General features: G+C 72.1%; 82 protein-coding genes and 1 pseudogene (1 of these 83 running past the window's edge). 30 read left to right on the plus strand and 53 right to left on the minus strand.

Going from position 1 to position 90,372, the window contains the following annotated elements; translation table 11 throughout:
* The 8 genes in view from ITX44_RS09860 to ITX44_RS09895 are tightly spaced (at most 3 nt apart) and all read right to left on the minus strand, a layout consistent with a single transcriptional unit that may run on beyond the window.
* Positions 1-892: the beginning of an NADH-quinone oxidoreductase subunit 5 family protein gene (locus ITX44_RS09860; protein ID WP_205356681.1), read on the minus strand. It extends 1,277 nt beyond the left edge of the window; 892 of the gene's 2,169 nt are visible here — the first part of the coding sequence; the start codon lies at positions 890-892; its stop codon lies off the left edge, out of view.
* On the minus strand, positions 889-1,335 hold the full coding sequence (gene nuoK, locus ITX44_RS09865; protein WP_236060280.1) for an NADH-quinone oxidoreductase subunit NuoK: 447 nt from the start codon (positions 1,333-1,335) through the stop codon (positions 889-891). The genes ITX44_RS09860 and nuoK (ITX44_RS09865) overlap by 4 nt, the downstream gene beginning before the upstream one ends.
* The gene (locus ITX44_RS09870; RefSeq protein ID WP_205356682.1) at positions 1,335-1,880 is read right to left on the minus strand and encodes an NADH-quinone oxidoreductase subunit J family protein; all 546 of its coding nucleotides are present in this window, start codon (positions 1,878-1,880) and stop codon (positions 1,335-1,337) included. The genes nuoK (ITX44_RS09865) and ITX44_RS09870 overlap by 1 nt, the downstream gene beginning before the upstream one ends.
* Positions 1,877-2,524: a NuoI/complex I 23 kDa subunit family protein gene (locus ITX44_RS09875; RefSeq protein WP_205356683.1), complete on the minus strand. Its 648-nt coding sequence runs from the start codon at positions 2,522-2,524 to the stop codon at positions 1,877-1,879. The genes ITX44_RS09870 and ITX44_RS09875 overlap by 4 nt, the downstream gene beginning before the upstream one ends.
* A 3-nt stretch (positions 2,525-2,527) precedes the next feature.
* Complete coding sequence (locus ITX44_RS09880; RefSeq protein WP_205356684.1) at positions 2,528-3,490, minus strand: complex I subunit 1/NuoH family protein; 963 nt, start codon at positions 3,488-3,490, stop codon at positions 2,528-2,530.
* Complete coding sequence (locus tag ITX44_RS09885) at positions 3,487-4,455, minus strand: NADH-quinone oxidoreductase subunit C (protein ID WP_205356685.1); 969 nt, start codon at positions 4,453-4,455, stop codon at positions 3,487-3,489. The genes ITX44_RS09880 and ITX44_RS09885 overlap by 4 nt, the downstream gene beginning before the upstream one ends.
* The gene (locus ITX44_RS09890) at positions 4,452-5,102 is read right to left on the minus strand and encodes an NADH-quinone oxidoreductase subunit B (RefSeq protein ID WP_205356686.1); all 651 of its coding nucleotides are present in this window, start codon (positions 5,100-5,102) and stop codon (positions 4,452-4,454) included. The genes ITX44_RS09885 and ITX44_RS09890 overlap by 4 nt, the downstream gene beginning before the upstream one ends.
* A complete protein-coding gene (locus ITX44_RS09895) occupies positions 5,093-5,461 on the minus strand; it encodes an NADH-quinone oxidoreductase subunit A (RefSeq protein WP_205356687.1) in 369 nt (122 codons plus the stop codon). Before ITX44_RS09895 ends, ITX44_RS09890 begins: the two co-directional genes overlap by 10 nt.
* 297 nt (positions 5,462-5,758) lie before the next feature.
* On the opposite strand from ITX44_RS09895, the gene ITX44_RS09900 reads away from it, so the two are divergent.
* Both ITX44_RS09900 and ITX44_RS09905 read left to right on the plus strand, forming a co-directional pair.
* A complete protein-coding gene (locus ITX44_RS09900) occupies positions 5,759-6,907 on the plus strand; it encodes a sensor histidine kinase (protein WP_205356688.1) in 1,149 nt (382 codons plus the stop codon).
* Between the two features lie 135 nt (positions 6,908-7,042).
* The gene (locus ITX44_RS09905; RefSeq protein ID WP_205356689.1) at positions 7,043-8,356 is read left to right on the plus strand and encodes a sensor histidine kinase; all 1,314 of its coding nucleotides are present in this window, start codon (positions 7,043-7,045) and stop codon (positions 8,354-8,356) included.
* Positions 8,357-9,014: 658 nt separating this feature from the next.
* Here ITX44_RS09905 and ITX44_RS09910 read toward each other — a convergent pair.
* Positions 9,015-9,980: a quinone oxidoreductase family protein gene (locus ITX44_RS09910; RefSeq protein ID WP_205356690.1), complete on the minus strand. Its 966-nt coding sequence runs from the start codon at positions 9,978-9,980 to the stop codon at positions 9,015-9,017.
* A 230-nt stretch (positions 9,981-10,210) separates the two neighbouring features.
* Between ITX44_RS09910 and ITX44_RS09915 the strand changes: the two genes are divergently transcribed.
* The 4 genes from ITX44_RS09915 to rarD all read left to right on the plus strand — a co-directional run bounded on the left by ITX44_RS09915 (position 10,211) and on the right by rarD (position 15,465).
* On the plus strand, positions 10,211-10,870 hold the full coding sequence (locus ITX44_RS09915) for a response regulator transcription factor (protein ID WP_205356691.1): 660 nt from the start codon (positions 10,211-10,213) through the stop codon (positions 10,868-10,870).
* Between the two features lie 271 nt (positions 10,871-11,141).
* Complete coding sequence (locus ITX44_RS09920) at positions 11,142-13,145, plus strand: 2-oxoacid:acceptor oxidoreductase subunit alpha (protein ID WP_205356692.1); 2,004 nt, start codon at positions 11,142-11,144, stop codon at positions 13,143-13,145.
* Positions 13,138-14,202, plus strand: a complete 1,065-nt coding sequence (locus ITX44_RS09925) for a 2-oxoacid:ferredoxin oxidoreductase subunit beta (protein WP_205356693.1) — start codon at positions 13,138-13,140, stop codon at positions 14,200-14,202. The genes ITX44_RS09920 and ITX44_RS09925 overlap by 8 nt, the downstream gene beginning before the upstream one ends.
* A 291-nt stretch (positions 14,203-14,493) precedes the next feature.
* The gene (gene rarD / locus ITX44_RS09930; RefSeq protein ID WP_205356694.1) at positions 14,494-15,465 is read left to right on the plus strand and encodes an EamA family transporter RarD; all 972 of its coding nucleotides are present in this window, start codon (positions 14,494-14,496) and stop codon (positions 15,463-15,465) included.
* On the opposite strand, the gene ITX44_RS09935 is transcribed toward rarD, so the two are convergent.
* From ITX44_RS09935 to ITX44_RS09950, 4 genes are all read right to left on the minus strand, one after another.
* Positions 15,455-16,399, minus strand: a complete 945-nt coding sequence (locus ITX44_RS09935) for an ABC transporter permease (RefSeq protein ID WP_205356695.1) — start codon at positions 16,397-16,399, stop codon at positions 15,455-15,457. The two genes, rarD and ITX44_RS09935, sit on opposite strands and share 11 nt — an antisense overlap.
* Positions 16,386-17,357: an ABC transporter ATP-binding protein gene (locus ITX44_RS09940; RefSeq protein WP_205356696.1), complete on the minus strand. Its 972-nt coding sequence runs from the start codon at positions 17,355-17,357 to the stop codon at positions 16,386-16,388. The genes ITX44_RS09935 and ITX44_RS09940 overlap by 14 nt, the downstream gene beginning before the upstream one ends.
* A gap of 149 nt (positions 17,358-17,506) precedes the next feature.
* Complete coding sequence (locus ITX44_RS09945; RefSeq protein ID WP_205356697.1) at positions 17,507-18,745, minus strand: LolA family protein; 1,239 nt, start codon at positions 18,743-18,745, stop codon at positions 17,507-17,509.
* Positions 18,746-18,999: 254 nt separating this feature from the next.
* Complete coding sequence (locus ITX44_RS09950) at positions 19,000-20,019, minus strand: polyprenyl synthetase family protein (RefSeq protein WP_205356698.1); 1,020 nt, start codon at positions 20,017-20,019, stop codon at positions 19,000-19,002.
* Between the two features lie 418 nt (positions 20,020-20,437).
* On the opposite strand from ITX44_RS09950, the gene egtA reads away from it, so the two are divergent.
* The 4 genes and pseudogenes from egtA to egtD all read left to right on the plus strand — a co-directional run bounded on the left by egtA (position 20,438) and on the right by egtD (position 25,160).
* A complete protein-coding gene (gene egtA, locus ITX44_RS09955) occupies positions 20,438-21,799 on the plus strand; it encodes an ergothioneine biosynthesis glutamate--cysteine ligase EgtA (protein WP_205356699.1) in 1,362 nt (453 codons plus the stop codon).
* Positions 21,800-21,903: 104 nt separating this feature from the next.
* Positions 21,904-23,343, plus strand: coding sequence for an ergothioneine biosynthesis protein EgtB (egtB, locus tag ITX44_RS09960; protein WP_372440870.1), 1,440 nt, complete (start codon positions 21,904-21,906; stop codon positions 23,341-23,343).
* Positions 23,343-23,957, plus strand: a pseudogene (locus ITX44_RS40880) (class II glutamine amidotransferase domain-containing protein); the annotation flags it as partial. The gene egtB and the pseudogene ITX44_RS40880, both read left to right, overlap by 1 nt.
* A 225-nt stretch (positions 23,958-24,182) precedes the next feature.
* Entirely contained in the window at positions 24,183-25,160 is a 978-nt protein-coding gene (egtD, locus tag ITX44_RS40885) for an L-histidine N(alpha)-methyltransferase (RefSeq protein ID WP_236060362.1), read from the plus strand.
* 83 nt (positions 25,161-25,243) lie between these two features.
* Here the strand turns inward: egtD and ITX44_RS09970 are convergent, their stop codons facing one another.
* Positions 25,244-26,218, minus strand: coding sequence for a quinone oxidoreductase family protein (locus ITX44_RS09970; protein ID WP_205356702.1), 975 nt, complete (start codon positions 26,216-26,218; stop codon positions 25,244-25,246).
* A gap of 215 nt (positions 26,219-26,433) precedes the next feature.
* On the opposite strand from ITX44_RS09970, the gene ITX44_RS09975 reads away from it, so the two are divergent.
* The 6 genes from ITX44_RS09975 (at position 26,434) to ITX44_RS10000 (ending at position 33,243) form a co-directional block, all read left to right on the plus strand.
* The gene (locus ITX44_RS09975; protein ID WP_205356703.1) at positions 26,434-27,066 is read left to right on the plus strand and encodes a TetR/AcrR family transcriptional regulator; all 633 of its coding nucleotides are present in this window, start codon (positions 26,434-26,436) and stop codon (positions 27,064-27,066) included.
* A 221-nt stretch (positions 27,067-27,287) separates the two neighbouring features.
* Positions 27,288-27,983, plus strand: coding sequence for a Crp/Fnr family transcriptional regulator (locus ITX44_RS09980; RefSeq protein ID WP_205356704.1), 696 nt, complete (start codon positions 27,288-27,290; stop codon positions 27,981-27,983).
* A 347-nt stretch (positions 27,984-28,330) separates the two neighbouring features.
* Positions 28,331-29,152 (plus strand): nucleotidyl cyclase domain-containing protein, encoded by an 822-nt coding sequence (locus ITX44_RS09985; protein ID WP_205356705.1) that lies wholly within the window; start codon positions 28,331-28,333, stop codon positions 29,150-29,152.
* Positions 29,149-31,458 carry a hypothetical protein gene (locus ITX44_RS09990; RefSeq protein ID WP_205356706.1) on the plus strand — a complete coding sequence of 770 codons (2,310 nt, stop codon included), beginning with the start codon at positions 29,149-29,151 and terminating at the stop codon, positions 31,456-31,458. Before ITX44_RS09985 ends, ITX44_RS09990 begins: the two co-directional genes overlap by 4 nt.
* Entirely contained in the window at positions 31,455-32,732 is a 1,278-nt protein-coding gene (locus ITX44_RS09995) for a hypothetical protein (protein WP_205356707.1), read from the plus strand. Before ITX44_RS09990 ends, ITX44_RS09995 begins: the two co-directional genes overlap by 4 nt.
* Positions 32,716-33,243: a Pycsar system effector family protein gene (locus ITX44_RS10000; protein ID WP_236060281.1), complete on the plus strand. Its 528-nt coding sequence runs from the start codon at positions 32,716-32,718 to the stop codon at positions 33,241-33,243. The genes ITX44_RS09995 and ITX44_RS10000 overlap by 17 nt, the downstream gene beginning before the upstream one ends.
* 118 nt (positions 33,244-33,361) lie before the next feature.
* Here ITX44_RS10000 and nuoN read toward each other — a convergent pair whose 3' ends face one another.
* Genes nuoN through ITX44_RS10070 form a run of 14 tightly spaced genes read right to left on the minus strand, consistent with a single transcriptional unit; the run spans position 33,362 to position 49,446 of the window.
* Positions 33,362-35,035 (minus strand): NADH-quinone oxidoreductase subunit NuoN, encoded by a 1,674-nt coding sequence (gene nuoN / locus ITX44_RS10005; RefSeq protein ID WP_372440866.1) that lies wholly within the window; start codon positions 35,033-35,035, stop codon positions 33,362-33,364.
* Positions 35,032-36,624: an NADH-quinone oxidoreductase subunit M gene (locus ITX44_RS10010; protein ID WP_205356708.1), complete on the minus strand. Its 1,593-nt coding sequence runs from the start codon at positions 36,622-36,624 to the stop codon at positions 35,032-35,034. The genes nuoN and ITX44_RS10010 overlap by 4 nt, the downstream gene beginning before the upstream one ends.
* Positions 36,625-36,630: 6 nt before the next feature.
* On the minus strand, positions 36,631-38,535 hold the full coding sequence (gene nuoL, locus ITX44_RS10015) for an NADH-quinone oxidoreductase subunit L (RefSeq protein WP_205356709.1): 1,905 nt from the start codon (positions 38,533-38,535) through the stop codon (positions 36,631-36,633).
* A 13-nt stretch (positions 38,536-38,548) separates the two neighbouring features.
* A complete protein-coding gene (gene nuoK, locus ITX44_RS10020; protein ID WP_205356710.1) occupies positions 38,549-38,848 on the minus strand; it encodes an NADH-quinone oxidoreductase subunit NuoK in 300 nt (99 codons plus the stop codon).
* Complete coding sequence (locus tag ITX44_RS10025; protein ID WP_205356797.1) at positions 38,845-39,780, minus strand: NADH-quinone oxidoreductase subunit J; 936 nt, start codon at positions 39,778-39,780, stop codon at positions 38,845-38,847. Before ITX44_RS10025 ends, nuoK (ITX44_RS10020) begins: the two co-directional genes overlap by 4 nt.
* Positions 39,780-40,454: an NADH-quinone oxidoreductase subunit NuoI gene (nuoI, locus tag ITX44_RS10030; protein ID WP_205356711.1), complete on the minus strand. Its 675-nt coding sequence runs from the start codon at positions 40,452-40,454 to the stop codon at positions 39,780-39,782. The genes ITX44_RS10025 and nuoI overlap by 1 nt, the downstream gene beginning before the upstream one ends.
* Positions 40,447-41,844, minus strand: coding sequence for an NADH-quinone oxidoreductase subunit NuoH (nuoH, locus tag ITX44_RS10035; protein ID WP_205356712.1), 1,398 nt, complete (start codon positions 41,842-41,844; stop codon positions 40,447-40,449). The genes nuoI and nuoH overlap by 8 nt, the downstream gene beginning before the upstream one ends.
* A complete protein-coding gene (locus tag ITX44_RS10040; protein ID WP_205356713.1) occupies positions 41,841-44,324 on the minus strand; it encodes an NADH-quinone oxidoreductase subunit G in 2,484 nt (827 codons plus the stop codon). Before ITX44_RS10040 ends, nuoH begins: the two co-directional genes overlap by 4 nt.
* Positions 44,321-45,655, minus strand: coding sequence for an NADH-quinone oxidoreductase subunit NuoF (nuoF, locus tag ITX44_RS10045; RefSeq protein WP_205356714.1), 1,335 nt, complete (start codon positions 45,653-45,655; stop codon positions 44,321-44,323). Before nuoF ends, ITX44_RS10040 begins: the two co-directional genes overlap by 4 nt.
* Positions 45,652-46,410 carry an NADH-quinone oxidoreductase subunit NuoE gene (gene nuoE, locus ITX44_RS10050; protein ID WP_205356715.1) on the minus strand — a complete coding sequence of 253 codons (759 nt, stop codon included), beginning with the start codon at positions 46,408-46,410 and terminating at the stop codon, positions 45,652-45,654. The genes nuoF and nuoE overlap by 4 nt, the downstream gene beginning before the upstream one ends.
* Positions 46,407-47,744 carry an NADH-quinone oxidoreductase subunit D gene (locus ITX44_RS10055; protein WP_205356716.1) on the minus strand — a complete coding sequence of 446 codons (1,338 nt, stop codon included), beginning with the start codon at positions 47,742-47,744 and terminating at the stop codon, positions 46,407-46,409. Before ITX44_RS10055 ends, nuoE begins: the two co-directional genes overlap by 4 nt.
* Entirely contained in the window at positions 47,744-48,454 is a 711-nt protein-coding gene (locus tag ITX44_RS10060; RefSeq protein WP_236060366.1) for an NADH-quinone oxidoreductase subunit C, read from the minus strand. Before ITX44_RS10060 ends, ITX44_RS10055 begins: the two co-directional genes overlap by 1 nt.
* A 47-nt stretch (positions 48,455-48,501) precedes the next feature.
* Complete coding sequence (locus ITX44_RS10065; protein ID WP_205356718.1) at positions 48,502-49,056, minus strand: NuoB/complex I 20 kDa subunit family protein; 555 nt, start codon at positions 49,054-49,056, stop codon at positions 48,502-48,504.
* Positions 49,057-49,086: 30 nt separating this feature from the next.
* Positions 49,087-49,446 carry an NADH-quinone oxidoreductase subunit A gene (locus ITX44_RS10070; RefSeq protein WP_103887024.1) on the minus strand — a complete coding sequence of 120 codons (360 nt, stop codon included), beginning with the start codon at positions 49,444-49,446 and terminating at the stop codon, positions 49,087-49,089.
* Between the two features lie 606 nt (positions 49,447-50,052).
* Here ITX44_RS10070 and ITX44_RS10075 point away from each other — a divergent pair.
* Positions 50,053-51,156 carry a C40 family peptidase gene (locus ITX44_RS10075; protein ID WP_205356719.1) on the plus strand — a complete coding sequence of 368 codons (1,104 nt, stop codon included), beginning with the start codon at positions 50,053-50,055 and terminating at the stop codon, positions 51,154-51,156.
* Between the two features lie 319 nt (positions 51,157-51,475).
* Here ITX44_RS10075 and ITX44_RS10080 read toward each other — a convergent pair whose 3' ends face one another.
* Positions 51,476-52,450 carry a GlxA family transcriptional regulator gene (locus ITX44_RS10080; protein WP_205356720.1) on the minus strand — a complete coding sequence of 325 codons (975 nt, stop codon included), beginning with the start codon at positions 52,448-52,450 and terminating at the stop codon, positions 51,476-51,478.
* A gap of 160 nt (positions 52,451-52,610) precedes the next feature.
* Between ITX44_RS10080 and ITX44_RS10085 the strand changes: the two genes are divergently transcribed.
* Positions 52,611-53,006, plus strand: a complete 396-nt coding sequence (locus tag ITX44_RS10085) for a cupin domain-containing protein (RefSeq protein ID WP_205356798.1) — start codon at positions 52,611-52,613, stop codon at positions 53,004-53,006.
* A gap of 46 nt (positions 53,007-53,052) precedes the next feature.
* The gene (locus tag ITX44_RS10090; RefSeq protein WP_205356721.1) at positions 53,053-53,478 is read left to right on the plus strand and encodes a TIGR03668 family PPOX class F420-dependent oxidoreductase; all 426 of its coding nucleotides are present in this window, start codon (positions 53,053-53,055) and stop codon (positions 53,476-53,478) included.
* Between the two features lie 31 nt (positions 53,479-53,509).
* On the opposite strand, the gene ITX44_RS10095 is transcribed toward ITX44_RS10090, so the two are convergent.
* The 5 genes from ITX44_RS10095 to ITX44_RS10115 all read right to left on the minus strand — a co-directional run bounded on the left by ITX44_RS10095 (position 53,510) and on the right by ITX44_RS10115 (position 60,155).
* Complete coding sequence (locus tag ITX44_RS10095) at positions 53,510-54,796, minus strand: geranylgeranyl reductase family protein (protein WP_205356722.1); 1,287 nt, start codon at positions 54,794-54,796, stop codon at positions 53,510-53,512.
* Positions 54,797-54,888: 92 nt separating this feature from the next.
* Entirely contained in the window at positions 54,889-56,940 is a 2,052-nt protein-coding gene (locus ITX44_RS10100; protein WP_205356723.1) for a zinc ribbon domain-containing protein, read from the minus strand.
* A 239-nt stretch (positions 56,941-57,179) separates the two neighbouring features.
* Entirely contained in the window at positions 57,180-57,875 is a 696-nt protein-coding gene (locus ITX44_RS10105; protein ID WP_205356724.1) for a demethylmenaquinone methyltransferase, read from the minus strand.
* A 14-nt stretch (positions 57,876-57,889) separates the two neighbouring features.
* Entirely contained in the window at positions 57,890-59,080 is a 1,191-nt protein-coding gene (gene mqnC / locus ITX44_RS10110; RefSeq protein ID WP_205356725.1) for a cyclic dehypoxanthinyl futalosine synthase, read from the minus strand.
* Positions 59,081-59,219: 139 nt separating this feature from the next.
* A complete protein-coding gene (locus ITX44_RS10115) occupies positions 59,220-60,155 on the minus strand; it encodes a menaquinone biosynthetic enzyme MqnA/MqnD family protein (RefSeq protein WP_205356726.1) in 936 nt (311 codons plus the stop codon).
* 248 nt (positions 60,156-60,403) lie between these two features.
* Here ITX44_RS10115 and ITX44_RS10120 point away from each other — a divergent pair, with 248 nt between their 5' ends.
* The gene (locus tag ITX44_RS10120; RefSeq protein ID WP_205356727.1) at positions 60,404-60,607 is read left to right on the plus strand and encodes a cold-shock protein; all 204 of its coding nucleotides are present in this window, start codon (positions 60,404-60,406) and stop codon (positions 60,605-60,607) included.
* A gap of 268 nt (positions 60,608-60,875) precedes the next feature.
* Here the strand turns inward: ITX44_RS10120 and ITX44_RS10125 are convergent, their stop codons facing one another.
* From ITX44_RS10125 to ITX44_RS10150, 6 genes are all read right to left on the minus strand, one after another.
* On the minus strand, positions 60,876-61,478 hold the full coding sequence (locus ITX44_RS10125) for a TetR/AcrR family transcriptional regulator (protein ID WP_205356799.1): 603 nt from the start codon (positions 61,476-61,478) through the stop codon (positions 60,876-60,878).
* A 133-nt stretch (positions 61,479-61,611) separates the two neighbouring features.
* Entirely contained in the window at positions 61,612-61,914 is a 303-nt protein-coding gene (locus tag ITX44_RS10130; RefSeq protein WP_205356728.1) for a DUF4229 domain-containing protein, read from the minus strand.
* A 79-nt stretch (positions 61,915-61,993) separates the two neighbouring features.
* On the minus strand, positions 61,994-62,515 hold the full coding sequence (locus ITX44_RS10135) for a GNAT family N-acetyltransferase (RefSeq protein WP_205356729.1): 522 nt from the start codon (positions 62,513-62,515) through the stop codon (positions 61,994-61,996).
* Between the two features lie 149 nt (positions 62,516-62,664).
* Entirely contained in the window at positions 62,665-63,828 is a 1,164-nt protein-coding gene (mqnE, locus tag ITX44_RS10140; RefSeq protein WP_205356730.1) for an aminofutalosine synthase MqnE, read from the minus strand.
* Positions 63,829-63,870: 42 nt separating this feature from the next.
* Positions 63,871-64,326: an Lrp/AsnC family transcriptional regulator gene (locus ITX44_RS10145; protein ID WP_205356800.1), complete on the minus strand. Its 456-nt coding sequence runs from the start codon at positions 64,324-64,326 to the stop codon at positions 63,871-63,873.
* Between the two features lie 131 nt (positions 64,327-64,457).
* A complete protein-coding gene (locus tag ITX44_RS10150) occupies positions 64,458-65,213 on the minus strand; it encodes a UbiX family flavin prenyltransferase (protein WP_307795187.1) in 756 nt (251 codons plus the stop codon).
* A gap of 262 nt (positions 65,214-65,475) precedes the next feature.
* On the opposite strand from ITX44_RS10150, the gene ITX44_RS10155 reads away from it, so the two are divergent.
* The 5 genes from ITX44_RS10155 (at position 65,476) to ITX44_RS10175 (ending at position 70,358) form a co-directional block, all read left to right on the plus strand.
* Complete coding sequence (locus ITX44_RS10155; RefSeq protein WP_236060372.1) at positions 65,476-66,015, plus strand: rhomboid family intramembrane serine protease; 540 nt, start codon at positions 65,476-65,478, stop codon at positions 66,013-66,015.
* 153 nt (positions 66,016-66,168) lie between these two features.
* Entirely contained in the window at positions 66,169-67,371 is a 1,203-nt protein-coding gene (locus tag ITX44_RS10160) for a hypothetical protein (protein WP_205356733.1), read from the plus strand.
* Between the two features lie 239 nt (positions 67,372-67,610).
* Complete coding sequence (locus tag ITX44_RS10165) at positions 67,611-68,018, plus strand: YciI family protein (protein WP_205356734.1); 408 nt, start codon at positions 67,611-67,613, stop codon at positions 68,016-68,018.
* An 8-nt stretch (positions 68,019-68,026) separates the two neighbouring features.
* On the plus strand, positions 68,027-69,172 hold the full coding sequence (locus tag ITX44_RS10170; RefSeq protein WP_205356735.1) for an RNA polymerase sigma factor: 1,146 nt from the start codon (positions 68,027-68,029) through the stop codon (positions 69,170-69,172).
* 61 nt (positions 69,173-69,233) lie between these two features.
* A complete protein-coding gene (locus ITX44_RS10175) occupies positions 69,234-70,358 on the plus strand; it encodes an SMI1/KNR4 family protein (protein WP_205356736.1) in 1,125 nt (374 codons plus the stop codon).
* A 10-nt stretch (positions 70,359-70,368) separates the two neighbouring features.
* Here ITX44_RS10175 and ITX44_RS10180 read toward each other — a convergent pair whose 3' ends face one another.
* Positions 70,369-70,587 carry a DUF397 domain-containing protein gene (locus ITX44_RS10180; protein WP_205356737.1) on the minus strand — a complete coding sequence of 73 codons (219 nt, stop codon included), beginning with the start codon at positions 70,585-70,587 and terminating at the stop codon, positions 70,369-70,371.
* Positions 70,506-71,402 (minus strand): helix-turn-helix domain-containing protein, encoded by an 897-nt coding sequence (locus ITX44_RS10185; RefSeq protein WP_205356738.1) that lies wholly within the window; start codon positions 71,400-71,402, stop codon positions 70,506-70,508. Before ITX44_RS10185 ends, ITX44_RS10180 begins: the two co-directional genes overlap by 82 nt.
* Before the next feature lie 219 nt (positions 71,403-71,621).
* Between ITX44_RS10185 and ITX44_RS10190 the strand changes: the two genes are divergently transcribed.
* Complete coding sequence (locus ITX44_RS10190; RefSeq protein ID WP_236060282.1) at positions 71,622-72,080, plus strand: ATP-binding protein; 459 nt, start codon at positions 71,622-71,624, stop codon at positions 72,078-72,080.
* Between the two features lie 26 nt (positions 72,081-72,106).
* Here ITX44_RS10190 and mqnP read toward each other — a convergent pair whose 3' ends face one another.
* Together mqnP and ITX44_RS10200 are read right to left on the minus strand one after the other, a co-directional pair.
* Positions 72,107-73,030: a menaquinone biosynthesis prenyltransferase MqnP gene (gene mqnP / locus ITX44_RS10195; RefSeq protein ID WP_205356739.1), complete on the minus strand. Its 924-nt coding sequence runs from the start codon at positions 73,028-73,030 to the stop codon at positions 72,107-72,109.
* Between the two features lie 76 nt (positions 73,031-73,106).
* Positions 73,107-74,558: a menaquinone biosynthesis decarboxylase gene (locus tag ITX44_RS10200; RefSeq protein WP_205356740.1), complete on the minus strand. Its 1,452-nt coding sequence runs from the start codon at positions 74,556-74,558 to the stop codon at positions 73,107-73,109.
* A 218-nt stretch (positions 74,559-74,776) separates the two neighbouring features.
* Between ITX44_RS10200 and ITX44_RS10205 the strand changes: the two genes are divergently transcribed.
* Positions 74,777-75,118, plus strand: coding sequence for a PLD nuclease N-terminal domain-containing protein (locus ITX44_RS10205; RefSeq protein WP_236060283.1), 342 nt, complete (start codon positions 74,777-74,779; stop codon positions 75,116-75,118).
* A gap of 51 nt (positions 75,119-75,169) precedes the next feature.
* Here the strand turns inward: ITX44_RS10205 and ccsB are convergent, their stop codons facing one another.
* The 7 genes from ccsB to hemL form a co-directional block, all read right to left on the minus strand.
* Positions 75,170-76,255 (minus strand): c-type cytochrome biogenesis protein CcsB, encoded by a 1,086-nt coding sequence (gene ccsB, locus ITX44_RS10210; protein ID WP_205356742.1) that lies wholly within the window; start codon positions 76,253-76,255, stop codon positions 75,170-75,172.
* Positions 76,252-78,126: a cytochrome c biogenesis protein ResB gene (gene resB / locus ITX44_RS10215; RefSeq protein ID WP_205356743.1), complete on the minus strand. Its 1,875-nt coding sequence runs from the start codon at positions 78,124-78,126 to the stop codon at positions 76,252-76,254. The genes ccsB and resB overlap by 4 nt, the downstream gene beginning before the upstream one ends.
* 5 nt (positions 78,127-78,131) lie before the next feature.
* Entirely contained in the window at positions 78,132-78,905 is a 774-nt protein-coding gene (locus ITX44_RS10220) for a cytochrome c biogenesis CcdA family protein (protein ID WP_307795188.1), read from the minus strand.
* A 1-nt stretch (position 78,906) separates the two neighbouring features.
* Positions 78,907-79,515: a TlpA family protein disulfide reductase gene (locus tag ITX44_RS10225; RefSeq protein WP_205356744.1), complete on the minus strand. Its 609-nt coding sequence runs from the start codon at positions 79,513-79,515 to the stop codon at positions 78,907-78,909.
* Positions 79,516-79,598: 83 nt separating this feature from the next.
* Positions 79,599-80,864 carry a polysaccharide deacetylase family protein gene (locus ITX44_RS10230; protein ID WP_205356745.1) on the minus strand — a complete coding sequence of 422 codons (1,266 nt, stop codon included), beginning with the start codon at positions 80,862-80,864 and terminating at the stop codon, positions 79,599-79,601.
* 383 nt (positions 80,865-81,247) lie between these two features.
* Positions 81,248-81,961: a histidine phosphatase family protein gene (locus ITX44_RS10235; RefSeq protein WP_205356746.1), complete on the minus strand. Its 714-nt coding sequence runs from the start codon at positions 81,959-81,961 to the stop codon at positions 81,248-81,250.
* Entirely contained in the window at positions 81,958-83,265 is a 1,308-nt protein-coding gene (hemL, locus tag ITX44_RS10240) for a glutamate-1-semialdehyde 2,1-aminomutase (protein ID WP_205356747.1), read from the minus strand. Before hemL ends, ITX44_RS10235 begins: the two co-directional genes overlap by 4 nt.
* Before the next feature lie 106 nt (positions 83,266-83,371).
* Between hemL and ITX44_RS10245 the strand changes: the two genes are divergently transcribed.
* Positions 83,372-84,019 carry a hypothetical protein gene (locus ITX44_RS10245; RefSeq protein WP_236060284.1) on the plus strand — a complete coding sequence of 216 codons (648 nt, stop codon included), beginning with the start codon at positions 83,372-83,374 and terminating at the stop codon, positions 84,017-84,019.
* A gap of 321 nt (positions 84,020-84,340) precedes the next feature.
* Here ITX44_RS10245 and ITX44_RS10250 read toward each other — a convergent pair whose 3' ends face one another.
* Positions 84,341-85,642: an acyltransferase family protein gene (locus ITX44_RS10250; RefSeq protein WP_205356748.1), complete on the minus strand. Its 1,302-nt coding sequence runs from the start codon at positions 85,640-85,642 to the stop codon at positions 84,341-84,343.
* Between the two features lie 411 nt (positions 85,643-86,053).
* Here ITX44_RS10250 and ITX44_RS10255 point away from each other — a divergent pair, with 411 nt between their 5' ends.
* Positions 86,054-86,803 (plus strand): SDR family NAD(P)-dependent oxidoreductase, encoded by a 750-nt coding sequence (locus ITX44_RS10255; protein ID WP_205356749.1) that lies wholly within the window; start codon positions 86,054-86,056, stop codon positions 86,801-86,803.
* A 132-nt stretch (positions 86,804-86,935) separates the two neighbouring features.
* On the opposite strand, the gene ITX44_RS10260 is transcribed toward ITX44_RS10255, so the two are convergent.
* Positions 86,936-88,357, minus strand: a complete 1,422-nt coding sequence (locus tag ITX44_RS10260) for a cation:dicarboxylate symporter family transporter (RefSeq protein ID WP_205356750.1) — start codon at positions 88,355-88,357, stop codon at positions 86,936-86,938.
* Positions 88,358-88,524: 167 nt separating this feature from the next.
* Here ITX44_RS10260 and ITX44_RS10265 point away from each other — a divergent pair.
* A partial coding sequence (locus ITX44_RS10265) for a sensor histidine kinase (protein WP_205356751.1) occupies positions 88,525-90,372 on the plus strand: 1,848 nt, incomplete at its 3' end.

A 90,372-nucleotide genomic window follows, 5' to 3' on the forward strand; every position in this document is an offset into this window, starting at 1 on the left:
CCTGGGCGAGGGCGGCCAGGGCCGAGCCGATCATGGTGACGGCGGCCATGGCGGCCAGCACTGCGAGCGCGGCGGTGGAGGCGGTGAACACCGGCAGCAGCCTGGCCACCAGGTAGATGCCGGCGGCCACCATGGTCGCGGCGTGGATCAGCGCGGACACCGGGGTCGGGCCGGCCATGGCGTCGGGCAGCCAGGTGTGCAGCGGGAACTGCGCGGACTTGCCCGCGACTCCGGCGAGCAGCAGGAGCGCGGTCACCGTCGGGTGCTGGAGCCGGCCGTGGGCGGCCGCGTCGAGGATGCCGCTGATGCGGAAGGTGCCCGCGTCGGTGGCGAGGGCGAAGACACCGATCAGGAAGGGGACGTCGCCGAGCTTGGTGACCAGGAAGGCCTTGAGGGAGGCGGTGCGGGCGGGTTCGGTCTCCCAGTAGTGGCCGACCAGGAAGTAGGAGCAGATGCCCATGATTTCCCAGCCGACCAGCAGCACCATCAGGTCGCCGGTGTAGACGACCAGCAGCATGGCGGCGGTGAACAGGGAGACCAGGGCGGCGTAGGAGGGATAGCGCGGGTCGTCGCGCAGATAGGAGAGGGAGTAGAGCTGCACGCAGGTGGCGACCAGGCCGACGAGCAGGGCGATCAGGACGGAGAAGCCGTCCAGGTGCAGGGCGAGGTCGATGGGGATCGAGCCGGTGGTGGCCAGCCGGTGGGCGGCGTCGGTGGGCGCGCCTGTGCCCTGGCGGGCGGCGACGATCGCGGCGAGCACGAATGCCGTGGCGGTGGGCAGGACGGCCACCGGGCGGACGAAGCCGGGCGCGCGGCGGCCCAGCAGAAGTCCCGCGGCGCCGCCGAGAAAGGGAAGGAGGGGGACGAGCGCGGCAAGGGCGGTCAGGGTCACGCGGAGGCCTCTGCCTTCTCGTTGGCCTTCTCGGTGGCCTTGGTGTCGGTGGTGCCGTGGGGGGTGGCGTTCTCGTCCGCCGTGTCCTCGTCGGCCGCCGCGCCCGGGACGAGCGGGCCCCCGGAGGATCCCGGGCGGGGTTCGGCGAGGCCGGTGAGGCGGTCGATGTCGGAGCTGCCGCGGTTGCGGTAGACGAGCAGCACGATCGCCAGGCCGAGTCCGATCTCGGCGGCGGCGATGGTGATGGTGAACAGGGTGAGCGCCTGGCCGGCGTGCAGGGTGTCGCGCAGCCAGACGTCGAAGGCGACCAGGTTGAGGTTGACGGCGTTGAGCATCAGCTCGACGGACATCAGGACGAGGATGGCGTTGCGGCGGGCCAGCACACCGTAGACGCCGACGCAGAACAACAGGGAGGCGAGGACGGCGGGATAGGCGAGGTGCATCACTTCTCCTCGCGGCGGGACAGGACGATCGCGCCCACGAGGGCGGCGAGCAGCAGCACGGACAGCGCCTCGAAGGGCAGTACCCAGTGCCGGAAGAGGCTGACGCCGGTGGCCCGGGAGGACCCCTGGACCACGCCGTGCAGGTCGATCCAGGTGGTACGGAAGGCGTCCACGACCACCCAGACCAGGGTGGCCGCGGCGGCGACGGCCACGCCCAGGGCGACCGGGCGGTTGCCCGAATCGGCGTCCGGGGAGCGGCCGATGGGCGCCTTCGTCAGCATCAGGCCGAACAGGAGCAGGACCACGACCGAACCGACGTAGATGAGCACCTGCACCCAGGCGATGAACTCGGCGGTGAGCAGCAGGTATTCGACGGCCAGGCCGCCGAGGGCGACGACCAGCCACAGGGCGGCGTGCACCAATTGGCGGGTGCTGACGGTCAGGACGGCCGCGCCCAGGGTGGCGAGGCCGACCAGGACGAAGGTGATCTCGACGCCGGTCGGCGAGAGGAAGCCGGGATGGTGGCCGGCGGCCAGCGCGTTCACGACCCGCCCTCCTCCGGCCCGGCGCCCGGGCCGGGTTCGGCGTCGGGGCCGGGTTCGGCGTCGGGGCCGGTCGCGCCCGCCTGCCCGGAGCCGGAACCGGAACCCGAACCGGAATCGGCGGCAGCCGCGGCGGCCTTCTCCGCGGCCTTACGGGCGGCGGCCAGTTCCTTGGGTTCCTCGGCGGCGGGGTCGAGGGCCGGCGGGGCGGGGACGGTCCACATCCACTCGCGCAGCCGGTCGCGTTCGTGGGTGAGGTCGAGGATGTCGGTCTCGGCGTACTCGAACTCCGGGGACCAGAACAGGGCGTCGAAGGGGCAGACCTCGATGCAGATGCCGCAGTACATGCACAGGGCGAAGTCGATGGCGAACCGGTCGAGGACGTTGCGGCTGCGCTCGCGCCCGCCCGGCGCGGCGGGGGGCACGGTCTCCTTGTGGGAGTCGATGTAGATGCACCAGTCCGGGCACTCCCGGGCGCACAGCATGCAGACCGTGCAGTTCTCCTCGAACAGCGCGATGACACCGCGCGTGCGCGGCGGCAGTTCCGGCTGGGCGTCGGGGTACTGGGCGGTGACGGAACGCTTCGTCATCGTCTTGAGCGTGACGGCCAGGCCCTTGGCGAGACCGGATCCGGGGACGGGGGACATGGCTTAGGAGGTCACCACCTTGACGACGCCGGTCAGGGCGATCTGGGCGAGGGCGAGCGGAATGAGCACGGTCCAGGCGAACTTCTGCAGCTGGTCCTCGCGCAGCCGCGGGTAGCTGACTCGCAGCCAGATCACGACGAAGGCCAGCAGCGCGGTCTTGGCCAGCGTCCACAGCCAGCCGACACCGCCGGCCCACGGGCCGTGCCAGCCGCCGAGGAACAGCACAGTGGTCAGCCCGCACAGCACGACGATGCCCGCGTACTCGGCGAGCAGGAACAGGGCGAAGCGCAGGCCGGTGTATTCGGTGTAGGCGCCGAAGATGATCTCGGAGTCGGCCACCGGCATGTCGAAGGGCGGGCGTTGCAGTTCGGCCAGCCCGGCGGTGAAGAAGACGACACCGCCGACGAGCTGCCAGGGCGTCCACCACCAGTGGTAGGCGCCGACGATGCCGGGCAGCGACAGGGTGCCGGCCGCCATCGCGACCGAGGCCGCGGCCAGCAGCATCGGCAGTTCGTACGCCATGAGCTGCGCGGCGGTGCGCAGGCCGCCGAGCAGCGAGTACTTGTTGGACGACGCCCAGCCGGCCATCAGCGAGCCGAGCACGCCGACGCCCATCACGGCCAGTACGAAGAACAGGCCGGCGTCCAGGTTCTGGCCGACGAAGCCGTGCGGGCCGACCGGGATCGCGACGAGCACCAGCAGGTACGGCAGCAGGGCCACGGCAGGCGCCAGCTGGAAGACGGTGCGGTCCGCGTCGGCCGGGACCACGTCCTCCTTCTGGGCGAACTTCACGCCGTCCGCGACGAGCTGGGCCCAGCCGTGGAAGCCGCCGGCGTACATCGGGCCGAGCCGGCCCTGCATGTGCGCCATCACCTTGTGCTCGGTCTGGCCGACCAGCAGCGGGAAGACCAGGAAGACCACGAGCACGCCGAGCAGGCGGAGCAGGACGTCGATGGTGCCGTTCACGCGCCGCCGTCCCCCTCGTCCTCAGGCCGCTCGGGTTCTTGCGCAGGCCTCTGCGGTTCGTCGGTACGCCGCTCGGGTTCGTCCGTACGCCGCTCGGGTTCGTCCCGACGCCGCTCCGGTTCGCCGCCCTCGGCCGCCTTCTTCTGCCAGGGCGCGTCCGGGGTACGGGGCCGTGCGGGCCGCGCCTGGTCCCCCTGACCGGAGGTCCGGCCGGACTCATCCGGCCGGCCGGCCTGGTCGGGCTGCCCGGTCTGGCTCGCCGAGCCCTGGCTCGCGCTCCGCATCCGGCGGGCCGGGCGTTCGGCGGGCGCACCCGCACCCGCGGCGTCCCCGGCGGCACCCGCACCACCCGGCCTGGCCCCACGGGCGCCACGGGCCGGGCGGGCCGGGGCGGGCGGAAGCTGGCCCTTGAGCGGGCCCCACTCGTTGGGGTCGGGCACGCCCGGCGGCAGCATCTGGCGCCGCTTGGGCCCGCCGTCGTGCGCCTCGCCCGGCTCCTTCGCGCCAGGCCACGCCTTGACGACCCGCGCGGCCAGCACGAAGTCCTTGCGCAGCGGGTGCCCCTCGAATTCCTCGGGCAGCAGCAGCGGCGCCAGATCCGGGTGGCCGGTGAAGTCCACCCCGAACATCTCGTGCGTCTCCCGCTCGTGCCAGGCCGCACCCGGGTAGACGTCGGTCGCGGTGGGCAGCACGGCGGCCTCGTGCGGCACGGTGGTCCGTACGAGCAGCCGGCGGACCCCGCCGTCCAGCCCGACCAGGTGCGCGGCGACCCGGAAACCCGTCCCGGGCTCGTCGACCGCGCTCAGCCAGTCGAAGAAGGTGCAGCCCAGCCGGTCCCGGGCGGTGGTCAGCGCCGCCACCCACCGGTCGGCGGGGACGTCCACGGTGAGCAGGTCGTACGCCTCCTCGGCCACCGCCCCGGTCCCGAAGAGCGCCTCGGCCTCGTCCGGCAGCCAGCCCGTCACTGTGCCGCCCCCGGTGGCCTGATCAGCCCGCTGGTGACGGCCGCGGCGCCCGGCCGGGAACCGGAACCCGAACCGGAACCGGATTCGTACCGCTCCCCCAGCGACTCGCGCGCGATGGTCTCCTGGAGCTTGAGGATGCCCTGGAGCAGTGCCTCGGGCCGCGGCGGGCAGCCGGGCACGTACACGTCCACCGGGATGATCTGGTCGACGCCCTTGGTGACGGAGTACGAGTCCCAGTAGGGGCCGCCGCAGTTGGAGCAGGCGCCGAAAGAGATCACGTACTTCGGCTCGGGCATCTGCTCGTACAGCCGCTTGACGGCCGGGGCCATCTTGTCGGTGACCGTGCCGGAGACGACCATCAGGTCGGCCTGGCGCGGGCCGGGGGCGAAGGGGATCACGCCGAGGCGGATGAAGTCGTGCTTGGCCATGGAGGCGGCGATGAACTCGATCGCGCAGCAGGCCAGCCCGAAGTTGAACACCCACAGGCTGTAGCGGCGGCCCCAGTTGAGGACCACCTTCATCGGCTCGGGCGCCAGCCGGGCCAGCGGGCCGAGGCGGCGCGGCTCGGGCAGCGGCTCTCCGCCGGCCGGCGCGACCGTCGGCGGCACCAGGGGCTCGGGGCTCGTACGGGCGGGGTTCATGTCCATTCCAGCACGCCCTTCTTCCAGGCGTAGAGCAGTCCCACCGCCAGGAAGCCGAGGAAGACGAACATCTCGGCCAGCGTGGCGCCGCCGAAGCCGGGCGCGGCGAAGACGGTGGCCCACGGGAAGAGGAAGATCGCGTCCACGGCGAAGATCACGTACAGGAAGGAGTACACGTAATAGCGGATCTGGGTGTGCGCCCAGCCCTCACCCACGGGGTCGACCCCGCATTCATAGGTGAGCATCTTCTCCTGTGTCGGCACGACCGGGCGCAGCAGCCGGCCGCCGGCGAAGGCGACCGCCACGAAGAGCACGCCGACGACCGCGACCAGGCCGACGACCGAGTAGCCGTGGAAGTAGTCCACGTGCGTCCGCTCCTCGTTCCCTCGGTGAGTCTGCAGTGAGACTGCGGTGAGTCAGTGGTGGGTCTGTGATGAATCAGTGGTGAGTCAGTGGTTTCGGTGGTTGGTGCGGGGTGACCGGTGCCGACCGGTCGGCTGTCCAGTGACCCGGGTGGATCTTTAGACGATTTATACGGAGGGAGTCTAGGCCCTGGTTTCACAGGGTTCGCGGACGGGACCGGTACCCGGGGGATAACCCCACCTCTGTCCGGCACGCGCTCCCCATGGCGCCGCCGCCCCGCGCCCCGGCAGGCTGGGGCCATGACGACCGAGTCCGACCCGCTCCCCCCGCCCCGCCCCGCGCTCGACGCCGTGACGTGGCGGGAGGTTCTGTTCCTCCTGCTCAATCTTCCCGCAGACATCATCGGTTTTGTGTACGTGGTCACCGTGCTGTCGGTGGGCGCCGGGCTGACGGTGACGGTGGTGGGCCTGCCCGTGCTCGCGCTGGGCCTGCTGGGCTGCCGGGTGCTGGGGACCGTGGAGCGGGCCCGGGCCCGGGCGCTGCTGGGGGTACGGATGGAGGAGCCGCGCCGGCTGCGGCGCGGCACGATGGGCTTCTGGCCCTGGCTGTGGGCGTCGCTGAAGGATCCGGTGGCCTGGCGGCACGCGCTGTACTTCGCGCTGCGGCTGCCCTGGGGCGTGCTGACCTTCAGCGTCACCCTGACCGCGCTGTTCGTGGCGTGGCCGGTGCTGCCGTATCTCACGCGGGGGCTGACCACGGTGGACCGGGCGATGGTGCGCGGGCTGCTCCAGCCCTCGGACGAGCTGGAGCGGCGGATCGCGGAGCTGGAGTCGGGCCGCGGGGTGGTGGTGGACACCGCGGCGGCCGACCTGCGGCGGATCGAGCGCGACCTGCACGACGGAGCCCAGGCCCGGCTGGTGGCCCTGGCCATGGATCTGGGGCTGGCGCGGGAGAAGCTGCTGGACGACCCGCATGCAGCGGCGAAGATGGTCGACGAGGCGCACGGCGAGGTGAAGATCGCCCTTCAGGAACTGCGCGACCTCGCCCGCGGCATCCACCCGGCCATCCTCACCGACCGCGGCCTGGACGCCGCCCTGTCCTCGGTCGCCTCGCGCTGTACGGTGCCGGTCTCGGTGACCGTGGACCTGCCGGCCCGGCCCGCCGAGGCGATCGAGGGCATCGCCTACTTCACCGTCTCCGAACTGCTGCAGAACGTCTCCAAGCACAGCCGGGCCCGTAGCGCGGCGGTGGACGTGTGGCGGGCCGCCGACCGGCTGATGATCCAGGTACGGGACGACGGGCAGGGCGGCGCGGACGTCTCGTCCGGCTCCGGGCTCGCGGGCCTGTCCGAACGGCTGGGCTCGGTGGACGGGCTGTTCGTGGTCAGCTCCCCGGCCGGCGGGCCGACCGTGGTGACCGCGGAGCTGCCCTGGCGGCCCCGGCAGTAGCCACCCGGACCCCGCGGTGGGGGTAGCCCCACCCCGAGGACACCGATCCGCACCATGGGCGCGGGCACCGCTTCCGGCCAGGCTTGAGATATCGAGACGAGCGTGCGGCACCGCACGGAAAGGACGGTCCCCGCCATGGCGTACGGCTACGCGTCGCAGGAACGCGACCACCGGCTGCCCCCCGCGCTGCGGGCGCCGTTCGAGAGGCGCACCTGGCGCGAGGTGGGGTACGCGCTGCTGAACCTGCCGATGGGCATCGCCGGCTTCGTGTGGACGGTGACCATGTTCTCGCTGGGTGCGGGGCTGCTGGTCACCTTCGTCGGGCTGCCGGTGCTGGTGCTCGCGCTCGGCGGCTGCCGGGCGATCGGCCGGGTCGAGCGGGCCCGCGCCCGGTCCCTGCTGTGGCTGGACATCGACGAGCCGGGCCCCGACCCGCGGACCGGCCGGGGCTTCCTGGCCCGCATCGGCGCCCGGCTGAGCAGCGGCGTCAACTGGCGGCACGCGATCTACTGCCTGGTCCACTTCCCGTGGGGGATCTTCACCTTCTCCGTGTCGGTCTCGCTGGTCACCTACGGCTGGGGGCTGCTCAGCTATCCGCTGTGGCAGTGGGTGTTCCCCACCTACGCCCACCAGAAGGGTCTGCAGATCTACGGGGACGGCGACGGTCGCGGCTGGTACCTGCACACCCCGGCGGACCTGGCGCTGACCGTCGTGGTCGGCGGCCTGCTCGTCCTGGTCACGCCGTGGGTGATCCGGGGGATGGCGCACGTGGACCGGATGCTGGTGGCCGGGCTGCTCGGGCCGTCCCGGCTGGCCGGCCGGGTGAGCGAGCTGGAGTCGGACCGGGGGGTCGTGGTGGACACCGCGGCGGCGGACCTGCGGCGCATCGAGCGGGACCTGCACGACGGCGCCCAGGCCCGGTTGGTGGCCCTGGCCATGGATCTCGGGCTCGCCAAGGAGAAGCTGCTGGACGACCCCGAGGCGGGCGCGCGCATGGTGGCCGAGGCCCACGGCGAGGTGAAGATCGCCCTCCAGGAACTGCGCGACCTCGCCCGGGGCATCCGCCCCGCGATCCTCACCGACCGCGGCCTCGGCCCGGCGCTGTCCGCGGTCGCCGCGCGCTGCACGGTGCCGGTCTCCGTGACCGTGGACCTGCCCGGCCGGCCGGTCCCTGCCATCGAGGGCATCGCCTACTTCACCGTCTCCGAACTGCTCCAGAACATCTCGAAGCACTCCGGTGCCTCCCGCGCCACCGTCGACGTCTGGCAGACCGAGGACCGCCTGATGCTCCACGTCTCCGACAACGGCCGCGGCGGCGCCGACCTCTCCGCCGGCTCCGGCCTGTCCGGCCTCGCCGAACGCCTCGACTCGGTCGACGGCGTCCTGGCCCTCGACTCCCCCACCGGCGGCCCCACCCGCATCACAGCGGAACTCCCCTGGCGGGTCTAGGACGGGGCCGGCGCGGTGCCGTATCCGTCCCGCCGCGCGGGCGCCGGCCTCGAGCACACGTGCCGCGCACGCCCCGGCGGGCCACCCGCCGCGATCGGCTCATCGCCGAACGCACGCCCCACGCCGGGCGACCGGCCACACCTCGGCGGGCACCCCGCCGACACACCGCAAGGCCCACCGGCCCCACGCAGCAACCGCGCCCAGCGGGCCACCCACCGGAACACACCACCCGGCCGACCGACCCGCGCAGCGGCCACGCCCCGGCGGGCACCCCGCCGACACACCGCAAGGCCCACCAGCCCCACGCAGCAACCGCGCCCAGCGGGCCACCCACCGGAACACACCACCCGGCCCACCGGCCCCGCGCAGCGGCCACGCCCCGGCGGGCACCCCGCCGACACACCGCAAGGCCCGCCAGCCCCACGCAGCAACCGCGCCCAGCGGGCCACCCACCGGAACACACCACCCGGCCGACCGACCCGCGCAGCGGCCACGCCCCGGCGGGCACCCCGCCGACACACACCGCAAGGCCCACCGGCCCCACGCAGCAACCGCGCCCAGCGGGCCACCCACCGGAACACACCACCCGGCCGACCGGCCCGCGCAGCGGCCACGCCCGGGACGGTGCCGCACCGCTCCTCCGTAAAAAAACCTCCACCTACTCCACCCGCAGCAGCGTCTTGCCCATCCCCCGGCCGGCCTCCAGAGTTTCGTGGGCCTCGGCCGCCTCGGAGAGGGAAAGCTGCGTCGTGATGTCGAGGCGGATCGTGCCGGAGGCGAGGAGGGAGAGGGCGGCGAGGGCGTGGGCGCGGAGGAGGGCGGGGGCGCGGCGGGCGAGGTCGGCGATGTCGTAGCCGGACAGGGCGCGGTTGTGCTCGCGGACCTGGCGGATGTCGAGGCCGATGTCGGGGTGGCGGCCGGCCTCCCCGTAGACGGCGAGGCGGCCGAAGGGGCCGAGGATGCCGAGGCTGGCCAGCCGGGTGGGGCCACCGACGGGATCGAGGACGACGTCGACCTCGGGCACGGCGTCGGCGAAGGTGTCCCGCCCGTGGACCGCGTCGTAGCCGAACCGCTTGGCGTAGTGCGCCTTGGCGGGTGAGCCGACCGTGCCGTAGACGGCGGCGGCGCCGAGCGCGCGGGCGATCTGGGCGGCGGCCGAGCCCACGCCGCCGGCCGCCGCGTGGATGAGGACGGTGTCGCCCGCGGTGAGCCGGGCCGCGCCGGCCAGCACTCCGTACGCCGTGGTCAGCGTGAGCGCGGTGCCGCCGCCGTCGCGCAGCGAGATCCCGTCGAGCGGGAAGGCGAGGGCGGCGGGCGCGACCGCGTACTGGGCGTAGCCGCCGCCGGACGGGAGGTAGACGGCGACCGGGTCGCCCTCGGCGAGCCCGGTGACGCCGGGGCCGAGCGCGGCGACCTCGCCGGATGCCTCGAAGCCGGGCACGTCGATGCCGCCGGGGGCGCCGGGCGGCCCGAAGTCGCCGAGGCGGTGCCGGACCTCGCCGTGGCCGACGCCGGCGTACGCGACCTGGACCAGCACCTCCCCCGGGCCCGGCACCGGCACCGGCAGCTCGACCGGCCGCAGGACCGCGGGGCCGCCGTTGACATCGAATCCGATCGCGCGCACGCGCTCTCCTCTCCCTGGGCGCCGCCCGGATGCGGCTCCCCTTCCCTCGCCCCTCGTCGCCGGGCGCCGGACGTCCGACGGACCGCCGGGCGCAACCTTGCCTACCGGCACCGTATTCCCCATCCGCCCGCTGTTGCTGGAATGCTGGACCCCTCGGTACGGCGGACGTACCGCGACGGGGAGCCGCGCGGCGGCGGTCGTACGACAGCGGACGAGGGTGGAGGAACACGGTGCGGGTGGTCATCGCTGAGGACTCGGTACTGCTCAGGGAGGGCCTGACCCGCCTGCTGACCGACCGCGGCCATGACGTCGTGGCCGGCGTGGGCGACGCGGAGGGCCTGATCAAGGCGGTCCGCGACCTGGCCGCGGAGGGCGCGCCGCCGGACGTGTGCGTGGTGGACGTACGGATGCCGCCGACGCACACCGACGAGGGGGTGCGCGCGGCGGTGAAGCTGCGCCGGGACCACCCGGACGTAGGCGTGCTCGTGCTGTCGCAGTACGTCGAGGAGCAGTACGCGACCGAACTGCTGGCCGGCAACACCCGCGGGGTGGGCTACCTGCTCAAGGACCGGGTGGCCGAGGTACGCGAGTTCGTGGACGCGGTCGTGCGGGTCGCGCAGGGCGGCACCGCGCTGGACCCGGAGGTGGTCGCGCAGCTGCTCGGCCGCAGCCGCAAGCAGGACGTGCTGGCCGGGCTGACCCCGCGGGAGCGCGAGGTGCTGGCGCTGATGGCCGAGGGCCGGACCAACTCCGCGGTCGCCAAGCAGCTCGTGGTCAGCGACGGCGCGGTCGAGAAGCACGTGAGCAACATCTTCCTCAAGCTGGGGCTGGCGCCCAGCGAGGGCGACCACCGCAGGGTGCTCGCCGTGCTCACGTACCTCAATTCCTGAGCGTTCCGGAGCATCCCGGAGCATTGCTGAGCACTCCCCGAGAGGCCGCCGTGAGCCGCCGCGGAGTCTACTGGGACCGGGAGGGCACCCGCCCGGGGCACTGGAGCCGGGCTGGACCGGCGGCCGGGCGGGAGACGACCCCGGGACGGGCCGCGCACGACCCCTGGCGGGGCGGGCTCCCACATTCCGGGACGTCCAGGGAAGGCGGTCCTTACCGACGTACCATGACCGTTAGCCGGGCGATCCGACGCCTTCAAGGAGGACCGATTCAGTGACCAGCCAGGTCAGCACCAGCGCGGGAGATCCGCCTGCCGTCGGAGACGTCCTGGGCGAACAACGCCGGCCGGAGAAGCAGACCAGACGGCTCGACCGTGTGATCATCCGCTTCGCCGGCGACTCCGGGGACGGGATGCAGCTGACGGGTGACCGGTTCACCTCGGAGACCGCGTCCTTCGGCAACGACCTGTCGACGCTGCCGAACTTCCCGGCCGAGATCCGGGCCCCGGCAGGCACCCTGCCCGGCGTCTCGTCGTTCCAGCTCCACTTCGCCGACCACGACATCCTCACCCCCGGTGACGCGCCGGACGTGCTGGTCGCGATGAACCCGGCCGCGCTCAAGGCGAACATCGGGGACCTGCCGCGCGGCGCCGAGATCATCGTCAACACCGACGAGTTCGGCAAGCGCGCCCTGGAGCGGGTGGGGTACGCGGCCAACCCGCTCGAGGACGGCTCGCTGGAAAGCTACTCCGTGCACCCGGTGCCGCTCACCACGCTGACACTGGAGGCGCTCAAGGACAGCGGGCTGGCCCGCCGCGACGCCGAGCGCGCGAAGAACATGTTCGCGCTCGGGCTGCTGTCGTGGATGTACCACCGGCCCACCGAGTCCACCGAGTCCTTCCTGCGCAAGAAGTTCGCCAAGAAGCCGGACATCGCCGAGGCGAACGTGACCGCCTACCGGGCGGGCTGGAACTTCGGCGAGACCACCGAGGACTTCGCGGTCTCCTACGAGGTCGCGCCCGCCGCGAGCGCCTTCCCGCCGGGGACGTACCGCAACATCTCCGGCAACCTGGCGCTGGCGTACGGGCTGGTCGCCGCGAGCAAGCAGGCGGAGCTCCCGCTGTTCCTGGGCTCGTACCCGATCACCCCTGCCTCGGACGTGCTGCACGAGCTGAGCCGGCACAAGAACTTCGGCGTGCGCACCTTCCAGGCCGAGGACGAGATCGCCGCGATCGGCGCGGCGCTCGGGGCCGCGTTCGGCGGGTCGCTGGCCGTCACGACCACCTCCGGGCCGGGGGTGGCGCTGAAGTCCGAGACGATCGGCCTGGCGGTGAGCCTGGAGCTGCCGCTGCTGATCGTGGACATCCAGCGCGGCGGTCCCTCGACCGGCCTGCCGACCAAGACCGAGCAGGCCGACCTGCTCCAGGCGATGTACGGGCGCAACGGCGAGGCGCCGGTGCCGATCGTGGCGCCGGCCACCCCGGGCGACTGCTTCACCGCCGCGCTGGAGGCGGCCCGGATCGCGCTGACCTATCGCACCCCGGTGTTCCTGCTCTCCGACGGCTACCTGGCCAACGGCTCCGAGCCCTGGCGGATCCCCGAGGAGGGCGAGCTGCCGGACCTGCGGGTGGACTTCGCGACCGCGCCGAACCACACCAACGCCGACGGCACCCGGGTGTTCTGGCCCTACCAGCGCGACCCGCAGACCCTGGCGCGGCCCTGGGCGGTGCCGGGCACGCCGGGCCTGGAGCACCGGATCGGCGGCATCGAGAAGCAGGACGGCACGGGCAACATCAGCTACGACCCGGCCAACCACGACTTCATGGTCCGCACCCGGCAGGCCAAGATCGACGGCATCCAGGTGCCGAACGTGGCGGTGGACGACCCGGGCCTGGCCGACGGCACCGGGCGGGCCCGGACCCTGGTGATCGGCTGGGGCTCGACGTACGGACCGATCACCGCGGCGGTGCGCCGGATCCGGCGGGAGGGCGGCCAGGTCGCCCAGGCCCACCTGCGGCACCTCAACCCGCTGCCGGCCAACCTCGGCCAGGTGCTCGGCGAGTACGAGCGGGTGATCGTGCCGGAGATGAACCTCGGCCAGCTCGCCCACCTGCTGCGGGCCAAGTACCTGGTCGACGCCCACTCGTACACGCAGGTCACCGGGCTGCCGTTCAAGGCCGAGCAGCTCGCCGCGGCCATCGCCCAGGCCGCGGAGCCGGTCGGGACGGACGGGCGGAGCGGGAACGCGACGAAGGCGGAGGGGAACGCGGATGTCTGAGGCGCTGGCACTGGTGCCCAAGGCCGAGGCCAAGCAGAGCATGAAGGACTTCAAGTCGGACCAGGAGGTCCGCTGGTGCCCGGGCTGCGGGGACTACGCGGTCCTGGCCGCGGTCCAGTCCTTCATGCCGGAGCTCGGTCTGGCCAAGGAGAACATCGTGTTCGTCTCCGGGATCGGGTGCTCCTCCCGGTTCCCGTACTACATGAACACGTACGGCATGCACTCGATCCACGGCCGCGCGCCGGCCATCGCCACGGGGCTCGCGACCTCGCGGCGGGACCTGAGCGTGTGGGTGGTCACCGGTGACGGCGACGCGCTGTCCATCGGCGGCAACCACCTGATCCACGCGCTGCGGCGCAACGTCAATCTGAAGATCCTGCTGTTCAACAACCGGATCTACGGCCTGACCAAGGGCCAGTACAGCCCGACCTCGGAGATCGGCAAGATCACCAAGTCGACGCCGATGGGCTCGCTGGACGCGCCCTTCAACCCGCTGTCGCTGGCGCTGGGCGCCGAGGCGTCCTTCGTGGCCCGGTCGATCGACTCCGACCGCAAGCACCTGCAGAGTGTGCTGCGGGCGGCCGCCGACCACCAGGGCACGGCGCTGGTGGAGATCTACCAGAACTGCAACATCTTCAACGACGGTGCGTTCGATGTCCTCAAGGACAAGGACTCCGCGCAGGAGGCGGTGATCCGGCTGGAGCACGGGCAGCCGATCCGGTTCGGCGCGCCGGCCGAGGACGGGCTCGGGCGGATGGGGGTCGTACGGGATCCCGCGTCCGGTGATCTGCGGGTCGTCGACGTGACCGTCGAGGGGACGGATTCCGTTCTGGTCCATGATGCGGCGGCTTCCTCTCCCACCACTGCTTTTGCGCTGACGCGGCTGGCGGATCCGGACACGTTGCACCACACGCCTATCGGTGTGCTGCGGGACGTGAAGCGGGCCGTGTACGACACGGACATGGCCGAGCAGCTCGAGCAGGCGGTCGTGCAGCAGGGGAAGGGGGATCTCGGCAAGCTTCTTGCCGGTGGAGACACCTGGACTGTTGCCGGGTAGGGCTGGCCGCTCAGGAAGTACGGGACCCTCCGAGCCGGGTCGGGCTTTTACGGCTACCAGCTCGGGGGGTTCTGTGCGTTTCCGGGTGCGGATGCGTCTGCGCTGGTCGCGCCCACGCGGCGCCGGCCGCATATAGAGCGCAGCCCCACGCCCCCTGGTATTCCCGGCTGGCCGCACTTCCCATCGCGCCCCTGGGTAGTCCGGGCGCGCCCTTCTTCCGTGTCATGAGTGTTGTGGCAAACACCCATGACAGGTGGGGCCCGTAGCCGATACGTTCGGGGCGGCTCGGTGATGAGGGAGGAGAAGGGCGTGGGGGAGAAGCGGCTGGGGCTGGCGTACGGGTTCGCGGCGTACGGGTTGTGGGGGCTCTTCCCGTTGTACTGGCCGCTGTTGAAGCCGGCCGGGGCGATGGAGATCCTGGCGCACCGGATGGTGTGGTCGCTGGCGGTGGTGGCCGTGGTGCTGGTGGCGCTGCGGCGGCGGGCGTGGATCGGGGAGCTGCTGCGGCAGCCGCGGAAGATGGCACTGGTGGCCCTGGCGGCGGCGGTCGTGTCGGTGAACTGGGGCCTGTACATATGGGGCGTCAACACCGGGCATGTGGTGGAGACCTCGCTCGGCTACTTCATCAACCCGCTGGTGACGATCGCGCTGGGGGTGCTGGTGCTGCACGAGCGGCTGCGGCCCGCGCAGTGGGCGGCGGTCGGCATCGGGGGGCTCGCGGTGGTGGTGCTGGCCGTCGGGTACGGGCGGCTGCCGTGGATCGCGCTCGGCCTGGCCTTCTCCTTCGGGACGTACGGGCTGGTGAAGAAGCAGGTGGGGATGGGCGGGCTGGAGTCGCTGGCCGCCGAGACCTGTGTGCAGTTCCTGCCCGCGCTCGGCTTCCTGCTGGCGCTGAGCGCGCGGGGGAAGGCCACGTTCACCCATCACGGGGGCGGGCACGCGACCCTGCTGGTCGCCTGCGGGCTGGTCACCGCGGTGCCGCTGATCTTCTTCGGGATGTCCGCGACCCGGCTGCCGCTGTCCACGATCGGGCTGATGCAGTACCTCGCGCCGGTCTTCCAGTTCCTCATCGGGGTGCTGCACTTCCACGAGCACATGCCGGCCGAGCGGTGGGCGGGCTTCCTGCTGGTGTGGTCCGCGCTGGTCCTGCTCACCTGGGACGCCCTGCGCACGGCCCGGCGCGGCCGCGCGGCCCTGGACCGGGCCCGCACCGCTTCTCCGGCGGGTGAGGAACAGGAACCTACCGGCGCCGTCAGGCCGTGACGTCCCGCGAGGTGAACCGCGCCCAGGCGGCCGAGCCGAACACCGCCGCGTACAGGGCCTGGAGGCCCAGGTTCTTGGCGATGCCGTCCCAGCCGACCGGGTCGCGCAGGATGTCGGCGAAGCTCAGCCAGTAGTGCGGGAAGAGGTAGGGCTGGAAGGCGTGCAGCTGCGGGATGTTGTCCACGATCTGCACGGTGATCAGCAGGCCCACCGTGGCGGCCATGGCGCTGATGCCGCTGTCGGTGAGGGTGGACACGAACAGGCCGAGCGCCGCGATGCCGACCAGTGAGGCGGCCACCAGCACGGCGATCAGCAGCGCCCGCAGCAGGCCCTCGGACAGGGAGATGTCGGTGCCGGACAGCAGGGTGACCTCGCCGACCGGGAACAGGGCGAAGCCGGTGGCCAGCGCGGAGGCGGTCACCACGAGGGTGGCGGCCAGGCAGAAGGTCAGCACCGAGCCGTATTTGACGAGCAGCAGCCGGGTCCGGCCGGCCGGCGCGACCAGCAGATAGCGCAGGGTGCCGGCGCTGGCCTCGCCGGCCACCGAGTCGCCGGCCACCACGCCGATCGCCATCGGCAGGAAGAACGGCAGGGTGGCGGCGAGCGAGGCGAAGGTCAGGAACAGGCCGTTGTTGCTGACCTGCTCGATGAACGCGGGCCCGTTGCCGTTGTCGCGCCCGCCGCCGAGCGAGCCGCCGTTGCCGGTCTCGATCCGTACCGCGATCCCGACCAGCAGCGGCACCCCGGCCAGCACCGCCAGCAGCGCGAGGGTCCGCCACCGCCGGAAGACGGTGATCAGCTCCGAGCGGAACAGCCCGAGCGACCACACCGCCTTCGGTGCGCGGACGGCCGGCGCCGCGGTGTCCGCCGCCGCCTCGGTACGGTCCTGCTCCCGGTCGTCCGGCCCGGTCGCCGTCGTCTCAGCCCGCGACATCGAAGCCCTCTCCGGTCAGGGCGACGAACGCGTCCTCCAGGGTGGCGCGTTCGAGGCCGAAGGCGCGGACGCGGACGCCCGCGGCGACAAGGGCCGCATTCAGGTCGGCGAGGTCGGGCGGGTCCGCGGGGAGCTCGCCGGTGACCTTGGGGCCGACGGCCGTCAGTTCGGACACGCCGTGCGCGGCGAGCACGCGGGTGGCCTCGGCCGGGTCGGGGGTGGTGACCGCGAGGCGGCCGCGGGCGCCGGCCGACAGGTCGGCGACCGGACCCTGGGTGATCAGCCGGCCGCGGGCCATCACCGCGGCGTGCGTGCACACCTGCTCGATCTCGTCCAGCAGGTGGGAGGACAGGAAGACGGTGGTGCCGTCCGCGGCCAGTTCCCGGACCAGGGACCGGATCTCGCGCATGCCCTGCGGGTCCAGGCCGTTCGTCGGCTCGTCCAGGACCAGCAGTTCGCGCGGCTGGAGCAGGGCCGAGGCCAGGCCGAGCCGCTGCTTCATGCCCAGGGAGTACGCCTTCGCCTTCTTGGCGGCCGCCGCGGTCAGCCCCACCCGGTCCAGGGCGGCGGCCACCCGGGCCGACCGGGTGCGCGGGTCGGCGGTGGGGTCGGCTGCGTCGTACCGCAGCAGGTTGTCCCGGCCGGACAGGAAGCCGTAGAGCGCCGGGCCCTCGATGAGGGCGCCGACCCTGGGCAGGACGGTCCGGGATGAGCGCGGCATGGGGCGGCCCAGCACCCGGGCGCTGCCCGCGGTCGGCTCGATCAGTCCCATCAGCATGCGGATCGTCGTCGTCTTCCCCGAGCCGTTGGGGCCCAGGAAGCCGAACACACTGCCGCGCGGCACCCGCAGGTCGATCCCGTCCACGGCGAGCGTGCCGCGGTACTGCTTGGCGAGCCCGCGGGTCTCGATGACCGCCTCGTCCGCCGGCCGGGCAGCCCCGGTGTCCGGCTCTCCCATGACGCTCCCTGATGACGCTGGTGGGACTGGTGACGCCGACCACGACGACCACGCCTATGACGCCGTGACGCGGCTGCGGCCGGGCAGGGCCGACTCCGGCGGACCCGCCTGCGTACGGGCCGGGCGGGGCCGCCGGGTGACTGCCGAGCCTACTTGCCGGCGGTGTGCGCCGCGTCGGCGGCGCCGGTGAGCGCGGACTCGCTGACCGCGCCGACGTACAGCGTGCCGTTGTCCGTCAGCAGCGCGTTGACCAGCCGGGTGTGGAAGAGGGTGCCGGTGCCGAAGGAGCCGCTGACCTGCTTGCCGAAGCTGTTCAGCAGCGAGTCGGCGCGCCCGCTGTCGTTGCGCTGCTTGCCGGTGGGCAGGCCGTCGGCGGACTTCACGACCGCGATGGCGTCCCAGCCGGAGCCGAGGACGTCGGGCTGCGTGCCGGCGCGGTCCGGGGTGTTCTTCGGCGCCTGGTCGGTGCCCTCGGTGACCTTCACGCCCTTGCCGGGGGTGAAGTCGAAGGTGCTCGCGGCCGGCTTGGCGAAGCTCACCTTGGTGTAGCCGATGTCGAAGACCGCCTTGCCGCCGCCGCGCGGGTCGACGGTGAGCTTGAGCGGCACCCCGGTCTTCGCGTCCACCGCGATCCGGATCGCGCCGACCGTGGTGTCGGGGGCGTGCTCCGGGCGGATCAGCAGTTCGTACGCGCTGTGGCCGGCCACCCGGGCGGTGCCGTCCACGGTGAACGAGGCGGTGCCGTCGGCGGCCTTGATGACCTGCTTGGCCGCGTCCTGCGGAGTGGCGGGCAGGTCCTGCGGGTCGCTGTGCGCGGTGGCGCCGGACTGCCGCTGGGGCAGGGTCTGGTGGTACGCCTGGTTCGACGCGCTGTCGTACGCCCACACCTGCGTGCCGTTGTGGACGATGCTGTACTCGGCGGCGGGCTCGATGACCGAGACCTTCTGCCGGTCCGGGCCGTCGGCGGCCACGTGCAGGGTGTGGGTGCCGGCCAGCAGCTGGGTGAGCTGCGTCTGCGGCGCGGCCGGCGAGCCGGCGCCGGTGCCGGGCGCCTTCGCGGAGGCCCCCGCGCCTCCGCCGAACAGGCTGCTCGCGGCACCGCTGGACAGTGCCGAGGGCAGGCCCAGGTCGGTGGTGACCTTCACCGAGCCGCTCACCGTCTGGACATGGGAAGCGGCGATTTTGGTGAGGAGCTGCTCCGCGGTCAGCGAGGGCAGCGACGGGTCGCCGGCGTCCGCGAGTGCCGGGACCAGGCCGATGGTCGCCGCCGCCACTCCGGCCACCGCGACCGGCACGGCGAACCGGGCGACCTTGCGGCCGCGGCTGCGTCCCTCTCCCCCGCCGTCGTCCCACTGCGGGTCGTACTGTGCCGGTTGGATCGGTGCCATTGCGTCTCTACCTCCGTCGTCAGCGGCGGTTCGCCCGGGGACGGCACCGACCGCGGCCCGTCCCTCGCACTCGTCCACTTCCCAGGCCATTGTCACCCGGTCCGCCGTCAAGTGGTGTCACCATCTGACCAAATCGGCCGCGACGGCACATCAGCTTGGCGGTGCAACCTCGGCTACACCCGGGGGATGACGACCCCTACGGGTTCGCTCCCGCGGGATCAGGGGCTCCCTCATCGGTACGACGGGCGCGGCCGTCAGCCGGTGCGGTGCACCACCGCGTCGCACAGCCCGGCCAGGGCCCGCTTGGCCGGGATGTCGGGCAGCGGGGACAGCGCGGCGCGGGCCTCGTCGGCGTACCGCACGGTGTCGCGGCGGGCCTGTTCCAGGGCCGGGTGGGCGCGCAGGAGTTCCAGCGCCTCGGCGTGCCGGGCGTCGTCGGCGAGGTCGCCGTCCAGGAGTTGGACCAGCCGGCGCTCGTCCGGCGAGTCGGCGCCGCGGCCCTGGGCGTGCCAGCGGCGCACGTACAGCACGGGCAGGGTGGGGACGCCCTCGCGCAGGTCGGTGCCGGGGGTCTTGCCGGACTCGTGGCTGTCGCTGGCGATGTCCAGGACGTCGTCGGCGAGTTGGAAGGCGATGCCGATCCGCTCGCCGTACTGGGTCAGGACGCTGACCACCGATTCGTCGGCGCCGGACATCATGGCGCCGAACCGGCCGGAGACCGCCATGAGCGAGCTGGTCTTGCCGGCCAGCACTTCCAGGTAGTGGTCGATGGCGTCGCGGCCGTCGCGCGGGCCGACCGTCTCCATGATCTGACCGGTGACCAGGCGTTCGAAGGACTCGGCCTGCACCCGGACCGCCTCCGGGCCGAGGTCGGCGAGGATGTGGGAGGCGCGGGAGAACAGGAAGTCGCCGGTGAGGACGGCGACCGAGTTGCGCCAGCGGGCGTTGGCGCTGGGCACCCCGCGCCGGACGTCCGCCTCGTCCATCACGTCGTCGTGGTAGAGCGTGGCCAGATGGGTCAGTTCGACCACCACCGCGGAGGGCACCACGCCGGGCGCGTGCGGATCGCCGAACTGCGCGCCGAGCAGCACCAGCAGCGGCCGGAACCGCTTGCCGCCGGCCTGGAGCAGGTGCCGGGCCACGTCCGTGATGAACGGCACGTCGCTCTTGGTGGCCTCCAGCAAGCCCTCCTCGACGGCCTGGAGGCCGGCCTGGATGTCGGCGTCGAGGGTCTCGTCCCACACGCTCAGCCCGAAGGGCCCGACGACGGTCACGAGGGGATCTCCTGTCGCTGATCTGGCACTGGCGGGTCGCTGGGTCGCGCTGCTTCCGACGTGGTGGGCATCTTCTGGGCAACGGGCCTTCCGACGGCTCTTGCCTAAACGTGCCTACACGGGCAGCGTAGCCGGTCGGCTGTGGATCACCGCCGGGGCATCGCCTTACACCAGGCCGTAGCCGATCATTGACCCTATAATCCCGATTACCGGTTTTGCCGCTTATTTCCACCCCGAAGGGATGACACGCCGGTTTCGAATGTTTGACCGAGAAGTGTCGGGTGGAACGTTCACAGATGCGTAAGACCCTCCGGGTGGGGTAGTCCGTAAACTCGCTACGGCAACAGGTGACATGTCCTCGCTTGGGGGGTAAGCCCTTCCGGGGAAATCCCCCGCACCGAAGGAGAGGAGGTGGAGGATGACAGCCGACCTCGGAGACGTCGAGAATCTCGGGAAGCTCACCGAGGACGAAGCGGAGGCCCGCATCCATGGCGTCTGTTTCAAGACCGGACCACCCGCACGCACCGGTGTGGAACTGGAGTGGCTGGTCCTGGACCGCTCCGGTCCCCATGATCTGATATCCGCCGACCGGCTGGACGAGGCACTCGCCCCGGTCGAGGCCCCGGGCGCACTGCCCAGGGGCAGCAGGCTCACTCGTGAGCCGGGCGGCCAGGTGGAACTCAGCTCCCCACCCGCCGCCACCCTCGCCGCCTGCGTCGAGGCGATGACCGCCGATCTGGCGGTACTGCGGCAGACCCTCGGCGAGGCCGGGCTCGTCCTGCTCGGCCGCGGCGTCGATCCGTACCGGGAGCCGCCCCGGGTACTGGAACATCCCCGCTACCGGGCGATGGAGCTGTTCTTCGACCGCGAAGGCCCCTGGGGCCGGCTGATGATGCGGCGCACCGCGTCCCTCCAGATCAACCTGGACAGCGGCGACGACGGCCCGGGCATCACCGGCTACCGGTCCCGCTGGGCACTGGCCCACCGCATCGGCCCGGTCCTCGTGGCCGCCTTCGCCAACTCGCCGGTCGCCTCCGGCCGGGCCACCGGCTGGCTGTCCACCCGTCAGGCCACCTGGGGCCGGATGGATCCCGGCCGCACCCGCCATCCCCGCCACCACGCCGAACCGCGCACCGCGTGGACGCAGTACGCGCTGGACGCGCAGGTGCTGTGCATCCGCACCCCCGAGGAGCCCGCCACGGGCATCCTCGGCGGACCGTCCCCCGGCGGCAACGGTTCCGGGCCACCGGGCGGCCGTACGCCGGGCGCCGGCGGCCCCGTCCCGGACTGGACCGCGCCACCGGGCCTGACCTTCCGCGACTGGCTGCGCGGGGTGCCGGGACTGCGGGCGCCCACCGCCGACGACCTGGACTATCACCTGAGCACCCTGTTCCCGCCGGTGCGCCCGCGCGGCTGGCTGGAACTGCGGATGACCGATGCCCAGGACGGCGACGGCTGGATCGTCCCGACCGTACTGACGGCGACCGTGCTGGACGACCCGATCGCCGCCGACGCGGCATGGGCGGCCACCGAATCGCTGTGCCCGGACGGCGAACCCGTGCCGTCCGACGACGTGTGGCGCCGCGCCGCCCGGACCGGCCTGGCCGATCCGGACCTGGCCAAGGCCGCCCGCGCCCTCTTCGCCGCCGCCGACAGCGCAATGACGCGCAACGGCACTCCCGCCGCCCTGCGGCAGGCGGTCTCCGACTTCGCCGAGCGCTATCCGGAACGGGGCCGATGTCCCGCCGACGACCACCTGGACGCGCTCAGCCGCGCCTGACCTGTGGAAGGCATGTCGTGACAAACCCGCACAGAGCTACCGACAGCACGGCCGGAAACGGCGCCTCACCCGCATCTTCTGCACCTTCCGCAACTTCTGCCGCAATCAGCACTTCTGAAACCACCTCACCGTCGGCCGCGGCCTCCGCTCCGAGTGAGGTCCCCGGGTCCGTCTCGCCCTTCGCCGGGCCCTCCTCCCCGGCGGCCGCCGGCCTGCCGGCGGCCAGCGCGCGGGCGCTGGCCGCGCTGGAGACCGCCCGGCGGCGCACCGCGTACCTGACCGACGCGGTCACCGAGGAGGACCTGATCGCCCAGCACTCCAGGCTGATGTCGCCGCTGGTCTGGGACCTGGCGCACATCGCCAACCAGGAGGAGCTCTGGCTGGTCCGCGAGGCGGGCGGGCGGCCGGGACTGCGGCCCGATCTGGACCACCTGTACGACGCGTTCCAGCACCCGCGAGCCGACCGCCCCGCGCTCCCGCTGCTCGGCCCGGCCCAGGCACGGGAGTACGTGGCGGCGGTCCGCGAACAGACACTGGAGGTGCTGGCGGCCGCCGACACCGACCCGGCGGGGCCCGAGCCCCTGCTCGCCGGGGCGTTCGTCTTCGGCATGCTGGCCCAGCACGAGCAGCAGCACGACGAGACCATGCTCGCCACCCACCAGCTCCGCCTGGGCGCGCCCGTGCTGGACGCGCCCGCCCCGCCCCCCGCGCCGGCCGACGCGGCGACGCTGCCCCGCGAGGTGCTCGTACCCGGCGGCCCGTTCGTCATGGGCACCTCGGACGAGCCGTGGGCACTGGACAACGAGCGCCCGCAGCACAGCGTGGACGTCCCCACCTTCTGGCTGGACACCGTGCCGGTCACCAACGCCGCCTACCAGGAGTTCATCGCCGCGGGCGGCTACCGGGACCCGCAGTGGTGGACGCCGCAGGGCTGGCGGCACGTCCAGGACGCGGGGCTGGTGGCCCCGCTGTTCTGGTCGCGCGACGGGGCCGGATGGACCCGCCGCCGGTTCGGGCACGTGGAGCCGGTGCCGGCCGACGAGCCGGTGCTGCACGTGTGCTGGTACGAGGCCGACGCCTACGCCCGGTGGGCCGGCCGGCGGCTGCCGACCGAGGCGGAGTGGGAGAAGGCCGCCCGGCACGATCCGGCCACCGGCCGCTCCCGGCGCTACCCGTGGGGCGACGCCGACCCGGGCCCGGAGCACGCCAACCTCGGCCAGCGCCACCTGCGGCCGGCCCCGGCCGGCAGCTATCCGGCCGGCGCCGCCCCCAGCGGCGCCCGCCAGCTGATCGGCGACGTGTGGGAGTGGACGTCCTCGGACTTCGACCCCTACCCGGGCTTCACCGCCTTCCCCTACAAGGAGTACTCGGAGGTGTTCTTCGGCCCGGAGTACAAGGTGCTGCGCGGCGGCGCCTTCGGGGTGGACCCGGTGGCCTGCCGCGGCACCTTCCGGAACTGGGACTACCCGATCCGCCGGCAGATCTTCGCCGGCTTCCGCACCGCCCGCTCCGCCGCCCCCGGCGAGGACGGTGACGCTCGCTGATGTGCCGTCACCTCGCGTACGTCGGCCCGCCGGTGCCGCTGGCCCGGCTGCTGACCGAGCCGCCGCACAGCCTGTACGAGCAGTCCTGGCGGCCGGCCAGGCAGCGACACGGGACGGTCAACGCGGACGGCTTCGGGGTCGGCTGGTACCCGGTGGAGCTTCCGGAGGGACCGGAAGGTTCTCGGGGACACGCCGAGGGACGGGGCGAAGGGGCCGCCGGGGACGACGCCGGCTTCCCCTTCCCCGCCCGCTACCGCCGGGCCGTGCCGATCTGGGCGGACGCCAACTTCACCGAGCTGGCCCGGGCCGTGCGCAGCGGCGCGGTGCTGGCGGCGGTGCGGTCGGCGACCGAGGGGACCACGCAGGACGAGTCGGCGGCCGCCCCCTTCCGGGACGGCCGCTGGCTGTTCAGCCACAACGGGGCCGTCGCCGACTGGACCCGGCTGCCGGTCGGGGACCTCACCGCGCAGCAGATGCTGGCCATGGAGTCCCGTTCGGACTCCGCGCTGCTGTGGGCGATGCTCGCGGCCCGGCTGCGGCGCGGCGAGGCACCGTCCGCGGCGATGGCCGCGGTGATCCGGCAGGTCGCCGCGCACCGGCCCGGCGCCCGGCTGAACTTCCTGCTCACCGACGGCCGCACCATCACCGCCAGCGCGTTCGGGGACACGCTCTGGTACCGCACCGGACCCGGCCACGTGGTGGTCGCCTCCGAGCCCGACGACGCCCCCGGCCCCTGGCAGGAGGTGCCCGACCGCTCGCTGCTGGTGGCCACCGAGTACGGCGTCCGGATCATCCCGCTGCGCCCCGAGCGCGGCACGGACCGCAAGGAACCGCACCCCATGACCGAGAGCCGCTTCACCCTGGACGACCGCCTCCCGGCGGACTACCTCACCCGGGCCCTGCACGAGGACGTGCGCGCGGGCCTGCGCACACCGCCGCGTACCCTGCCGCCCAAGTGGTTCTACGACAAGCGCGGCAGCGACCTGTTCGAACAGATCACCAGACTGTCCGAGTACTACCCGACGCGGGCCGAGCAGGAGATCCTGACCCGCCGGGCGGCGGAGATCGCCGCCCTGACCCGGGCCGCGACCCTGATCGAGCTGGGCTCGGGCTCCTCCCGCAAGACCCGGCTGCTGCTGGACGCGCTCACCGCGGGCGGCACCCTGCGGCGGTACGCGCCGCTGGACGTCTCCGGCGCGGCGCTGTCCGAGGCGGGCGAGGCGATCTGCCGCGACTACCCCGGGCTGGACGTCACCGCGACCGTGGCCGACTTCGAGCACGGGCTGGCGCTCTCGGACGAGCCGGGGCCGCGGATGCTGGCCTTCCTGGGCAGCACCATCGGCAACTTCGACCCGGAGCAGCGCCGCGCCTTCTACCGCACCCTGTCGCTGGCGCTGACCAGCGACGACGTGCTGCTGCTCGGCGCGGACCTGGTCAAGGACCCGGAAGTCCTGGTCCGCGCCTACGACGACGCGGCCGGGGTCACGGCGGAGTTCAACAAGAACGTGCTGCACGTGATCAACCGCGAACTCGGCGCGAATTTCGACCCGGAGGGCTTCGACCACGTCGCCCTGTGGAACACCGAGGAGGAACGGATCGAGATGCGGCTGCGCGCCCGCCGCGCCCAGACCGTGAAGATCCCCGACGTGGACCTGTCGGTGGACTTCGCCGAGGGCGAGGACCTGCGCACCGAGATCTCCAGCAAGTTCCGCCGCGAGTCGCTCACCGCGGAACTGAAGGAAGGCGGCTTCACCGTCCGCCATTGGTGGACGGATTCGGCCGGGCGTTTCGCCCTGCTGCTGGCGGTCCCCAACTGACCGCGTCACCCTGAAGACAGCCGGGCCCCGGCGCACTGCGGGCTACGGGGCCCGGCCCCTTCACACACGTCACGGCACACACGTCACGGCAGCAGGACGACGCGGCCCCGATGGGCGCGGCTGTCCAGGATGCGGTGCGCCTCGACGGCCGAGTCCAGCGGCAGGCGGGCGTGGACGGCGGCGCGCAGGGTGCCGGCGGCGGTCAGCCGGGCGATCTCGGCCATGTTCGCGCGGGCGGTGTCCGGGTCGGACCGGCGCAGGGCGAGCAGGGAGAAGCCGACCGCCTGCCGGAGCGGGAACAGGGCGGTGACCGGGACGGCGCCCAGGTCGCCGGTGGCCGCGCCGAAGACGACGGCCCGGCCGTAGGGCGCCAGCAGGTCGATGCTCGCGCGCATCACGTCGCCACCGAGCGAGTCCAGGACGACGTCGACCCCGCCGGGTGCCGCGGCGCGGACCTGGTCGGCCCAGTCCGGGCGGCTGTTGTCGACCGCCACGTCGGCGCCGTACTCCTTGACGAAGCCGAAGCGTTCGGCGGAGCTGACCGAGGCGATCACGGTGCCCGCGCCCAGCTCGCGAGCGAGCTGGAGAGCGAGGTGACCGATGCTGCCGCTGGCCGCGTGGACCAGGACGGTCTCGCCCGCGGCGAGCCGGCCCACCCGCAGGGCGCCCAGCGCCACCGGTCCGGCCAGCGGCAGGATCGTGGCGGCGGCCGCGTCCAGGCCGTCGGGAACCGTACTGGCCCACGCGGCCTCGGCGATCACGTGGTCGGCGAGCCCGTCCTCGGCGACCAGCGCCGCGACCCGGCGTCCGGCCAGGGCCGGGTCGGCGCCCTCCCCCACCGCCTCGACGGTGCCGACCACGTCGCCGGTGAGCTTGCCGGGCAGCGGGCGGGTGAAGGGCGCGGGCGAGGTGCCGGCGCGGAACATGACGTCCACGTAGTTGGCGCCGACGGCCTCGGTACGGATCAGCACCTCGCCCGGTCCGGGGGTGGGGACGTCCGCCTCCTCCACGGTGAGGACGTCGGGACCGCCGTACTCGTAGTAGCGCACGCGTCGCATGATGGGCTGCTCCTCGGGGAGATGCGCGGATCGGCAGACTGGGAGACTGGGCTCCGGAAAAGCCGGGGCCACCGGGCCGGCCTCGGGAAAGGGCGCGGCGGGCGGCCGGAGCCGATGATCCGAAGTGGACCATGGGTCCACTTCTGTCGTCGGCCCGACCGTACTGGACCGCCGGTCCAGTTGTCCAGGCATCAAAGGGAGCGCAGGGAGCCGTCATGCCGCCAGCAGCACGCCAGGAACGCGCCGACGCGGCCCGCAACAGGCAGGCGATCCTGCGGGCCACCGAGGAACTGCTGGCCGAGCACCGGCCCGAGGAGATCTCGATGGAGCGGGTCGCGGCGGCCGCCGGGGTCGGCAAGGGCACGGTCTTCCACCGGTTCGGCAGCCGGACCGGCCTGATGCGCGAACTGATGCTGCAACGCGTGCTGGCACTGCACGAGCAGGTCACCGACGGCCCGCCGCCGCTCGGTCCCGGCGCGCCGCCCCGGGACCGGCTGCTGGCCTTCCTCGACGCCGTGGCCGCGGTACTCGGCCGCAACAAGCGGCTGATGGCCGCGCTCGGCCACGCCGAGAGCACCGAGCGGCAGGGCGGCGACCGGCACGGCTCCCAGGACGCCCACGCCGACCGCTCCCCCGGGTCGGTCTACTCCTTCTGGCACGGCCACATCGCCGGCCTGCTGGCCGAGGCGAACCCGGAACTGGACGCCGATCTGCACGCCTATCTGATCATCGCCGCCTTCCACAGCCCCGCCGTGCTCGATCTCCTGGACGCGGGCGAGGCCGACCGGCTCGCCCGCGCCCTGCGCCGGTCCGCGGCCGCGCTGCTGGACGCCCCCGGGAGCGAGTGAGAGCGGGCCGCGGGTGCCGTGCACATGCAGGCGAGTGAGCCGGGGGCGCGCGCCCGGCGTACGCCCGTCTTGATCATCTGCGCCCCGTGCACCCCTTTCCACCCGTCCAGTCGCCCCTTGCAACGCTTTGAGTACAGACGTTTCAACCCGGCGGATTCGCGTGAAGTACGCAGTGCGCCAGGGGTAATCTGGCCGCCCTTCGCAGCCGGGTGGAGAAACGGATGGGGTTATTCGGGGAACGCCAGGCCTTCCTGGACAGGCTGAGCACCGCCGACCGCACGGCGCTGCGCGCGCTGGGCGCCACGCGGTCGTACGAGGCACGCGAGCACCTGGTCGACGAGGGCGAGCGGACCAGTTTCGTGGTGGTGCTGCTGTCCGGCTGGTGCGCGGTGCGGCGGTCCACCGACCGCGGCGAACTGATCCTTGCGCTGCGCCAGCAGGGCGAGCTGATCGGCGAGATGGCCGCCCTCGACCACCGGCCGCGCAGCGCCACGGTGAGCGCGCTGGGCCCGGTCGACGCGCTGATCGTGCCCGCCCCGCGGTTCCGCGGTTTCATGGCCGCCCGGCCCTACGTCACCGGCCTGGTGATGGCCCAGCTCACCGAGCGGCTGCGCAGCGCCGACGACGAGCGCCGGGCGCTGGCCTCCACCACCGTGCTGGAACGGCTGGCCGCCTGCCTGGTGGAACTGGCCGACCGCACCGGCCGGCCGGAGGGCGACTCGGTCGCGATCCGGCTGCCGCTGTCGCAGAGCGAGATCGCAGCCGCGGTCGGCGCCACCCGCGAGGCGGTCGCCAAGGCCCTGCGGCTGCTGCGCGAGGAAGGCCTGGTCCGCACCGGCCCCGGCTCCCTGGTGGTCGCCGACATCGCCCCGCTGCGGCTGCTCGGCGGCGAGGAGGAGGCCGCCGGCGGCCCCTGACATCTTTCTGACGGCACGTCAGCCATCGTTGTGTAAACGGCTACAGCGCAGCCGCCGCACCAGGAGGACAGTCGCATACGGCGGGGCCGACCGAGGAGGGGCGGCCGGTCCCGCCCCCGGCCCGCGAGACGGGCCCCGCGCCGAACCGGCCACCGGGCAGGCGCAGCGACCGCACACCGGCGCACCCGGGGCACGCGGGCCCCGCAACCCCCGCGCGCGCACGGCTCGTACGTACCACCGGGCCGCGCACCGGCCGAGTACGGCCACGGCACCGACGCACCACGTACGGCACGGCACAGCAGAGCACGTACGACCGGCAGGACAGCGGGGAGAGGCGAGGGCACACCATGCAGGGCGAGGCCGGATACGGATTCATCATCAGCCTGGACACACAGGGGTCGGGCGCGGTGCCCGACCCCCAGCGGCCCGCGCTGCGCAACCGGATCTACGAGGTGGCCGAGGGCGCCTTCGAGCGGGCCGGGCTCGCGGAGGAGGTGCTGTTCCAGGAGGACCGCGGCGACGGCATCCTCGCGGTGGTCGAGCCGCGGCGCACCGAGCGGGTCGCCGGGGAGTGGGTGGAGCACCTGCACCAGAACCTGCGCGCCGCCAACGCCGGGGCCGCCCGGCCGCTGCGGCTGCGGGTGGGACTGGCGGTCGGGCCGGTGACGCCCGACGGGCACGGCTTCTCCGGCGCCGCGGTGGACCTGGCCTGCCGGATCGGCAACTGCGCCGAGGCCAAGCGGGTGCTGGCCGCCGCCGAGGGCGCGCCGCTGCTGATCGCGGTCACCGACGGGCTCTACCAGGACGTGATCGCGCCCGGCGGCCGGTGGATCGAGCCCGACCACTACCGGCAGTACACGACCGAGCTGCCGGAAGGCCCGTACCGGCCCTGGTTCATGGTGCCGGGACGGCAGACACCGCCGCTCCCCGGGGAGGGGGACGCGCCCGCCGTCGGGGAGGCGGACGCGCAAGCGGGGGCCGGGGAGCGGCGGGCCCCCACCGGTGCAGGCCAGACGCGTGAGGGCCGGACCGGTGAGGGTCAGACCGGTGACGGGAACAGCGGCGGGGACCACTTCCACTTCGGGCCGGTCACGCACGACGGCTCGGGATCGATCCTCCAGGGCCAATTCGGCGACATCACCTTCGACCACCGGGGCGGTGAGCGATGAGCGGCGAGGGCGGGGCACAGGGCGGCGGCGCGCCGGGCGCGGGCGCCGGGGCGGCGGCCAGAGGAGGCGCGGCGCCCGGCGGCGGGGCCGGACCCGCGCCGAACGCCGGCCAGGGCGGCGCGGGCGCCGGCGGCGCGCAGGCCCCCGGCCCCGGCGGAAAGCCCGGCCCGAAGCCGGGCGGCGGGGCCGAGGAGCCCGCGCGGCCGGCCGCGGAGGAGGGCCTGTTCGGTGCCGCCGACGCCGACTCCTCGGGGAAGGAGGGCCGGGCCGGGGCCACCGTCGCCGCCACCCGGATCGCCCGCGAGTCCCGGGCGGCCTTCTCGCTGCACGACGCGAGCACGTACATCGGCGGCTCGATCGGCTCGGTCAACTTCCAGCTCGGCGGCGCGGTGCAGACCCTGCTGGCCGGGCCGGTGCCGGACGAGGAACTGCGCCGGCTGCGCCGCCGGTTCACCAAGCCGCCCGGCTACGACGAGTTCAAGCGCCGGCTGGCCGCCGACCGGCTGCTGGTCCTGTCCGGCCAGCCCGGCACCGGCCGCATGCACACCGCGCTGTCGCTGCTCGACGACGTCAGCCACGGCAAGGTCGCCCGGCTCGACCCCGGCTCGGACCTGACCGCGCTCGGCGCCGACAGCGGCGCCGTCGAGACCGGCCACGGCTACGCCCTGGAGCCCGACGGCGGCCGGCTGCCCGAGGAACTCCACCTGGACCGGCTGTGCAAGCTGCTCGGCGAACGCGACGCCTACGCGGTGCTGCTGGCCGTACCCGACCCGGGCGACCCCGGCTCGGGCCGCGGCCGCTACCACCGGGCGCACGAGCCGGCCGACCCCGACGCCGTCCGCGACGCGCACCTGGCCGCCGAGCTCGACAAGGAGCCGCCCGAGCGCCGGCAGGAGGCGCTGCTGGTCGCCGCCCGGCCGCGGATCAGGGCCGCGCTGGGCCTGGACGGCCTGCTGCCCGCCGAGGCCGCGCTGCTGGCCCGCCTGCTGGCCCGGCACGTCACCGGCGAGCTGACCGAGGACCGGCTGGTCGCGCGGTGCCAGGGCTTCGCGGTGGACCAGGTACGGCAGTGGTTCGCCGGCGGCGCGCGGGCCGAGTCGCTGCCGGCACTGCGCGACGCCGCGTACCGGATCGCACTCGCGGTCTTCGGCGGCAGCTCCTTCAGCATCGTCGCCGAGGCCGCCGAACAGCTCGCCTGGGAACTGGCGGTGACCATCGAGCCGGAACGCGTCACCGGCCGGCCGCTGCTCAGCGACGGCCTGGAGGCCCGGCTCGCCTCGGCCCGCGCCGTCGTGGAGACCCGGCCGCAGCCGGTGGTCGCCGGGCAGGACATCCCGGTACGGACGGTACGGTTCCGCGGCGAGCGGCTGGCGCCCGCGCTGCTGGCCCACCTGTGGGAGCACCACCACAACATGCGCGCCCCGGTGCTGCGCTGGCTGGACTCGCTGTGCCAGGACCGCCGCGAGGACGTGTGGACCAGGGCCGCCGTGGTGGCCGGCGAGCTGTGCCGGCACGACTGCGCGCACACCCTCAGCGACCTGCTGATCCCGATGGCCGAGGCCGAACAGGCCCGGCGCGGGCTGTTCGTGGCCACCGCGCTGGAGAGCGTACTGACCGACGCGCAGGTCGGGACGGCCCTGCGGACCCTGGTCACCTCCTGGGGCGAGTCCGCGGACGTCAACCAGCGCTGGACGGCGGCAGCCGTGCTCAGCCGCGGCACCGCCACCGCGGGCGTCGCCGAGGCGCTGGGCCGGCTGGGCCGGATCGGCACCTGGGAGGAGGGCCGGCTGCGGGTGGTCGCCGGGGAGAGCGTGGTGCACCTGGCGGGGGCCGGCCCGGGGCGCGAGCCGCTGGCCCGGATCCGCACCTGGCTGGGCGACAACCGCCGGCACCACCAGGACCTGGGGCTGGTCACCACCGTGCTGCTGGCCGAGTTCCTGGTCGAGCAGCTGTGGAACCCGGCGCCCGAACTGGCCGGGCGGGAGAAGTGGCCGCTGCCGCTCGCCCTGGCCGCCGTCCACCCGGAGCGCGCCCCCGAGATCGCCGGGCTGATCTGGACGGCCCTGAACACCAGCCGCTCGTACGAGGCCGCGCTGGACGCGGTCGCCGAATGGCTGCGCACCTGCCGCGGCACCCCGTGGGAGGGCGAACTGCTGCGGTTCCTGCCGCTGCTGGCACTGACCGCCGACGACCGGCAGCGACTGCTGTCACTGATCAAGGAGCTGGCCGAGGATCCCGACGATCCCGTGGGCCAGGAGCAGACCCGCCGGCTGCGGCAGGCGGTCACGGAAGTGGGGATTCGATGACGCACAACAACTGGCAGGCGCAGGGGCCGGGCGGCAGAGCACCGCAGAACCAGGAGGTGGAACTGCCGCTGCACCTGCGGGGGCCGTTCCTGCGGGAGTTCGTGCCGCAGTCCTCGTACAAGCACCACGGGGCGCAGATCGCCTCGGTGGTCTTCTACAAGAACGGCGGCTACAGCATCATCACGGTGCGCGGCCGGCAGAACGTCAACAAGCCGGTGTTCGGCGGTCCGGGCTCGGTGTGCCACATCGCCCGCGGGCGGCACCAGGTGTCCTTCGAGATGGAGCTGCCGACCCTCGGCGACCAGGCGAACTTCCTGTGCGCGGTGGACGTCAACTGGGAGGTCAAGGACTTCCACCTGACCGCGGAGAAGCGGGTGGTGGACGTGGAGCAGATGCTGCGGCCGCCGCTGCTGGCCCGGCTGCGGATGATCACCCGCAGGCACCGGCTGGACGGCGCGCAGCACGCCGACGAGGCGATCCAGGCCGAACTGGCCGGCGGCCACTGGGACGACTTCGGCGCCGAGATCGGCCTGACCACCCAGGTGTTCGTCCGGATCGACCTCGGCCGGGCCGCCGCCGACCACAACCAGGCGCTGACGCAGGTCGGCTACAACGCGACCGTGCAGTCCGCGCTGGACCAGGCCGCGCAGGCCCGGGTCCAGGCCAACCTGCCCGCGGCCCGCCAGCTCATCGAGGCCGGGGAGGCGCAGCACTACGCCCACCTGCTCGCCGCCGACCCCGGCCGCGCGGCCGACATCCTCGGCGCGCTCCAGGCGCAGGCCAAGGAGCAGCGGCAGGGCGCCCTGGAGTACCTGACCCGCCTCATCGACCAGGGCGTCGTCCAGCGCCATCAGGTCGAGGGCCAGGTGCAGATGCTCATCGACTACGCGCGTTCGGTGGGCGGCACCGCCTTCCCCGGCCTCACCCAGCCGGCCACCGCGCTGCCCGTACCGCCGGTCGCCCCGGCCGCCTCCGTGCCGCCGGCTCCGCCGGTGATTCCGGCGTCCGACATCCCGCCGGCCGCTCCGGTGGCGCCCACGGTCCCGATGACGGCCGTGCCCGCCGACCTGCCGCCGATGCCGCCGGTCCCGCCGACGCCGCCCGCCGCGCAGACGGCCGAGCTGCCGCCGCTGGACCTGAGCGCGCTGGGCGAGGCGGCGGCGAAGGTGGCGGCCGTGCAGGACGCCGCACCGGGTACGGCCAATGGTTCCGGTACGGCGAACGGTTCGGGCGCGACGGTGGAGGGAGCGACCGTGGATGGGCAGGGCGGCTGATCCTCAGGCCGGCCCGGACGCGCCCGTGCCGGACGCCTCCCTTTACGTCGCGGAGCGGCTGCTGGCCGTCGTCCGCGACGATCTGGCGCGTGCGGACACGAAGGCCGCGGTGCTGCTGTCCGGGGCCCTGGCGGCCCCCGCGCTCCTCTTCGGCGGCCAGTGGCCGTGCGGGGGCGCGCTGCGGGCCTGGCCGCCCCTGCTCTGGCCCGCGGCCGCCTTCTGGGCCGCCGGCACGGCCCTGCTCGTCTGGGCGATCCTGCCGCGTACCCGCACCCTGCGCCCCGGGCCGGGCCTCACCTACTTCGGTGACGCCCGGCCCGGGCTGGACCCCGCCGACCTCCTGCGCGAAGTGGCCGCCGCCGGGCTGGACCGCGTGGGGTGGCTCATGACGCAGTTCGTGGACATCAGCGGGATCCTCACGACGAAGTTCCGCTGCATGCGGTGGGGTATGTGCTGCCTCGCCCTCGGCCTGGCGCTCGCCGCGATCGGACTCGGGTTCGGGACAAGCTGAAGGGGCGCGGACTCTGCGGCAACCAGCTCGGGAGGTTCTGCGCATTGCCGAGTGCAGATCCGTTGTGGCTGGTCGCGCAGTTCCCCGCGCCCCTTCTGTGTTAGGTGCTCCCGCTACCTCACCTCACAAAGACCCCTGCCTTGTCCGCCAGGTCCAGGAAGTACTGGGGGGCCAGGCCCAGGACGAGGGTGACGGCGACGCCTATGGCGATGGCGGTGGAGGTGAGGGGGCTGGGGACGGCGACGGAGGGGCCGTCGACCTTGGGCTCGGAGAAGAACATCAGGACGATGACGCGGACGTAGAAGAAGGCGGCGATCGCCGAGGAGATCACGCCGACGATGACCAGGGGCATGGCGCCGCCCTGGGCCGCGGCCTTGAAGACGGCGAACTTTCCGGCGAAGCCCGAGGTGAGGGGGATGCCGGCGAAGGCCAGGAGGAAGACCGCGAAGACGGCGGCCACCAGCGGGGAGCGGCGGCCGAGGCCGGCCCAGCGGGAGAGGTGGGTGGCCTCGCCGCCGGCGTCGCGGACGAGGGTGACGACCGCGAAGGCACCGAGGGTGACGAAGGAGTACGCGGCCAGGTAGAAGAGCACCGACGAGACGCCGGTCCGGCTGGTGGCCAGGACGCCGGCGAGGATGAAGCCGGCGTGGGCGACCGAGGAATAGGCCAGCAGGCGCTTGACGTCGGTCTGGGTGACCGCGATGACCGCGCCGATGACCATGGTGGCGATCGCCACGCCCCACAGCACCGGCCGCCAGTCCCAGCGCAGGCCGGGCAGCACCACGTAGAGGAGCCGGAGCAGGGCGCCGAAGGCGGCGACCTTGGTGGCGGCGGCCATGAAGCCGGTGACCGGGGTGGGCGCGCCCTGGTAGACGTCGGGGGTCCACATGTGGAACGGCACCGCGCCGACCTTGAAGAGCAGGCCGACGGTGACCATGGCCAGGCCGATCAGCAGCAGCGCGTCGTTGCCGGTGGTGTTGGCCAGGGCCGGGGTCATCGGGGCGGTGCCGTCGATGACCCGGGAGATCTGGCCGTAGGAGACCGAGCCCGCGAAGCCGTAGAGCAGGGCGATGCCGAACAGCAGGAAGGCCGAGGAGAAGGCGCCCAGCAGGAAGTACTTGACCGCGGCCTCCTGGGACATCAGGCGGTTGCGGCGGGCCAGCGCGCACAGGATGTACAGCGGCAGCGAGAAGACCTCGAGGGCCACGAAGAGCGTCAGCAGGTCGTTGGCGGCCGGGAAGATCAGCATGCCGCCGACCGCGAACAGCAGCAGCGGGAAGACCTCGGTGGAGGTGAAGCCGGCCCGGACCGCGGCCTTCTCCTGGTCGCTGCCGGGCACCGCGGAGCCCTGCGCGGCGAAGGAGTCCACGTGCCGGCCGTGCGCCATCGGGTCGAGCCGGCGCTCGGCGAAGGTGAGCACGGCCACCACCGCCACCAGCAGGATCGTGCCCTGGAGGAACAGCGTGGGGCCGTCCACCGCGACCGCGCCCATGGCGGCGATGTGCGCCTTGGTGGTGCCGTAGCCCTTCTCGGCCAGCGCGATCACGGCCGCGAAGGCGGCGGCGAGCCCGACCACGGACAGCACCACCTGCGCGGTGTAGCGGTTGCGGCGCGGCAGGAATGCCTCGGCCAGGATGCCCACGCACGCCACCCCGAACACGATCAGCACCGGCGAGAGCTGGGCGTATTCGATGTGCGGCGTGGGGAACCGGTCGGGGCCGGCCGCGGCCTGTGCCCACAGGCCGTGGACCGCGCCGTGGGCGCCCTGGACTCGAGTGACGGATGCGCTCACTTCTTCGCCTCCAGCGCGGGCGTGGGGTCGGTCTTGTGCACGTCGGAGAGCGTGTGGCGGACCGACGGGTTGACGATGTCCGTCACCGGCTTGGGGTAGACGCCGAGGAACAGCAGCAGCGCGATCAGCGGTGCCACCACCACGAGTTCCCGCACCTTGAGGTCGGACATGCCCTCGATCCCGGCCTTGACCGGGCCGGTCATGGTCCGCTGGTAGAGCACCAGGACGTACAGCGCCGCCAGTACTATCCCGAGCGTGGCGACGATGCCGAACGCCGGGTAGCGGCTGAAGGTGCCGACCAGGACCAGGAACTCGCTGACGAAGGGCGCGAGTCCGGGCAGCGACAGGGTGGCCAGACCGCCGATCAGGAAGGTGCCGGCCAGCACCGGGGCGACCTTCTGCACACCGCCGAAGTCCGCGATGAGCCGGGAGCCGCGGCGGGTGATCAGGAAGCCGGCGACCAGCATCAGCGCCGCGGTGGAGATGCCGTGGTTGACCATGTAGAGCGTGGCGCCACTCTGGCCCTGGCTGGTCATCGCGAAGATGCCCAGGATGATGAAGCCGAAGTGGGACACCGAGGCGAACGCGATCAGCCGCTTGATGTCGCGCTGGCCGACCGCGAGCAGCGCCCCGTAGATGATGCTGATCACCGACAGGACCAGGATCGTCGGGGTGGCCCACTTGGACGCCTCGGGGAAGAGCTGGAGGCAGTACCGCAGCATCGCGAAGGTGCCGACCTTGTCCACCACGGCGGTGATCAGGACCGCGACCGGCGCGGTGGACTCGCCCATGGCGTTGGGCAGCCAGGTGTGCAGCGGCCACAGCGGGGCCTTGACCGCGAAGGCGAAGAAGAAGCCGAGGAACAGCCAGCGTTCGGTGGAGGTCGCCAGGTGCAGCCGGCCGGCGGCGCGGGCGTTCAGGATCTCCTGGAGGGAGAAGGTGCCGGTGCCGAGCTGCTTGGCGGTGGCCGCGTACAGGCCGATCACCGCGGCCAGCATGATCAGGCCGCCGACCAGGTTGTAGAGCAGGAACTTCACTGCCGCGTACGAGCGCTGGCGCGCCCCCTCGTCCTCCCCGGCCGCGTGCGCGCGGTCGCCGAAGCCGCCGATGAGGAAGTACATCGGGATCAGCATGGCTTCGAAGAAGATGTAGAAGAGGAAGACGTCCGTGGCCTCGAAGGCGATCACCACCATCGCCTCGACCAGCAGGATCAGCGCGAAGAAGCCCTGGGTGGGCCGCCAGCGCCGGTTGTCGGCCGTCTCCAGCGGGTCGGGGTCGTGCCAGCCGGCCAGCATGACGAACGGGATGAGCAGGGCGGTCAGGGTGATGAGGGTGACGGCGATGCCGTCGACACCCAGGTCGTAGTGCAGCCCGAAGTTCTTCACCCAGGTGTGGGTCTCGGTGAGCTGGTAGCGCGGTCCGCTCGGGTCGAAGCGGATCATGGCGACCGCGGCGAGCACCAGCGTGGCCAGCGAGAACAGCAGCGCCGTGTACTTGGCGGTGGTCCTGCGGGCCGCGGGCACCGCCGCCGTGATGATCGCGCCCGCCGCGGGCACGACGGCGGTCGTGGTCAGGAGGGGAAAGGACATGAGCTATCAGACCGCCCTCATCAGAAGGGTCGCGGCGACGACCAGCGCGGTGCCGCCCAGCATCGAGACCGCGTAGGAGCGCACGTAGCCGTTCTGCACCCGGCGCAGCCGTCCGGACAGGCCGCCCACCGAGGCCGCGGTGCCGTTGACGACACCGTCGACCAGGGAGTGGTCGAGGTAGACCAGCGACCGGGTCAGGTGCTCGCCGCCGCGGACCAGGACCACGTGGTTGAAGTCGTCCTGGAGCAGGTCGCGGCGGGCGGCCCGGGTGAGCAGGCTGCCGCGGGGGGCGACCGCGGGCACCGGCCGGCGGCCGTACATCGCCCAGGCCAGCGCCACGCCGACCACCAGGACGACCATGGTGCCGGCGGTCACGGTGGCGGTGCTCACCGGGGAGTTGCCCTCGGAGTGCCCGGTCACCGGCTCCAGCCACTTCACGAACGCGGAGTTGATGCTGAACAGGCCGCCGGCGAAGACCGATCCGAAGGCCAGCACGATCATCGGGACGGTCATGGTGGCGGGCGACTCGTGCGGGTGCGGCTCGTGGCCTTCTGCGTCGGGCTGCCAGCGCTTCTCGCCGAAGAACGTCATGATCATCACGCGGGTCATGTAGAACGCGGTGATCGCCGCGCCCAGCAGGGCCGCGCTGCCCAGGATCCAGCCCTCGCCGCCGCCCTTGGCGAACGCGGCCTCGATGATCTTGTCCTTGGAGAAGAAGCCGGACAGGCCCGGGAACCCGATGATCGCCAGGTAGCCCAGGCCGAAGGTGACGAAGGTGATCGGCATGTACGAGCGCAAGGCGCCGTAACGGCGCATGTCCACTTCGTCGTTCATGCCGTGCATCACCGAGCCGGCGCCGAGGAACAGCCCGGCCTTGAAGAAGCCGTGGGTGACCAGGTGCATGATCGCGAACACGTAGCCGATCGGGCCGAGGCCGGCCGCCATGATCATGTAGCCGATCTGCGACATCGTGGAGCCGGCCAGGGCCTTCTTGATGTCGTCCTTGGCGCAACCGACGATCGCACCGAACAGCAGCGTGACCGCGCCGACCGTGACCACCGCGGTCTGCGCGTCGGGGGCGGCGTTGAAGATCGCGGAGGAGCGGGTGATGAGGTAGACGCCGGCGGTCACCATCGTGGCGGCGTGGATGAGGGCGGAGACCGGGGTCGGGCCCTCCATCGCGTCGCCGAGCCAGGACTGCAGCGGCACCTGGGCGGACTTGCCGCACGCGGCCAGCAGCAGCATGAAGCCGATTCCGGTGACGGTGGCGTGCTGCGTGCCGGACGCCTGGGCCACCTTGGGGAAGACGTCGGCGAACGCGAACGACCCGAAGGTGGTGAACATCAGCATGATGCCGATCGACAGGCCGATGTCGCCGACCCGGTTGACGATGAACGCCTTCTTCGCCGCGGTGGCCGCGCTGGGCTTGTGCTGCCAGAACCCGATCAGCAGGTACGAGGCCAGGCCCACGCCCTCCCAGCCCGCGTAGAGCAGGAAGTAGTTGTCGGCCAGCACCAGCAGCAGCATCGCCGCCAGGAACAGGTTGAGGTAGCCGAAGAAGCGACGGCGGCGCTCGTCGTGCGCCATGTAGCCGATCGAGTAGATGTGGATGAGCGAGCCCACCCCGGTGATCAGCAGGACGAAGGTCATCGACAACTGGTCGAGCTGGAAGCCGACCTGCGCCTGGAAGCCTTCCACCGGCACCCATGTCCACAGGTGCGAGGTCAGCGTGCGCTGGGCGGTGTCCTTGCCGAGCATGTCGGCGAAGAGCACCACCGCGAAGGCGAAGGACACCAGCGCGAGCAGGGTGCCGATCAGATGGCCGGTACGGTCCAGCCGCCGGCCGCCGGTCAGCAGGATGCCCGCGCCGAGCAACGGCGCCGCGACGAGCAGTCCGATCAGGGTTTCCACTGGCGCAGCCCCTCTACAGCTTCATCAGGTTGGCGTCGTCGACCGAGGCCGAGTGGCGGGTGCGGTAGATCGACACGATGATCGCCAGCCCCACCACGACCTCGGCGGCGGCGACGACCATCGTGAAGAAGGCGATGATCTGGCCGTCGAGATTGCCGTGCAGCCGGGAGAAGGTGACGAACGCCAGGTTGCAGGCGTTCAGCATCAGCTCGACGCACATGAAGACGACGATCGCGTTGCGCCGGATCAGCACCCCGGCCGCGCCGATGGTGAACAGCAGCGCCGACAGGTACAGGTAGTTGACCGGGTTCACTTGGCGCCCTCCTCTGCGTGGTCGGCTGCGTGCTCAGCCGGGTCCGCGGGGTCCGCGGGGTCGTCGCCGGAGCCGGCGCCGGGCAGCCCCTTGCGGCGGCCGGGCTCCCAGCGGGAGGCGCCGGCCACACCCCGGCGCTCCAGCCACTCCTCGGAGCGCTGGTCGAGTTCGGCCAGCCGGCGCAGCGCGTCCCGGGAGACGTCCCGGATCTGGCCGCGCTCGCGCAGCGTGGAGCTGACGGACGCCTCGGAGATGGTGCCGTCGGGCAGCAGGCCGGGGATGTCCACCGCGTTGTGCCGCGCGTACGTACCCGGCGCCGGCAGCGGGGTGACCTGCGTGCCCTCGCGCACCCGGGCCTCGGCCAGCTCGCGCTGGGTGCGGCGCTCCTCGGTGCGCTCCCGGTGGGTGAGCACCATGGCGCCGATGGCCGCGGTGATCAGCAGGGCGCCGGTGAGCTCGAAGGCCCACACGTACGTGGTGAACAGCAGCCGGGCCAGGCCCGGCACGTTCCCGCCCTGGGCGGAGTTGGCGGCGCCGGTCCCGGTGAAGGTGTGCAGCGAGGCGTTGGCGATGCCGGCGATCAGCAGGACGCCGAAGCCGATCCCGCAGATCGCGGCCCACCAGCGCTGCCCCTTCAGGGTCTCCTTCAGGGAGTCCGCGGCGGTGATGCCGACCAGCATGACCACGAACAGGAACAGCATCATGATGGCGCCGGTGTAGACGACGATCTGCACCACGCCCAGGAAGTACGCGCCCTGCGCCAGGTAGAAGACGGCGAGCACGATCATCGTGCCCGCCAGGGAGAGCGCGCTGTGCACGGCCTTTTTCATCAGCACCGTGCCCAGCGCGCCCAGCACGGCGACCGTGCCGAGCACCCAGAACTGGACCGCCTCCCCCGTGGAGGTCTGCGACGCGGATGCGGCGAGCGACATCATGCCTCGTCCCCCGTTCCGGCCGGAGTGGTCCCGCCGGGCGCGCTGACCTCGGCGCCGGACGCGTCGGCGGCCCGGTCAGCCGGGTGGTCGGCAGCCTGGTCGGCGGCCTGCTCCGCGGGCTGTTCGCCCTTGGAGACCGCGACCTGCCGTACGGTGCCGGGCGCCGCCTCGGTGACCGCGCCGCGGTAGTAGTCGCCCTCGTCCATGCCCGGGAAGATGGAGTGCGGGGAGTCGACCATCCCCTCCTCCAGGCCGGCCAGCAGCTGCTCCTTGGTGAAGATCAGCGACTCGCGGGTCCGGTCGGCGAGTTCGTACTCGTTGGTCATGGTCAGCGCCCGGGTCGGGCACGCCTCGATGCACAGACCGCACAGGATGCAGCGGGCGTAGTTGATCTGGTAGACGCGGCCGTACCGCTCGCCCGGGGAGTAGCGCTCCTCGTCGGTGTTGTCCGCGCCCTCGACGTAGATCGCGTCGGCCGGGCAGGCCCAGGCGCACAGTTCGCAGCCCACGCACTTCTCCAGCCCGTCCGGGTGCCGGTTGAGCTGGTGCCGCCCGTGGAACCGCGGCGCGGTGGGCTTCTTGTACTCCGGGTACTGCTCGGTCAGGCGCTTCTTGAACATGGCCGTGAAGGTCACGCCGAAGCCCGCGACCGGTCCCAGGAACTCAGGCATCGCCGTCCTCCTCGTTCTCCTTCTGCGTGACATCCGGCGCCGGTGACGCGCCCACGAGCTGGCCCTGAGCCCGGCTCGGGCGCCGCGGCACCCTTTCCATCTGCTGTCCCGGCAACGGCGGCACGGGATAACCGCCGGCCATCGGGTCGAATCGCTCCGGCGGGGCCGGAGCGCCGCCGGGCGGTGCCGCACGCTTGTCCTCGCGGTCCCGGAAGAGGTCCACGACCAGCGAGATCAGCAGCAGCGCGATCACGGCGCCGCCGATGTACAGCACGATCTTGGTGAAGTCGTAGTTCTCGTTGCGCATCGCCCGCACGGCGGCCACCAGCATCAGCCAGACCATCGAGACGGGGATGAGCACCTTCCAGCCCAGCTTCATCAGCTGGTCGTAGCGGACCCGGGGCAGGGTGCCGCGCAGCCAGATGAAGAAGAAGAGCAGCAGGTTCACCTTGATGACGAACCACAGCAGCGGCCACCAGCCGTGGTTGGCGCCGTCCCACACCGTGGAGATCGGCCAGGGGGCGCGCCAGCCGCCGAGGAAGAGGGTGGTGGCGACCGCGGAGACCGTCACCATGTTCACGTACTCGGCGAGCATGAACAGCGCGAACTTGATCGAGCTGTACTCGGTGTTGAAGCCGCCCACCAGGTCGCCCTCGGACTCGGGCATGTCGAAGGGGGCGCGGTTGGTCTCCCCGACCATGGTGGCGATGTAGATCAGGAACGACACCGGCAGCAGGATCGCGTACCACCGCTGGTGCTGTGCGGACACGATGGTCGAGGTCGACATCGAGCCGGTGTAGAGGAACACCGCGGCGAAGGACAGGCCCATCGCGATCTCGTAGGAGATCATCTGCGCCGAGGCGCGCAGGCCGCCCAGCAGCGGGTAGGTCGAGCCGGACGACCAGCCGGCCAGCACGATGCCGTAGATGCCGACCGATGCCGTGGCCAGGATGTAGAGGATGCCGATCGGCAGGTCGGTGAGCTGCATCGGGGTGCGGTGGCCGAAGATCGAGATCTCGTTGTCGGCCGGGCCGAACGGGATCACCGCGAAGGCCATGAACGCGGGGATGGCCGAGACGATCGGCGCCATCACGTAGACGACGACGTCGGCCCGCTTGACGTTCAGGTCCTCCTTGAGCATCAGCTTCACGCCGTCGGCCAGCGACTGGAGCATGCCCCAGGGGCCGTGCCGGTTGGGTCCGATGCGCAGTTGCATCCAGGCGACGACCTTGCGTTCCCAGACGATGGAGAACAGTACGGTCAGCATCGCGAAGGCGAAGCAGAACACCGCCTTGATGACGATGAGCCACCACACGTCGTGCCCGAAGTACGACAGGTGCTCGGTCGTCGCGGCCAGCGACACCGTCCCGCCGTTCACCGTGCTGGTCATTCGGCCACCTCCGAGGTCGGTGCGCCCACGGTGACGACCTGGCCGGGAAGCGCTCCGGTGTCCGAGCCGACGCCCCCGCCGACGGAGTTGAGCGGCACCCAGACCACGCGGTCCGGCATCGGGGTCACGGTCAGGGGCAGGGTCACGGTCCCGGCCGGGCCGGTGACGGCGAGCGGCTCGCCGTCGGCCACCCCGAGCTCGGCCGCGGTCGCCTCGGACACCCGGGCCACCGCCGGGTGGCGGGTGCCGGCCAGCGCGTCGTCGCCCTCCTGGAGCCGGCCCTGGTCCAGCAGCAGCCGGTGGCCGGCCAGCACCGCCTGCCCGGCCGCGGGGCGGGGCAGCGGCACCGTGGAGGCCAGCGGCGCGGCGGCGCGGGTGCCGTCCCAGCCGGAGAGCAGGTCCAGTTCGCGGCGGGCCGCGCCGACGTCGGCCAGGCCCAGCCTCGCGTCCATCGCGTCGGCCACCATGGTCAGCACGCGGGCGTCGGTGAGCTGGTGCCGGGTGGTGGCCTGGTCGGGCTTGATCGCGGTCTCGAACGTCCGGACGCGGCCTTCCCAGTTGAGGAAGGTGCCGGACTTCTCGGCGACCGCGGCGACCGGCAGCACCACGTCGGCGTGCTCGGTGACCTCGCTGGGCCGCTGCTCCAGGCTGACCACGAAGTCGGCGTTGGCCAGCGCGGCCCGCGCGCGGGCCGGGTCCGGCAGGTCGGCGATCTCGACGCCGCCGATCACCAGGGCGGTCAGTTCGCCGGTGGCCGCGGCCTCGACGATGGCCTCGGTGTCGCGGCCGGTGCGGCCCGGCAGGTCGGGCAGCCCCCAGATCCGGGCGACTTCCTCGCGGGCCCGCGGGTCGGTGACGACCCGGCCGCCGGGCAGCAGCGCGGGCAGCGCCCCGGCCTCGACGGCGCCGCGCTCACCGGCCCGGCGCGGGATCCAGGCGAGCGTCGCACCGGTGGCGGCGGCCAGCCGGAGCGCGGCGGTCAGCGCGCCCGGCACGGCGGCCAGCCGCTCGCCGACCAGGATGGCCGCGCCCGGCTGCCGCAGCGCGTCGTGCGCCTCGCGGCCCAGCTCGTCCAGCCCGATCCCGCCGGCCAGCGCGTCCAGCCACTCCGGCTCGGTGCCGGGCGCGGTCGGCAGCAGCACGCCGCCGGCCTTGTCCAGGCCGCGGGTGGCGTGGGTGGCCAGCGCGTACGTGCGCTGCTTGAACTTGCGGTGCGCCTTGCGCAGCCGCAGGAAGACCGACGGCGCCTCCTCCTCGGCCTCCAGGCCGGCCAGCAGCACCGCCGGCGCCTTCTCCAGCCCTTGGTTGGTCAGGCCTTTTTCGTCCAGGTCCACCCCGTGCCCGGCGACCGCGGCGGCCAGGAACGCGGCCTCCTCGGCGGAGTGCCGGCGGGCCCGGAAGTCCACGTCGTTGGTGCCGAGCACCACGCGGGCGAACTTGGCGTAGGCGTAGGCGTCCTCGACCGTGACCCGGCCGCCGGGGAGCACCGCCGCCCGGCCCTGCGCGGCGGCCAGCCCGGTCGCGGCGGCGGCCAGCGCCTCCGGCCAGCTCGCCGGGACCAGCTCACCCTCGGCGTTGCGGATCAGCGGCTGGGTCAGCCGCTCGGGCCGCTGCGCGTAGCGGAAGCCGAACCGGCCCTTGTCGCACAGCCACTCCTCGTTGACCTCCGGGTCGTTGGCGGCCAGGCGTCGCATCACCTTGCCGCGCCGGTGGTCGGTACGGGTGGCGCAGCCGCCCGCGCAGTGCTCGCACACCGACGGCGAGGAGACCAGGTCGAACGGGCGGGAGCGGAACCGGTACGCGGCCGAGGTGAGCGCGCCCACCGGGCAGATCTGGATGGTGTTGCCGGAGAAGTACGACTGGAACGGCTCGCCCTCGCCGATGCCGACCTGCTCCAGCGCGCCGCGCTCCAGCAGCTCGATGAACGGGTCGCCGGCGATCTGCTGGCTGAACCGGGTGCAGCGGGCGCACAGCACGCACCGCTCGCGGTCCAGCAGCACCTGGGTGGAGATCGGCACCGGCTTCTCGTACGTGCGCTTGCGGCCCTCGAAGCGGCTGTCCGGGTCGCCGACCGACATCGCCTGGTTCTGGAGCGGGCACTCGCCGCCCTTGTCGCACACCGGGCAGTCCAGCGGGTGGTTGATGAGCAGCAGCTCCATCACGCCGCGCTGGGCCTTGGCGGCCACCGGAGAGCTGATCTGGGTGGAGATCACCATGCCGTCGGTGCAGGTGATGGTGCACGAGGCGACCGGCTTGCGCTGGCCCTCGATCTCCACGATGCACTGGCGGCAGGCGCCCACCGGGTCCAGCAGCGGGTGGTCGCAGAACCGGGGCACCTCGACGCCGATCATCTCGGCGGCGCGGATGACCAGGGTCCCCTTGGGCACCGAGACGCTGATCCCGTCGATGGTGACGGTGATCAGGTCCTCGGGCGGCACCGCCGGGGCTCCTCCGGAGGGTGCGTTGGTGATGACGGTCACGCGATGACCTCCGTCCGCGAGGAGTCGGCCCAGGCGGTGGAGCGGGCCGGGTCGAAGGGGCAGCCCTGGCGCTCGATGTGCTCCTCGTACTCCGCGCGGAAGTACTTCAGGGAGGAGAAGATCGGGGCGGCGGCTCCGTCGCCCAGCGCGCAGAAGGACTTGCCGTTGATGTTGTCGGCGATGTCGTTGAGCTTGTCCAGGTCCTCGGGCCGGCCCTTGCCGGCCTCGATGTCCCGCATCAGCTGGACCAGCCAGTAGGTGCCCTCGCGGCAGGGGGTGCACTTGCCGCAGGACTCGTGGGCGTAGAACTCGGTCCACCGGGTGACCGCCCGCACCACGCAGGTGGTCTCGTCGAAGCACTGCAGTGCCTTGGTGCCGAGCATCGAGCCGGCCGCGCCCACGCCCTCGTAGTCCAGCGGCACATCGAGGTGCTCGTCGGTGAACATCGGGGTGGACGAGCCGCCGGGGGTCCAGAACTTCAGCCGGTGGCCGGGCCGCATCCCGCCGCCCATGTCGAGCAGTTGGCGCAGGGTGATGCCGAGCGGGCCCTCGTACTGGCCGGGGCGGGCGACGTGGCCGGACAGCGAGTAGAGCGTGAAGCCCGGGGACTTCTCGCTGCCCATCGTCCGGAACCACTCCTTGCCCCGGTTGACGATGGCGGGAACGGACGCGATGGATTCGACGTTGTTCACGACAGTGGGGCACGCGTACAGGCCCTCGACCGCGGGGAAGGGCGGCCGCAGCCGGGGCTGGCCGCGCCGGCCCTCCAGCGAGTCGAGCAGCGCGGTCTCCTCGCCGCAGATGTAGGCGCCGGCGCCCGCGTGCACCGTGATGTCCAGGTCGAAGCCACTGCCCTGGATGTTCCGGCCGAGGTAGCCGGCGGCGTACGCCTCGCGGACCGCCTCGTGCAGCCTGCGCAGCACGGGCACGACCTCACCACGGAGGTAGATGAAGGCATGGTTGGAGCGGATCGCCCAGCAGGCGATCACGATGCCCTCGATGAGGGAGTGCGGGTTGGCGTACAGCAGCGGGATGTCCTTGCACGTCCCGGGCTCGGACTCGTCCGCGTTGACCACCAGGTAGTGCGGCTTGCCGTCACCCTGCGGGATGAACTGCCACTTCATCCCGGTGGGGAAGCCGGCGCCGCCGCGGCCGCGCAGCCCGGAGTCCTTGACGTAGGCGATGACGTCGTCCGGCGGCATGGCCAGCGCCTTGTGCAGCGCCTGGTATCCCTCGTGCCGGCGATAGGTCTCCAGCGTCCATGACTTCGGGTCGTCCCAGAACGCCGACAGCACGGGTACGAGCAGCTTCTCCGGGGATTCCACCGTCATCCCTCGCCCTCCTCGGTGACCGGTCCGCCCTGGTGGTCGGGGTCGGACGCCTGCTGCGGGACCGTGCGGCCGGGCGTCTCGCCGCGGTGCAGCCGAAGACCCGCCAGCGAGGCCGGGCCCGCGCTGCCGCCGGCCTCGACCGCGCCCTCGCGCTCGTCGGGGAAGCCGGCCAGGATCCGCGCGGTCTCCTTGTACGTGCACAGGGGCGCGCCGCGGGTCGGGCGCACCTCCCGGCCGGCGATCAGGTCGTCGACCAGCTTCTTGGCCGACTCGGGGGTCTGGTTGTCGAAGAACTCCCAGTTGACCATCACCACCGGCGCGAAGTCGCAGGCCGCGTTGCACTCGATGTGCTCCAGCGTGACCTTGCCGTCCGCGGTGGTCTCGTCGTTGCCGACGCCGAGGTGGCCGCGCAGCTCGTCGAAGATCGCGTCGCCGCCCATCACCGCGCACAGCGTGTTGGTGCATACCCCGACCTGGTAGTCGCCGGACGGCTTGCGCCGGTACATCGTGTAGAAGGTGGCGACCGCGGTGACCTCGGCGGTGGTCAGGTCCAGCACGTCGGAGCAGAACCGGATGCCGGTCCGGGAGACGTACCCCTCCTCGGACTGCACCAGGTGCAGCAGCGGCAGCAGGGCGCTGCGCGAGTCCGGGTAGCGGGCGATCACCTCCCGGGCGTCGGTCTCCAGCCGGGCCCGTACGTCGGCCGGGAAGTCGGGCGCCGGCATCTCGGGGATGCCGAGTGACACCTCGGTCATCGGTCGACACCTCCCATCACGGGGTCGATGGACGCCACCGCGACGATCACGTCGGCGACCTGGCCGCCTTCGCACATCGCCGCCATGGTCTGCAGGTTGGTGAAGGACGGGTCGCGGAAGTGCACCCGGTACGGGCGGGTGCTGCCGTCGCTGACGACGTGCACGCCCAGTTCGCCCTTGGCGGACTCCACCGTCGAGTACGCCTGGCCGGCGGGCACCCGGAAGCCCTCGGTGACCAGCTTGAAGTGGTGGATCAGGGCCTCCATGGAGGTGCCCATGATCTTCTTGATGTGGTCCAGGGAGTTGCCCATGCCGTCCGGGCCGAGGGCGAGCTGCGCGGGCCAGGCGATCTTCTTGTCCTCGACCATCACCGGGCCGGGGGCGAGCCGGTCCAGGCACTGCTCGACGATCCGCAGGCTCTCGTACATCTCGTGCAGCCGGACCAGGAACCGGCCGTAGGAGTCGCAGGTGTCGGCCGTCGGCACCTCGAAGTCGTATGCCTCGTAGCCGCAGTACGGATCGGTCTTGCGCAGGTCGTGCGGCAGGCCGGCGGCACGCAGTATCGGGCCGGTGGCGCCCAGCGCCATGCAGCCGGCCAGGTCCAGGTAGCCGACGTCCTGCATCCGGCCCTTGAAGATCGGGTTGCCGGTGGCGAGCTTGTCGTACTCCGGCAGGTTCTTGCGGAACTTCTTCACGAACTCCCGGATCTGGTCCACGGCGCCTGGCGGGAGGTCCTGCGCCAGGCCACCGGGCCGGACGTACGCGTGGTTCATCCGCAGGCCGGTGATCAGCTCGAAGATGTCGAGGATCATCTCGCGGTCGCGGAAGCCGTAGATCATGATGGTGGTCGCGCCCAGCTCCATGCCGCCGGTGGCGATGGCCACCAGGTGGGAGGAGATCCGGTTGAGCTCCATCAGCATCACCCGGATGACGCTGGCGCGGTCCGGGATCTGGTCCTCGATGCCGAGCAGTTTCTCCACCGCGAGGCAGTACGCGGTCTCGTTGAACAGCGGCGTGAGGTAGTCCATGCGGGTCACGAACGTGGACCCCTGGGTCCAGGTCCGGAACTCCATGTTCTTCTCGATGCCGGTGTGCAGGTAGCCGATGCCGGCCCGGGCCTCGGTGACCGTCTCGCCGTCGATCTCCAGGATCAGCCGGAGCACGCCGTGCGTGGACGGGTGCTGCGGGCCCATGTTGACGATGATCCGCTCGTCGTCGGCCTTGCCGACGGTCTCCGCGAGCTCGTCCCAGTCCCCGCCGGTGACGGTGAAGACCCGGCCTTCGGTGGTCTCGCGTTCCTCGGCCTGCTGCGGTGCGTGGGGGGTACTGGTCATCAGCTGTACGACCTCCGCTGGTCGGGAGCCGGGATCTGGGCGCCCTTGTACTCGACGGGGATGCCACCGAGCGGGTAGTCCTTGCGCTGCGGGTGGCCGGGCCAGTCGTCCGGCATCATGATCCGGGTGAGCGCCGGGTGGCCGTCGAAGACGATCCCGAAGAAGTCGTAGGTCTCGCGCTCGTGCCAGTCGTTGGTCGGGTAGACCGGGACCAGCGAGGGGATACGCGGGTCGGTGTCCGGGACGCTGACCTCCACCCGGATCAGCCGGGTGTGGGTGATCGACCGCAGGTGGTAGACGGCGTGCAGCTCGCGGCCCTGGTCGCCGGGGTAGTGCACCCCGCTCACCCCGGTGCACAGCTCGAAGCGCAGCGCCGGGTCGTCGCGCAGGGTGCGGGCCACCCGGACCAGGTGCTCGCGGGCGATGTGGAAGGTCAGCTCGCCCCGGTCGACCACGGTCTTCTCGATCGCGTCGCCCGGCGGCAGGCCCTGCTCCTCCAGCGCGCCCTCGAGTTCGTCGGCGATCAGGTCGAAGACACCCTCGCCGCTCTCGCCGCCCGGTCCGCCGTACGGCCGGGTGCTCGCGCCGGGCAGCCGGACGGTACGTACCAGCCCGCCGTAACCGGAGGTGTCGCCGCCGTTGTTGGCACCGAACATGCCCTTGCGGACGCCGATCACCTCACCGGCGCCCGTCTCGCGCGGGCTCGGCAGCTGGTTGCCGTCGCCCGGGCCGTTGGGGGAACTGTCAGGGGGAGTGGTCACCGCAGCAGCCCCTTCATCTCGATGAGCGGCAGGGCGTTGCGCGCGGCTTCCTCGGCCTCCCGGGCGGCCTGCTCGCGGTGGACGCCGAGCTTGCTGTCCTGGATCTTCTCGTGCAGCTTGAGGATCGCGTCGAGCAGCATCTCCGGCCGCGGCGGGCAGCCGGGCAGGTAGATGTCGACCGGCACGATGTGGTCGACGCCCTGCACGATCGCGTAGTTGTTGAACATTCCTCCGCTGGAGGCGCACACGCCCATGGAGATGACCCACTTGGGGTTCGGCATCTGGTCGTAGACCTGCCGCAGCACCGGGGCCATCTTCTGGCTCACCCGGCCCGCGACGATCATCAGATCGGCCTGGCGCGGCGAACCGCGGAAGACCTCCATGCCGAACCGGGCCATGTCGTAGCGCCCGGCGCCGGTGGTCATCATCTCGATGGCACAGCAGGCGAGTCCGAAGGTGGCCGGGAACACCGACGCCTTGCGCACCCAGCCGGCCGCGGTCTCCACCGTCGTGAGGAGGAATCCGCTCGGCAGTTTCTCTTCGATACCCATGCGTTGGCTCCCTGGTCCCCTCGGTCCCCTCTAGTCCCACTCCAGGCCGCCGCGCCGCCATACGTACGCGTAGGCGACGAAGACGGTGAGCACGAACAGGAGCATTTCCACGAGCCCGAACATCCCGAGGCGGTCGAACGTGACGGCCCACGGGTAGAGGAAGACGATCTCGATGTCGAAGACGATGAAGAGCATCGCCGTCAGGTAGTACTTGATCGGGAAGCGGCCTCCGCCGGCCGGTTGCGGGGTGGGCTCGATGCCGCACTCGTACGCTTCCAACTTGGCCCGGTTGTACCGTTTCGGCCCGATGATCGAGGCCATGAAAACGGAGAAGATCGCGAAGCCGGCCGCAAGGCCGCCCAGCACGAGGATGGGCGCGTAGGCGTTCACCGTCCCCCGCTCCTTCCAGTCGACAGTGACTGACGTGTACGGACCGTGTCCTTGCCTGCCCACTGCGTCACAAAATCAACGAAGATCGCGTCTATGTGAGGCAGTTCACAAGCCCGAACCGCCTGCATACTATGCCTCCCGGTCTGTGATCTGCGACACGGGGTACCGACCGACATTTGTGATCTCCACCACCCGGTGACTGATCATGAAGTCGGACTGGCGGCGATCATGCGCCAGAGGCGGCGGAAACGATCACTTCCCGTCATCACCGGGGTCGTTACCGCTGGTCAGCGCCGTGTCCCCATTATCATTCGGTGTCGCATCAAAGCAAATTCGCACTGGGCGAATCGGCGTGATAGCGCCTGGTGGCCCCGCCGGGAGGGGGAGGGATCGGCGGGCGGAGGCGGTCCGTTCGTCTGTGAACGCGTGCACGAGCGCATAAGTAACCGGTCGGGCGAAAATCGCCCAATGCCGACTCAGTTCAAGATCGGGCATTGGGGATTTAAGCCGTGGTCACGTCAACTGTGTCGTATCCCACCTTTGTTGAACGGAACCATTCGCTCCTGATAGCCAATGCACATGTCCCCGAACAACTCCCGGACAGATATGTCCGATTCGCATAGCTATGCTCGCAGCGACGCCCATACCGGCCGCCGACGGCACGCGGCGTCCCGCGGTTCCAAGTGGACCCGCCGGGCCGGACTCGTCGGCGGTGTCGTCAGTGCGCTCGCGCTCAGCGGCGCAGCCGCCCCGGCTCTGGCCGAAACGCACCACACGCAGCACCGCGGCCACCGCGCCGCGACGGCCGCGGCCACCACCGCCGCGACCGACTGGTTCTCGTCGTCGCACGCCCGGCAGGACGCCTCGGCCGTGGCCCGGCAGTCGGCAGCCGCACGGGCCGCCGCCGACACGGCCTGGCGGCAGGCGCAGGAAGCGCAGCGGGCCCACCGGGCCAAGGCGGCGCAGGCCGCCCGGGCCGCCGAGGCCGCGAAGGAGGCCAAGGCAGCGGCGGCAGCCGCCAAGGAGAAGGCCGCGCGGCAGGCTCGCGCCGAGGCCGCCGCCAAGGCCGAGGCCCTGGCGAAGGAGAAGGCCGCGGCGGCCGCCAAGGCCAAGGCGGCCGCGGCAGCGGCTCAGGCCAGGGCCCAGCAGGCCGCGGCTCAGGCCCGTGCCGCCCAGGCCCGGCCCACGGTGACCGCGACGCCGGTCGCCCTGGTGACCCCGGCGCCCGCGCCGACCGCGACGGCCACTCCGGCTCCCACTCCCCCGGCCACTCCCGCTCCGGCCCCCTCCACCCCCGTGACCTCCACCCCGGTCACCCCCGCACCGACCGACACGACCCCGGCCCCGGCGCCGTCGAGCAAGACCGACCAGCTCATCGCCTTCCTCAAGGCGCAGGTGGGCAAGGCGTACGTCTACGGGGCGACCGGCCCCAGCTCCTACGACTGCTCCGGCCTGACCCAGGCCGCCTTCGCCTCGGTGGGCGTGAGCCTGCCGCGGACCTCGCAAGCGCAGTCCACCGTCGGCACCCCCGTCTCCCTGGACGCCCTCCAGCCCGGCGACCTGCTCTTCTGGGGCGGCAAGGGCAGCGCCTACCACGTGGGCGTCTTCATCGGCGACGGCCAGTACCTGGACGCGGCCAACCCCTCCACCGGGATAGGCATCCACGCGCTCAGCTACTCCATGCCGAGCGGGGCTGTCCGGGTCCTCTGACCCTCCGGGTTCTCCGGGAAGACCTGAGCTCACAACGCTTCACAACAGCACGCACAACAGAACAGGGCGGCCGCCTCCCCAGTCCGACCGGGGCACGGCCGCCCCGTGCGTTTCAGCCGAAAACCGCGCAGCCGCGCATGCCGGCAGCGCCCGCAGCATCGCACCGCGCCCGTACGTCCGGGCCGAGCCCGTACGCCAGGGCGCCCGCGCGCATCAGCCGAAATCCGCGCAGCCGCGCCCGCGGGCAGCGCCGACAGCATCGCGCCGCGCCCGCCCGTACGTCCGGGCCGAGCCCGTGCGCCGGGCGCCCCCGCGCGCGTCAGCCGAATCTGCGGCGGTACGCCGATGGGGTCAGGCCCAGGTCGCGGCGCATGAGGGCGCGGAGGTTGGCCGCGGTGCCGAGGCCGCTGCGGCGGGCGACCGATTCCATGCCGGGTTCGCCCCGTTCGATCAGGCGGCAGGCGAGGGCGAGGCGCTGGGCGGTGAGCCAGGCCAGCGGGGTCGTGCCGAGCTGGGCGCGAAAGCGCCGGTGGAGCGTGGCCGGGCTGACCGAGGCGCGCGCGGCCAGGTCCTGGACGGTCAGCGTCGCGTCCAGCCGTTCCTGTGCCCAGGCCAGCACCGGCGCCAGCGATTCGTCGGGGGTCTCGGGCATCGGCCGCTCGATGAACTGCCGCTGCCCGCCGTCCCGGTTCGCCGCGAACACCAGCCGCCGGCTGACCGAGTTGGCCGCCTCCATGCCGTGGTCGCGGCGCACGATGTGCAGCCCCAGATCCAGCGCGGCCGCGCTGCCCGCGGCGGTCAGGATGTCGCCGTCGTCCACGAAGAGCACATCCTCCTCCAGCCGGACGGACGGGAAACGCGCCCGGAACTCGTGCGCCCACTGCCAGTGCGCGGTGGCCCGCCGGCCGTCCAGGACCCCGGCCTCGGCCATCGTGAAGGCGCCGCTGCAGAAGCCCACCAGCCGGGTGCCGCGGGTGTGCGCCCGCCGCACCGTGTCCAGTACCTCGGTCCGCCGGGGCACCTCCACGTCCGGCCGGTTGGGCACGATCAGGGTGTCCGCCGCCTCGGCGGCGGCAAGGTCCGCCACACCGGTGAGGGTGAAGAAACCGTCCCGCATCAGCGTCTCGGGCTCCGGCGAGCAGAGCCGGAAGTCGTACAGGTCGCGGCCGAGCTCGGGCCGGCGCAGGCCGAAGACCTCGGTGGCGCAGCCCAGCTCGAAGGGGTTGGAGTTCTCGTCGACGATCACCACGACCCGGTGCGGGCCGCCGCCGGCGTGCGAGGAATCTTGCGGCATGTGCAATTCGTAGCACTCGTGCGGACCGGACCGACCGGCGAGGATCCCGTCCATGAGCCACGAACCGACCGGCCCCGCCGCTCCCGAGGCGGCCCCGGAAGCCCAAGCCGGAACCGCAGCCACCGCCGGAACCGCCCCCGAGCCCATCGCCCTCGAGCCCATCGCCCTCGAGCCCATCGCCCTCGACGAAGCCCTGGCCTCCTTCGACGCGCTGTGGAGCCCGCGCATCGTCACCCGGGTCAACGACTACGACGTCCGCGTCGCCAAGGTGCACGGCGAGCACCTGTGGCACGTCCACGACGACACCGACGAGTTCTTCCTCGTGCTCGACGGCGAACTGCACATCCACCTGCGCGAGCCGGCCGGCCCGCGGACCGTCCGGCTCCCGCGCGGCGCCGTCTTCACCGTCCCGCGCGGCACCGAGCACAAGCCGTACGCCCCGGACGGCGCCGCGATCCTGTTGTTCGAGCCCACCGGCACCGCCACGGTCGGCGACCGCCACGACGAGGTGCCCGCCCACGTCGACGCCACCACCGGCCACCCGCTCGGTTCCTGACCCCGCGGCCGGCCCCGCGTTACCGTCGCCCCATGGAGGTCACCCCATGGAGCTGACGGCGGACGAGGCGCGGCGGCGGTTCGGCGGGGAGGCGGTGGCGCGGCTCGCGACGGTCGGGGAGGACGGGCACCCGCACCTGGTGCCGGTGACCTTCGCGCTGGACGGCGACCTGGTGGTGTTCGCCGTGGACCACAAGCCGAAGTCCGGGCGGCAGCTGCGCCGGATCGCCAACATCCGGCGCGACCCGCGGGTCGCGCTGCTGGCCGACCACTACGCGCCGGACTGGACCGCGCTGTGGTGGGCCCGCGCCGACGGAGTCGCCGAGGTCCACGAGCAGGACCCGGCGGCCCTGCGGCTGCTCACCGCGGCGTACGAGCAGTACGCCCGCCGGCCGCCCGCCGGCCCGTTCGTACGGATCCGGGTGCGGCGGTGGACCGGCTGGGCGTACACGGACCCGGGACCGGACAGGTGAGAACCGGCCCCGGACCGTACATCACAGCCGCTCAGGCCCGCGGGGTGATCTTGGTCAAACCGTTGATCACCCGGTCCATCGCGTCGCCGCCGGTCGGGTCGGTGAGGTTGGCCAGCAGCTTCAGGGCGAACCGCATCAGCATGGGGTGGGTCAGGCCGCGCTGGGTGCACGCCTGGAGCACCTTCGGGTTGCCGATCAGCTTCACGAAGGCGCGGCCGAGCGTGTAGTAGCCGCCGTAGGTGTCCTTGAGGATCTTCGGGTAGCCGGCCAGGGCCAGTTCCCGCTGCTGGTCGGTGGCGCGGGCGTGCGCCTGGGTGATCACGTCGGCGGCCAGCGAGCCGGACTCCATGGCGTAGGCGATGCCCTCGCCGTTGAACGGGTTGACCAGGCCGCCGGCGTCGCCGACCAGCAGCAGGCCGCGGGTGTAGTGCGGCTGCCGGTTGAAGGCCATCGGCAGCGCGGCGCCGCGGATCGGCTGGGTCATGTTCTCCGGGGTGAAGCCCCACTCCTCCGGCATGCCCGCCACCCACGCCTTGAGCACCTCGCGCCAGTCCAGCTCACGGAAGGCCGCGGAGGAGTTCAGGATGCCCAGGCCCACATTGGACGTACCGTCGCCGAGGCCGAAGATCCAGCCGTAGCCGGGAAGCTGCCGGGCCTGCGGGCCGCGCCGGTCCCACAGCTCCAGCCACGACTCCAGGTAGTCGTCGTCGTGCCGGGGGCTGGTGAAGTACGTGCGGACCGCCACGCCCATCGGCCGGTCCTCGCGCCGGTGCAGGCCCATCGCCAGCGACAGCCGGGTGGAGTTGCCGTCGGCGGCGACCACCAGCGGCGCGTAGAAGGCCGCCGGGGCCTTCTCCTCGCCGAGCTTGGCCTGCACGCCGATGATCCGGCCGGTGCGCTCGTCGGTGATCGGCGCGCCCACGTTGCACCGCTCGTACAGCCGCGCGCCGGCCTTGACCGCCTGCTGGGCCAGCAGCTCGTCGAAGTCCTCGCGCTTGCGCACCAGGCCGTAGTTCGGATACGCGGCCAGGTCCGGCCAGTCCATGTGCAGCCGGTGGCCGCCGCTGATGATCCGCAGGCCCTTGTTGCGCAGCCAGCCCGCTTCCTCGGAGATGTCGATGCCCATCGCCACCAGCTGCTTGGTGGCGCGCGGGGTGAGCCCGTCGCCGCACACCTTCTCGCGCGGGAACGCGGTCTTCTCCAGCAGCAGGACGTCCAGTCCCGCCTTGGCCAGGTAGTACGCCGCCGTCGAACCGGCGGGCCCGGCCCCGACCACGATCACGTCGGCGCTGCGTTCGGACAGGGCGGGGTCGGTCACGTGGGCTCTCCCGGTTCGGCGAGGGGCGCCGCCCGCGGGCTTCCCCGGGGCGGCACGGCTTGCGACGAGTCTATGAAACGCCCGTCGGCCGGTCACAAGTGACGTGGCGGCTTCCGGTCCGGCCGGTCCGGCTGGAGGAGGCCGAGGTCCATGACGGTGTCTCCGGCTGCGGGCGGTCCGGGCGCCTGCGGCGGTACGGAGGGCCTGTCCGGTACGGTCCCGGCCGGTACGACCGGCGGCCCGTCCGGTACGGTTCCGGCCGCCGCGGGTGCCGGGCGCGGGCCGCCGACCGGCGGCGGTACGGGCCATGCGGGCCCGCCGTTCCGGTTGCGGCGCAGCCGGGCCGCGTACGACATCACGAGCACTCCGCCGACCGACCACAGCAGCCCGAACAGCAGGGCCTTCAGCAGTTCGGGGGCGGCCGAGCCGGCCGAGCCGGTGCCCGCGCCGAAGACACCGCCGGCGGCCAAGCCGTGCATGGACAGACCGGAGAGTGCCGCCAGGCCGGTGAACAGCGCGGTGAACACCCCGGCCACCGCGAGCCGTTCGGACCGGCCTCGGGACCGGCGCACCGCCAGCGCCCCGATCAGCAGCGCGCAGACCAGGCCGACGCCGACCGCCAGCACCACCGCCCAGCCGTGCCACACCTTGCTCAGGTCGGACAGGCCGAACCCGTGGCTGAGTACGGTCCGCCCGGCGAAGCCGGTCTTGAACCGCACCGGTCCGCCCCAGCCCAGGTCCAGCCCGGCCGTGCCCGCGTTGGGCAGCAGCAGCGCGACGAAGAACACGCCCCAGCCGGTGACGCCGGAGTAGTAGCGAAGGGCCACGATCAGCACCACGACCCCGGCCAGCAGCGCGCAGAGCAGCAACGCGAGCAGCGCGGTGCGCAGGACGCGCAGCGCGGCCGCCGCGCCCGGGCGGGCGGCGAGCCGCCCTTCCCAGGCCGGACCGGCCAGCACCGCGAGGGCGACCACGAGCGAGACCAGGAAGGCGACCGGCACCACCACGAACGGCCGGTCGCTGATGTGGGCCACGCCCGGCGAGGGCTGCCCGACCAGCGCCAGCACCAGCGCGCCGGCGGCGGCGACCACGGCCACCCGCACCGCCGCCTCGGGCCCGGCCTGCCCGCGCCTGCGCAGGGCCCGCAGGGCCAGCCACAGCACGGCGATCCACAACAGGGTGACGCTCAACGGCACCATGGACAGCGTCTGGTGGACGGTCCCGCTGGACCCGGTCCCCGGCCCGCCGCCGAGTTCGATGCTGCCACTGCCGCCGGACTGGTGGTACTCGAAGCTCCCGGTGCCGGTGGGGTCGTCGAAGCCGCTGCCGCTGCCGGTGTCCCCGAAATCGGAGGAACCGTCAGAGCCGTCGGTGCCGCCGAAGTCGGAGGAGCCGTCGGAGCCGCCGAAGTCGCCTGTTCCGTCCGAGCTGCCGAAACCCGAGGAGCCGTCAGAGCCGTCCGAGCCGCCGAAGTCGGAGGAACCGTCGGAGCCGCCGGAGGAACCGAAGGGGTCCGAGCCGTCCGACCCGTCCGACGTACCGAAGTCACTGGAGCCGTCGGACCCGTCAGAGCCGTCCGTGCCGTACTGGGAGAATCCCGGGTCGCCCGCCGGTTCGCGCGTGGTGATCCGCAGCGAACCGCCGAAGGCCTGCATCATGGCGCCCGTGACGATCCGGGCGCGGGTCCACCAGCTCACGAAGGCGTACGGCTCGGTCTGCCCGGTGACCGCGGTGACGACCGCGACGAAGGCGGTCAGGACCAGCACCGGAGCCGCTCCCGCCGCGGCGGCCGATCCCCAGCTGCCCGTGACGACGCGCCGCAGGAACCGCCCGGCGGCCGACGGCTCGCCGCCGGGCGACGCCAGGACGGCGGTGGGGGCATAGGCAGGCGGCGGTACGGAACCGGGCGGCACGGCTGCGGACGGCGGCGCCGTCGGCACGGGCGGAACGTCCGGGCCGGCCCCGGCGGTCGGGGGCGCGCTCGGCAGCGGGGGTATGGGCGGCTCCCCGGCGCCCGGGTCCGGGTCCGGGTCCCGGTCCGGCGGCCCGCCCGCCGCAGGCGCGAGTTCGTGGCCGCAGCGGGCGCAGAAGCGGACGTCGTCCGCGTCAGGGACCTGCGCGCCGCAGGCAGGGCAGAGGGGCATGGACGCTCCGGGATGTCGGGCGGGGGGAGACGGGGAGATCGTCCTCCCCGCAGACATCCGCAGCGTAGAGGGCCGATTGCCGCCCGCGACAGCGGAATTGACCGCTCCCCCCCGGACCGTGTCCGCGGCCGTACCGGCGGCTCGGGCGGGGCCTGCGCCACCACCCGTCACCCGGCCGGCTCCCGTACCGCCGGCGCCGGGCCGCGAACTCCCGGCGCCGTACGGGAATCGGCCGGCCGTCAGGCCGGATTCGTGCCGCGGTGCAGGGCCACGATGCCGCCGGTGAGGTTGCGCCAGGCGACCGAGGACCAGCCGGCGGACTTCAGCCGGCCGGCCAGGGCGGGCTGGTCGGGCCAGGCGCGGATGGACTCGGCGAGGTAGACGTACGCGTCGGGGTTGCTGCTGACCTTGGTGGCCACCGGCGGCAGCGCCCGCATCAGGTACTCGGTGTAGACGGTGCGGAAGGGCCCGAAGGTGGGGTGGCTGAACTCGCACACCACCAGGCGCCCACCGGGCCGTACCACCCGGCGCATCTCCCGCAGGGCCGCGTCCGGGTCGTGCACGTTGCGCAGCGCGAAGGAGATGGTGGCCGCGTCGAAGGCGCCGTCGGCGAACGGCAGCTTCGTGGCGTCGCCCGCGGTGAGCGGGAGTCCGGGGTGGCGCTTCTTGCCCTCGCGGAGCATGCCGAGGGAGAAGTCGCAGGGCACGACCTGCGCGCCGGCCTCGGCGAAGGGCAGCGAGGAGGTGCCGGTGCCGGCGCCGAGGTCCAGCACCCGCTCCCCCGCGCGCACCGCGAGGGCCTGGGCCACGGCCCGCCGCCACAGCCGGGTCTGGCCGAGCGAGAGCACGTCATTGGTCAGGTCGTACTTCTCCGCCACACCGTCGAACATCGCGGCGACGTCCGAGGGGCGCTTGTCGAGGGAGGCTCGGGTCACGGCGGTCACCCCGGTCAGCGGGCGTCGAGGAGCTTGAGCTCCGGGTGCGCGGTGCCGCCCTCGATGGCGGTGGACGACAGGTGGGAGACGACCTGGTCGTCGACCGGGTCGTTGGCCGGGTCGTCGTGCACCACCAAGTGCTCGTAGGTGGTGGCGCGCTGGGCCGGCACCCGGCCGGCGGTACGGATGAGGTGGATCAGCTCCATCCGGTTGGAGCGGTGCCGGGCGCCGGCCGAGGACACCACGTTCTCCTCCAGCATCACCGAGCCGAGGTCGTCCGCGCCGTAGTGCAGCGAGAGCTGGCCGGTCTCCTTGCCGGTGGTCAGCCAGGAGCCCTGGATGTGGGCGACGTTGTCCAGGAACAGCCGGGCCACGGCGATCATCCGCAGGTACTCGAACAGGGTGGCCTGCGTCTGGCCCTTCAGGTGGTTGTTCTCCGGCTGGTACGTGTACGGGATGAAGGCGCGGAAGCCGCCGGTGCGGTCCTGCACGTCCCGGATCATCCGCAGGTGCTCGATGCGCTCGGCGTTGGTCTCGCCGGTGCCCATCAGCATGGTGGAGGTGGACTCCACGCCCAGGTTGTGCGCGGTCTCCATGATCTCCAGCCAGCGCTCGCCGGACTCCTTGAGCGGCGCGATGGCCTTGCGGGGCCGCTCCGGCAGCAGCTCGGCGCCGGCGCCGGCGAAGGAGTCCAGGCCCGCCGCGTGCAGCCGGGTGATCGCCTCGGCCGCGCTCACCCCGGAGATCCGCGCCATGTGCTCGACCTCGGAGGCGCCGAGGGAGTGGATGACGAGCTGCGGGAATTCCTTCTTGATCGCCGCGAAGTGCTTCTCGTAGTACTCCACGCCGAAGTCCGGGTGGTGGCCGCCCTGGAACATGATCTGGGTGCCGCCCAGCGCCACCGTCTCCGCGCACCGGCGCAGGATGTCGTCCAGGTCCCGGGTCCAGCCCTTGGCCTCGTCCTTCGGCGCGGCGTAGAACGCGCAGAACTTGCAGGCCGTCACGCACACGTTCGTGTAGTTGATGTTGCGCTCGATGATGTACGTGGCGATGTGCTCGGTGCCGGCGTACCTGCGCCGCCGGACCGCGTCCGCGGCGGCGCCGAGCGCGTGCAGCGGAGCGTCGCGGTACACGTCGAGCGCCTCCTCCGCGGTGATCCGCCCGCCCTGGGCGGCTCGGTCGAGGACGGCTGCGATGTCGCTCACCGGGGAGGTCCCTTCGCTCGTGGTCGGACCCGCCCAGCGTACGCCCGCCGGTGGACCGGGCCCTGACGGGGCGCCGCCCCTGTGCCCGGTCCCTGTGGCGGGCTGTGCGAGCCGTCGCGGGTCCGCGAGCCGAGCCGGCTCAGGCGTCCAGCAGCTCGACGCGGGCCTCGGCCGGGAAGCCGACCCGGCCGGCGAACTCGGCGATGCCGGCGAGCTGGGGGGCGCCCAGCGAGAAGTCGAGGGTGGTGAAGTAGCGGCGCAGCACCTCCTCGTCGAAGGACTCCCAGCGGGCCGCCTGCTCGGCGACCTTGGCGACCTCCTCCAGACTCAGGTCACGGGAGGCCAGGAAGGCGCGGTGGACGTCGCGCACGGCCTGCGGGTGGGCGGCGAGGTAGTCGCGGCGGGCCGCCCAGATCGCGAAGACGAACGGCAGGCCGGTCCACTCCTTCCACATGGTGCCCAGGTCGTGCACGGCCAGCCCCAGGCGCGGGGCGTCGTGCAGCGAGGCGCGCAGCGCCGCGTCGCCGATCAGGACGGCGGCCTGCGCCTCCTGCATCATCAGCGAGAGGTCGGGCGGGCAGCGGTAGTAGTCCGGCCGCACCCCGTACTGCTCGGCCAGCAGCAGCTCGGCCAGCCGGACGGACGTACGGCTGGTGGAGCCGAGCGCGACCCGCTCGCCGTCGAGCCGGTCCAGCGGGAGCTGGCTCACGATCACGCAGGACATCACCGGGCCGTCGCAGCCCACCGCGATGTCGGGCAGGGCGACCAGGTCGTCGGCGTGCCGCAGGTACTCCATGAGGGTGACCGGGCCGATGTCGAGCCGGCCCTCGACGAGCTGGGCGCTCAGCTTCTCCGGGGTGTCCTTGGTGAGCTCCAGGTCCAGCAGGGCGCCGGTCCGGGCCAGCCCCCAGTACAGGGGGACGCAGTTCAGGAACTGGATGTGGCCCACCCGGGGCCGGACCGGGGTGCCGGTGGCTGTGCCGTTGTCGGCGGCGGGGCCGGTGGGGCCGCCGTCCCGGGCGCCGTGGCCTTGTGTGCCGTCGGTTCCGGAGCCGCTACGCGCAGAAGTGTCCATGGCGCGGACGGTACTCCTGCGCGGCGCGCGCTCCGCGCAGGGGGAGTGGGGCGCGCCACGGCAAAAACGGATCATGGCGCTCTTCCCCAGCTGAGAGTGCCCATGCTAGGCTCAAAGCAAGTTGCAGTTTGGTTTCCTTGCAGTACAAAGCCTGCGGAGCATGTAACCCGCGGGCTTTTGTAGTTTTCAGACTCGGCAGTAGCAGGTTCTGGAGCAGGGCGACCCTTTTTGAGCCCAAGGAGGGCTTTATGGCTACCGGAACCGTCAAGTGGTTCAACGCTGAAAAGGGCTTCGGCTTCATCGCCCAGGACGGCGGCGGCCCGGATGTCTTCGTTCACTACTCCGCGATCAACGCGACCGGCTTCCGCTCCCTCGAGGAGAACCAGGCCGTGACCTTCGACGTCACCCAGGGCCCGAAGGGTCCCCAGGCGGAGAACGTCACGCTCAGCTGATCACGCCTCCGGGCTGATCGAGCCGGGCGCACGTCGCGCCCAGAACCTGCAGTACCAAGGGACCCCGCACGCAGTGCGGGGTCCCTGCCTTTTGCCTACGGCGTGCCTTGAGGATGCCGCTGGGCTTGCTCGCCCGTTCGGATGCGTCCGCAAGCGTGGCCTGCGTTCAGCTCGGGGCCGCGCGTGCGTTGCCGAGTGCGGATGCGTTTGGGCTGATCGCGCAGTTCCTCGCGCCCCTGGGTATTCCCGGCTTGCCGCCCGCCAAGGCTCAACCGCCCTGCGGCCGCCAGCGCTGGCCGCCCAGTAATTGGTGCAGCCCTGACCAGGTCAAATTCATCAGCGTCGCGGCGGCGTCCCGCCCGGTGAAGGCCCGGGGGGCGGTAGGGGCCCAGCCGGCGAGCGACTCGGCGGCGCCGATCAGGGCATGGGCCAAAGCGGAGACCTCCGCCGTGGCGAGACTGTGATCGAGATCGCACCCCGCGTCACGGGCGGCCGCGCCGATGAGGAGGGTGACGAAGTCGGCCATTTCCTGCCGCATCGCGGCGACCTCGTGGGCGGACGGGGCGCCGACGGTACGGGCCTGGGAGTGCAGGAGGGTCCAGCCGTCGTGGTGGGCGGCGGTGTGCTCGAAGAAGCCGAGGAGGCCGTTCCAGAGCTGGCGGTCGGGGGGTGCGCCCGGTTCGACGGCGGCCCGCACCGCAGCCTTCACGGCCTGGGCCTCCCGCCGTATGCAGGCGGTGAACAGCTCGTCCTTGGAGTTCAGGTAGACGTAGACCAGGGGCTTGCTGACGCCCGCGGCCAGCGCGATCTCGTCCATGGAGGCCGCCTGGTAGCCGCGGCGGGCGAAGACCGTGACGGCCGCGTCGAGCATCTGCTGCTCACGCACGGCCCGCGGGACGCGTTTGCGTCGTGCCTGTACCGCCACATCGCCTCCCCGTTCCGCGCGAACGGCCCCCGTGCCGGCCCGCGGGTCAAGGGTACGGGGTGGGGCGGTGCCCGGCGGGTCAGGCGGTGTGCGGCTCGCCGCTGCGGGCGGCGTCGTCCGCCTCGTCCTCCTGGCCGGCGCTGGCGGCGAGGTTGAGCCGGGTGCGCTCGACCTTCTCGGAGACGGTGACCGCGGCCTGCTCGCGGGCGCCGCGCAGCAGCACCCAGCTCAGCGGGGCGGAGATGACGAGGGCCAGCAGCGCGACCCACAGGTAGTTGGAGTTGCCGAGCCCGGCGGGCAGGATCCGCAGCCGGACCAGCCCCCAGATCACGCCGAAGCAGGCGACGACGAGGCCGAAGCGCAGAGCGGTGTAGCGGAGCATGTCCACCAGTGAAGCACGCTCTCCCCGCGATCTTTCGGGCGGGGCGACGGACCCCGGGGCGCCAGGGCTCGCGGGCCGCTCAGAGCGTCAGCAGCATCACGACGTCGTCGCGGTCGTCGCCCGGCGCGACCCGTATCGCGCCCGGCACCCGGCCGACCTCCTTGTAGCCGCAGGCGGCGTAGAAGTGGTCGGCTCCGGAGCCGCCGCGGCAGGTGAGCCGGATTGCCTCGACGCCGGGCAGTGTGCGGGCGACGCTCTCGGCGGCGGCCATCAGGGTGCGACCGTAGCCCTTGCCCTGGTGGGCGGGGTGCACCATGACCGTGTGCAGCCAGATCCAGTGGCCCATCAGGCGGTGGCTGTTGTAGCCGATGAACGCGGTGGCGGCGATCCGGTCGTCCTCGTCCCGGCCGAGCAGCAGCCGGCGGCGGCCGGCCGCGACCTCGGCGATGCCGTATTCGAGGTCGGGCCGGATGTCGTCGGCGGTGACGGGCGGCACGAAGCCGACGGCGCCGCCCGCGTTGGAGACGTCCGTCCACAGCGCGAGGACGCCGTCGCGCACCTCGTCGTCGAGCACCGGGTCCAGCTCGCACGTAAGGGACATGGCGGGATCGTATCCCTTACGCACAGCGGGGCGGGCGGCGGGCGTGCCGGTTCGCGCTGTCGACCGCGTCACACCGCCGCACCGTTGCCCGTTGCCCGTTGCCCGTTGCCCGTTGCCCGTTGCCCGTTGCCCGTTACGGTGTCACACCGTCACACCCGCATCGGCTGCGGTGACTCCCGGCGGGAGCCGTCCGGGCCGGGGAACTCGCGGATGATCTCGTAGCGGGTGTTGCGCTCCACCGGGCGGAAGCCGGCGTCGCGGATGAGGTCGAGCAGGTCCTCGCGGGTGAGCTTGTTCGGCGTGCCGTACTTGTCGGCGTCGTGGGTGATCTTGTACTCGACCACCGAGCCGTCCATGTCGTCGGCGCCGTGGTTGAGCGCGAGCTGCGCGGTGGACAGCCCGTGCATCACCCAGAACACCTTCACGTGCGGCACGTTGTCGAACAGCAGCCGGGAGACCGCGAAGGTCTTCAGCGCCTCAGCGCCGGTGGCCATGGTGGTGCGGGCCTGGAGGGTGTTGCGGACCTTGCCGTCCTTCATGTCCACGAAGTCGTGCTGGTAGCGCAGCGGGATGAAGACCTGGAACCCGCCGGTCTCGTCCTGGAGTTCGCGCAGCCGCAGCACGTGGTCCACCCGGTGCCGGGGCTCCTCGATGTGGCCGTAGAGCATGGTGGCGGGCGTCTTGAGGCCCTTCTCGTGCGCCAGCCGGTGGATCCGCGACCAGTCCTCCCAGTGGGTGCGGTGGTCCACGATGTGCTGGCGCACCTCCCAGTCGAAGATCTCGGCGCCGCCGCCGGTCAGCGACTCCAGGCCGGCGTCGATGAGTTCGTCCAGGATCTCCGAGGCGGACAGCCCCGAGATGGTCTCGAAGTGGTGGATCTCGGTGGCCGTGAACGCCTTCAGCGACACCTGCGGCAGCGCCTCCTTCAGCGCCCGCAGCGACCGCGGGTAGTACCGCCAGGGCAGCGTGGGGTGCAGGCCGTTGACGATGTGCAGTTCGGTGAGGTTGTCCCCCTCCATCGCCTTGGCGAGCTTCACCGCCTCCTCGATCCGCATGGTGTACGCGTCCTTCTCGCCGGGCTTGCGCTGGAAGGAGCAGTACGCGCAGGACGCGGTGCACACATTGGTCATGTTCAGGTGGCGGTTGACGTTGAAGTGGACGACGTCGCCGTTCAGCCGCGTGCGCACGTGGTGGGCCAGCCCGCCCAGCCAGGCCAGGTCGTCCGACGCGTAGAGGGCGATGCCGTCCTCCCGCGTCAGCCGCTCCCCGGCGTGGACCTTCTCCTCCAGCTCACGCTTGAGCCCAGCGTCCATCTCTCTCCTCCTCGGCCTCGGCCTCGGCCTACGACCGTACGCCTACACGTCGGCGGGCAGCTCGCCGACCCGGTTCTCCCACTTGGTGGACAGCACAATGGTGGTACGGGTGCGCGCCACGCCCGTCGTGCCGGACAGCCGGCGGATGGTGTGCTCCAGGCCGTCCACGTCACTGACCCGGACCTTGAGCATGTACGAGTCGTCGCCCGCGATGAACCAGCAGTCCTCGATCTCGTTCAGGGAGCGCAGCCGGCGGGCCACGTCCTCGTGGTCCGCGGCGTCCGACAACTGCAGGCCGACCAGGGCGGTCACGCCCAGGCCCAGCGCGGCGGGAGCGACGGTGGCGCGGTAGCCGGTGATCACCCCGGCCTGTTCCAGCCGGTTGATCCGGTCGGTGACGCTCGGCCCGGACAGTCCCACGAGCCGGCCCAGCTCCGCGTAGGAGGCGCGGCCGTTCTCCCGCAACGCCTGGATGAGCTGCCTGTCCACCGCGTCCATGTGCTTGGACCCTCCCGTTCGTCCCATGACTGCGCTGTCGGGACACGAATCTAAGGCATCAACGGGTTCGTGCCCTGCGCATCTGACAGTCCGGGGGCCGCAGATCCTTGTCCCGTTCCTTGCTCGGTTCCTTACGCCGTTCCGTGTGCCGTTCCGTGTGCCGTTCCCGGTCCGGCTCCTTGCTCGGTGGGCCCGGACCTGCCGCCGCCCAGTTCGCCGGCCCACCGCCGGTAGAGGGTGTGCGGGACCGCGGCCGCGTCCAGCACCCGGCCGGCCACGAAGTCCACCAGGTCCTGGACGCCGACCGGGCCGGCGTAGAAGGCCGGTGAGGCGGGCAGCACCACCGCTCCGGCGTCGTCGAGGGTGACCAGGTGACGCAGCATCGGGCCGCTCAGCGGGGTCTCGCGCACCGCCACCACCAGCGTCCGGCGCTCCTTGAGGGTGACGCTCGCCGCGCGCTGCAACAGGTCCTTGGACAGGCCGAGCGCCACCCCGGCCACGCACGCGGTACTGGCCGGCACGATCAGCATGCCCTTGGCGGGGTACGACCCGGAGGACGGCCCGGCGGCCAGGTCACCGGCCGGCCAGTGGCGCACGGCGGACAGGTCGTACTCCTGTACGTCGAAGGCGTCCGGGGTGCCGTCGGCGCCGCGGGCCAGCCAGGTCGCCAGGTCGGTGCGCCAGTGGGCGTCGCGGAAGGGGGCGCCGGTCTCGTCCAGCAGGGTCAGCCGGGCGGCCCGGCTGATCACCAGGTCCACGCTCTCCCCGGCGGCCAGCAGCGCCCGCAGCACCGCGGCGGCGTAGGGGGTGCCCGAGGCGCCTGACACGCCGACCACCCAGGGGGCGCGTCCGCCCTGGTCCGGGGCGGGGCTGCCGTTGCCGTTCACGCCCTCGAGACTAACCGGGGTCCGTCCGGGGAACCGACCCGGGTACGCAGGCGTTGACATCGTCAGGGGCGTACCACAGGGGGCAGGCGTGACCTTCGAACACACCGCGGGACGCGGATCGGGCACGCGCGGCTCGGGCCCGCAGGGTCCGGTCGCACACGGTTCGGCCATGCCGGGATCCGCCGCGCCGCGCGGCCGTACGGCAGACGCGCTGCTGGCCCCGCTGCGGCTGGGCAGCCGGGTGCCGGCCGCCGCCGCGCTGATGGTGTCGTGGGTGGCACTGCTCTGGGTGCTCGAGGCGATCGACGTGATCTCCGGTCACCGGCTGGACAGCCTGGGCATCGAGCCCCGCCGGGCCGGTGAGCTGATCGACATCATCCCCTCGGCCTTCACCCACTTCGGCTTCGAGCACGTCGCCTCCAACAGCCTGCCGCTGCTGGTGCTGGGCTTCATCGCCGCGCTGCGCGGCATAGCCCGGTTCCTCGCGGTCGCCTTCACCATCATGGTGATCGGCGGTCTGGGTGTGTGGCTGGTCGCGCCCGCGCACACCAACACCGCCGGCGCCTCCGGGGTGATTTTCGGCCTGTTCGCCTATCTGCTGGTGCGCGGCTTCGTCGACCGGCGCGCGCTGGACGTCGTGGTGGGCCTGATCGTCGGGCTGCTCTACGGCTCCATCCTGTGGGGCGCGCTGCCGACCGCGACCGGCGTGTCGTGGCAGGGCCACCTGTTCGGCCTGATCGGCGGGGTCGTCGCGGCTTTTCTGTTCCGGGAGCGGGTTCCGTACAACCGCGCGGGCGTCTGACGCGTCGGTACATAGGTAAGAACCGTCAGAACGAAGAGAACTGGGCCCTTCGCGGCATGCGGGGGTTCATGTGCACGCAAGGGGGGGCGTCCCGCGCCAGTCGCGGGACCACGGGGGGGAACTGGCGCGAGGGGGCGCCGCGGAAACCCCAATGTGGACACAGCGTACGTACAGCTACGCTCTGTTCCGCATCACCGTTTCATCGCAGCGTCCAAGGAGTTCGTCATCGTCACCAAACGCACGGGCCTCGCCGCCGCGGGGGTGGTGGCTCTCATAGCCGCCGGCTCCGCCGCCTGCGGGACGGCCCAGGCCACACCCCAGGCCAAGGTCCAGAGCGCCTTCACCAAGCTCGGCGACCAGAAAGCGGTCACCCTCGGGCTGTCCTTCGACGCGACCGCGGACCAGATCTACGCAGTGATGCAGGGGGACGACTTCACCCGGCAGGACGCCGAGTTGCTGTCCAAGCTGCGCGCGACCCTGTCGGTGAGCACCCAGAAGCAGATCGGCCTGCTCACCTCCGGCAGCAACGCCACCGACGCCACCAAGGACGGCGCGGCCGGCTTCACGCTGAGCGCCGACAAGTCCGGCAACAGCAACCTCATCGACCTGCGGGCGGTGAACCAGAAGCTCTACCTGCGGGCCGACATCAAGGGCCTGGAGAAGCTCGACACCTCCCCCAACGCGTCCTCGGACCTGCGGGAGTTCAACCAGTTCCTGAACCAGGCGGACCAGCTCCCGTCGTCCCTGAACGCGGTCAAGGCCGGGCTCAAGGGCCAGTGGGTGGAGATCGACCCCAAGGCCTGGCTGGACTTCGGCAAGTCCATGGCGAAGCAGATGGGCGGCTCCGGCTCCTCGTCCTCCCCGTTCGACGCCCTGACCGGCCCGAAGATCGACCCGAAGACCGAGGCGAAGCTCTTCGACGCGATCAAGCAGGCGTTCGTGCACAACGCCACCTTCAAGGACCTCGGCAACAGCAACGGCGCCGACCACGTCCAGGTGACCGTGCCGGCCCGCCAGCTCGCCAAGGAACTGTCCACCTCGCTGCCGCCGATCCTGAAGCAGTTCCCGGGCGTCAAGGCGTCCGACCTCAAGGGCCTGAGCGACACCAGTGGCGTGCCCAACCGCACGATCTCCTTCGACGTGGCGCTCAAGGGCAAGGACATCTCGGCGCTCACCGTCGACCTGGCCCAGTTCGACGACAAGGCCACCGGCAACAAGCTGCCGCTGACCCTGACCATCGACCACAACACGGACGCGCTCACCGCGCCGTCCGACGCCCAGCAGCTCAACCCGCAGGACCTGGTCGGCCTCTTCATGGCGAACGCGAACCCGTCGGGCTCGTCGTTCTCCTCCTGACCTGCCACGTCCTTACGGGGTCGGCCAGGCCTCGTTGGACCACTCGAAGGGCCCCGGCGCCGCAGCCGGGGCCCTTCGGCTTTTCGGCGACATCGGGCCCGGGAATCAGGCCCGGGGATCAGGCCCGGGAATCGGGTCGGAAAAAAATCTTGGCCGGCGATGTCGAGAACGCGCGGCCCGCTCCGTCCCCGGGGTGAACGTGACCACAATGGGTCGCACCAGCACCGAGGAGAACCACCATGGCGAAGTACCTGCTGCTGAAGCACTACCGCGGCGCTCCGGCACCGGTCAACGACGTGCCCATGGACCAGTGGACGCCGGAGGAGATCTCCGCGCACATGCAGTACATGCGCGACTTCGCGACCCGGCTGGAGAAGACGGGCGAGTTCGTCGACGGCCAGGCGGTCGCCCCCGAGGGGACGTGGGTGCGGTACGACGGCGAGGGGCGGCCGCCGGTCACCGACGGCCCGTTCGCCGAGACCAAGGACCTCATCGCCGGCTGGATGGTGATCGACGTCGACAGCTACGAGCGGGCCGTCGAGCTGGCCGGGGACCTGTCGGCCGCCCCCGGGGCGGGCGGGAAGCCGATCCACGAGTGGCTGGAGCTGCGCCCGTTCCTGGCCGGACCTCCGCCCCTCGCGGAGTGACGTCTTTGATGGACGAGGCCCTGCTGCGGAGCCTCACCCCGAGCGTGCTCGGAATCCTCGTCCGCCGCGGAGCGGATTTCGCGGCGGCCGAGGACGCCGTGCAGGACGCGCTGGTCGAGGCGGTCCGGGTCTGGCCGGAGGACCGGCCGCGCGACCCCAAGGGCTGGCTGGTCACCGTGGCCTGGCGCCGCTTCCTCGACGCGACCCGGGCGGACGCCGCCCGCCGCCGCCGGGAGGACCGCGTCGACGAGGAGCCGCCGCCCGGGCCCGCGTCCTGCCTGGACGACACGCTCCAGCTGTACTTCCTGTGCGCCCACCCGTCGCTGACGCCGTCGTCCGCGGTCGCGCTCACCCTGCGCGCCGTCGGCGGCCTCACCACCCGCCAGATCGCCCAGGCCTACCTGGTGCCCGAGGCGACCATGGCGCAACGGATCAGCCGCGCCAAGCGCACCGTCTCGGGCGTACGGCTGGACCGGCCCGGCGACGTCGCCACCGTGCTGCGCGTCCTCTACCTGGTCTTCAACGAGGGCTACTCCGGCGACGTCGACCTCGCCGCGGAGGCCATCCGGCTCACCCGGCAGCTCGCGGCCGCGATCGACCACCCCGAGGTGGCGGGCCTGCTCGCCCTCATGCTGCTCCACCACGCCCGGCGCGCCGCCCGGACCGCGCCCGACGGCAGCCTCGTACCGCTCGCCGAACAGGACCGCGGCCGCTGGGACACCTCATCGATCGCCGAGGGCATCGCAATCCTCCAGGCGGCCCTCGCCCGCGACCGGCTGGGCGAATTCCAGGCCCAGGCCGCCATCGCGGCCCTCCACGCCGACGCGCCCACCGCCGAGGAGACCGACTGGGTCCAGATCGTCGAGTGGTACGACGAGCTCACCCGCCTGACCGACAGCCCGGTCGTCCTCCTCAACCGCGCCGTCGCCGTCGGCGAGGCCGACGGCCCCCGCGCCGGCCTGGCCGCCCTCGCCCCTCTCGACCCCGCCCTCCCCCGCCACACCGCGGTCGCCGCCTACCTCCACGAACGCGACGGCGACCTCCCCACGGCCGCCCGCCTCTACGCCGAAGCCGCCCGCAAAGCCCCCAACCTCGCCGAACGCGACTACCTGACCCGCCAGGCCGCCCGCCTCAACACGAGCCTCCGCCCGTGACCGGTTCAGGGGCCGTGCGGACCTCAATGACGCTGTCCGAACAGAGCAGTAGCGTTCGGCTGTGCGTACTGACGACTTCGTGGACGGGCGGCTCGTAAACGACTTCACCGCGGCCTGGCGTCGCGTGGAGGACTGGCTGCGGTCCCACGCGCCGGAGGACTTCGCCGCGCTGCGAGGCCCCGCCACCGGGCAGGACATCGCCGCCGTCACCGAAGCGTTCTCCCTGCACCCCTTCCTGGTCGCGCTGCTGTCCGCGCACGACGGCATCGAGTGGTCGTCCGGCGCCCAACTGCTGCCAAGGTTCGGGCTGCTGCCCGCCTCCCGGATGGCCGGGTGGAAGGCCGCCGGCGCGGGGCCGGAAGCCGAGTGGTGGGTGCCGTTCGCCGCCACCTCGACCGGCGAGTATCTGGTGGTCGACCACCGTGAAGGACCGGGCTACGGCGCGGTGTTGCGCTTCGACCCGGAATCCGGCCACGGGGGCGAGAGCTGCTGGCCCGATCTCCTGTCCCTGGTCGCGGAACTCGCGGACGCACTGGAATCCGGCGAGCCGCTGCGGATACCCGGACTGGCCGCCCGCCGCCCACGCGCCGGGCGGCAGGTGGAGTGGGACCTCGTACCGTCCCCGGAGATCCCCGGCGTCTGGCTGCGCGAGGTGTGGGGCCACGCCGAGAAGCGGCTCCTGCGCACCGCGCCCGCCGCCCACGCCGCCCTGCGCCCACCCGCCCGGCCGCAGGACGTCCGCGCGGCCGCGATCCCGCACTCCTTCCACGCCCACCTGATCGCCTTCCTCCTGCTGCACGACGGAGCGGACGAGCCGGACGGCTTCCACGTCTTCCCGGGCGGCTACCGCCCCTACAGCTGCGCCGAGTTGACCGCCGCGCAGGCCCGGGTGAAGGCCGCGCAGCCCGACGAGAGCATCCAGGTACGAACGCTTTCCGCGACGAAGACAGCCGGCGCAGGTGGAAGTGCGCCCGCCCACGCCGAGGCGCCCCCGTCCCCTGCGAGCGCCCCTCCCGCCCCCGCCTCCTGGCTCCCCTTCGCGGTCTCGCCACAGGGCGCCGAGCTCCTCCTGTGCCAGGAGCAGGGCGACCTGTACGGCGCCGTCCTCTCCTGGGACCCGGTCACGCAGGACTATCGGGTGGTTCACCCCGACCTGGCCGCCCTGTGCGAGCGCGTGGCCAGGTAGGGACGTGCGGTCAGATGACGGGAATCTGCCCTGCCTTCACCTCGGTGAGGAAGGCGCTCCAGCTCGCGGCCGGGAAAAGCAGAGCAGGACCCTCGGGGTCCTTCGAGTCACGGACGGGAACCACGCCCGGCACGCCGGAGGCCACCTCTACGCAGTCACCCCCGTTTGCATTGCTGTACGAGGACTTACGCCACTGGGCACCGCTGAGGTCCGGTCGGGGGGCAGGCATGACGTGTGCTCCTCCAGAGCAGTTCGCAGGACATTCAGGGACTCGCCGGGCGGAAGGGCAAGATCACGCAGGCGATCGTAGGACAACCGGAGTTGCCCTACTTCTTCCGCCTCTTCGACGAGCTGACCGCTGAAACTGCTCTCAACGTAGGCCATGGTTCTGCCGCTGGGAAGCCACAGCAAAGTGAGCGATCCGCCGAGCAGATTGTGCAGGCCGACGCGGAACGGAACCACGTGCAGGGAGATATTGGGCCGGGCTGCGGCATCGATCAGGTGCTCGAGCTGCTCCGTCCAGATGTCGGGGTCAAGTGTCGGCCGCCGGATCACCGATTCGTCCAGCAGCACCCGGTAGTCGAGTGGTCTGGGCCCGGTCAGCCGCTCCTGGCGGCTCAGCCGCAAAGACAGTTGCTCGGCGAGCAGTTCCTCGGTTGCCGGCCGATCCGTACGTAGCTGTGTCTCGGCGTATCCCGGCGTCTGGAGCAGACCGGGCACCACACTGACGCTGAACTGCTGAATGCTGCCCGCCTCGGCCTCCAGGTCCAGGAAGCCCTGGTACCGGTTGGCCTGGACTTCCCGTTTCGCCAACCTCCACAAGTCCTTGAGCAGGTCCCCCGTGCCGTAGACCCGATCGAGTGCCCCCGCCGCGTCGACCGAGCCCAGGCGGTCGCCCTTCTCCAGGCGCTGAAGGTAGGAGGCGTCGTACCTCGTGCGGTCGGAGAGCTCGGCGAGGGTCCAGCCGGACAGCTCGCGCTGGCGGGTGACTTCGGCGTGGAAGACCGCCCGGGCCGAGAGTTCGTCGCTGCCTTTGCCGATCATCCGCACCTCGCCTTGGGTCTTGCCCGATGGGCAGTCAAGATCCGGTCGTCCCGCCGGAATCGGGTGGCCGGCCTGCACATCCGGGCCTGCGTACTAGCTCACGGACTGCGCGCTAGTGCCTGCCACCACCGGCAACGACCACTCTCTGTTCATCGTAGTTCGCACCCTTCACGCTTATCCACGGAACGTCAGGATCCGCTCACGGAACGAGTACCCCTCATGAACCCTCCGCCCGTCCTCGCGACCACCGATACGTTGCCGCCCGGCGGCTGGGTACCGCCGCAGATGCTGCTGCCGGTCCAGGCGCGCAGCGTCGCCACCGCGCGGCGCGAACTGCGCCGCACGCTGGACCGCTGGGGCATGCCGGAGCTGACTTTCGACGCGACTGTGGTGGTCTCGGAGCTGACGACGAATGCCGTCCGCCACCTGGGGGCCCTCGGGCCGGTCCAAGACCGCCGCATCGGGCTGACGTTCCGGCGGCTGCCGGGCGGTGTGCTCGTCGAGGTCCACGATTCCAGCGACGTGCGCCCGCTCCTGCCCGAGCGCACCCCGGACGGCCTTCCCGAGACCGGCCGGGGGCTGCGCATCGTCGCCGACCTCACCGCAGGGGACTGGGGTGTCTGGCCGCGGCCCGCCGGACCCGGCAAGGTCGTGTGGGGTGCCGTACGGCGGGTCTGAGAAGCGGACGGGCCGAGGAAAAAGGCTCAGGCACCCAGGCCGCGGGCGATCAGGTCGCAGAGGGCGAAGACGAAGAGGGTGATGCCGATGACGCCGTTGACCGTGAAGAAGGCGCGGTTGAGGCGGGAGAGGTCGTGCGGCTTGACGATGGAGTGTTCGTAGAGGAAGGCGCAGGCCACGATGGTCAGGCCGATCCACCAGAAGGGGCCGGCGTGGGTGGCGGCGCCGTACCAGAACAGCAACCCTGTGGTGACGAGGTGGCTGCCGCGGGCGCCGTAGAGGGCGGCGGGGATGCCGAAGCGGGCGGGGACGGACTTGACGCCGTGGGCTCGGTCGGCGGCCACGTCCTGGCAGCCGAAGATGAGGTCGAACCCGCCGATCCAGATGCCGACCGCGAGGCCGAGGACGACCGCGTCCCAGGACCAGGTCCCGGTGACCGCCAGCCACGCGCCGATCGGGCCCATCGCCTGGGCCAGGCCGAGGATCGCGTGCGGGAAGTTCGTGAAGCGCTTGCCGTACGGATAGACGACCATCGGCACGACCGCGATCGGCGCGAGCGCCAGGCACAGCGGGTTGAGCAGGGCCGCGGCCCCCAGGAACACCACGAGCGCGATCAGCGCCCCGGTCCAGGCGGTCCGCACGGACAGCGCCCCGGTGACCAGTTCACGCCCGGCGGTCCGCGGATTGCGCGCGTCGATCTCCCGGTCGATGATCCGGTTGCAGGCCATCGCGAAGGTGCGCAGGCCCACCATCGCCACGGTCACCAGCAGCAGTACGCCCCAGTGCACCTCGCCGTTGTCCCGGAACATCGCGGTGAGCGCCGCGATGTACGCGAAGGGCAGCGCGAAGACCGAGTGCTCGATCATGACGAGCCGCAGGAAGGCGCGGAGCTTCCCGTCCGGCCTCGGCGCCGGCCGGAACAGGTCCGGGGTCGCGGATTCGGCGCTCACCGGGCGTACCCCGGTTCACCTCCGCGACGGCGGAGCGCACCCCCGACCCGACGGGACTCCAGCATGGTCATCGGCCTCACAGTCCGTACTCCTTCCAACGCCGCGTCACCCGGTCGTGGGTCTCCGGGTCCGACAGCACCATCTCCGGCCAGCCCCCGTCACGCGTGTACCCCTCCTCGGGGAGTTTGCGCGTGGCGTCGATACCCGCCTTGCCGCCCCAGAACTGCTGGTACGAGGCGTGGTCGAGGTGGTCGACGGGGCCCTCGACCACGGTCAGGTCGCGGGAGTAGTCGGTGTTGCCCAGCGCCCGCCAGGCCACCTCGTGCAGGTTCTGGACGTCGCAGTCGGCGTCCACCACGACGATCAGCTTGGTGAGCGACATCATGTGGGCGCCCCAGATCGCGTGCATCACCTTCTGCGCGTGCTTGGGGTACTTCTTGTCGATCGAGACGATCGCGCAGTTGTGGAAGCCGCCCGCCTCGGGCAGGTGGTAGTCCACGACGTCCGGCACGATGATCTTCAGCAGCGGCAGGAAGAACCGCTCGGTGGCCCGGCCCAGCGGCCCGTCCTCGGTGGGCGGCCGGCCCACCACGATCGACTGGAACAGCGGGCGCTTGCGCATGGTGACGCACTCGACGGTCAGCGCCGGGAAGGGCTCCTGCGGGGTGTAGAAGCCGGTGTGGTCGCCGAACGGCCCCTCCGGCAGCATCTTCCCCGGCTCCAGCCAGCCCTCCACCACCACCTCGGCCTGCGCGGGCACCTGGAGCGGCACGGTCCTGCAGTCCACCAGCTCCACCCGCTTGCCCTGCACGAAGCCGGCGAACAGGTACTCGTCGATGTCACCGGGCAGCGGCGCGGTCGCCGCGTAGGTGACCGCCGGCGGGCAGCCGAAGGCGATGGCCACGGGCAGCCGCTCGCCGCGCCGGGCCGCGGTCTGGTAGTGGTTGCGGCTGTCCTTGTGGATCTGCCAGTGCATGCCGATGGTGGTGCGGTCGTGCCGCTGAAGCCGGTACAGGCCGAGGTTGCGCACCCCGGTCTCCGGGTCCTTGGTGTGGGTCAGGCCCAGGTTGAAGAACGAACCGCCGTCCTGCGGCCAGGTGAACAGCGCGGGCAGCGCGTCCAGGTCCACGTCGTCGCCGGTGAGCACGACCTCCTGCACGGGGGCGTCCTTCACCTTCTTCGGCGGCACGTGCATCATCCCGGCGAGCTTGCCGAACGCCTCGCGCACCCCGACGAAGCCGTGCGGCAACTCGGGCTTGAGCAGCCCGGCGATCTTCTCGCCGATCTCGGCGTACGAGTCCAGGCCCAGCGCCTTCAGCAGCCGGCGGTCGGTGCCGTACACGTTCATCGCCAGCGGCGCGATCGAGCCGCGGACGTTCTCGAACAGCAGCGCGGGGCCGCCCGCCTTGTTGACCCGGTCGGTGATCTCGCCGACCTCCAGATACGGGTCCACCTCGGCGCGGATCCGCTTGAGGTCGCCGTCCTTCTCCAGGGCCCGGAGAAAGGAGCGGAGATCGTCGTAAGCCATGCTCCTAGTCTTCCATCCCGGGTGCCCGAGTCCTGCGGTGCGGGTACGCCCGGCGTACGGCGCCCAGCTCGGGTGGTCTCGGCACGCTGCCGAGCGAGCGATGCATCGTGGCTGGTCGCGCAGTTCCCCGCGCCCCTTCGGGGCGCCGCCCCCTGGCGGGGCTGGTTACCCTGGGATGGTCAACACAGGGCGACGTGGGGGGACTCATGCTGCGGTCAATGCCGTATCTGCTGCTGGTCGCGCTGTGGATCTACGCCTTGGTGGACTGTCTGGGCACCCCGCCGTCGCAGGTGCGGGGGCTGCCCAAGGTGGTGTGGCTGCTGATCGTGATGCTGCTGGGCTGGGCGCTGGTCGGCCCGCTGGCGTGGCTGTTCCTCGGCAAGCGGCGCGGCCTGCTGCCGGCCGGCCCGGGCTGGCAGGCCCCCTACCGCGAGCAGGAACCGGAGCCGGCCCGGCCGTGGATAGCCCCCGACGACAACCCCGAGTTCCTGCGGGCGCTCTCCGAACGGATCCAGCGGATGCGGGACCGGCGCGACGGGCCGCCGTCCGAGGGCGAGTGAGCCCGGGGACGACGGCCCGTTCGGTTCCATGCGTACGGCTCGGACGGGGGCTCAGACGCCCGCGTACGAGTGCTTGCCGGTGACGAAGATGTTCACGCCGTAGTAGTTGAACAGGAAGCACGCGAAGGCGATCAGCGCCAGGTAGGCGGCCTTGCGGCCCTTCCAGCCGGCGGTGGCCCGGGCGTGCAGGTAGCCGGCGTAGGCGACCCAGGTGATGAAGGACCAGGTCTCCTTCGGGTCCCACTCCCAGTAGTGGCCCCACGCGGCCTGCGCCCAGATCGCGCCCGCGATGATGGTGAACGTCCACAGCGGGAAGACCAGGGCGTTCATCCGGTAGGCGAACTTGTCCAGGGTGGCCGCGGCCGGCAGCCGCCGCATGATGTCGCCCCAGCGGCCGTCCTGCGCCCGGCCCGCGGTCACCGCCACCTCGTAGTGGTCGCGGAACAGGTAGAGCATGGTGCCGACCGCCGCGAGGTAGAACACCGCGCCGGAGATGATGGCGCACGAGACGTGGATCCACAGCCAGTACGAGTGCAGGGCCGGCACGAGCTGCTCGCTGGAGGTGTAGAGCACCGACAGCGCCAGGCCCAGGTCGAGCAGCACCGAGGTGGTCAGGAAGAGGCCGATCCAGCGCACGTTCTTGCCGAGCGCGAGCAGCACCAGGTACGCGCCGACCGCCACCATGCCGAAAGTGGTGGAGAACTCGTACATGTTGCCCCAGGGGGCGCGCTGCACGGACGCGGCGCGCATGATCACGCCGCCGAAGTGCAGCAGCCAGGCCACCACCGTGAAGGAGACGGCGATCCGCCCGTACAGGTCGCCGCGCTCGCTGTCGCCGGCCGCGCCCGGGCCGTCGGCGATGCCGCGGTCGCTGGACGAGGCGCGGGTGACGACCTTGGGCCGCTCCAGGGTGGTGGTGCCGCCGTCACGCCGGATGACCTGGACGGTGACGGCGGGCGCCGCCGCCGCTTCCTCTCCGGCCAGTGCCGCGGACTGCACGGCGACCTTGCTGCGGCCGCCGAAGACCCACTCGGCGAGGTGGGCGAGGAAGGCGAGCACGTAGACGAACATCGCCGAGCGGATCAGGTAGTTGCTGTAGTTCGCGAAGTTCTCGTTGACCGCGGCAGCGATGTTCACGCGCGGGCTCCTTCGTCGTGAGGTGCGTCGTCGCTGAGAGGTGGTTCTTCCGGTTCCGGTACGTCTTCCGATACGGCTTCCGGTACGTCTTCGGGTACGGCTTCCGGTACGTCGGGGTCGTCGGGCCGCACGGGCGCGTCGGGCAGGATCTGCACGGCCACGTCCCCGAGCTCGTCGGCGATCCTCGCGGACTCGCTGCGGCCCAGGCCGCCCATCTCGACCAGGGTGCCGCCGCCGTCGGCGGGCAGCGCCCGGACCCAGATCCGGCGGCGCTGGACGAACAGCGACAGCGCCAGGCCCAGGATCGCCAGCGCGCCGCTGACCAGCGCGGTGGCGTCGCCGGACTGGTGGGAGACGGTGAAGCTGGCCCACGGCGTGACGCCGTTGAAGGTGAGCGAGCCGGCGCCGTCGGGCAGCGTCATCTTCTCGCCGGGCCGCAGGACCACGCCCTTCACGCCGGTCTTGGTGTTGAACTGGAACTGCTTCATGTGCTGGGTGTCGAGCTGGTACACGTTCTGCGCGATGCCCGAGTCCAGGCCGAGGTCGCCGTGGTAGGCGGTCAGGAACAGCAGCGGCTGGAGGTCCTGCGGGAACACCGAGATGGGCCCGCGGGAGGGGTCGCCGGTGGGCGTGAAGATGCCGCTGAAGCCGAGTTGGTCGGGCTTGCCGTCCTTGCCCAGCGCGTCCGGGACCTTGACCACGCCGGTGGAGGTGATGTTGGTGTCCTGCGGCAGGAACGGCACCGGGCCCTGGTAGGCGACGTTGCCCTGGCCGTCCTTGACGGTGACCTGGGGCGCGTAGCCGTGCGAGATCAGGTAGACCTTCTCGCCGCCGATGCTCAGCGGGTGGTTCTCCGAGATGGCGCCCTTGACCTGCTTGCCGTCCGGGCCGTTCCAGTAGTGGATGTCGGCCTGGAACTTCAGGGCGGTGCCCTTCTCCGGGCCGGAGGTGGCGTACCGGGCCTCGAAGTTGTCCAGGTGGAAACCGAAGGGCTTGAGGTCGTCGCCGTTGTAGAGGGTGGAGGAGGTGAAGTCGTCGTACTCGGTGAGGTTGTTGACGAAGTCGCTGCCCTGCACGATCAGCTTGCCGCCCTGGGCGTTGTTGAGCGAGGTGACCGCGAAGGCGATCAGCAGGCCGAACAGGGCGACGTGGAAGAGCAGGTTGCCGGCCTCGCGCAGGTAGCCCTTCTCGGCGGCGACCGCGGTGCCGCCGGTGCCTCCGGTACCGCCGCCGGTGCTGATCCGGAACCTGCGGCCCTTCAGCACCCGCTCGGCCGCCCGGGTGACCTCCTCGGGCGTCGCCTCGGTACGCCAGGTGGTGTACGCCGGCAGGCGGGTGAGATTGCGGGGCGCGGCCGGCGGCCGGGACCGCAGCTGGCCCACGAACTGCCAGGTGCGCGGGACGATGCAGCCGGCCAGCGAGACGAACAGCAGGATGTAGATGGCCGAGAACCACGGCGAGCTGTAGACGTGGAACATCCCCAGCCGCTCGTAGAGCGGGCTGATGGTGGGGTGCGCCTTCTTGAACGTGTCGACCTTGAGCTGGTCGGAGTGCTGCGGGATGAGCGAGCCGGGGATGGCCGCCAGCGACAGCAGGAACAGCAGGATCAGCGCGATCCGCATCGAGGTGAGCTGCCGCCACATCCAGCGCAGCCAGCCCAGGACACCGAGCGCCGGCATCGCCGACAGGCTCTCCACCGGGGCGGTGCTGAGCTGGGCACCGGCCGCGCCCAGACCGTCGGGTCCGTCCTCCCCGGGCTCCGGGGAGTTCTGGTCCCGCTGTGCGCCCCGGACGTCCTGGGCCTGCTGACCCTCCTCGGGGGGCCCGTCGGAGCCTGCGCGCGCGTCTCCGGTCTTGTGCGTGATGCTCATGGGTTTCAGAATCCTGGAGTGAAGCCGCTGGACCAGATCTGCATCTGGTAGGTGATGTGGTCCCAAACGCCGGTGAGCAGCAGCACTCCGACGGCGACCAGCATGGCCCCGCCGGTGCGCATCACCCACACGTAGTGGCGCTTGACCCAGGTGAAGGCGCCGAGCATACGGCGGAAGGCGACGGCCGTCACGATGAACGGCACGCCGAGACCGAGGCAGTAGAAGAACATCAGCAGCGCGCCCCGACCGGCGCTGGCGTCGTTGAAGGCGAGCGCCTGCACCGCGCCGAGGGTCGGGCCGACGCACGGCGCCCAGCCGAAGCCGAACAGCACGCCGAGCAGGGGGGCGCCGGCCAGGCCCATGGCCGGCCGGTAGTGGAAGCGGAACTCCCGCTGGGTGAGGCCGCCGACCAGGCCGGTGAAGGCCAGGCCCAGCACGATGGTCATCAGGCCCAGCACCATGGTGATGGTGTGCTTGTGCTCCTGGAGGGTCCAGCCGAAGTTGCCGAACAGGGCGCCGCCGGAGACGAACACCGCGCTGAAGCCGAGCACGAACAGCAGCGAGCCGGCCGCCATCCGGCCGCGCCGGGCCTCGGCGAGGTCGGAGCCGGTGATCCCGGTCACGTACGACAGGTAGCCGGGCACCAGCGGCAGCACGCAGGGCGAGAAGAACGAGATGAGCCCGGCGAACATGGCAACCGGTATGGCCGCCAGCAGCGCCCCGGTGAGCACGGTCTGGCTGGGATCGGCCGCGAGCACGGCCGGCGAACCGGCGATCACGTCACTTCTCCGCCGCGATCGGGTCGATGAGCTGATTGAGTTCGCTCTCGCTGAGCGCCTTCAGCGCGCGGCCGGCGATCCGGCCCTGGCGGTCGATGACCAGGGTGGCCGGGATCGACTGGGCGTTGAGGCTGCCCTTGGGGAAGCGCAGCAGCAGGTTGCCGTCCGGGTCGTACAGGCTCGGATACGGCACCGCGAACCGCTTCTCGAACTGGCGGGCGTTGGCCGCGGCCAGGTCGCGGGTGTTGATGCCGAGGAACTGCACGCCCTTGGCCTGGTCGGCGGCCGCGACCTTGACCAGGTTCGGCGCCTCCAGCCGGCAGGGGGCGCACCACGATCCCCAGACGTTCACCACCACGACCTTGCCCTTGTAGGCGGCCAGGCTGGTCTGGGTGCCGTCGACCGTCTTGCCCGACAGGTCGGGCGCGGGCTTGCGGTCGGCGGCACTGACGGTGGTGATCTCACCGGTGCCGCTGACGAAGTTGGACTGGCCCGACGAGGAGTGCGAGGTCGACGAGCAGGCGGCGAGCGTCGACGCCAGCGCCGCGATTCCGGCCAGCACCGCGGTGCTGCGGAAAGTGCGGCGTCGGAGAGCGCGCGTAGGACTCATGTGAAAAGTTTCGCATGTGCCTTGGGGCGATCTTGCGCACCCCCGACGTCCACCCCAAAAGCGGCATCTGCCCCAAATAAGGGTCAGGTGTCGGCCAGGAATTCCCGCCAGCCGCCGGTCGGGCGCTCGCCGACGTCCAGGGTACGCAGCTTCGCCAGCACCGCCGGGTCCTGGGCGTCCATCCAGTCCACGAACTGACGGAACGAGACCAGCCGCACGTCCGGGTGGCGGGCCGAGGCGATGTGCTTCAGAGCCTCCTCGACGGCGTCCATGTAGATCCCGCCGTTCCACTCCTCGAAGTGGTTGCCGATGTAGAAGGGGGCGCGGTTGGTCTCGTACGCCCGCTGGAAGCCGGCGAGGTACGAAGCGGTCGCCTGGCTGCGCCAGCCGGGGTAATTGCGCGGGTCGGACCGGGTGGCCGCGTGCGACTGATTGGCCAGCATGTTGTAGTCCATGGACAGCACCTCGAAGCGGTGTCCGGGAAAGGGGATGAGCTGCAGCGGCAGGTCCCACACGCCGTGTTTCTTCTCCGGCCAGACCTGGATGCCGCCGGGCGAGCTGGCGTCGTACCGCCAGCCGAGTTCGGCGGCGGTGGGCAACAGGTTGTGCTGGCCGAGCAGGCAGGGGGTGCGCCCTCCGACGAGTTCCTTCTCGTAGTCGAAGGGCAGCGGGTCCTGGTCGTGCCAGCCGGTGGCGGTCTTCCAGGAGGTGACGAAACCTTTTGCCTGCTCGATCTCGCTGTGCCAGTCGGCCGGGGTCCAGTGCGCGACGCTGCCGTGGCCGCCGCAGAAGTGGCCGTTGAAGTGGGTGCCGATCTCGTGGCCGTCGAGCCAGGCCTGCCGGATGTTGTCCAGGGTCGCCCGCAGGTGCTCGTTGGTGAGGTAGCCGATGTCGGAGGCGCCCGGGGGGTTGTTGGGCGGGGCGTAGTGCAGCTTCTCCTGCTCGGGCAGCAGGTAGAGGCCGGACAGGAAGAAGGTCATGGTGGCGCCGTGGTCGGCGGCGAGCTTGCGGAACCGCGGGAAGAGGCCGTTGCCGACCTCGCCGGCACCGTCCCAGGAGAAGATCACGAACTGCGGTGGCGTCTGGCCGGGCTCCAGCCGCTCGGCCACCGGCTGATTGGGTTGCGGCCCGGTGTGCGCGGTCGACCCGTCCCCGATCAGGGTCACCGCCTGGTGCGGCGCGCGGGTCCGGCCGGTCCCCCCGGCCGGCCCACCCCCCGCGCCGTGCGGAACGTGCGGGGCGGACTCACCCGTCCCGCCGGAACTGCTGGCCCCGCATCCGGCTGCGGCAAGTGCGGCGGCGGCTCCCGCGGTAGTCGTCAGCAGAGTCCTTCGGCTCATCGAACTCATGTGCGATCCCCGTCCACTCGGGCGTCCCGTGGCCAACTCATCACGGAGAGCACCCAGTCATACAATCTGGTCACCCTCCATGACGTTCATAAGTTCCTCACGGTTACCTCAGAGCAGCACGTACTCTTTGGGCCCACCCGTTCGGCGCACCCCAGGGGGTGGCGGCCCCCTGCTTGCGGGTTCGCCGGGGGGCCGGCAGCCGGCAGTACGTGATCTGGCGGTGGCTTTGTGCGCGGCGGGGTGGGCGGGACCTTCTTGCAGCGGTTCGCGCGATTAGCAGGGGCATGCCAAAATCGAGCCCATGAGAAACCCCCTCCCGCCTGATGGGGAGGGGGTCGTGCAAGGGGGCGCCCCCTTGCGTAAAGGCAGGGCCTACCGCACGATCACGCGCCGAACGCCTTCTGGCCGGCTTGCGGCTTGGCGCCGGCACGCAAATGGGCCGGGACGAGGTCGATCGCGGGTTCGCTGTAGCCGACGGAGACGATGCGGTCGCCCTCGAAGGTGAAGGAGGTGACGCTCGCGAGGGTGCACTGGCGCTTGCGCGGGTCGTGCCAGAGGCGGCGGCGTTCGGCGTAGGAGCGGACGATCCAGATGGGGAGCTGGTGGCTGACGCACACCGCCTCGTGGCCCAGGGCCGCGTCACGCGCGGCGCCGAGCGCGGCCATCATGCGGACGACCTGGTCGACGTAGGGCTCGCCCCAGCTCGGCCGGAAGGGGTTGCGCAGGTACTTCCAGTTGGAGGGGTTCTTCAGGGCACCGTCGCCGACCCCGAAGGTCTTGCCCTGGAAGATGTTGGCCGCCTCGATGAGCCGCTCGTCGGCGACGATGTCCAGCCCGTGCGCCTTGGCGATGGGCGTGGCCGTCTCCTGCGCCCGCTCCAGCGGCGAGGCCGAGACGTGGACCACATCCCGCCCCGCGAGGTACTCGGCGACCCGCTCGGCCATCTCGCGGCCCAGCTCCGACAGGTGGTAGCCGGGCGCCCTGCCGTACAGCACCCCGGCGGGGTTGTGCACCTCGCCGTGGCGCACCAGATGGACGACGGTCAGGTCACCGGCGGCCGGGCCGAGCCCGGAACCGGCTTCGAACGTGGAACTCATGCGTGGGCCTCCGCTGCGGCACGTGCGGCGGCGGGCAGTGCCGCGGCGATCCGCTCCACGGCCCGCTCGTCGTGTGCGGTCGACACGAACCAGGACTCGAACGCCGACGGCGGCAGGTACACGCCCTGCGCCAGCATCGAGTGGAAGAAAGCGGTGAAGCGAAACGCCTCCTGCCGCTTGGCGTCCGCGTAGTCGCGGACCTCGGCGTCGGTGAAGAACACCGAGAACATGCTGCCCGCGCTGGACACCCGGTGGGCGACGCCCTCCTTGTTCAGCGCCTCCCCGACCAGCGCCTGCACCTCGTCCGAGACCGCGTCCACCACCGCGTACGCCGCCTCGTCCAGCAGCCGCAGCTGCGCCAGGCCGGCCGCGGTGGCGACCGGGTTCCCGGACAGCGTGCCGGCCTGGTAGACCGGGCCGGCCGGGGCCAGGTGCGCCATGACGTCCGCGCGCCCGCCGAAAGCGGCCGCCGGGAAGCCACCGCCCATCACCTTGCCGAAGGTCATCAGGTCCGGCGCGACCTCGTCGATCCCGTACCAGCCGGCCGGGCCGACCCGGAAGCCGGTCATGACCTCGTCGGAGATGTACAGCGCCCCGTTCTCGGCGCACACCTGCTTCAGCCCGGCGTTGAAGCCCGGTCCGGGCGGGACGACGCCCATGTTGCCGGGCGCGGCCTCGGTGATCACGCAGGCGATCTCGCCGGGGTGGGCCCGGAAGGCCTCGCGTACGGCGTCCAGGTCGTTGTACGGCAGCACGATCGTGTCCGACGCCTGGGCACCGGTCACCCCGGGCGTGTCGGGCAGGGCGAAGGTGGCCACCCCGGACCCGGCGGCGGCCAGCAGCGCGTCCACGTGGCCGTGGTAACAGCCGGCGAACTTCACCACCTTCGACCGCCCGGTGAAGCCGCGGGCCAGCCGGATCGCCGACATGGTCGCCTCGGTGCCGGAGGACACCAGCCGCACCTGCTCCACCGGCGCCACCCGCGCCACGATCTCCTCGGCCAGCGCGACCTCGCCCTCACCGGGGGTACCGAAGGACGTACCACGGGCCACCGCGGCCTGCACGGCCGCCGTGACCTCGGGGTGGGCGTGGCCGAGGATCATCGGTCCCCAGGAGCAGACGAGGTCGACGTACTCCCGGCCGTCCGCGTCGGTCAGGTACGGGCCCTGCCCGGAGACCATGAACCGGGGTGTGCCCCCCACGGCACGGAAGGCGCGCACCGGAGAGTTCACGCCACCTGGCGTGACGACTGCGGCGCGCGCGAAGAGTTCCTGGGACACTGGTGCTTCGTAGGGATAGCTCACACCCACATGCTCTCAAATGCCGGGCGTTGCGCCGCAACGTCTCAACCCGGCATCTGAGACGATGATCGGGTTGCATGGTTGGCTCTGCGGATGGTCGGGTAGTGGAATGCAGCAGCGTGGTGGCGGACCGGGCGACGGACCGGACGACTCCGACCCCGACCGGGACCGTCCGGACGGCGGACGCCACAGCGACTACCACGACCAGCAGCAGCCGCAGCACAGACAACAGCACCAGCGACAGCCCCGGCGGCGCCGGGGCGACGAGCAGTCCGGGCACACGAACCGACCGACCGCAGAAGGCAGGAGCAGGGGTGGCCGAGTGGGGGTGACCTACAAGTACTTCGGTGCGCCCGACGGGGCCACCGCGGCACGCGTCCCGATCTCCATGCGCCCCGAGGAACTCGGCGGCGACGAACTCGGCCAGGGCATGTACACCAAGGTCAAGCCGGAGACGATGGCCGCCATGGTGCTCACCGGAATCGAGGGCATACCCCCCGCCAAGGTGCCGCCGCTGGAACTGGTCGTGCTGCACCCGGACTACGCCGTGGTCCGGCTGCCCGCCTCGGTCGTGGAGCCGCTGCGCAAGGCGGGCGAGGAGGAGTTGGGCGCCGCCGCCTTCATCTGGTCCACCGTGCCCGACCGCCGCGGACCGCGCGACGCGTTCGTGATCTACCAAATGCTCCACGAATGGCAGGACTTCGCCCGCCGCTGCGAGGAATCGGGCCACCAGCTCTACTGCCTGGTCTGGCCCTGACCGGCCGCCGAACCCGCCGCCGTACGGCCCCCTGAGCGCCGCTGAACACCTCTGAGCACCCCTGAGCGCCGCTGATCACGTCTGCCCGGCCCGTGCCCCACGGGCGGCGGACCGTCCCGTCCGCCCGCTTTGTCTGTGGCGGATCACCGCAGCGTCCGAAACTCGCCTACGGGCCCGCCGGCCCCTCCCGCCCTGGTCGCAGGCGCGCGCGACCGCGCCACCGGACCCGTACGGGACGCGGCGGACGGCGGAATTCGGCCGATCTGACGGGCAGTTGGCCAGCGGTGAGAGATGCAGCCGGGGAAGAGGAGCGGGGACCGCTCAGGAGCCGCTGCCGGGCTTCGGGACGGTGCCGAGGTTGTCGAACGCCTTGGTCAGTCCGCGCTTGAGCAGCTTGGAGACAGGGCGCTCCACCAGCAGGTGCACCAGGTAGCTGAGCAGCAGGAAGACCACGATGAGCCCGGCGACCAGGACCCGCGGGTCGGCGCGGTCGCGCAGGTAGTGGATGGCGGTGGCGCCGGCCGCGTAGTGCAGCAGGTAGAAGGGGTACGTCAGGGACCCCGCGGTGACCAGCCACTTCCACTGGATGCGGTCGGTGAAGCCGAGCGCCACGCAGACCATGAACAGCAGGAACACCGTGTAGATCAGCAGGGCGCCGCGCCAGCCGGAGACGTGCTCGACGCCGGCGATGCGGCGGCCTATCTCGTCCTGCGCGAAGATCCAGGACAGCACCAGGATGCCCCACAGCAGCAGGTCCTGGCCGAACCGGTGCATCAGGTACAGCGCCAGGCCCGCGATGAAGTACCAGGTGGAGTCCCGGTCGGCGATCAGCGACAGGGCCGGGAAGCCGGCCGCCGGCGCCAGCGCGGCCATCGCCCCCCACACGCAGCAGAACACCACGACCTTGCGGTACGTCAGCCCGGTGGCGACCACGACCAGGAAGACCAGGTAGAAGCGCAGCTCGGACCAGAGCGTCCAGTACACCCCGTCGACGTTCGCGACGTGCGAACCGCCTTGCAGCATGCTGAGGTTGAACAGCACCTCGCGTCCGGTCGGCTTGCCCCACACCACCGGGTACGCGGTGAGCACCGCGGTGGTGAACAGCACGCCGAACCAGTACGCGGGGTACAGCCGGATCACCCGGGAGACGAAGAAGTCCCGCGGCCTGCGGCCCCAGCAGGACATGCAGATCACGAAGCCGCTGATGACGAAGAAGATCTCCACGCCGAGATAGCCGTAGGTGGCCAGCCGCCACACGCTGGGCATGACGTGCGAGGCCGGGCGGTCCCAGATGCTGTTGTGCGGCTGGTTGACCCGGTTGGTGCCCAGGTAGTGGTGGAGCGCGACGAACATCGCGGCGAAGAGCCGCAGCCCGTCGATCACGTACAGCCGCGGCCGCTTGCCGCCGCCGTCCTTCTTCGCGGCCGGCGGGGGCGCGGCCTCGGGTATGGGCTCGGGTTCGCGCGCGGGTTCCGGGAGTTCGGGCCGTTCGGGCTGCGGTGGAGCGCTGCGGGCCTGGGGCAGCGCGGGCGCCGGTGTCGGCGCCTGCAGCAGTCCGTTGCCCCCGGGGATGTTCTGCTGCCGCGGCCAGTCGTCCGCAGCCGAAGTCCCCGCGTGCCTCATCAGCCGTCAGCCGCCTCGTCCGTACGGCCCGCACGGGCCAGTTTCTCCGTGTGTCCGGACGGCCCAGCTCCGCCCAAGGAATCGCCAGCCTATGGTCAAGTGGTTGCCTCAACCACCCGAGAGCCCCTGAATCGAACAGGGTTCACCAGGATTTAAATTACTTCACCCTTGCGAGTCATCATCAGCGCCCCGGAATGTCATCCTCCAGCCATCGCTCCAGTTCGGGTGGACGCGGACCGTATACGGACAGGCGCAGGCGCCCCGAAGGGGCGCGAGGAACTGCGCGAACAACCACAACGCACCGGAACTCGGTAACGAACAGAACCCCCCGAGCTGGAAGCCGCAACGGCCCAACCTGGGAAGAGCCCCCACCCAGCGAACGACCTCAGCCCCACCGATTAAGCTGCGCGCATGCGAACTGCGGTGGTGACGGGCGCGAGCAGCGGGATCGGGGCGGCGACGGCGAGGATGCTCGCGGCGGCCGGGTTCCACGTGGTGCTCACCGCGCGGCGGGTGGACCGGCTGGACGCGCTGGCCAAGGAGCTGGGCGCGGAGGGCCGCGGGGTGACCGTGCACGCGCTCGACGTGACGGACCGGGCCGCGGTGGACGCGTTCGCCGAATCACTCGACCGGTGCGACGTGCTGGTCAACAACGCCGGCGGGGCCATCGGTACGGATCCGGTGGCCACCGCCGACCCCGCCGAGTGGCGGTCGATGTTCGAGGTCAACGTGCTCGGCGTCCTCAACGTCACGCAGGCGCTGCTGCCCGCGCTGACCGCCTCCGGCGACGGCACCGTGGTGATCGTGTCGTCCACCGCGGGCCTGGCGACGTACGAGGGCGGCGGCGGATACGTGGCGGCCAAGCACGGCGCCCACGTCATCGCCGAGACCCTGCGCCTGGAACTCAGCGGCCGCCCCGTGCGGATCATCGAGGTCGCCCCCGGCATGGTCCGGACCGACGAGTTCTCCCTGAACCGCTTCCACGGCGACTCCGACCGCGCCGCCGCCGTCTACTCGGGCGTCGCCGAGCCCCTCACCGCCGAGGACGTCGCCGACACCATCACCTGGGCCGTCACCCGCCCCTCCCACGTCAACGTCGATCTCCTCGTCCTGCGCCCCCGCGCCCAGGCCTCCAATTACAAGGTCCACCGGGAGCAGTAGCCTCCGACGGTTCGCCGGGAGCGCCCCGAAGGGGCGCGGGGAACCGCGCGAGCAACCGCCCACGGCCGGTGGCCCGGACACGACAGCAACTGCCCCTTCGGGCCGGTGACGAGGCTGCTCCCGGCGAACCGCTCAAGCCATCGCCGGCTCCGGCGCGGAGCGCGAAGGCTCGACCTCGTCGACCAGGGTCCGCTCGTCGAAGGGCAGCTCACCCGCGAAAACGCGCCGTGCGCGCCCCGCGTCGAACTCCCCCGTCCAGTGCCCGATGAGAACCGTCGCCACCGCGTTGCCCGCGAAGTTGGTGACCGCGCGAGCCTCGCTCATGAAGCGGTCGATGCCGACGATGAGGCCGATGCCGTCGACGAGGGCGGGCTTGTGGGACTGGAGTCCGCTCGCGAGGACGGCCATGCCGGAGCCGGAGACGCCGGCCGCGCCCTTGGAGGCGATCATCATGAAGAGCAGGAGGGAGATCTGCTCGCCCACGGACAGCGGCTTGCCCAGGGCGTCGGCGATGAAGAGCGAGGCCATGGTCAGATAGATCATCGTGCCGTCGAGGTTGAAGGAGTAGCCGGTCGGCACGGTGATGCCGACGACGGGCCGGCTGACCCCGAGGTGCTCCATCTTGGCGATGAGCCGGGGCAGGGCGGACTCGGAGGACGAGGTGGAGACGATGAGCAGGAACTCCCGGGCCAGGTAGCGCAGCAGGGAGAAGAGGTTCATCCCGGTGAAGAGCCGCAGGATCAGGCCGAGGACGACGACCACGAACACCAGGCACGTCACGTAGAAGCCGAGCATGATCACGGCGAGCGCCTTGAGCGCGTCGACCCCGGCGGAGCCGACCACCGCGGCCATGGCCCCGAACGCACCGATGGGCGCCGCCCACATGATCATGACGAGCACCCGGAAGACCAGCTTCTGAAGGTGCCCGATGCCGCGCAGCACCGGCTCACCGGCCGGCCCGAGCGCCTGGAGCCCGAAGCCGACGAGGAGGGCCACCAGGAGCGTCTGCAGCACGGTGCCCTCGGTGAGGGACGACACCATGGTGGTGGGGATGATGCTGAGCACGAAGTCCCAGCCCTCGGCGGGGGCACCGGCGGCCTGCGCGTGCCCGGCGCCGCGCAGCTTGTCGGTCAGGTGCAGCCCGCTGCCCGGGTGGAGGAAGTTGCCGACGAGCAGGCCGATGGCGAGCGCGACCAGCGACATCACCACGAAGTAGCCCAGCGCCAGCCCGCCCACCTTGCCGACCTTCGCGGCCTTGCGGACCGAGCCGATGCCGAGCACCAGCGTGCAGAAGATGACCGGCGAGATCATCATCCTGATCAGGTTCACGAAGGCGGTCCCGATCGGCTTGAGCTGAACGCCCGCGTCGGGTGCGGCCAGGCCCAGCACGGCGCCGGCCACCGTCGCCAGGATCACCGCCAGGTACAGATAGCGGGTCAGGTCGCCGCGCCCGCGCCCGCCGGCACGTACGGCAGCGGCCGCGCCGGCACCCGCGCCGGCCTGCCCACCTCCCGGCTCCTCGGGTCGTATGCGGCTGCGGTCCTCGGTTGACATCGTCGTCTCCCTGCGAGGTCGGGCCGGGTCCGCGGGCGGATCCGGGGTCCGCGGGCACCGTCCCGGCGCGCCCGCGTGCGAACAGGTCCCGGTGACTATGCGCGCCCGGCGTGAGCCAGGTCACCTTTACGTTCATTGAGTTCGCGGGCACCGGGCACACTGTGGGCATGTTCCGCCGGACCGCTCCGCCCGGCCCTCCCGCGGAGGCCGGCCGCAGGACCTCCCGTGCCCGCCCGCGCAGTCTGGCCGGCCAGCTCTTCGCGGTGCAGGCCGTGATCGTCGCCCTGGTGGTGGCCGCGGGCGCGGTGCTCGCCTACGCCGACGCCCGCTCCCGCGCGCAGGACGCGGCCCGGCACCGGGTGACCGCCGCCGCCACCGCGGTCGCCGACTCCGCGTTCGTGGTGCGCGCCGTGCGCGGCCCGGACCCCACCGCGGCCCTGGAGCCGTACGCCGACGCCGTCTGCCGGGACGCCGGCGTGGACTTCGTGACGATCATGGACACGCACGGCATCCGCTGGACCCACCCGGACCGGGCGCTGATCGGCAAGCACTTCCTCGGCCACATGGACCCGGCGCTGCACGGCCGGACGTTCACCGAGACGTACACCGGGAGCCTGGGCCCCTCGGTGCGGGTGGTCACGCCGGTACGGGACGGCCGCACGATCGTGGCGCTGGTCAGCGTCGGCATCACGGTGGACACCATCAGCCACCAGCTGCGCGGCCAGGTGGCGGCGCTGCTCGCGGTGGCCGCGGCGGCGCTGGCGGTCGGCGGCGCCGGCACGTACCTGGCCAACCGGCGGCTGCGGCGGCACACCCACGGCATGGCCGCCGCCGAGCTGAGCCGGCTCTACGACTACCACCAGGCGACCCTGCACGCGCTGCGCGAGGGCCTGGTGCTGCTCGACGCCGACCGCCGGGTCGCGCTGTGCAACGACGCCGCCCGCGACCTGCTCGGCCTGACCGGCGAGGTGGTCGGCCGGTACGTGGACGGTCTCGGCCTGCCCGTCTCGCTGACCGGCGCGCTGCTGGCCGCCGAGCCCCGGGTGGACGAGGTGCACCTGACCGCCGACCGGGTGGTCGTGGTCAACACCTCGCCGGTACGCGGCGGCGAGCGGCGCGGCACCGTGGTCACCCTGCGGGACCGTACCGACCTCCAGGCGCTCACCGGCGAGCTGGACTCCGTACGCGGCTTCGCCGAGGCGCTGCGCTCCCAGGCGCACGAGGCCGCCAACCGGCTGCACACGGTGGTCTCGCTGATCGAACTCGGCCGCGCGGCGGACGCGGTGGACTTCGCCACCGCCGAACTCGCCCTGTCCCAGGCCCTCACCGACCAGGTGGTCGCGGCCGTCGGCGAGCCCGTGCTGGCCGCGCTGCTGCTCGGCAAGGCCGCCGAGGCGCACGAACGCGGGGTGGAACTGGCCGTCAGTGACGACAGCTTCATCGACGACGGGCTGCTGCCGCCCGCGCTCACCACCCGCGACCTGGTGACCGTGCTGGGCAACCTGCTCGACAACGCCATGGACGCGGCGATCGAGGGCGCCGCCGAGCGCCGCCCGGCCGTCTCGGTCCGGGCCCGCACGGAGAAGGGCGAACTGCTGTTCCAGGTCACCGATTCCGGGCAGGGCGTGGACCCGGCCGCCGTCGCGGAGGTCTTCCGCCGCGGCTGGACCACCAAGACCCAGGGCCACGGCCTGGGCCTGGCCCTGGTCGAACAGGCCGCCCGCCGGGCCGGCGGCACGGTCGCGCTGCACCGCGCCCCGGACGGCGGCGCGCGCTTCACCGTACGGCTCCCGCTCAGGCCTCCGGCGGGTGTCGCAGGACCGCGCGAGCCGGCCCCTTCCCCCGTCTCAGGGCCGCGTAAGCCGACCGCTCCTCCCGCCACCGGACCGCACGAGTCGGCCGTTCCTCCCGTCGCAGGGCCGCGCGAGCCAGCCGCTCCCTCCGCCACCGGACCGCGCAAGCCAGCCCCTCCCCCCGCCACCGGACCGCGCAAGCCAGCCCCAGCCCCCGCCACC

The organism is Actinacidiphila acididurans, from assembly GCF_016918855.1.
Classification (GTDB): Bacteria; Actinomycetota; Actinomycetes; order Streptomycetales; family Streptomycetaceae; genus Actinacidiphila; species Actinacidiphila acididurans.

What these genes read in the sequence shown, in the direction of transcription:
- nuoK (WP_236060280.1), bottom strand. Translation starts at nt 1,335, where the DNA reads ATGCACCTCGCCTATCCCGCCGTCCTCGCCTCCCTGTTGTTCTGCGTC.
- egtD (WP_236060362.1), top strand. Translation starts at nt 24,183, where the DNA reads ATGACCGAGAGCCGCTTCACCCTGGACGACCGCCTCCCGGCGGACTAC.
- ITX44_RS10180 (WP_205356737.1), bottom strand. Translation starts at nt 70,587, where the DNA reads ATGCCTGCCCCCCGACCGGACCTCAGCGGTGCCCAGTGGCGTAAGTCC.
- ITX44_RS10065 (WP_205356718.1), bottom strand. Translation starts at nt 49,056, where the DNA reads ATGGGTATCGAAGAGAAACTGCCGAGCGGATTCCTCCTCACGACGGTG.
- ITX44_RS10055 (WP_205356716.1), bottom strand. Translation starts at nt 47,744, where the DNA reads ATGACCAGTACCCCCCACGCACCGCAGCAGGCCGAGGAACGCGAGACC.
- ITX44_RS10250 (WP_205356748.1), bottom strand. Translation starts at nt 85,642, where the DNA reads ATGAGGCACGCGGGGACTTCGGCTGCGGACGACTGGCCGCGGCAGCAG.
- ITX44_RS09940 (WP_205356696.1), bottom strand. Translation starts at nt 17,357, where the DNA reads ATGGGAGAGCCGGACACCGGGGCTGCCCGGCCGGCGGACGAGGCGGTC.
- ITX44_RS10205 (WP_236060283.1), top strand. Translation starts at nt 74,777, where the DNA reads ATGCCGTATCTGCTGCTGGTCGCGCTGTGGATCTACGCCTTGGTGGAC.
- nuoE (WP_205356715.1), bottom strand. Translation starts at nt 46,410, where the DNA reads ATGACCGAGGTGTCACTCGGCATCCCCGAGATGCCGGCGCCCGACTTC.
- resB (WP_205356743.1), bottom strand. Translation starts at nt 78,126, where the DNA reads ATGAGCATCACGCACAAGACCGGAGACGCGCGCGCAGGCTCCGACGGG.
- rarD (WP_205356694.1), top strand. Translation starts at nt 14,494, where the DNA reads ATGAGGGAGGAGAAGGGCGTGGGGGAGAAGCGGCTGGGGCTGGCGTAC.
- ITX44_RS10000 (WP_236060281.1), top strand. Translation starts at nt 32,716, where the DNA reads ATGGGCAGGGCGGCTGATCCTCAGGCCGGCCCGGACGCGCCCGTGCCG.
- ITX44_RS10130 (WP_205356728.1), bottom strand. Translation starts at nt 61,914, where the DNA reads ATGCTCCGCTACACCGCTCTGCGCTTCGGCCTCGTCGTCGCCTGCTTC.
- ITX44_RS10010 (WP_205356708.1), bottom strand. Translation starts at nt 36,624, where the DNA reads ATGTCCTTTCCCCTCCTGACCACGACCGCCGTCGTGCCCGCGGCGGGC.
- ITX44_RS09905 (WP_205356689.1), top strand. Translation starts at nt 7,043, where the DNA reads ATGGCGTACGGCTACGCGTCGCAGGAACGCGACCACCGGCTGCCCCCC.
- ITX44_RS10185 (WP_205356738.1), bottom strand. Translation starts at nt 71,402, where the DNA reads ATGATCGGCAAAGGCAGCGACGAACTCTCGGCCCGGGCGGTCTTCCAC.
- ITX44_RS10260 (WP_205356750.1), bottom strand. Translation starts at nt 88,357, where the DNA reads ATGTCAACCGAGGACCGCAGCCGCATACGACCCGAGGAGCCGGGAGGT.
- ITX44_RS10145 (WP_205356800.1), bottom strand. Translation starts at nt 64,326, where the DNA reads ATGGACGCGGTGGACAGGCAGCTCATCCAGGCGTTGCGGGAGAACGGC.
- nuoH (WP_205356712.1), bottom strand. Translation starts at nt 41,844, where the DNA reads ATGACCAGCACGGTGAACGGCGGGACGGTGTCGCTGGCCGCGACGACC.
- ITX44_RS09980 (WP_205356704.1), top strand. Translation starts at nt 27,288, where the DNA reads ATGGGGTTATTCGGGGAACGCCAGGCCTTCCTGGACAGGCTGAGCACC.
- ITX44_RS09890 (WP_205356686.1), bottom strand. Translation starts at nt 5,102, where the DNA reads ATGGACATGAACCCCGCCCGTACGAGCCCCGAGCCCCTGGTGCCGCCG.
- ITX44_RS10225 (WP_205356744.1), bottom strand. Translation starts at nt 79,515, where the DNA reads ATGAGTCCTACGCGCGCTCTCCGACGCCGCACTTTCCGCAGCACCGCG.
- ITX44_RS10075 (WP_205356719.1), top strand. Translation starts at nt 50,053, where the DNA reads ATGTCCGATTCGCATAGCTATGCTCGCAGCGACGCCCATACCGGCCGC.
- ITX44_RS10235 (WP_205356746.1), bottom strand. Translation starts at nt 81,961, where the DNA reads ATGAGTTCCACGTTCGAAGCCGGTTCCGGGCTCGGCCCGGCCGCCGGT.
- ITX44_RS09985 (WP_205356705.1), top strand. Translation starts at nt 28,331, where the DNA reads ATGCAGGGCGAGGCCGGATACGGATTCATCATCAGCCTGGACACACAG.
- ITX44_RS10080 (WP_205356720.1), bottom strand. Translation starts at nt 52,450, where the DNA reads ATGCCGCAAGATTCCTCGCACGCCGGCGGCGGCCCGCACCGGGTCGTG.
- ITX44_RS10230 (WP_205356745.1), bottom strand. Translation starts at nt 80,864, where the DNA reads ATGAGTTCGATGAGCCGAAGGACTCTGCTGACGACTACCGCGGGAGCC.
- egtA (WP_205356699.1), top strand. Translation starts at nt 20,438, where the DNA reads ATGACAGCCGACCTCGGAGACGTCGAGAATCTCGGGAAGCTCACCGAG.
- ITX44_RS10025 (WP_205356797.1), bottom strand. Translation starts at nt 39,780, where the DNA reads ATGTCGCTCGCCGCATCCGCGTCGCAGACCTCCACGGGGGAGGCGGTC.
- ITX44_RS10245 (WP_236060284.1), top strand. Translation starts at nt 83,372, where the DNA reads ATGCAGCAGCGTGGTGGCGGACCGGGCGACGGACCGGACGACTCCGAC.
- ITX44_RS10200 (WP_205356740.1), bottom strand. Translation starts at nt 74,558, where the DNA reads ATGGCTTACGACGATCTCCGCTCCTTTCTCCGGGCCCTGGAGAAGGAC.
- ITX44_RS10255 (WP_205356749.1), top strand. Translation starts at nt 86,054, where the DNA reads ATGCGAACTGCGGTGGTGACGGGCGCGAGCAGCGGGATCGGGGCGGCG.
- ITX44_RS10115 (WP_205356726.1), bottom strand. Translation starts at nt 60,155, where the DNA reads ATGGACACTTCTGCGCGTAGCGGCTCCGGAACCGACGGCACACAAGGC.
- ITX44_RS09945 (WP_205356697.1), bottom strand. Translation starts at nt 18,745, where the DNA reads ATGGCACCGATCCAACCGGCACAGTACGACCCGCAGTGGGACGACGGC.
- ITX44_RS09990 (WP_205356706.1), top strand. Translation starts at nt 29,149, where the DNA reads ATGAGCGGCGAGGGCGGGGCACAGGGCGGCGGCGCGCCGGGCGCGGGC.
- ITX44_RS10165 (WP_205356734.1), top strand. Translation starts at nt 67,611, where the DNA reads ATGGCGAAGTACCTGCTGCTGAAGCACTACCGCGGCGCTCCGGCACCG.
- ITX44_RS10125 (WP_205356799.1), bottom strand. Translation starts at nt 61,478, where the DNA reads ATGCTCGACGCGGCCGTCACGGTCTTCGCCCGCCGCGGCTACCAGGCG.
- ITX44_RS10090 (WP_205356721.1), top strand. Translation starts at nt 53,053, where the DNA reads ATGGAGCTGACGGCGGACGAGGCGCGGCGGCGGTTCGGCGGGGAGGCG.
- nuoF (WP_205356714.1), bottom strand. Translation starts at nt 45,655, where the DNA reads ATGACGGTGGAATCCCCGGAGAAGCTGCTCGTACCCGTGCTGTCGGCG.
- ITX44_RS09925 (WP_205356693.1), top strand. Translation starts at nt 13,138, where the DNA reads ATGTCTGAGGCGCTGGCACTGGTGCCCAAGGCCGAGGCCAAGCAGAGC.
- ITX44_RS09900 (WP_205356688.1), top strand. Translation starts at nt 5,759, where the DNA reads ATGACGACCGAGTCCGACCCGCTCCCCCCGCCCCGCCCCGCGCTCGAC.
- ITX44_RS10170 (WP_205356735.1), top strand. Translation starts at nt 68,027, where the DNA reads ATGGACGAGGCCCTGCTGCGGAGCCTCACCCCGAGCGTGCTCGGAATC.
- ITX44_RS10120 (WP_205356727.1), top strand. Translation starts at nt 60,404, where the DNA reads ATGGCTACCGGAACCGTCAAGTGGTTCAACGCTGAAAAGGGCTTCGGC.
- ITX44_RS10155 (WP_236060372.1), top strand. Translation starts at nt 65,476, where the DNA reads ATGGTGTCGTGGGTGGCACTGCTCTGGGTGCTCGAGGCGATCGACGTG.
- mqnE (WP_205356730.1), bottom strand. Translation starts at nt 63,828, where the DNA reads ATGGACGCTGGGCTCAAGCGTGAGCTGGAGGAGAAGGTCCACGCCGGG.
- ITX44_RS10190 (WP_236060282.1), top strand. Translation starts at nt 71,622, where the DNA reads ATGAACCCTCCGCCCGTCCTCGCGACCACCGATACGTTGCCGCCCGGC.
- nuoI (WP_205356711.1), bottom strand. Translation starts at nt 40,454, where the DNA reads ATGCCTGAGTTCCTGGGACCGGTCGCGGGCTTCGGCGTGACCTTCACG.
- ITX44_RS10100 (WP_205356723.1), bottom strand. Translation starts at nt 56,940, where the DNA reads ATGCCCCTCTGCCCTGCCTGCGGCGCGCAGGTCCCTGACGCGGACGAC.
- ITX44_RS09935 (WP_205356695.1), bottom strand. Translation starts at nt 16,399, where the DNA reads ATGTCGCGGGCTGAGACGACGGCGACCGGGCCGGACGACCGGGAGCAG.
- ITX44_RS09975 (WP_205356703.1), top strand. Translation starts at nt 26,434, where the DNA reads ATGCCGCCAGCAGCACGCCAGGAACGCGCCGACGCGGCCCGCAACAGG.
- ITX44_RS09995 (WP_205356707.1), top strand. Translation starts at nt 31,455, where the DNA reads ATGACGCACAACAACTGGCAGGCGCAGGGGCCGGGCGGCAGAGCACCG.
- ITX44_RS10135 (WP_205356729.1), bottom strand. Translation starts at nt 62,515, where the DNA reads ATGTCCCTTACGTGCGAGCTGGACCCGGTGCTCGACGACGAGGTGCGC.
- ITX44_RS09875 (WP_205356683.1), bottom strand. Translation starts at nt 2,524, where the DNA reads ATGTCCCCCGTCCCCGGATCCGGTCTCGCCAAGGGCCTGGCCGTCACG.
- ITX44_RS09970 (WP_205356702.1), bottom strand. Translation starts at nt 26,218, where the DNA reads ATGCGACGCGTGCGCTACTACGAGTACGGCGGTCCCGACGTCCTCACC.